Annotated in this window: 106 protein-coding genes, 6 pseudogenes, 1 riboswitch and 1 other annotated feature (1 of these 114 only partly in view); of the genes and pseudogenes, 37 read left to right on the top strand and 75 right to left on the bottom strand. The window is 54.8% G+C overall.

Features of this window, described 5'->3' with window-relative positions; translation table 11 throughout:
• Positions 1-107: 107 nt before the first annotated feature.
• From QYQ99_RS26560 to QYQ99_RS26545, 4 genes are all read left to right on the top strand, one after another.
• Positions 108-3,035, top strand: coding sequence for a heavy metal translocating P-type ATPase (locus QYQ99_RS26560; RefSeq protein WP_302090713.1), 2,928 nt, complete (start codon positions 108-110; stop codon positions 3,033-3,035).
• Positions 3,025-3,531: a signal peptidase II gene (gene lspA, locus QYQ99_RS26555; RefSeq protein ID WP_302090712.1), complete on the top strand. Its 507-nt coding sequence runs from the start codon at positions 3,025-3,027 to the stop codon at positions 3,529-3,531. The genes QYQ99_RS26560 and lspA overlap by 11 nt, the downstream gene beginning before the upstream one ends.
• A gap of 87 nt (positions 3,532-3,618) precedes the next feature.
• Entirely contained in the window at positions 3,619-4,422 is an 804-nt protein-coding gene (locus QYQ99_RS26550) for an undecaprenyl-diphosphate phosphatase (RefSeq protein ID WP_003055168.1), read from the top strand.
• Between the two features lie 230 nt (positions 4,423-4,652).
• Positions 4,653-6,602 carry a cytochrome c/FTR1 family iron permease gene (locus QYQ99_RS26545; protein WP_302090711.1) on the top strand — a complete coding sequence of 650 codons (1,950 nt, stop codon included), beginning with the start codon at positions 4,653-4,655 and terminating at the stop codon, positions 6,600-6,602.
• 447 nt (positions 6,603-7,049) lie between these two features.
• Here QYQ99_RS26545 and QYQ99_RS26535 read toward each other — a convergent pair.
• From QYQ99_RS26535 to QYQ99_RS26510, 6 genes and pseudogenes are all read right to left on the bottom strand, one after another.
• Positions 7,050-7,343: pseudogene (locus QYQ99_RS26535) on the bottom strand (IS3 family transposase); the annotation flags it as partial.
• 142 nt (positions 7,344-7,485) lie between these two features.
• A complete protein-coding gene (locus tag QYQ99_RS26530; RefSeq protein WP_302090710.1) occupies positions 7,486-9,069 on the bottom strand; it encodes a phosphoethanolamine transferase in 1,584 nt (527 codons plus the stop codon).
• Between the two features lie 251 nt (positions 9,070-9,320).
• Positions 9,321-9,668: a DUF4148 domain-containing protein gene (locus QYQ99_RS26525; protein ID WP_003079124.1), complete on the bottom strand. Its 348-nt coding sequence runs from the start codon at positions 9,666-9,668 to the stop codon at positions 9,321-9,323.
• A 199-nt stretch (positions 9,669-9,867) separates the two neighbouring features.
• On the bottom strand, positions 9,868-13,041 hold the full coding sequence (locus tag QYQ99_RS26520) for an efflux RND transporter permease subunit (RefSeq protein WP_003055034.1): 3,174 nt from the start codon (positions 13,039-13,041) through the stop codon (positions 9,868-9,870).
• A 13-nt stretch (positions 13,042-13,054) separates the two neighbouring features.
• Entirely contained in the window at positions 13,055-14,404 is a 1,350-nt protein-coding gene (locus QYQ99_RS26515) for an efflux RND transporter periplasmic adaptor subunit (protein WP_034349613.1), read from the bottom strand.
• A gap of 22 nt (positions 14,405-14,426) precedes the next feature.
• Positions 14,427-15,704 carry a TolC family protein gene (locus QYQ99_RS26510; RefSeq protein WP_081007852.1) on the bottom strand — a complete coding sequence of 426 codons (1,278 nt, stop codon included), beginning with the start codon at positions 15,702-15,704 and terminating at the stop codon, positions 14,427-14,429.
• A gap of 175 nt (positions 15,705-15,879) precedes the next feature.
• Between QYQ99_RS26510 and QYQ99_RS26505 the strand changes: the two genes are divergently transcribed.
• From QYQ99_RS26505 to QYQ99_RS26490, 4 genes and pseudogenes are all read left to right on the top strand, one after another.
• Complete coding sequence (locus tag QYQ99_RS26505) at positions 15,880-16,572, top strand: heavy metal response regulator transcription factor (protein ID WP_302090709.1); 693 nt, start codon at positions 15,880-15,882, stop codon at positions 16,570-16,572.
• Positions 16,569-17,414: pseudogene (locus QYQ99_RS26500) on the top strand (histidine kinase dimerization/phospho-acceptor domain-containing protein); the annotation flags it as partial. The gene QYQ99_RS26505 and the pseudogene QYQ99_RS26500, both read left to right, overlap by 4 nt.
• An 89-nt stretch (positions 17,415-17,503) precedes the next feature.
• Positions 17,504-18,639, top strand: a protein-coding gene (locus tag QYQ99_RS26495; RefSeq protein ID WP_120785045.1) for an IS3 family transposase whose coding sequence is annotated in 2 segments (ribosomal slippage) — positions 17,504-17,765 and positions 17,765-18,639 — 1,137 coding nt in all. Because the reading frame shifts where the segments join, the coding sequence is not laid out codon by codon here.
• A gap of 58 nt (positions 18,640-18,697) precedes the next feature.
• A pseudogene (locus QYQ99_RS26490) lies at positions 18,698-19,249 on the top strand (ATP-binding protein); the annotation flags it as partial.
• Between the two features lie 51 nt (positions 19,250-19,300).
• On the opposite strand, the pseudogene QYQ99_RS26485 reads toward QYQ99_RS26490, so the two are convergent.
• The 3 genes and pseudogenes from QYQ99_RS26485 to QYQ99_RS26475 form a co-directional block, all read right to left on the bottom strand.
• Positions 19,301-20,485, bottom strand: a pseudogene (locus QYQ99_RS26485) (IS3 family transposase); the annotation flags it as partial.
• A gap of 35 nt (positions 20,486-20,520) precedes the next feature.
• Positions 20,521-21,767, bottom strand: a protein-coding gene (locus QYQ99_RS26480) for an IS3 family transposase (RefSeq protein WP_302090708.1) whose coding sequence is annotated in 2 segments (ribosomal slippage) — positions 20,521-21,476 and positions 21,476-21,767 — 1,248 coding nt in all. Because the reading frame shifts where the segments join, the coding sequence is not laid out codon by codon here.
• Positions 21,370-21,486: a sequence feature (AL1L pseudoknot), on the bottom strand. Its footprint overlaps the gene before it by 117 nt.
• Before the next feature lie 39 nt (positions 21,768-21,806).
• Positions 21,807-22,145: pseudogene (locus QYQ99_RS26475) on the bottom strand (IS3 family transposase); the annotation flags it as partial.
• Positions 22,146-22,361: 216 nt separating this feature from the next.
• Positions 22,362-22,525, top strand: a riboswitch (yybP-ykoY riboswitch).
• Between the two features lie 19 nt (positions 22,526-22,544).
• On the opposite strand from QYQ99_RS26475, the gene mntP reads away from it, so the two are divergent.
• Entirely contained in the window at positions 22,545-23,114 is a 570-nt protein-coding gene (gene mntP, locus QYQ99_RS26470) for a manganese efflux pump MntP (RefSeq protein WP_034400608.1), read from the top strand.
• 699 nt (positions 23,115-23,813) lie between these two features.
• Here mntP and QYQ99_RS26465 read toward each other — a convergent pair.
• The 6 genes from QYQ99_RS26465 to QYQ99_RS26445 form a co-directional block, all read right to left on the bottom strand.
• Positions 23,814-24,227 (bottom strand): diacylglycerol kinase, encoded by a 414-nt coding sequence (locus QYQ99_RS26465; protein ID WP_099737953.1) that lies wholly within the window; start codon positions 24,225-24,227, stop codon positions 23,814-23,816.
• Positions 24,194-24,934: a phosphatase PAP2 family protein gene (locus QYQ99_RS26460; protein ID WP_302090707.1), complete on the bottom strand. Its 741-nt coding sequence runs from the start codon at positions 24,932-24,934 to the stop codon at positions 24,194-24,196. Before QYQ99_RS26460 ends, QYQ99_RS26465 begins: the two co-directional genes overlap by 34 nt.
• A 133-nt stretch (positions 24,935-25,067) precedes the next feature.
• A complete protein-coding gene (flgB, locus tag QYQ99_RS26455; protein ID WP_003069800.1) occupies positions 25,068-25,451 on the bottom strand; it encodes a flagellar basal body rod protein FlgB in 384 nt (127 codons plus the stop codon).
• Positions 25,452-25,633: 182 nt separating this feature from the next.
• Positions 25,634-25,783: a double zinc ribbon domain-containing protein gene (locus QYQ99_RS28425; RefSeq protein WP_367185891.1), complete on the bottom strand. Its 150-nt coding sequence runs from the start codon at positions 25,781-25,783 to the stop codon at positions 25,634-25,636.
• Complete coding sequence (locus QYQ99_RS26450) at positions 25,714-25,896, bottom strand: hypothetical protein (protein WP_003069802.1); 183 nt, start codon at positions 25,894-25,896, stop codon at positions 25,714-25,716. The genes QYQ99_RS28425 and QYQ99_RS26450 overlap by 70 nt, the downstream gene beginning before the upstream one ends.
• Positions 25,897-25,955: 59 nt before the next feature.
• On the bottom strand, positions 25,956-28,187 hold the full coding sequence (locus tag QYQ99_RS26445) for a heavy metal translocating P-type ATPase (protein ID WP_003055024.1): 2,232 nt from the start codon (positions 28,185-28,187) through the stop codon (positions 25,956-25,958).
• Between the two features lie 76 nt (positions 28,188-28,263).
• On the opposite strand from QYQ99_RS26445, the gene cadR reads away from it, so the two are divergent.
• Complete coding sequence (gene cadR, locus QYQ99_RS26440) at positions 28,264-28,710, top strand: Cd(II)/Pb(II)-responsive transcriptional regulator (protein ID WP_080944588.1); 447 nt, start codon at positions 28,264-28,266, stop codon at positions 28,708-28,710.
• Between the two features lie 79 nt (positions 28,711-28,789).
• Here cadR and QYQ99_RS26435 read toward each other — a convergent pair whose 3' ends face one another.
• Positions 28,790-29,179: a CzcE family metal-binding protein gene (locus QYQ99_RS26435; RefSeq protein ID WP_182287045.1), complete on the bottom strand. Its 390-nt coding sequence runs from the start codon at positions 29,177-29,179 to the stop codon at positions 28,790-28,792.
• A gap of 251 nt (positions 29,180-29,430) precedes the next feature.
• Here QYQ99_RS26435 and QYQ99_RS26430 point away from each other — a divergent pair, with 251 nt between their 5' ends.
• Together QYQ99_RS26430 and QYQ99_RS26425 are read left to right on the top strand one after the other, a co-directional pair.
• Positions 29,431-31,104: a phosphoethanolamine transferase gene (locus QYQ99_RS26430; RefSeq protein ID WP_302090706.1), complete on the top strand. Its 1,674-nt coding sequence runs from the start codon at positions 29,431-29,433 to the stop codon at positions 31,102-31,104.
• Between the two features lie 289 nt (positions 31,105-31,393).
• A complete protein-coding gene (locus tag QYQ99_RS26425; protein WP_302090705.1) occupies positions 31,394-32,554 on the top strand; it encodes an IS30 family transposase in 1,161 nt (386 codons plus the stop codon).
• A gap of 56 nt (positions 32,555-32,610) precedes the next feature.
• Here the strand turns inward: QYQ99_RS26425 and QYQ99_RS26420 are convergent, their stop codons facing one another.
• Both QYQ99_RS26420 and QYQ99_RS26415 read right to left on the bottom strand, forming a co-directional pair.
• On the bottom strand, positions 32,611-33,306 hold the full coding sequence (locus tag QYQ99_RS26420; RefSeq protein WP_302090704.1) for an aspartate/glutamate racemase family protein: 696 nt from the start codon (positions 33,304-33,306) through the stop codon (positions 32,611-32,613).
• A 68-nt stretch (positions 33,307-33,374) separates the two neighbouring features.
• Complete coding sequence (locus QYQ99_RS26415) at positions 33,375-33,830, bottom strand: glutamine amidotransferase (protein WP_302090703.1); 456 nt, start codon at positions 33,828-33,830, stop codon at positions 33,375-33,377.
• A 73-nt stretch (positions 33,831-33,903) separates the two neighbouring features.
• Here QYQ99_RS26415 and QYQ99_RS26410 point away from each other — a divergent pair.
• A protein-coding gene (locus tag QYQ99_RS26410) for an IS3 family transposase (RefSeq protein ID WP_302090702.1) occupies positions 33,904-35,090 on the top strand; the annotation gives its coding sequence in 2 pieces (ribosomal slippage) (positions 33,904-34,183 and positions 34,183-35,090; 1,188 coding nt in all).
• 39 nt (positions 35,091-35,129) lie between these two features.
• On the opposite strand, the pseudogene QYQ99_RS26405 reads toward QYQ99_RS26410, so the two are convergent.
• The 3 genes and pseudogenes from QYQ99_RS26405 to QYQ99_RS26395 form a co-directional block, all read right to left on the bottom strand.
• Positions 35,130-35,426, bottom strand: a pseudogene (locus QYQ99_RS26405) (IS3 family transposase); the annotation flags it as partial.
• Between the two features lie 121 nt (positions 35,427-35,547).
• Positions 35,548-35,934, bottom strand: a complete 387-nt coding sequence (locus QYQ99_RS26400; protein ID WP_302090701.1) for a type II toxin-antitoxin system VapC family toxin — start codon at positions 35,932-35,934, stop codon at positions 35,548-35,550.
• Entirely contained in the window at positions 35,934-36,149 is a 216-nt protein-coding gene (locus QYQ99_RS26395; RefSeq protein ID WP_302090700.1) for a type II toxin-antitoxin system VapB family antitoxin, read from the bottom strand. Before QYQ99_RS26395 ends, QYQ99_RS26400 begins: the two co-directional genes overlap by 1 nt.
• 85 nt (positions 36,150-36,234) lie before the next feature.
• Here QYQ99_RS26395 and QYQ99_RS26390 point away from each other — a divergent pair, with 85 nt between their 5' ends.
• Entirely contained in the window at positions 36,235-37,053 is an 819-nt protein-coding gene (locus QYQ99_RS26390) for a SprT-like domain-containing protein (RefSeq protein ID WP_302090699.1), read from the top strand.
• On the opposite strand, the gene QYQ99_RS26385 is transcribed toward QYQ99_RS26390, so the two are convergent.
• The 4 genes from QYQ99_RS26385 to QYQ99_RS26370 form a co-directional block, all read right to left on the bottom strand.
• Complete coding sequence (locus QYQ99_RS26385) at positions 37,054-37,731, bottom strand: HNH endonuclease (protein WP_302090698.1); 678 nt, start codon at positions 37,729-37,731, stop codon at positions 37,054-37,056.
• Between the two features lie 5 nt (positions 37,732-37,736).
• Entirely contained in the window at positions 37,737-39,233 is a 1,497-nt protein-coding gene (locus QYQ99_RS26380; RefSeq protein ID WP_302090697.1) for an AAA family ATPase, read from the bottom strand.
• Between the two features lie 244 nt (positions 39,234-39,477).
• Positions 39,478-40,863 carry a DNA cytosine methyltransferase gene (locus QYQ99_RS26375; protein WP_302090696.1) on the bottom strand — a complete coding sequence of 462 codons (1,386 nt, stop codon included), beginning with the start codon at positions 40,861-40,863 and terminating at the stop codon, positions 39,478-39,480.
• A gap of 262 nt (positions 40,864-41,125) precedes the next feature.
• Entirely contained in the window at positions 41,126-42,094 is a 969-nt protein-coding gene (locus QYQ99_RS26370; protein ID WP_302090695.1) for a tyrosine-type recombinase/integrase, read from the bottom strand.
• 216 nt (positions 42,095-42,310) lie between these two features.
• On the opposite strand from QYQ99_RS26370, the gene QYQ99_RS26365 reads away from it, so the two are divergent.
• The 13 genes from QYQ99_RS26365 (at position 42,311) to QYQ99_RS26305 (ending at position 54,882) form a co-directional block, all read left to right on the top strand.
• On the top strand, positions 42,311-43,072 hold the full coding sequence (locus QYQ99_RS26365) for a DsbC family protein (protein ID WP_302093278.1): 762 nt from the start codon (positions 42,311-42,313) through the stop codon (positions 43,070-43,072).
• Complete coding sequence (locus QYQ99_RS26360) at positions 43,069-43,641, top strand: hypothetical protein (RefSeq protein ID WP_302090694.1); 573 nt, start codon at positions 43,069-43,071, stop codon at positions 43,639-43,641. The genes QYQ99_RS26365 and QYQ99_RS26360 overlap by 4 nt, the downstream gene beginning before the upstream one ends.
• Entirely contained in the window at positions 43,614-44,540 is a 927-nt protein-coding gene (locus QYQ99_RS26355) for a hypothetical protein (RefSeq protein WP_302090693.1), read from the top strand. Before QYQ99_RS26360 ends, QYQ99_RS26355 begins: the two co-directional genes overlap by 28 nt.
• 7 nt (positions 44,541-44,547) lie before the next feature.
• Complete coding sequence (locus QYQ99_RS26350; RefSeq protein ID WP_003055011.1) at positions 44,548-45,129, top strand: lytic transglycosylase domain-containing protein; 582 nt, start codon at positions 44,548-44,550, stop codon at positions 45,127-45,129.
• Between the two features lie 134 nt (positions 45,130-45,263).
• A complete protein-coding gene (locus QYQ99_RS26345) occupies positions 45,264-45,941 on the top strand; it encodes a TcpQ domain-containing protein (protein WP_302090692.1) in 678 nt (225 codons plus the stop codon).
• Positions 45,938-47,728 carry a hypothetical protein gene (locus tag QYQ99_RS26340; RefSeq protein WP_302090691.1) on the top strand — a complete coding sequence of 597 codons (1,791 nt, stop codon included), beginning with the start codon at positions 45,938-45,940 and terminating at the stop codon, positions 47,726-47,728. Before QYQ99_RS26345 ends, QYQ99_RS26340 begins: the two co-directional genes overlap by 4 nt.
• A gap of 7 nt (positions 47,729-47,735) precedes the next feature.
• Positions 47,736-49,079: a type 4b pilus protein PilO2 gene (gene pilO2 / locus QYQ99_RS26335; protein WP_302090690.1), complete on the top strand. Its 1,344-nt coding sequence runs from the start codon at positions 47,736-47,738 to the stop codon at positions 49,077-49,079.
• Entirely contained in the window at positions 49,066-49,518 is a 453-nt protein-coding gene (locus tag QYQ99_RS26330; protein ID WP_302090689.1) for a hypothetical protein, read from the top strand. The genes pilO2 and QYQ99_RS26330 overlap by 14 nt, the downstream gene beginning before the upstream one ends.
• A 10-nt stretch (positions 49,519-49,528) precedes the next feature.
• Positions 49,529-51,319 carry an ATPase, T2SS/T4P/T4SS family gene (locus tag QYQ99_RS26325; protein ID WP_302090688.1) on the top strand — a complete coding sequence of 597 codons (1,791 nt, stop codon included), beginning with the start codon at positions 49,529-49,531 and terminating at the stop codon, positions 51,317-51,319.
• Positions 51,319-52,443 carry a general secretion pathway protein gene (locus tag QYQ99_RS26320; RefSeq protein WP_302090687.1) on the top strand — a complete coding sequence of 375 codons (1,125 nt, stop codon included), beginning with the start codon at positions 51,319-51,321 and terminating at the stop codon, positions 52,441-52,443. The genes QYQ99_RS26325 and QYQ99_RS26320 overlap by 1 nt, the downstream gene beginning before the upstream one ends.
• Entirely contained in the window at positions 52,418-53,062 is a 645-nt protein-coding gene (locus QYQ99_RS26315) for a prepilin-type N-terminal cleavage/methylation domain-containing protein (RefSeq protein ID WP_302090686.1), read from the top strand. The genes QYQ99_RS26320 and QYQ99_RS26315 overlap by 26 nt, the downstream gene beginning before the upstream one ends.
• Positions 53,063-53,106: 44 nt before the next feature.
• A complete protein-coding gene (locus tag QYQ99_RS26310; protein WP_302090685.1) occupies positions 53,107-54,471 on the top strand; it encodes a type II secretion system protein in 1,365 nt (454 codons plus the stop codon).
• Positions 54,472-54,480: 9 nt separating this feature from the next.
• Positions 54,481-54,882 carry a hypothetical protein gene (locus QYQ99_RS26305; protein WP_302090684.1) on the top strand — a complete coding sequence of 134 codons (402 nt, stop codon included), beginning with the start codon at positions 54,481-54,483 and terminating at the stop codon, positions 54,880-54,882.
• Positions 54,883-54,943: 61 nt separating this feature from the next.
• On the opposite strand, the gene QYQ99_RS26300 is transcribed toward QYQ99_RS26305, so the two are convergent.
• The 33 genes from QYQ99_RS26300 to QYQ99_RS26140 form a co-directional block, all read right to left on the bottom strand.
• On the bottom strand, positions 54,944-55,993 hold the full coding sequence (locus QYQ99_RS26300; RefSeq protein ID WP_302090683.1) for a CAP domain-containing protein: 1,050 nt from the start codon (positions 55,991-55,993) through the stop codon (positions 54,944-54,946).
• A gap of 296 nt (positions 55,994-56,289) precedes the next feature.
• Positions 56,290-58,683 (bottom strand): DEAD/DEAH box helicase, encoded by a 2,394-nt coding sequence (locus QYQ99_RS26295; protein WP_302090682.1) that lies wholly within the window; start codon positions 58,681-58,683, stop codon positions 56,290-56,292.
• Positions 58,684-58,784: 101 nt separating this feature from the next.
• Positions 58,785-59,381: a hypothetical protein gene (locus tag QYQ99_RS26290; RefSeq protein ID WP_302090681.1), complete on the bottom strand. Its 597-nt coding sequence runs from the start codon at positions 59,379-59,381 to the stop codon at positions 58,785-58,787.
• Between the two features lie 60 nt (positions 59,382-59,441).
• Positions 59,442-59,693, bottom strand: a complete 252-nt coding sequence (locus tag QYQ99_RS26285) for a hypothetical protein (RefSeq protein ID WP_302090680.1) — start codon at positions 59,691-59,693, stop codon at positions 59,442-59,444.
• Positions 59,686-60,033, bottom strand: coding sequence for a hypothetical protein (locus tag QYQ99_RS26280; RefSeq protein WP_302090679.1), 348 nt, complete (start codon positions 60,031-60,033; stop codon positions 59,686-59,688). Before QYQ99_RS26280 ends, QYQ99_RS26285 begins: the two co-directional genes overlap by 8 nt.
• 222 nt (positions 60,034-60,255) lie before the next feature.
• Positions 60,256-60,480 carry a hypothetical protein gene (locus QYQ99_RS26275; protein ID WP_302090678.1) on the bottom strand — a complete coding sequence of 75 codons (225 nt, stop codon included), beginning with the start codon at positions 60,478-60,480 and terminating at the stop codon, positions 60,256-60,258.
• Between the two features lie 497 nt (positions 60,481-60,977).
• A complete protein-coding gene (locus QYQ99_RS26270; RefSeq protein ID WP_302090677.1) occupies positions 60,978-62,105 on the bottom strand; it encodes a DUF6094 domain-containing protein in 1,128 nt (375 codons plus the stop codon).
• 77 nt (positions 62,106-62,182) lie between these two features.
• Entirely contained in the window at positions 62,183-62,743 is a 561-nt protein-coding gene (locus QYQ99_RS26265; RefSeq protein WP_302090676.1) for a hypothetical protein, read from the bottom strand.
• Positions 62,744-62,844: 101 nt separating this feature from the next.
• Entirely contained in the window at positions 62,845-63,078 is a 234-nt protein-coding gene (locus QYQ99_RS26260) for a hypothetical protein (protein ID WP_302090675.1), read from the bottom strand.
• Between the two features lie 212 nt (positions 63,079-63,290).
• Positions 63,291-63,575 (bottom strand): hypothetical protein, encoded by a 285-nt coding sequence (locus tag QYQ99_RS26255; protein ID WP_003054979.1) that lies wholly within the window; start codon positions 63,573-63,575, stop codon positions 63,291-63,293.
• Between the two features lie 453 nt (positions 63,576-64,028).
• A complete protein-coding gene (locus QYQ99_RS26250; RefSeq protein ID WP_003065134.1) occupies positions 64,029-64,703 on the bottom strand; it encodes a DUF3275 family protein in 675 nt (224 codons plus the stop codon).
• Positions 64,704-65,085: 382 nt separating this feature from the next.
• On the bottom strand, positions 65,086-65,817 hold the full coding sequence (locus tag QYQ99_RS26245) for a DUF3577 domain-containing protein (protein ID WP_302090674.1): 732 nt from the start codon (positions 65,815-65,817) through the stop codon (positions 65,086-65,088).
• Between the two features lie 423 nt (positions 65,818-66,240).
• Complete coding sequence (locus QYQ99_RS26240; RefSeq protein ID WP_302090673.1) at positions 66,241-67,290, bottom strand: DMT family transporter; 1,050 nt, start codon at positions 67,288-67,290, stop codon at positions 66,241-66,243.
• Positions 67,291-67,328: 38 nt separating this feature from the next.
• Entirely contained in the window at positions 67,329-67,700 is a 372-nt protein-coding gene (locus tag QYQ99_RS26235) for a hypothetical protein (RefSeq protein WP_302090672.1), read from the bottom strand.
• 59 nt (positions 67,701-67,759) lie between these two features.
• Positions 67,760-70,903, bottom strand: coding sequence for an efflux RND transporter permease subunit (locus QYQ99_RS26230; RefSeq protein WP_302090671.1), 3,144 nt, complete (start codon positions 70,901-70,903; stop codon positions 67,760-67,762).
• A 15-nt stretch (positions 70,904-70,918) separates the two neighbouring features.
• Entirely contained in the window at positions 70,919-72,037 is a 1,119-nt protein-coding gene (locus QYQ99_RS26225; RefSeq protein WP_302090670.1) for an efflux RND transporter periplasmic adaptor subunit, read from the bottom strand.
• Positions 72,034-72,534: a hypothetical protein gene (locus QYQ99_RS26220; protein ID WP_302093277.1), complete on the bottom strand. Its 501-nt coding sequence runs from the start codon at positions 72,532-72,534 to the stop codon at positions 72,034-72,036. Before QYQ99_RS26220 ends, QYQ99_RS26225 begins: the two co-directional genes overlap by 4 nt.
• A 116-nt stretch (positions 72,535-72,650) precedes the next feature.
• Positions 72,651-73,910 carry a TolC family protein gene (locus tag QYQ99_RS26215; RefSeq protein ID WP_302090669.1) on the bottom strand — a complete coding sequence of 420 codons (1,260 nt, stop codon included), beginning with the start codon at positions 73,908-73,910 and terminating at the stop codon, positions 72,651-72,653.
• 113 nt (positions 73,911-74,023) lie between these two features.
• A complete protein-coding gene (locus tag QYQ99_RS26210; RefSeq protein WP_302090668.1) occupies positions 74,024-74,377 on the bottom strand; it encodes a hypothetical protein in 354 nt (117 codons plus the stop codon).
• A 416-nt stretch (positions 74,378-74,793) separates the two neighbouring features.
• Positions 74,794-75,846, bottom strand: coding sequence for an FAD-dependent oxidoreductase (locus tag QYQ99_RS26205; protein ID WP_302090667.1), 1,053 nt, complete (start codon positions 75,844-75,846; stop codon positions 74,794-74,796).
• A 45-nt stretch (positions 75,847-75,891) separates the two neighbouring features.
• On the bottom strand, positions 75,892-76,242 hold the full coding sequence (locus QYQ99_RS26200) for an ArsR/SmtB family transcription factor (protein WP_302090666.1): 351 nt from the start codon (positions 76,240-76,242) through the stop codon (positions 75,892-75,894).
• An 85-nt stretch (positions 76,243-76,327) separates the two neighbouring features.
• Positions 76,328-77,377 carry an ArsO family NAD(P)H-dependent flavin-containing monooxygenase gene (locus QYQ99_RS26195; RefSeq protein ID WP_302090665.1) on the bottom strand — a complete coding sequence of 350 codons (1,050 nt, stop codon included), beginning with the start codon at positions 77,375-77,377 and terminating at the stop codon, positions 76,328-76,330.
• A 19-nt stretch (positions 77,378-77,396) separates the two neighbouring features.
• Entirely contained in the window at positions 77,397-78,581 is a 1,185-nt protein-coding gene (locus QYQ99_RS26190; protein ID WP_302090664.1) for an MFS transporter, read from the bottom strand.
• 9 nt (positions 78,582-78,590) lie between these two features.
• The gene (gene arsH / locus QYQ99_RS26185; protein WP_302090293.1) at positions 78,591-79,307 is read right to left on the bottom strand and encodes an arsenical resistance protein ArsH; all 717 of its coding nucleotides are present in this window, start codon (positions 79,305-79,307) and stop codon (positions 78,591-78,593) included.
• On the bottom strand, positions 79,294-79,725 hold the full coding sequence (gene arsC, locus QYQ99_RS26180) for an arsenate reductase (glutaredoxin) (protein ID WP_302090292.1): 432 nt from the start codon (positions 79,723-79,725) through the stop codon (positions 79,294-79,296). The genes arsH and arsC overlap by 14 nt, the downstream gene beginning before the upstream one ends.
• 25 nt (positions 79,726-79,750) lie before the next feature.
• Entirely contained in the window at positions 79,751-81,040 is a 1,290-nt protein-coding gene (locus QYQ99_RS26175; RefSeq protein WP_302090663.1) for an arsenic transporter, read from the bottom strand.
• A 121-nt stretch (positions 81,041-81,161) separates the two neighbouring features.
• Complete coding sequence (locus QYQ99_RS26170) at positions 81,162-81,668, bottom strand: arsenate reductase ArsC (RefSeq protein WP_019042276.1); 507 nt, start codon at positions 81,666-81,668, stop codon at positions 81,162-81,164.
• A 46-nt stretch (positions 81,669-81,714) separates the two neighbouring features.
• Entirely contained in the window at positions 81,715-82,038 is a 324-nt protein-coding gene (locus tag QYQ99_RS26165; protein ID WP_302093276.1) for an ArsR/SmtB family transcription factor, read from the bottom strand.
• A 122-nt stretch (positions 82,039-82,160) separates the two neighbouring features.
• Positions 82,161-84,680 carry a heavy metal translocating P-type ATPase gene (locus QYQ99_RS26160; protein ID WP_437439054.1) on the bottom strand — a complete coding sequence of 840 codons (2,520 nt, stop codon included), beginning with the start codon at positions 84,678-84,680 and terminating at the stop codon, positions 82,161-82,163.
• A 297-nt stretch (positions 84,681-84,977) separates the two neighbouring features.
• Positions 84,978-85,904, bottom strand: a complete 927-nt coding sequence (gene copD, locus QYQ99_RS26155) for a copper homeostasis membrane protein CopD (RefSeq protein WP_302090662.1) — start codon at positions 85,902-85,904, stop codon at positions 84,978-84,980.
• Between the two features lie 4 nt (positions 85,905-85,908).
• The gene (gene copC, locus QYQ99_RS26150; RefSeq protein ID WP_003078546.1) at positions 85,909-86,295 is read right to left on the bottom strand and encodes a copper homeostasis periplasmic binding protein CopC; all 387 of its coding nucleotides are present in this window, start codon (positions 86,293-86,295) and stop codon (positions 85,909-85,911) included.
• Positions 86,296-86,405: 110 nt separating this feature from the next.
• A complete protein-coding gene (locus QYQ99_RS26145) occupies positions 86,406-87,377 on the bottom strand; it encodes a copper resistance protein B (protein ID WP_302090661.1) in 972 nt (323 codons plus the stop codon).
• Positions 87,378-87,402: 25 nt separating this feature from the next.
• Positions 87,403-89,328 carry a copper resistance system multicopper oxidase gene (locus QYQ99_RS26140; RefSeq protein WP_302090660.1) on the bottom strand — a complete coding sequence of 642 codons (1,926 nt, stop codon included), beginning with the start codon at positions 89,326-89,328 and terminating at the stop codon, positions 87,403-87,405.
• A gap of 366 nt (positions 89,329-89,694) precedes the next feature.
• On the opposite strand from QYQ99_RS26140, the gene QYQ99_RS26135 reads away from it, so the two are divergent.
• A complete protein-coding gene (locus QYQ99_RS26135) occupies positions 89,695-90,378 on the top strand; it encodes a heavy metal response regulator transcription factor (protein WP_003052290.1) in 684 nt (227 codons plus the stop codon).
• Entirely contained in the window at positions 90,379-91,782 is a 1,404-nt protein-coding gene (locus tag QYQ99_RS26130; protein WP_003052293.1) for a heavy metal sensor histidine kinase, read from the top strand.
• A gap of 40 nt (positions 91,783-91,822) precedes the next feature.
• On the opposite strand, the gene QYQ99_RS26125 is transcribed toward QYQ99_RS26130, so the two are convergent.
• Complete coding sequence (locus QYQ99_RS26125) at positions 91,823-92,107, bottom strand: heavy-metal-associated domain-containing protein (RefSeq protein WP_003052296.1); 285 nt, start codon at positions 92,105-92,107, stop codon at positions 91,823-91,825.
• A 297-nt stretch (positions 92,108-92,404) separates the two neighbouring features.
• Here QYQ99_RS26125 and QYQ99_RS26120 point away from each other — a divergent pair, with 297 nt between their 5' ends.
• From QYQ99_RS26120 to QYQ99_RS26095, 6 genes are all read left to right on the top strand, one after another.
• Positions 92,405-92,749 carry a DUF4148 domain-containing protein gene (locus QYQ99_RS26120; protein WP_003052298.1) on the top strand — a complete coding sequence of 115 codons (345 nt, stop codon included), beginning with the start codon at positions 92,405-92,407 and terminating at the stop codon, positions 92,747-92,749.
• Between the two features lie 1,021 nt (positions 92,750-93,770).
• The gene (locus QYQ99_RS26115) at positions 93,771-94,991 is read left to right on the top strand and encodes an ISL3 family transposase (RefSeq protein ID WP_302089465.1); all 1,221 of its coding nucleotides are present in this window, start codon (positions 93,771-93,773) and stop codon (positions 94,989-94,991) included.
• Entirely contained in the window at positions 94,981-96,219 is a 1,239-nt protein-coding gene (locus tag QYQ99_RS26110; protein ID WP_302090659.1) for a TolC family protein, read from the top strand. The genes QYQ99_RS26115 and QYQ99_RS26110 overlap by 11 nt, the downstream gene beginning before the upstream one ends.
• Positions 96,216-97,736, top strand: coding sequence for an efflux RND transporter periplasmic adaptor subunit (locus tag QYQ99_RS26105; protein WP_302090658.1), 1,521 nt, complete (start codon positions 96,216-96,218; stop codon positions 97,734-97,736). The genes QYQ99_RS26110 and QYQ99_RS26105 overlap by 4 nt, the downstream gene beginning before the upstream one ends.
• Positions 97,733-100,903, top strand: a complete 3,171-nt coding sequence (locus QYQ99_RS26100) for an efflux RND transporter permease subunit (RefSeq protein ID WP_302090657.1) — start codon at positions 97,733-97,735, stop codon at positions 100,901-100,903. Before QYQ99_RS26105 ends, QYQ99_RS26100 begins: the two co-directional genes overlap by 4 nt.
• Before the next feature lie 25 nt (positions 100,904-100,928).
• Positions 100,929-101,267: a copper-binding protein gene (locus QYQ99_RS26095; protein WP_019042264.1), complete on the top strand. Its 339-nt coding sequence runs from the start codon at positions 100,929-100,931 to the stop codon at positions 101,265-101,267.
• A 313-nt stretch (positions 101,268-101,580) separates the two neighbouring features.
• Here the strand turns inward: QYQ99_RS26095 and QYQ99_RS26090 are convergent, their stop codons facing one another.
• On the bottom strand, positions 101,581-101,964 hold the full coding sequence (locus QYQ99_RS26090; protein ID WP_302090656.1) for a winged helix-turn-helix domain-containing protein: 384 nt from the start codon (positions 101,962-101,964) through the stop codon (positions 101,581-101,583).
• A gap of 72 nt (positions 101,965-102,036) precedes the next feature.
• Between QYQ99_RS26090 and QYQ99_RS26085 the strand changes: the two genes are divergently transcribed.
• A complete protein-coding gene (locus tag QYQ99_RS26085; protein ID WP_302090655.1) occupies positions 102,037-102,849 on the top strand; it encodes a sulfite exporter TauE/SafE family protein in 813 nt (270 codons plus the stop codon).
• Positions 102,850-103,124: 275 nt separating this feature from the next.
• On the opposite strand, the gene QYQ99_RS26080 is transcribed toward QYQ99_RS26085, so the two are convergent.
• The 5 genes from QYQ99_RS26080 to QYQ99_RS26060 form a co-directional block, all read right to left on the bottom strand.
• Positions 103,125-103,559 carry a hypothetical protein gene (locus QYQ99_RS26080; protein ID WP_302090654.1) on the bottom strand — a complete coding sequence of 145 codons (435 nt, stop codon included), beginning with the start codon at positions 103,557-103,559 and terminating at the stop codon, positions 103,125-103,127.
• Between the two features lie 190 nt (positions 103,560-103,749).
• Positions 103,750-104,652: a hypothetical protein gene (locus QYQ99_RS26075; RefSeq protein ID WP_302090653.1), complete on the bottom strand. Its 903-nt coding sequence runs from the start codon at positions 104,650-104,652 to the stop codon at positions 103,750-103,752.
• 110 nt (positions 104,653-104,762) lie between these two features.
• Positions 104,763-105,008 (bottom strand): hypothetical protein, encoded by a 246-nt coding sequence (locus QYQ99_RS26070; RefSeq protein ID WP_302090652.1) that lies wholly within the window; start codon positions 105,006-105,008, stop codon positions 104,763-104,765.
• 64 nt (positions 105,009-105,072) lie between these two features.
• Positions 105,073-105,816: a hypothetical protein gene (locus QYQ99_RS26065; protein WP_302090651.1), complete on the bottom strand. Its 744-nt coding sequence runs from the start codon at positions 105,814-105,816 to the stop codon at positions 105,073-105,075.
• A gap of 78 nt (positions 105,817-105,894) precedes the next feature.
• A complete protein-coding gene (locus tag QYQ99_RS26060) occupies positions 105,895-106,332 on the bottom strand; it encodes a hypothetical protein (protein WP_302090650.1) in 438 nt (145 codons plus the stop codon).
• A 252-nt stretch (positions 106,333-106,584) separates the two neighbouring features.
• Here QYQ99_RS26060 and QYQ99_RS26055 point away from each other — a divergent pair, with 252 nt between their 5' ends.
• Positions 106,585-106,881, top strand: coding sequence for an H-NS histone family protein (locus tag QYQ99_RS26055; RefSeq protein ID WP_003065080.1), 297 nt, complete (start codon positions 106,585-106,587; stop codon positions 106,879-106,881).
• 63 nt (positions 106,882-106,944) lie between these two features.
• Here the strand turns inward: QYQ99_RS26055 and QYQ99_RS26050 are convergent, their stop codons facing one another.
• The 10 genes from QYQ99_RS26050 to QYQ99_RS26005 form a co-directional block, all read right to left on the bottom strand.
• Complete coding sequence (locus QYQ99_RS26050) at positions 106,945-108,795, bottom strand: DEAD/DEAH box helicase (protein ID WP_302090649.1); 1,851 nt, start codon at positions 108,793-108,795, stop codon at positions 106,945-106,947.
• Between the two features lie 149 nt (positions 108,796-108,944).
• The gene (locus QYQ99_RS26045) at positions 108,945-109,229 is read right to left on the bottom strand and encodes a hypothetical protein (protein WP_302090648.1); all 285 of its coding nucleotides are present in this window, start codon (positions 109,227-109,229) and stop codon (positions 108,945-108,947) included.
• Between the two features lie 54 nt (positions 109,230-109,283).
• The gene (locus tag QYQ99_RS26040) at positions 109,284-109,610 is read right to left on the bottom strand and encodes a hypothetical protein (protein WP_302090647.1); all 327 of its coding nucleotides are present in this window, start codon (positions 109,608-109,610) and stop codon (positions 109,284-109,286) included.
• A 27-nt stretch (positions 109,611-109,637) separates the two neighbouring features.
• Positions 109,638-110,084 carry a single-stranded DNA-binding protein gene (locus tag QYQ99_RS26035; RefSeq protein WP_003054955.1) on the bottom strand — a complete coding sequence of 149 codons (447 nt, stop codon included), beginning with the start codon at positions 110,082-110,084 and terminating at the stop codon, positions 109,638-109,640.
• A 66-nt stretch (positions 110,085-110,150) separates the two neighbouring features.
• Positions 110,151-110,699, bottom strand: a complete 549-nt coding sequence (locus QYQ99_RS26030; RefSeq protein ID WP_302090646.1) for a hypothetical protein — start codon at positions 110,697-110,699, stop codon at positions 110,151-110,153.
• Positions 110,700-110,715: 16 nt separating this feature from the next.
• The gene (locus tag QYQ99_RS26025; RefSeq protein WP_302090645.1) at positions 110,716-111,840 is read right to left on the bottom strand and encodes a PFL_4669 family integrating conjugative element protein; all 1,125 of its coding nucleotides are present in this window, start codon (positions 111,838-111,840) and stop codon (positions 110,716-110,718) included.
• 28 nt (positions 111,841-111,868) lie between these two features.
• Positions 111,869-112,321: a hypothetical protein gene (locus QYQ99_RS26020; protein WP_034381105.1), complete on the bottom strand. Its 453-nt coding sequence runs from the start codon at positions 112,319-112,321 to the stop codon at positions 111,869-111,871.
• A gap of 253 nt (positions 112,322-112,574) precedes the next feature.
• Positions 112,575-114,332: a hypothetical protein gene (locus QYQ99_RS26015; RefSeq protein ID WP_302090644.1), complete on the bottom strand. Its 1,758-nt coding sequence runs from the start codon at positions 114,330-114,332 to the stop codon at positions 112,575-112,577.
• Between the two features lie 12 nt (positions 114,333-114,344).
• Complete coding sequence (locus tag QYQ99_RS26010) at positions 114,345-114,791, bottom strand: hypothetical protein (RefSeq protein ID WP_003054945.1); 447 nt, start codon at positions 114,789-114,791, stop codon at positions 114,345-114,347.
• Between the two features lie 49 nt (positions 114,792-114,840).
• Positions 114,841-115,343: the 3' portion of an STY4526/YPO1902 family pathogenicity island replication protein gene (locus QYQ99_RS26005; protein ID WP_302090643.1), read on the bottom strand. 121 nt of this gene lie beyond the right edge of the window; 503 of the gene's 624 nt are visible here — the last part of the coding sequence; its start codon lies off the right edge, out of view; its stop codon occupies positions 114,841-114,843.

Raw genomic sequence — 115,343 nt, 5'->3', positions numbered from 1 at the left:
CTCCGAAGTCAAGTGACGGCGTGAGGATCAACCAGAGTGCGCTGTCGCACCTGATGCCGTTACTACGCGCAGCGAACCAGCGATCAGAAATTCAAGGACAACTGACTATGAACAATGCAATGACGCAAGCAACTTGCGGCTCAACATGTGGGTGCGCTACAGGAATCACGAAAGCGACAGTTGCGCCGCTCGTGACGGGTTTTTTCATAGGCAATATGGACTGCACTAGTGAGGAAGTCCAGATCCGCAAGCGGCTAGCGCAAATTGATGGCATCCAAGATGTAGTTTTTGACTTGCCCGCTCATTACTTGGAAGTAGTGCATGAACCTGCCGGCCAAAATGCAATCCTGCGTGCACTTCACGACATTGGCATGCAGGCGGTCGTGCAACCCAGGTCTTCGCAGCTTGTCTATCTCATCCAGCAAATGGATTGCCCTAGCGAAGAACGCCAGTTGCGCGCAACGCTGGAGCCTTTGGAAGGGGTACAGAAGTTGGACTTCGACCTGAAGGCCCACACGTTGACGGTATCTCATACGCTCGCCGATACCACTCCGATTGCCCAGGCCATCGTGAATCTGGGTATGCAGCCGGTAGAAAAGACGGCGGGTAGCATGCCAATCGCTGTCGAAGCCCTCCCCCCTCGCATGGTGGCGTCTTCAATCCGGACACCAGTGACAGGAAACGGTACACGCTTCCTTATTCCGAATATGGATTGTCCCACCGAAGAGGCAACGATCCGTAAGCGCCTGGGTGCAATCAACGGTATTGAGCGACTGGATTTCAACCTGATGGGGCGACGGCTGGATGTGCTGCATCATTTGCCGGACCCTGCGCCGATCCTCAAGGCGCTGAACGATGTCGGCATGAAGGCCAGCATCGAGCGCAGCGGCGACACCACGCCGCAGGGCCAAGCCATCTATCTCATCGAAAAAATGGACTGTCCAACCGAGGAGGGGCTGCTGCGCAAGGCGCTCGAAGGTATGCCAGGGGTGAAAGCCCTGAATTTCAATCTGATGGATCGTACGCTTACGGTGAGCCACGATCTTGCCGATCTGGCTCCGGTGACGACCGCGATTGAGCGACTCGGCATGGCTCCAGTGCTCCAAAGCACCTCTGACCCAAAGTCATCCGCGCCCCGTGATTTCGGCACCAGCATCTCGCGCGGGCAATGGATTCGGATGGCGGTCTCCGGCGTACTAGCGCTCGGCGCAGAGGCCATGGTCTTCGCGGGGGCATCCGAGGCCTCCTGGCCCATCATTCTTGCGTGCCTCGCGGCCATCAGCTTGGGTGGGGTCGAGACCCTCAAAAAGGGCTGGATTGCGCTGAAGACGCGCTCGCTGAACATGAACCTGTTGATGACGGTCGCCGTCATCGGTGCGGCCCTGATTGGGCAGTGGCCTGAGGCAGCGGTGGTGATCTGGCTCTTCGGTATCGCTGAGATGATTGAGGCCTTGAGCCTGGATCGGGCCCGCAATGCCATCCGCAAGCTGATGGATCTGGCGCCTGAGAACGCATTGGTACGCCAGCCGGACGGGCAATGGCAAGAAGTCAAGGCGGATTCCGTGCCTCTCGGCAGCGTTGTACGGGTGCGTCCGGGCGAACGCATTGCATTGGATGGTGAAGTCGTCGCGGGCCAATCATCGGTAAACCAGGCGCCGATCACCGGTGAGAGCATGCCCGTGGAGAAAACCGCCGGTGCCACGGTCTTCGCCGGTACCATCAACGAGCGCGGCACGCTGGAGTTCCGCGTTACCTCTCGAAAGGGTGAAACCACTCTCGACCGTATTGCACGATCGGTGCAGGAAGCGCAGGGGCAACGCGCACCCACGCAGCGCTTCGTGGACAAGTTCGCCAGCATCTATACACCGGCGGTCTTCGCGGTTGCTCTCGCCGTTGCGGTCATTCCTCCGTTCGCTTTCGGGCAGCCCTGGTTCGAATGGGTCTACAAAGCGCTGGTGATGCTGGTCATTGCCTGCCCCTGCGCATTGGTGATCTCCACGCCGGTTACCGTGGTCAGCGGCCTAGCAGCGGCCGCACGCCGGGGCATCCTTGTCAAGGGCGGTCTTTACCTCGAACAAGGGCGACACCTGAAATCGGTGGCTTTGGACAAGACGGGGACCCTGACCCATGGTCGCCCTTCTCTGACCGATGTCGTACCGTTGCGTGGCCAGCCGAGGGAAGAAGTTCTGCGGATTGCTGCGAGCATCGATGCGCTGTCGGAGCATCCTGTGGCCACTGCCATCGTGGCCAGCTACAACCAACCCCATGCTCAGGTGGGCAAGTTCGAAGCGATCCCTGGACGAGGCGTCAAAGGCAACGTCGATGGAGATGTCTATTACGTCGGCAACCACCGGCTGATCAAAGAGCTGGGACTTTCAACACTCGAGATCGAGACTCAGCTCGATGCGTTGGAGAACGAGGCCAAGACCGTTGTGCTCCTCGCAACTGACCAGCAAGTACTCGCCCTGCTGGCCGTGGCCGACACGGTGCGCGATACCAGCCGGCAAGCAATCGGCGAACTCAAGTCGCTGGGGATCGAGCCAGTCATGTTGACTGGCGATAATTCGAAAACCGCGCAAGCTGTGGCTGCGCAGGTGGGCATCACCGACGCCAAGGGCGAACTACTTCCGCAGGACAAACTGTTGGCAATCGAAGGGCTACTCGCACGCGGGCCAGTTGGTATGGTTGGGGATGGCGTTAACGATGCGCCAGCGTTGGCCAAGTCGAGCATAGGCTTTGCGATGGGCGCTGCTGGTACCGATACAGCGATCGAAACGGCTGACGTCGCCTTGATGCAAGACAACCTCCGCAAGCTTCCTGAGTTCATCCGGCTATCGCAACGCGTTGCAGGCATCTTGACGGCCAATATCGTGTTTGCGCTTGGGACAAAGGCGGTGTTCATGGCCTTGGCTTTTACTGGACATGCAAGTCTGTGGCTGGCGATTCTGGCCGACATGGGGGCTAGCCTGGCCGTCGTTTTCAATGGGATGCGCTTGCTGCGGTCGTCTGAGGAAATCAAGCCCCATGGCCATTAAGAGGACTAATTTGTGGGTGTACCTGCTGGCCGTGACTGTGCTTGCCGCAGACATAGCGACCAAGGCGGCCATCGTCGCGTGGATTCCCTTGTATGACTCTCATGAAATCACGCCATGGTTCAGCATCGGGCATTGGCTGAATCCAGGTGCGGCCTTCAGTTTCTTGGCGCAGGCGGGTGGGTGGCAACGCGGCTTTTTTGTTGCTATTGGGTTCGCTGCTTCTGCCCTTTTCACCTGGCTCATTGCCTGCGAGAAGACTCCAGCACCTGAGGCTATGGGCTACGCGGCAATTCTCGGAGGCGGGCTCGGCAATGTTCTTGATCGCGTGCGGCATGGGGCCGTGGTGGACTGGCTCGATTTCCATTGGGGTGATTGGCACTGGCCGGCGTTCAATGCAGCCGACATTGGCATCACCCTGGGAGCGGGGGTTCTGCTGATCGCTGCTTTTCGCGGCCATGAACGAAACGGCGCAGATTCCCATACGCCAGCAAGATGATCCATCTTTTCATTGACACATGCGGAGCCGTGAACATGGCTTTGGAGAAACTGATGTACCACTCGACTCTACCAATGCCGCCTGCAAATGCACGCTGAACTTGTTCTCAAGACGCTAATGATGGGCGTCGTCGAAGGCATCACGGAATTCTTGCCAGTCTCCTCGACAGGGCACTTGATCCTGGCGGGCAATGCGCTCTCATTCCTTGCGAAAGAGAAACGCGACGTCTTTGAAGTGTTCATCCAGTTCGGCGCGATGCTCGCGGTCATCTGGGAATATAGGGCTCGTCTGGCAAACGTTGTTGTCTCAGCGCGTGCCGATCAGGGCGCTCGCCGGTTCTTAGTGAACCTCGCCATTGCATTCATGCCTGCGGCAGTGCTCGGATTGCTGATTGGATCTCATGTGCAGAGGCTGCTATTTAGCCCAGGGCCAGTGGCCGTCGCACTCGTAATCGGTGGTATCGCGATTCTGTGGGCCGAGCGGCGGCCCGTGCATGTAAAGGCCGAGCGTGCCGAAGAGATCAGCCGAATCGACGCATTGAAGATTGGTTTCGTGCAGTGCCTTGCACTTTGGCCGGGTACTTCGCGCTCAGGCGCGACGATTATCGGCGGGCTATGGTTCGGGGCTTCACGCCAGGCGGCGACGGAGTTTTCGTTTTTCCTTGGCATTCCAGTCTTGGGGGCCGCCTCCGGATACAACCTCTTCAAGCACTGGAACGCATTGTCGAGCGACGACATCGGCGTTTTTGTAATGGGCCTCCTTGCCTCTTTCGTATTTGCGCTGCTTGCCATACGCCTTCTGATGCGCTATCTGACCGGACATGGATTTGGAGTTTTCGCGTGGTATCGCATTGCACTGGGAACACTAATCTTGGCAGTGCTCGTCACGTAATCGTTCAGCAAACATGACGAAGATGAATATGTTGCCTCTTATAGGCATTCAGCACAGTTGGCTGTGACTCGATCGATAAATGCAACCTAAGTTATGCGGCGTTGTTGGTTGAGTCATTTTTTGCCTACAACAAGCAAACCTCCTTTTTAGAAACTTATGCCGAACGGCCTTGAGCAACGCCCAGTGGGCCATATCCTGAATAAAATGAGAATCAATAACACTTCCATATCATGAAAATGCTTTCTCTTTACGCCAGAAGATTCCTGGCAATAGCCGCATTGTTTGTGCTCTGGTCGGCTTCTCCCGCCTGGGCTGCCGACCCTGCTGCCAGCGATCAGGCTAAGCAGACCTGGCAGTTGCTGGACTACCTGGCGGTTGACTACGGTGGCGCAGTAAGCAACGGCCAGATTCAAAGTGCGAGTGAATACGAAGAAATGAAGGAATTCGCGGCAACCGCTGTGCTGCAGCTAGCCGCATTGCCGAGCACTGCGGTGCTGCCCGAGTTGCAGCGGCAGGCCAAAGTGCTAGTAGACCTCATTGCCGCAAAGGCGGATGCCAAAGCAGTGGCCGACAGCGCCAATTCGCTGGCAGCGGCGTTGGTCAAAGCCTATCCGTTTCCGCTATCTCCGACTCAGCCACCGGATCTCGCACGCGCTAAGGTGCTGTTTGAAGCCAAGTGCGCGTCATGCCACGGGGCAACTGGTGCTGGCGACGGCCCACTCAGCACCAAGCTAGACCCGCCCCCGATCGCCTTCACCGATCATGATCGTGCCCGTTCGCGAAGTGTGCTCGCGCTGTACCAGGTCATTTCTCAAGGCGTGACCGGCACATCGATGCAGGGCTTCGGCACGCTCGCTGACGAGGATCGTTGGGCGCTGGCCTTCTTCACAGGAACACTGTCGCATGACGATGCCATGCGTGCTCGCGGCGAACAATCCTGGGTTCGAGACACCGCCGCCAAGACTGTCTTTCCCGATCTAGCTGCTGCAGCGACCTTGACCGAAGCCGCTCTATCCGAACTGATAGCACCAGACGCAGCTCGCGACCTCACCGCATATGTTCGTAGCCACCCAGAAGTCACCGCTGTTGCGAGCGGCTCTGGCGGACTAACCCTGGCCCGCTCACTCCTTCAGAAGAGCCTTGCCGCGGCGCGCGCGGGCGACCGGGCCAGCGCAACAAGACTCGGCCTGTCGGCTTACTTGGATGGTTTTGAGCCGCTTGAGCCTGCATTGCGCGCACGCAACCAGGCACTTCTCACAGAAGTCGAAAACGCCATGCTGGCCTATCGCGGTGCGCTCGCCGGCGGGAGGTTGGAACAAGCCGATGCCACAGCACAGAAGCTGGACGATCTGTTTGCCCAGGTGGACGCCGAACTCGGCGCTAATAAGGCAGACCCACTAACCACCTTCATTGCCTCCCTAACCATCCTGCTACGCGAAGGGGTTGAAGCGCTGTTGATCGTCGTGGGAATGCTGGCTTTCCTGAAGAAGGCAGAACGACGCGATGTGCTGGGCTATGTGCATGGCGGTTGGGTGACCGCACTGGCTTGCGGTGGTCTAACCTGGGCGGTGGCCACCTACTTCATGAGCATCAGCGGCGCAAGCCGTGAGGTGACCGAGGGGGTTTCATCACTGTTCGCGGCCGTTGTGCTGCTGAGCGTAGGGCTCTGGATGCACCAGAAAAGCGCAGCGGGCAAGTGGCAGGCCTACCTAAAGGACAAACTTTCGGCAGCCATGACGCGGCGTTCAGCGTGGGCATTGTTCGCCTTGTCGTTCATCGCCGTCTACCGCGAGGTGTTTGAGACCGTGTTGTTTTACTCTGCACTGACCAGTGACGGCAACAACAGTGCCTTGCTAGGCGGATTGGTATGCGGAGTGGCCATCCTGGCCGTCATTGCATGGCTTATGCTGCGGAGCAGTGCGCGCATGCCGATTGGTAAGTTCTTCAGCCTCAGTTCGATCCTGGTTGCGGTGCTCGCGGTAGTGCTCGCTGGCAAGGGGGTTGCTGGCCTCCAGGAGGCTGGCTGGTTGAGCGCGAGCCCGATCCATTGGCCGCGCATTGAAGTGCTTGGCATCTATCCGTCAGCGGAAACCGCGATTGCGCAAGCTTTGGTGCTTGCCATTGCCTTAGCGGGCTTTGCCATGAACGCCGTGAAGGCTCGGAACCCCCGAATCGTTTGAGATTAATAGGCCCCCTTGGTAGGGTGCTCCGACTATGCTCCGAGCACCCTGACTCTCAAAGATCTTCAGGCACCGGCAAAAACATGATCCATAGGGGAGTTTCAAACAGCAATAGCCTGAAGCACACACCTGTGCTGCCACTAATGGATGCCTGCTTTAGGCCAATCTTCGGCTGTTGGCAGAAAGTAAACGAAAGCCCACGATGACTTGCGAGTTTGGAGCTCTGCTAGTACGGTCTGCTGCCTAAACGAATGTCTTGAACAAAGAGCCTGCCGTGGACGGCAGGCTCTTTTCTATCAGCGACTTGGTTTCAGCTCCGTCACCATGCCTTGCCATTGATCACCTCTGCTTAGGACTTCACCTTATCTCCAACCTTTAGCATCTTCTTTTCGGTTGCCGCGAAGCCCATGGTCATGGTCGGCTTAGCCTGGTTCGGAATATCGCCGTGACGCAAGACGACAAGGTTCCTCGACCCGTGTAACCTAAAACCCTTATCGTGGCAGCAATACAGTGATAGTGGACGAGGTAATGAGCAACCGCTGCCTGTCTTTGCTGCAGCGAATATTTCGGTGCTCTTGGCGCTTGGCTTACTGACAAATCCTGATACTTCAGGAAGTGCTGATACCAGCCTTTCAATGCGTTCTTGATTGGGTATCCCAACTGGCGAATTGTGGCCCTGATACGCAAGCCAAGCTTGAAGTAACGTTCAACTGCACGAATCCTGTCTTCGTATGAGAATATGAACTAAATCCTGGTAGTCCTAGCATTTGTTCGCATCCCCCTTCGGGCTACGCCCCTGTTTGCCACTGATAGCGACAAACCATGCTATGCCTTTATCCAACCAGATAGTCAGAAACCCATTTGCTCAACATCGCTTCAAAAATCAATACTTCCTGCATTTTTTAAAAATATCAAGATCAGGATTGTAGATCTCAGACTTTACATTCATCATTCCCAAAACCGAATGGAAATAATTATCATGACTTATCTTGGCATCAACGTCTAATAGAGCAGCACATCCATTTTCGTCGAATTTCTCGCGCTTAAATGATTCAGAGAACCAAGCGATCCAAGGAATCCGTTTCTGAGCATCGGGTGCCAAACTATAAGGTAGGCCATGGAGGTATATATTATTTTCTCCTAAAGACTCGCCATGATCTGAGACATACATCATTGCAGTTGGTCGATCTGGATATGTTTCCTTAATCCAATCAATTGCATTCGAAATGAAATAATCAGTCTCTCTTATGCTATTGTCATATGCATTAACTACTTGGTCTCGACTGCAGGTTTGCAGAGCTGAAGAGTCACACTCTGGGAAGTAGGCTTTTCTATCTGATGAAGAGCGCTTGTAATAGGCTGGACCATGGCTTCCCATTTGGTGAACTAGAATAACGGTTCCTTTAGCTTTGCCAGGTTTTGGCAAGTCTTCAATTTTCTTTTGGAGATTGTTCAACACTGCTGCATCAAAACAGCCATCATCTCTGCAATTGATATTACCTTCGATAATCTCTTGATTACTAGTAGGTATTCTCGCACATACCCCCTTACACCCTGATTGATTGTCAACCCAAAGGACATCCAATCCTGCCCTTTTTAGAACATCTAATAAATTTTCGTAATTTTCGCTTCGATCAAAAAATTCCTCTCTTGATAAATGAGAAAACATGCACGGCAATGACTCTGCGGTGCTCGTTCCACAAGCCCAGGCATTTTTAAATGACAAAATGTCTTTTCGACTTGATAGCAAAGGTGTGGTATCTCTTAAATAGCCATTCAACCCCAAATGATCTGAACGAGCGGTTTCTCCGACTACAAGAAATACTATAGGGTCTATAGTCCCTTCAATGTATGCTCCTTCTCCTATTTTTACCAAATCTTTAGATTTCCTCTTCTGGGAATCGTCAATTTTCTTGAAAACCGCATATAGTCCGTTGTATGGATTAATCAAATAGCGAATCTCCTTATGGTTCCTCATGGTTGAGGAGAACGCCTGAAAAGAAACAATTAGGCTTACCACTGCTATTGAAATCCCCAGGAGAGCAAGCATCAAACGTTGCAATATCAGTTTGCCAAAAGTAGATTTTGAGAAATTTCTGCGCCATATAAACCACAATGGAGGCAACGACAGCAGCAAGATCACGAAAATCATCTGCAAGTTAATCAGATCCGAGGCTTCATTGAAGTCTGTTTGAAGCACATTAGTTATCATATTGGAATCAATAACAATCCCGTATGCTTGCATGAAATAGGCACCTGAAGCCGCACCGACTACAAAGATGCTGGCAATTGGCCTTAAAAGCCACCCCCATCCCAAAACAGAAATCGAAAAAATATTCACACCAATCAATATAAAAACAAAAGATATTATTAAACTTATATTCGATTCTTCACCTAGTTTAGATATCTTCAGCCAAAGATAATAATTAGAAAAAATAGCAATCCATATACTAACTCCAATGATCATGCGTGTTGATTGCATGCCACTAGAGCGCAGGAATTCACTTATTTTATTTAAAGTCTTCATTTTACGAAAAGAATTTAATCAAGAACTATTCAGCTTCTCAATGAAACTATTTTTGAATTTATATAAACCCACAATCCTAGAGATAAAATCTGATCTGCACGATGACATTCCGATTACATTTTTGTCATTTTTTGAGCGAAAAAAAACGTGGATCGTGTTACCACGAATCCACGCCAAGAAAATATTACTGATTACCCAGCTATAGCTTGGTTACGAGCATCTCGCTGCGAAGGGGTTTCTTTAATCAGTTCGTCGATAACTTGCTGACGTGTCTTTTCGGGCTCCGTACCTTTCGCCTCAGCTGGGTAGTTTCCGCTGCGCAGTCGATTGTCCCCGCCCTCTCGTACGGCATTCGCTGCTTCTTCACGAACTTGGTCACGGGTTCGAGAGCTCTTGAAATGCTCGGGGTATACTTTTACACCAGCCTCATTATTTGTGGGGTGCCAGTACGTATCTGCGACTGCGACGCCAGGCATTGCCATAACGGTTGCCATTGCGGCTGCGGCGGTGAGAGATGCAAAAATTTTACGGTGAGCCATTTAATACTCCTTAAGTGAATTGATTTTCTTCTCCATCTAAGAAAGTCGTCTATTCAGAGAAGATGGCTTAAGTGTAGAAATACCCACCGACAGATTGCCAACAGGAATGTGACAATGTTGTCATATTAAGTATTGTTACAAGAAAAAAGCCATGGCCTTAGAGGCCATGGCTTTTATGAGGTGAATTGAACTACTTGTATCAGGCTGGCTTTTCCTCAGTAGACGCCAACACCTGCTCATCCTCCGTCTCGGAGAGATCCTTGCGGTGTATCAAGCTATAAAGCAATGGCAACACGAGAAGGGTCAGCAAAGTCGACGACAAGATCCCGCCGATCACCACTGTGGCCAAGGGGCGCTGAACTTCCGCGCCTGTGCCCGTTGCGATGGCCATCGGAACAAAGCCTAGCGATGCAACCAACGCGGTCATCAGAACTGGCCGCAGTCGGGTCAAAGCACCTTCAGTGACTGCTTCATATAGGCGCTTTCCTTCTTCGCGCAGCGATCGGATGTAGGCAATCATCACCAAGCCATTGAGCACTGCCACGCCTGACAGCGCGATAAACCCGATCGCTGCCGAGATGGATAAAGGAATACCGCGCATCCAGAGCGCCAAGATGCCACCTGTCAGCGCAAACGGAATGCCCGTGAACACGATGAGACCATCACGAACATTGCCGAACATTGCAAACAGCAAGACAAAGACCATCAGCAATGCTGCCGGCACAACAATCGTCAAGCGTTTTCTAGCCGACTCGAGGTTCTCGAAGGTTCCGCCCCATCGGGTCCAGTAGCCGGCAGGCAGTTGCAGCGATTCGAGGCGTTGTTGTGCTTCTGTGACGAAAGATCCAATATCACGTCCGCGCACGTTGGCACTCACCACGATGCGGCGCTTACCATCCTCTCGGCTCACCTGGTTAGGGCCTGGTGCGATATCAAAACTAGCCACGGCCGAAAGCGGAACAAAACCAAGTCGGCCATCCGTACCGCGTGGAAGCGCGATAGGTAGGCGTCCTATCGCTTCCATGTCATTGCGCACTTCGTCCGGCAAGCGAACCTGAATGTCGAATCGCTTGTCGCCTTCGAAAACTGTGCCGGCTTCACGACCGCCCAGTGCCGTACTGATGGTGTCTTGCACGTCACCCATGTTCAAACCATAGCGCGAGGCCTTCTCACGGTCGATTTTCACGGTGAGCATTGGCAAGCCTGTGGTCTGTTCGACCTTGACTTCAGAGGCTCCAGAAATTTGCTGCAACATGCCTGCGACAGCTTGTGCGTTCTTCTCCAGCACGGTCATGTCGTCGCCAAAAATCTTTACAGCGACATCACTACGCACACCCGATATCAACTCATTGAAGCGCAGCTGAATGGGTTGAGAGAACTCGAAATTGTTGCCTGGAACTCGATCTGCGGCGGCCTGAATTGCTGCCAGCAAATCGTCTCGTGTACGTGCCGGATCCGGCCATTCGGACTGCGGCTTAAGCATGATGTAGCCGTCCGAAATGTTCGGAGGCATCGGGTCAGAGGCAATCTCCGCGGTACCTGTACGAGCAAATACCCTGTCGATCTCAGGAAACTCTTTCTTCAAGGTTTTCTCGATCTGCATTTGCATCTCAAGGGACTGGGTCAGGCTGGTTCCTGGAATCCGCAGAGCCTGAATGGCGAAATCGCCCTCGTTGAGGTTTGGTGCAAATTCACTACCAAGACGCGTTGCCAGCAGCAGGCTTAGCACCACCGCCACACCAGCTGCAGTCAGAACAACTGCAGGAGCTCTCATGACGCGATGAAGGGCTGGTGCATAAACGCGACGCGCCCAAACCATGAGGCGATTTTCCTTCTCCGCAACCTTGTTGCCCATGAAAAGAGCAATCGCCGCAGGAATGAAGGTAATGGACAGCAGCATTGCGCCAGCAAGCGCGATCACCACAGTCAGCGCCATGGGATGGAACATCTTGCCCTCTACACCCGTGAGCGCAAAGATTGGCAAATAGACCACCATGATGATCAATTGTCCAAACAACAATGGCCGACGCGCTTCCTTGGCTGCAGCAAATACTTCGTGGAAGCGTTCACTGCGCGTCAAAGAGCGTCCGCGTGCTTCTTGCGCGTGGGCAAGACGACGCACGCAGTTCTCCACAATGACCACCGCGCCATCAATGATGATGCCGAAGTCAAGAGCGCCCAGACTCATCAAGTTGGCACTGACTTTGTATTGCACCATGCCAGTAAAGGTGAACAGCATGGACAACGGAATGATCAGCGCTGTAATCAGGGCCGCGCGGAGGTTGCCTAGGAAAAGGAAGAGGATGACAACAACTAAAGCCGCACCTTCCACCAAATTCTTCTTGACCGTTGCGATGGCTTTATCGACGAGGTTTGTGCGATCGTAGACCGTGATCGCTTTCACGCCTTCAGGAAGACTGCGGTTAATCTGCTCCATACGTGCAGCCACAGCCTGCGAGACCACACGGCTGTTCTCCCCGATCAGCATGAAGACCGTGCCAAGCACGACCTCTCGGCCGTTATCCGTGGCAGCTCCAGTGCGAAGCTCACGACCCAAGCCAACCTCTGCCAAATCACGAATACGTATGGGCTGGCCTTGAGCCGAACCCACGATCACTTCTCGAATGTCAGCAATGCCAGAGACTTGACCCGGGGCACGGATCAAATATTGTTCACCTTGACGCTCAATGTATCCAGCTCCCACATTGGTATTGTTGCGTTCCAACGCAGCAACCAGGTCAGCAAGAGTGAAACCATAGGACGCCAGCTGTTCTGGGCGTGGCGAAACCAGATACTCTTTCGCGAACCCGCCAATAGAGTTGATTTCAGTGACACCAGGCACATTACGCAGTTGCGGTTTGATCACCCAGTCCTGTATCTCGCGCAGATCCATAGGTGTGTAAGGCGTTCCATCTGCCTTCTTTGCACCGTCCTCGGCCTCAACGGTCCAAAGATAGATCTCACCCAAACCTGTAGAGATAGGTCCCAGCGTGGGAGTGACACCAGCGGGAAGATTGTCACGGGCCTGTTGGATGCGTTCGTTGACTAACTGGCGAGCAAAGTAGATGTCAGTGCCATCTTTAAACACTACTGTCACTTGCGACAGGCCGTAGCGCGACAGCGAGCGAGTCTGTTCCAGATTGGGCAGGCCGGCCATCACCGTTTCAATTGGGTAAGTGACTCGCTGCTCAGTCTCAAGCGGTGAGTAGCCGCTGGCCTGCGTATTGATCTGTACCTGAACATTGGTAATGTCAGGTACAGCATCAATAGCGAGGCGTTGATAGTTGTATACGCCAAGAGCCGCTAGGGCCAGAACGGCAACCATGACCAGCCAGCGCTGCTCAATGGCAAATCGGATAATTCGTTCGAACATTTGCAGCCCTTGCTTAGTGTGCGTGCTCGGCTGTAGCCTTGCCCAGTTCGGCCTTAAGCATGAAGCTGCCTTCAGTCACATAGGACTGGCCGGACTTCAGCCCTTCAAGAATTTCTGTTGTCTGGGGATCTGAGCGACCAACGCGTACAGGTTGAGCTCGGAAACCCCCCTTGACGGGCACAAACACAACACTGTTTTGGCCGTCCAGACGCTGGATAGCACTGGAAGCTACCGCCACTGGCACTTGTTGCGAAGAGGCCGTCAACTCCACATTAACGAATAGACCTGGGCGCCACGCACCTTCAGGATTCTCTAGAGTGATTCGAGCAGGAGCGGTACGTGTTTCCTGGCCAATCAGAGCACCCACGTAAGCAACCACCCCAGTCGCAGACGACGAGAATGCTGTCGCTTTGACAGTTGCTTTTTCCCCTACCTTCACGGCGGGCAAGTCAGATGCTGCAACCCTCATTTCAGCCCAAACGGAGCGCAAGTCTGAGATTGTGAAAACTTGGGTAGTGTCCTGAACAGCTTCACCGACGGCGAGATGCTTCTCGACGATCACTCCGTCAAAAGGAGCCCTTAATTCAAATCGGTTTAGTGCACCGCCACCGCCTCCGGCGCCGTTGGCTGCCAATTTCTGTTGAGCATTTGAAACGGCAATTTCTGCCTCGCGCAGTGTCTGCCGAGCCTGCAAGTAATCCTGTTCAGCCGATACCTTCTCCTCCCACAGCTTTTGCTCTCTGGCATAGCTTGTACGCGCCAGTGCTAAGCGTTGGCTAGCGGCTTGAAGTTCACTTCGTTGCTCAGAAACAGCCGCACTGCTCAACACAGCCAGCAACTGCCCCTTCTTTACAACCTGCCCGAGATTGGCGGGTACCGAGTCGACGACGCCAGGGACTCGAGGGACAACGTGAGCCGTTTTGTCTTCGTTGAAGCGTATTTCCCCCGGAAGTTGCAGTACTGAGCGAACAGTTGCAGCGCCGACCTCTGCGGTTCGAATGCCTGCAGCCTGCATACGCTGCGAATCCATTTGGATTAGACCTTCATCGTCATCATGAGCACCTTCGGCGCTTTTCTTCTCTGCAGACTTGGCTCCGTCCTTTTGCTCTTTTTCATCATGGTGCTCACCATCTGCGTGTCCTTTTTCATCTTTGTGATCACCGCTTTGCTTCTCGCCGTGATGTTCTGTGTCTGCGTGGCTAGCGGCTTCTGAGTGCCCCTGACCTCCGGCACCTTTAGCACTGCTGCTGTCTGGACCACTGCGAAGAATTAGTGCAGCAGAAAGAGCGCCAACTACTAGGATTGCAGCAATTGCAATCTGAGTACGCCGAGTCCCAAATGGAGATGGTTTTGTATCGTTCATGTTGATGATCTGTGCAAAAAACTTACTCGTCTGTTGTGCCCAACAAGCGTTCGATATCGGCCGAAGCACGATGTGTGGCCATTAACTGGTCCAGGTATTGACTACGTACATCAAACAAAGAGCGTTGCGCGTCAAGTACGTCCAGATAGCCGAATTTCCCTAGCGCAAATCCTTTGCTTGCCGCCTCATAGGCGACTTGTGCAGTCGGCAGCACGCGTTCAGACAGTTGGATAGCTTGTTTACGACTTGCCTCTAGCGTCTCTCGCGCCGCATAAAGTTGAGACTGAAGTTCCAACCGGGTAGCTAGCAAGCGCTCTTCAGCTTGGTCAGCCAGGCGGAGGGCTTGCAACTGATTTCCTCGATTGGTATCGAGCACAGGCAAAGGAATGGAGACGCCGACTACGAGTTGATTGCCGGTCTCTTGAGCGCGCTTCATACCTAGACTCACCGTTGGGTCAGGAATTCGCTTTGCGCGCTCCAGATCTGCGGTCGCCCGGCTCTGTTCAACAGTGAAGCGAGCTTGCTGAATGGAAGGCGACTGCTCCAAGCGGCTTTGAAGAACCCCAATTTCCGGAACAGTAGGCAACGCGTCAAGTTTGCCTTGCGCATCACCAAATACAGGGCCTCCCTCTCCTATAAGGGCCTGTAATTGTTGACGAGCCACTCGTTTTGCGGCCTGAGCTTGGGCTTGCTCCAGCTCTGCACTGGACTCAGCGACACTGGCCCGGTTGGCCTCTAGGGGCGCTGCCTTGCCCGCTGCTACACGCTTCGATGCAGCCTCACGCGCGCTTCGAGCGATGTCAAGAGTTTGTCCTGCGAGGACTTCACGCTGCTGTGCGACTAACAACCCGAAGAATGCGAGTCGGACATCTGCGACAAGATTAGCTTTGGCGGCATCCAGCTCCGCCTCAGCCACATCTCGGCCACGTGCTGCAGCACGCATGCGCGCATCGCGCTTGCCACCGATTTCCAGCATTTGGGTCCATTGAACCGTCGTGGTACGTTTATCTCTGCTCGTATCTTCTTGTGAATACGAGAGCGCAGGGTTAGGCCTCGCCTTACTTTGCAGAACGGCTCCATCGCTTGCCTCAAGACCGCGCTGGGCAGCTCGTAAACGAGGGTGTTGGTCGATAGCGCGTGCTACTGCAGTGTCCAGAGTCAGTGGTGCCAGAGACGCCTTATTGGCAGGATTGTCCTGCGCTATGCCTGTCACGCCAGTTAAAGCCAAACTGGTGAACAACAACGCATGACGCAACGCACTAGCTGCTCGGCCAGCGCGATGAGACGACGAAGAAATCATTGTTAAAACTCCTACCCGTGCAATCCAAAGTCAGCCGGGCGTTACATTGCCCAGGTGAGGAATAGAAAGCGGGTGGGCGCTGCCACTCTAATAAAGTGCTCCCCTCACCATCCTGACAGCCAGATGACAAATTTGTCATTTTCAAAATGCGTGCGCCTATCTCAGAATAGTCAGCATGAAAATCCTGGTTGTAGAAGATGAGATCAAGCTCGCCGATTACCTAAACAAGGGTCTGGCGGAGGAGGGCTTCACTGTGGATGTCGCCCATAACGGTATTGACGGTCTGCACCTGGCCAGTGAAATGGACTATGACCTGATCGTGCTTGACGGCATGCTTCCGGGCATCGATGGCCTAGCCGTGCTAGCTGCGCTGAGGCAAACGAAACAAACACCTGTACTGATGTTGACTGCCCGTGGCCAGGTTGAGGATCGCGTCAAGGGACTGCAGTGTGGCGCCGATGACTATCTCGTTAAGCCATTTGCATTTTCTGAACTGGTCGCACGCCTGCATGCTCTATTACGGCGCAGTGGCCCCAGCGTTGCCCAAGCCGCCCCCGAAGCGACGACTCTGCGCTTAGCTGACTTAGAGTTAGACCTAATTCGTCGTAGGGCCACGCGGGCGGGCCAGAGAATCGAGCTCACGGCCAAAGAGTTCAATTTGCTTAGCCTTCTATTACGCCGCCAAGGGGAAGTGTTAACACGAACAGAGTTGGCATCTCAGGTTTGGGATATGAATTTCGACAGTGAGACCAACGTGGTAGAGGTCGCTATCCGACGCCTGCGGCTAAAGCTTGATCAGCCTTTTGAGCAACATCTCCTCCACACCGTCCGTGGCATGGGCTATGTGCTCGAATCTCGCACAACATGAGCAAGACCGCTGCACCACATTTAGCTCGACGTTTAGCCCGCGCCTTAGCACTGCAAACCATTGTTGGCCTCGGTTTTGTATGCATAGCTGTCTATTTCGTGATCTCCGTCACGCTGTCGGAACGTCAGCAAGACACCTTAGATCACAAGAAAACAGCAATCGAGCACCTGTTAAGCGAGAGCCGAGGGGTTCACTCCCCGGAGGCCTTGAACCACATGCTTAACGACTTCGTCACGGGGCATGACGAACTGTCTTTACGCCTGGTGCCAACCTCCGGTAAAAGCGCATTTGAACTTTTGCGCCAACCTGAAGATGACGACCGGGTTGCAGTTCGCAAATTTTCAGTGGAAGTTCCGACAGTTAACGACGGCCTGCAGCCAATGCAAGCGGTCCTGTTGCTAGACCGTAGACCAGATGACCGACTGCTTAATCGTCTTGCCTGGACCCTGGCCATCGCCGCCGTGGCAGGTGCATTGCTGGTCTCATTCGCGAGCACATGGCTTGTTCGCATAGGGCTCAAGCCTTTACGCCTACTGGTGGATCAAACGCGAAGCCTCTCTGCGCAAGACTTGTATCGCCGTTTAGATGATAGCCATCAACCTCAAGAATTAAGACCATTGATCGCACAGTTCAATGCATTGCTTGACCGACTGGCCATCGCCTATCAACAAATGGAGGCGTTCAATGCTGATGTGGCGCACGAGCTAAACACACCGTTGACCACCTTGATCAGTAGTTGTGAGTTAGCGATTCGTAAACCGCGTAGTGCCGTTGAACTACAGGATATCTTGGCCTCAAACCTAGAAGATCTTCAGCGCATGGCGGGAATCGTGGCAGACATGAGAAGTGGTTCCAGTTTTTTGAACAGCTAGCTAAGCGAGATCTTTCCCCGTAAAAATGACCTGACAACAGGCCGAACCTGGAGAGATCTATGACCATCAAATCCCGACGCAAGCACAGCCCCGTATTTAAAGCGAAGGTGGCACTAGAAGCCGTGCGCGGAGAGCGCACGGTTGCTGAGCTGGCTCAGCAATATGAAGTTCACCCCAGCCAGATTGCAGATTGGAAACGCATGCTGCTGGAGCGGGCTGCTGACGTGTTTGGCGCAGCTCCTGCGCCCACAACCCCTGCGGTCGACCTTAAAGAGCTTCACGCCAAGATTGGTCAACTGACCTTAGAGAAGGATTTTTTGCAAGGTGCGCTGAGCAAAGCGGGATTGCTCAGCGTAGGTCGATGATTGACCGCGGTCATAGCTTGTCGCTGGCTCGCCAAGCCCAACTTATGCAAATCAGTCGTGGCTCTATTTATTACCGCCGCAAGTCACCAAACAGTGAGCAAGTTTCGTTGGCCCACACCTTGGATGCGTTACATGTAGCCCACCCATTTGCGGGCTCACGCATGCTGCGTGGGTTGTTGCAGCGCCAAGGGCATTGCGTAGGCCGCAGGCATGTGCGCACGCTGATGAAGCGCATGTGCATCACGGCGCTGTACTGCCAACCTCGTACCAGTGCTCGTCATCCGCAGCACAAGATCTACCCGTACCTGTTGAGGAATAAGTCCGTGACGTATGCCAACCAAGTTTGGGCCATGGACATCACCTATGTGCGAATGCACAAAGGGTGGCTGTACCTTTGCGCTGTGGTGGACTGGTACAGCCGCAAGGTCTTGGCTTGGCGACTGTCCAATACGATGGACGTGCAGTTTTGCGTGGATGCCGTGCAAGAGGCTATTGCCCGCTGGGGAACGCCTGCCATCTTCAACACCGATCAGGGCAGCCAATTCACCAGCGAAGCCTTCACCGCACAGCTCAAACGCCACGGTATTCGCATCTCTATGGATGGCAAAGGGGCATGGCGTGACAACGTCTTCGTGGAGCGCCTGTGGCGCTCCATCAAGTACGAGGAAATCTATCTCAAAGCCTATGACAGCGTGCGTGCCGCACGCTGTGGGATTGCACAATACTTGCAGTTCTACAATTCACAACGCCCCCATCAGGCACACAGCCAAGCTACCCCTGATGAAGCGTACTTTGCAGCATTGCCGTTTGCACAAATGCAGGCGGCATAACCCCGGTGATCTCGCTTAGCAACTGGACTCAATTGTTCAAACGACCGGGACCACTTCTATGCTGTTTCTGTCACAAGCAGACCGCGGTACTGAGGCGCGGCGATCCGCCAAAGTGAGTCTTGCAGAACTTGCCTCAGAAGTGGCCGAATTCCATGAGGCAGTGCTTCAAGAAGCGCACCTTCAAGTTCAAATCGATGGAGATGCAAGTGTTGCTGTGGATGCACGTTTGGTTCGTCGTGCACTATCCAATCTTTTAGGCAACGCTTCACGCTATGCAGAACCCGGATCGACGATCACTATCGAGATTTCCCAAAGCGTAGTGGAGACTCCAGATGGCAATCGTGAGAACGTCGGTATCGCGGTGATCAACCGAGGAGCGGAGATTGATCCTATCCATTTGCCACGCCTGTTTGATCGGTTCTATCGTGCTGATGCGTCCCGCGCACATGCAAATCTCAATCACGGCTTAGGACTGGCCATCGTTGCAGCTATAGCGCGGATGCACGGCGGTACCGTTTTCGCGACATCCTCAAGCGGGATCACCAAAATTGGGATTTCATTACCTGCCTCACCTAAGGCAACGCCACACATCTTTGAATCTCAGTCGTGAGATTCCAACTTGGATCGACCTGAGGGGGATGCGGCATAAATCTTGGACGGGTTATGCAGCGATCCCGAGGGCCCTGCGGTACTCGACAGGGCTTCGTGCCCCCAACGAGATCTTGATCCGTTGCTCGTTGTACCAACGGATGTATGCGTCCAGAACTTGTGTGAACTGCTCAATGCTCGTGTTTTGCCAGTCGCGGGCATAGAACAGTTCGTTTTTGAGCCGCCCGAAGAAACCTTCACAGGCCGCATTGTCCGGTGAGTAGCCCTTGCGTGACATCGAACGCACTAACTTGGCATCAGCGATGCGTGACAACCATCCTGGCCAGCGATAGTGAGCACCACGGTCGGAGTGAACCATAGGTTGCACTTCGCTGTCATTGAGCTTGGCGATCGCGGCATCCAGCATCGTGTTGACCAGTTCAGCGTCGGGGCGTGTTCCGATAGACCAGCTCACCACCATTCCATCGAAGCAATCGATCATGGGCGAGAGGTAGACTTTGCCGGCGGGCAGTTGGAACTCCGAGATGTCGGTCAGCCACTTCTGGTTAGGCGCAGTGGCATTGAAGTTACGGTTCAGCAAGTTCTCAGGGGCCGGGCTGATCTCTCCCAAGTAGGAACCGTAGCGGCGTCGTTTGGGTACAGCAGCTACTAGCCCTTCCTGCTTCATCAGGCGCCGGACCACCTTCTCCGAGATCCACACACATTGCCTGACCAGTGAGGCCTGGATGCGACGGTAGCCATAGCAGCTATGGTTGCGCTCGAAGATGTCGGTGATCGTTCGGCGCACCGAGACATACTTCTCGCCAGCGTTGAGCCGAGCTCGATGGTAAAAGTACGAGCTGCGAGCCAGGACTAGCGAGGCAAGCAACTCGGCAAGCGAGTACGCATGGCGCAGGGCATCAACCAGGAGTGTCTTCTCCCGATTGCTCAGGAGATGAAGGATGATGCCCTGTTCCTTTTTTAGGAGCTCATTCGCCTTCTTCAATAACTCCTGCTCCAACTGCAACCGTCTCACTTCACGGCGTAGCGTCTGGAGTTGCTGCTCCAACTGGGACAGCTCCGAACCCGTTGAAGAATCATTGAAGCGCTTCATCGATGCGAGAGCCTCTGGCCCCAATAGTTCATTGCGCCAGTTGTACAGCGTCTCTCGACACACACCAACGTTGTCAGCGATGGCTTGAGCGCTTCCTTGACGCATGCACAGCGCAAGCACCGCAGCGTGCTTTTGCTCGTTTGAAGATGCTCCCTGAATCACACCGGGTTTGGTGGAGACTAGCTTGTTGAAGTGCAGGCGTTAGCCTGCACGGGTTTGGCAACTTGCCGCCAATAGTTTGCCTCAGCTTCTGCCGGCGGGATATGGCCTATGGTCTCCAGCAGGCGCTCGTGGTTAAACCAATGCACCCATTGCAGCGTCGCCAGTTCCAGTGACTCCCTGGTTCTCCACGGCCCTCGCTTGTAGATGAGCTCCGTTTTGTACAAGCCGTTGATGCTTTCGGCCAAGGCGTTGTCGTAGGAGTCGCCGGTGCTGCCTACTGAAGGCATCAGGCCAGCTTCCTCCAGGCGCTCGGTGTAGCGAATCGAAACGTATTGACTGCCCCTGTCGGAGTGATGAATCAATTCTGTTTCGCTCGTAGGTTGTCGTGCATACAACGCCTGCTCCAAGGCATCCACCACAAAGTCTGTACGCATGTGGCTGCTGACACGCCAGCCCACAATGCACCGGGCATACACATCAATCACAAAAGCCACAAACATCTGCCCTTGCCAGGTCGATACATAGGTGAAGTCTGCAACCCAAAGCTGGTCTGGACGCTGGGCTGTGAACTGGCGATTGACTAGGTCGAGTGGGCATGGCCTTGCTCCATCAGGACGTGTCGTGCGCACTTTCTTGCCACGCCTTGCGCCTTCTAATCCAAGTTTGCGCATCAGACGTTGCACGGTGCAGCGGGCAATCGGCAAGCCCTCTCGATGCATCTGCTTCCAAACTTTGACCGCCCCGTAGACCTGCCAGTTCGCATGCCACACGCGTTGGATATGGGTGCAATATTCCTCGTCTGATTGGCTGCGCTTGCAGCGCAGCCACGGGCAGTTTCTTTGCTGAACCCTGCGCCTGTAGCCTGACGGGGCAATTTCCAGCAGTCTGCAAATTGGCTCGACCCCGTAGGCATGACGGTACCGGTCTACAAAATCAATCAGCTCTTGATGCGACGGTCCAGCTCCGCCTGCGCAAAAAAAGCGCTCGCAGCCTTCAGGATGTCGTTGGCTCGACGCAGTTCTTTGTTCTCTCGTTCAAGCTGCTTGAGCCGTTCACGTTCATCTGTGGCCAAGCCAGGCCGCAGTCCAGAATCGATTTCTTTACGTTGCACCCAACCATGCAGGGTGCTGACAGAACAACCAACCTTCGGGGCAATCGATTCGCACGCACCCCACAGCGATGCGTAATCTGTTTGGCATTCCTGCACCAAACGCACGGCACGTTCACGTACCTCGGGGCTAAAACGAGCAGCTTTAGTGTTCATGACTCAATCCTCTCAGGAGTTGAGCCTCCACGGAAGCCGGCGTGATTCACCCAGCACGCGTGGCCGAGCTCGGGGATTGAGCTCCTGAACCCAAGCGTGAAGAGAGGCCCGCCTGGGATAGCCAAGAGCCTTGATGGTGAAAGCCGCGCAGCGCCCGTGCATCAGATAGTGTTCGACGGCCCGTGCCTTTTGCTCAGTGGTGAACTTCGGCGGGCGAACAACCGCGGTCTTCAAGTCCCGGTCCTGCTCGTACTCGCGGCACCACCCCTTGAGCGAATTCTTGGTGGGATAACCCAACTGCTGAATGGTTGCCGCGACTCGTTTGCCTAGCTGGATGTAGAGCGTCACCGCGCGGATTCGATCTTCGTATGAATACATGAACTACCTCTCAGTAGTCCAAAATTTCATCCGCATCCCCGGCGGGTCAGTTTTGAGTGGAAATCAACAGGGGAGTGCATGGACAGCCCTAATGGCGGTATCGACGCAGCTTTCTTGCTAGAGGCCAGCGCTTTGAAAATGCGAGCCATTTCTAAAGCCCAGAACTCAAAAAAGGCCATATTCCTCAAGCATTTTGATCGCTTGTAAACTTTAGTACCCCTTGGGGAGTAGCCTGCTTCCACCCTGGAAGCGCATGCGTCAACATACTCGGCATTCAATTTGCTGTGGCGTATGCATCCGTTCTTCGGTCGGCGAGATCATCGGCATTTCATCGCGACGAGCTCGGGCCGCGGTGAGATGCCGTTGTGCTCATGCCCGACCGTTAAGAATGAATTCCCCATGAATGCCGCTTCTATCTTGCTCCTGGCCTTTGCCATGTCCACCGATGCCTTTGCCGCAGCCGTCGGCAAAGGTTCTGCGCTACTCAAACCGCGCTGGTCTGAAGCATTGAGGACTGGTGCCATCTTCGGTGTCATCGAAGCCATCACGCCCTTGGTAGGCTGGGCGCTGGGCTATGCGGCTTCAGATTACGTCAAGGCCTGGGACCACTGGATCGCCTTTGTGCTGCTTCTGGTGCTAGGTGGAAGAATGTTGATCGGGGCAATCAAAGTGCCTGATGGTGAAGAGCCCAGCAAACCTGCACGACATGGCTTCTGGCTATTTGTTGCAACTGGATTTGCAACAAGCATTGATGCCATGGCCGTGGGCGTAGGACTTGCTTTTCTGGGCGTAAGCATCGTCACCGTTGCTCTCGCTATCGGCTTCGCAACATTCGCAATGGTGACGTTGGGCGTGATGGTCGGGCGTGTACTGGGGAATATTGCTGGGCGCTGGGCCGAAGCCATCGGCGGTGTCCTGCTGATCAGTATTGGCTCGATCATTTTGTACGAACATTTAGTCGCTATCTAATTCAATTGATCGAGATTTAGATGCCGGCTTCGGTTCGAGTGGGGTCGGCCACTCAGTACAGTCAGAGTAGGCAGTGAGCTAGGGCAGGAGCGGTCCACTTTTGCCCTTGCCAGTAGTATCTTCCTTGCCTACAACTGGCTCCGCTTCTGTTTGGAGCAGAGCAAATTCAGCACAGATATGAAGGCTCGGACCCTTTGTGGCACAGAGGAGTACAGCGCACAAGTAGAAAGGTTCGGTAAAGCCGCTTCGGCCAGCGTGAACGGCACCAAGCCTACACCGGCGATCATCTACTGAGCCCACAGGTGCGATCACGCCAAGCCCAAGTGTCTCGGGCGCGGCACATGCTTCAAACACTCAAGGGGGCCTCTGGTCAGTCAGTTCAAAACCACCGGGAGGAGCGATACATATGGCTAAGCTCATCGCAAGCATTGCAAACTTTGCATCGAATTAAAGCTCTGCTGCTCAGTGCAGGATCACCTTCATCGGTCTTTCCGTCACGGGCAACACAATGCCACGGCCAAAAGCAGCCGGCCTCACCGCGCGCAGAAATCCGTGAAATCTTCGCGAGGCATGAGCGGACATATTGGATGCTTTTTCCGACGAACAAGAGTTGGCATCACCCTGTAAGCGTGAAGACGCATGTTAAGCGATGCATGAGGTGCATCCCTGTGATTCGTTCCTGCTCTTATGGCGAAATAATTAAATAATATTTTTAAAAATTAGAGAAGACCAAATTATCAGACAAAAAATAATTGTCATTAATACGGAGGCACTACCCAAATCTTTGGCTTTCCCGGAAAGTTCGTGATATTGAAGTCCTACTCTATCTATTGCGGACTCTATCGCAGAATTAATTACCTCAACTATCATCAAAAACCAGATACAAGAGATCAGGAGCAATTTTTCCATCATAGATCTCCCAATCAATTGAGCCAATGGAAGCGAAATCACAAATAATATTACCGCAAGGCGGAATGCAGGCTCTAGCCACGCATCCTTTATGCCTGACCATGAGTATTTTGATGCATGCCAGATTCTAGAAAGTCCTTTCCTATTTTTTTTGAATATTATTAAAAATACTAGCTTCCGAGTTGTTTTCCATTTTTCACGCAATATTTCTTGATGCAAAACAATATAAATAAAATAGTAGCCAGCAGCCAACAAATGAGAATTGTGGCAATGTCATGAGAAATAAAATGGGCTCCTCTCAATTGTTGAGATATACCGAATATCAATCCAGCCATGATACCGAAAAATAATCCTATCCATCGATACTTAGGGATGATCATCTTAAAGAAGAAATATAGACTAACCCAGGCATAGCCAGCGCTCGCATGACCTGCCGGAAAGCATTTTCCGCTCCCCATCTCTTGAGGCCTGTGCTCGAAAAGACCGATAAAGGGGCGATCGCCACCAAATTGATTTAAATTCCACGGGCAATCCATATTTGTCAACACTTTAAGAAGACTCACTAAAATTACACTGACCAAACTGGATAAAATTAAGTAAAGCAGTGGAGATCGCCATTTTTTCCGCTGCTCATTTCTGGAGGTAAGTACAAATATATACAGTGCAATGATCACAACGATTGCTATGGTGCTCAGATGCTTTCCACCCTTATGAAGCAATTTGTTTGTAACCCAATGATCATTCAAAGACCATTCATAACCCTGCAGGGCATATATTTTCTCGGCAAAGAAAAAGTCCCCTCCAAGATACATGAAATAATAAAAAATTAGCGCCAGGAAAGTAATCGGAATCAGTAAGTGATTTACAAAGAATTCTCTATTTATATTATTTGGCATCTTCCAGCTTGTCACTTTTTGAAAATATTCATTATTTCAACCAACGAAATAGTTGGCAACTACTTTGTCGCGAATTTTATTCTTCTACTACCAGAATTAAAAAAAGAGCGCAAATAAATGCGCTCTATGAATGACCAACTAAATAAAATTAAACTAATTTCGACAGCATTTGCCCCATCTCTACATATTCATCGACAGCTTGATTCATAGCGAATTGTGTACGAATAGCATTAGCTGTAAATGATGCCCTCTCTTGATCGAGATCAACCGTATTTCTATCCATTGCATTCTGAGAGACAGGGCGAAATGCAATCTGAGGATCAATTGATGTTGGAGCAATGTTCCCAAGGTGGGACTTATTCGTAGACTGCACTGTCAGCATTTGCCTTTGCGTCTCTTCAAGCGCAGCCTTGAAGTCTATATCTTTCGCTTGGTATCCAGGAGTGTCAGCATTCGCAATATTGCTTGCTAATACTTCCATCCTCTTAACTCTAAGATATAGAGCGGCATCCTCGAATCTAAGAGAATCCATAGGATTTTTCTAGTAAATTTCGAAGCTTCAATGGTAGCGAAGTTGTCCTCTCAGCAAGATTACATTTTTGACACTATTCAGCCATTTACATGGTCTGAAGATTACATTTCTGACACCTTCTTGTAATCTAAGATCTCAGGAGAACAGAGATCACCCAGCCGATCATCTGCTCTCCCTAAGTTCTAAGCAGACTTTCCGCAGTTTGAGCAAAAACGCGATCCAAGCGCCATCTGCACGCCGCATGCGTTGCAGGCCTGGGGGGCTAGGCCGCTTCCGCACTGTTGACAGAACCGTGCTTGGGGAGAGCTTTGAGTTCGGCAGTTAGGACAAATGATCCCACCGGACACTCCTGGATCGTTGTAGGAGGCGGGTGTCCGTTTTTGATGATGACCATTCCCATGATGATCGCCACCAGATCGGTGATGGCCTCCGAGTAGGCGTTCAAAAAAGCTCATAACTATCCTCACAATTCAAGCTAGTGCACACGAAAACTCTCTGTCGAATTCAGGACTTGGGCACTTTTCCAAGCAGCCTTAGCCCATTGACTACAACTAGGAGACTTGCCCCCATATCTGCGAATACCGCCATCCACATGGATGCATTCCCGAACACTGCCAAGACTAGAAATACGGCCTTGATGCCAAGAGCAAGAGTGATGTTTTGCCAAAGGATCGCATGGGTGGATCGAGACAGCTTCACTGTCTCAGCAATCCTTCGCAAGTCATCATTCATCACGACGACGTCGGCTGCTTCCATAGCGGTATCTGTACCGGCGGCACCCATGGCAACCCCGACGTCTGCTTGGGCCAGCGCTGGGGCATCATTGATACCGTCGCCCGTCATTGCTGTGAGTCCATATTGGCCCTGGAGCGTTTTGATGGCAGCTAGCTTGTCCTCCGGCAACAAGTTTCCTCGTGCTTGCTCGATACCAGCTTCACTGGCTACTGAAGAGGCGGTGGCTTGGTTATCTCCAGTCAGCATGACTGGGGTGATACCAAGCGCTTTCAATTCAGATATAGCTTCACGAGAGGAGCCCTTAATCGTGTCGGCAACTGCAAACAGTGCGATGACTCGTTCCGGGTCGGCAAGCAATGTGACAGTACGGCCGGATTCTTCATGCCGCTTGAGCGTGGCTTCAAGCTCTGAGGAGCATTGGCCACGTTCCTCAATCAAGCGATGATTCCCTAGTACATAGACTGTTCCACTCAGTTCGGCCTGCACACCTCGTCCAGCAAGTGCCGTGAAGTTCTGAATGTCTGCGTTGTTAGGCTTCAGGCCCGCTGCGATGGCGCGCGACACAGGATGATCTGAGTGGCCAGCGAGAGCTGCTGCCACCGACTCCGCGGTATCAAGGCTGCTCGCGGCATCAACCAACGACCAGTCCACAAGGCGCGGCTTGCCCTCGGTAATTGTTCCGGTCTTGTCCAGCGCGATTGCCTTAAGCTTGCGCGCCTCTTCCAGATAGATACCGCCTTTGATCAAAATACCACGGCGGGCTGCTGCCGCTAAGCCGCTCACAATCGTCACTGGTGTGGAAATTACGAGTGCGCAGGGGCAAGCAATAACTAGCAGAACCAGTGCCTTATAGACGGCCTGCATCCACGTCCAGCCGAGTAGCCAGGGGCCTACCAATGCTACGACGACGGCGATAACGAAAATTGCAGGTGTGTAAATTGCAGCAAATCGATCAACGAACCCCTGAGTAGGCGCTCGAGTCGCTTGTGCTTGCTCAACGGCATGAATAATCCTCGCCAACGTCGAGTTGGAGGCCAATGCAGTAACTTCAAACTCAAAGGTTCCAGACTCGTTGATGGTGCCTGCAAACACTGGGTCACCCGCCGCCTTGTCAACGGGGATACTTTCACCAGTTACGGGGGCCTGGTTGATGCTCGTTTGTCCTGTCTGAACGACTCCATCCATAGGAACGCGCTCACCTGGCTTGACTCGCAGCGTCGAGCCCACTGCGATTTGTGCAACTGCGACGGTTAGCCAACTACCGTCACTTTGGAGAACCGATGCTTGGTCCGGAGCCATCGCAAGCAACCCCTGAATGGCATTGCGGGCCCGATCGACTGCTCTCGCCTCGATTGCCTCGGCGATGGCATACAACGCCATCACCATCGCCGCTTCAGGCCATTGACCGATGACGAACGCACCAGTCACTGCAACAGTCATTAATGCATTGATGTTCAGCTTGCCACGACGAAGTGCTCCAAACCCTTTTTTATAGACGTCAAAGCCCGCAAGCCAAATCGCAATCGCGGCGACCGCAAAGCCGGCGACTTTCCAAGCCATGGTTTCTGGCGCGAAGTAGCCGACACCTTCAGCAGCGATAGCAAGAGCAAGCGCCGCGACCAACTTTGGAGTTGTGCCACGCACAAGCTCATGGTCGTGGCCATCTCCAGCCGCATGGCTTGAGTCCGCCGTGTTTGATGAGATCAGCTTTGGCTCAAAGCCGGCTTCAGTGATGGCCAACAATGCGGCAGCAAGGGCATCAGTGTCCGCGTCAATTTTGAGAGTCCTCTGCGAGAGCTGGAATCGGAGTCCCCGGATACCTGGAATTGGTTCAAGTGCACGACGTATCTCAGCTTCCTCGCCCGCGCAGTCCATTGTCGGAATGCGGTAAGTTAGCCCTCTATCCAACGGAGCTGCCACCGGGCTCGGGGTAGTGTGTGAGCTGCAGCAATCCGTTGTGGCGGTACTAAGCGTGTTGTCATCAATGTTTGGGTGCTTCATACTCGATCTCCTGTTGACCATGTGGCAATTTAAAACCCTGTAGTTGGTATAGAGTCAACTCATTTCGAGGTGGTCCATGAAGATTGGTGAACTGGCTGAGGTCACTGGTACGGCGGTTGAGACCATTCGCTTTTATGAACGCGAGAAGTTGTTGCCTTCGGCTGCTAGAGCTGAAAACAACTACCGGATGTACTCGACGGAGCACATAGGCCAACTTGCCTTCATTCGACGCTGCCGATCACTGGATATGACACTTGATGAAGTACGTGCTTTGCTCTTGCTACGCGAGTCATCTGCGAAGGACTGTGCGGAAGTCAATGCACTCTTGGACACACACATAGAACATGTCACTCATCGCATTCAGGAACTGAATGCTCTCCTCACTGAACTCCAGACCATTCGTGCAAGCTGCAGCGCTCCAAAGGCGCTTTCTGAATGCGGCGTTCTCTCAAGACTGGAGACAGGCTCCACGACAAGCAGCGCGTCTACTCGCCCCCAGCGCCATATCGACGGCGCGCACTAGGGAGCCATGCGCCGACCAATTGACCGAGTGGATGCGGCAGGCGCTCATAGCTTTCTATTGTGGTAAACAAGAGGAGCATTCAATGGCGTTCGAGCTCATTGTTTGCAACGTAGATCTTTAGCGTGCTGCCTGCAAACGCGGCAGGTGCGATCTTCGACAACTCGATGGGCCTGTGACCCATCACATCAAATTTCCAGATGAACTGTTCCCCACCATTGGTGAACGCGACCGTCTCTCCACACACAAGATTGAGATATTGAGTGCTTCGTGTTGTGTCAACAACGCGTGTGACCTGAGACGCAGCACCTGCTCGTCCAAATGTTTTGTCTGCACCGCGTGTAGTCGAGTTGGTCTTTGCAGTCGTGCTTCCAGACTGACCGACGAAACTGCTTTCATTTGCCGATGCTGTCATCACGACGGTGGCTGAGGACAGCAGGATCGAAGCCAGAATTGCGAGATTAGTTTTCATGATGAAGAGTCCTTGATCAATTACTTGAAGAGTGTCTGAGCGCCTTTCTGCCCAGACACATCAAATATATAGACAGGCACGTTACGCAATATAGTCTGCAACATGATACTTTTGTAATCTACAGCGTAAATTAACCTGATTACTAAAATGTAATCTGGATGTCAGATTTCTGTCGGTATTGCACACATAGAGTTCTGTGCCCCTATTTCAAATCGAATTTCGATATTTCCATTAGGGTTAATAGGATTTCTATGAGCGCACCGGCATCCGAAGATAATCTTAAATTTCACCGACAAAGAATAGGTTTGTTTTTTCAAAAAACTACCGATCGCCATAAGCTATGGGTAACTATTATTTCTCTGCTTGTGATGCAAATTGTTTTTGCATCGCTAGGATATGAAGGTAGAAAAATATTACAGATAAGTATTCTACTTATACCGAATCTATTGCTATTACTGATTCCAATTAACAATTCAAGATTGAACTTTGTTAGAGCATTGCTTGTATGGAGCTTTGTTCTTATGTTTTTATTGGACTCAGCAGTTCGAGCACATCTCATCTCATTGTACGCTGCTGCGCCAGATAGCACGATGGTGGTAAGTGCACTTGCTAACACAAATACATCGGAAATTGGAGGCTATATATCCACACACATCCGTGATTTCAGTGGATCCAGTATTATTTTAATAATTTCAGCGGGAATTGCCCTTTGGTTATCTCTAAAAGGATCCAGAAAAAAAACAAAGATCTCTAAAATTGAGCTGATCGCTTTATCCATCATTATCCTAATCTCAGCCGTTTCGTACATCAGTAAACCTTGGAGAAGAATTAATCCTCTGATTTTTTGGTCTAATTTATCTGAATCCTTAAAGATTACGAAAGATAGCTGGGCGTCATATGGGAAAGAGCGCGCCTTGGCACAAAGGTCGGCGAAAAGTGAGAGTCCTTCAATTGCCAGGAAAGATAAATCCACCGTGGTTCTTGTTATTTCCGAGAGTATAAATCGAGATAACATGGGAATTTATGGCTACGCAAGGAATACGACACCGATGCTTGAAAAGCTTCAGAAAGACATAGGTGATAGATTTCTAGTTATTCGTAATTCATGGTCCACGGAAGCAACTACTATTCCTGCCATCGATAGCATGATGAACTTCACAACTGGTGAAACGGATAAGAAGTTAAATATTATTGCTCTAGCGAAAGAAGCAGGATATAAGACTTGGTGGATAAGCAATCATGACGATATTGCAATTACGCAGAAGCACGCAGCTATGGCCGACGTGGCTTCCATGGAAAATAATAAGCCAGGAAGATCTAGCAATTCACTTGATGAGATTTTATTGCCTTCATATGAAGAAGCTCTTAAAGATCCACATCCTCAAAAGTTGATTATTCTACATATGCTGGGGGCTCATCCTCATTATCGCCTCCGGTACCCAGAAAAGCAGCCTCAATTTCCCGATGATGAAGTATCAAAAATAATGTCGGTCGCTGAACGCTCAATGTGGGTTCAGCAATTTAGAAACGATTACGACTCGGCTATTGTTTATCAGGACACTGTAGTTGCATCTGTCTTTGAAAAATTAAAAAGTTCCCCATCCAGTGCAGAGGACTACAAGTCCGTTATTTACGTATCTGATCACGGGCAGGAGGTTGGTCATCAGAAAAATAAAGTTGGTCACAGTCCCAGTACTGCATCCGGTTATAAAATACCCACAATAATTTGGTCATCAACGGGAACTGATGTGGCTTCTAAGAGTATTTCCGATAGGCCATTTAGATCTGACTGGCTCGCTTGGACCATGTCAGATCTAATGGCATTACGTTGGAATAGTTACGACCCCTCCCGAAGCATTATCAACTCAAGCTATAGCTGGATTAGCCCAAGCTTACCTATAAAAGACACAATAACTGGCAACTAATATATGGAAGAAGGCTGGTTTGAGGAACACCTTAGCCAATCAAGCCAGCCTCCCAAGCTAGAAATCCACTTGTGGATGTAAACAAGCAGCTCGACTAAAAAAACTATGTGAGTAGCTGTTCAGGTTGCGAATTCATCAGAGTTTTTGAAAGCTATAGCCTGTGGATTGGTGCCAGCCAGAAGACCGCAATTGGCCGGTAGTAGATATCGATCGAGGACTGCTCACGACGGCGGATTCAACCGGTCGTTGCAACACACTAACCACCGCATAGGCGGCAGGAGTGTTGCAAATGAAGCAGCGACCCAGAATCTACTATTCGGACAGCCAGAAGGCGCTGATGTGGGAGCGCTGGAAGCAAGGCTGGACTTTGCAGGAGATCGGTAAGCTCTTTGATCGCACCCACTCTTCGATCCATCGAATCCTGGCCGAGACAGGTGGAATCCGTCCCGCCCAACGATCGCGGGCCGCAACCGCATTGACACTGCCCGAACGAGAAGAGATCTCGCGAGCCATCGTGGCGGGAGCGTCGATTCGGGCCATCGCTGCACGACTGGGACGAGCACCATCGACAATCAGCCGGGAGATCAAGCGCAATGGGGGCTGCAATAGCTACCGGGCGAACCAGGCAGATGCAGCTGCGTGGGGCCGAGGGAGGCGCCCCAAGTGCTGCAAACTCGTTGCGAACCGCGCATTGGCCCAAACCGTGGCCCACAAGTTACGGATGCTGTGGTCGCCGGAGCAGATTGCTGGTTGGCTCAAGCAGACTTATCCTTGCGACGAGAGCTACCACGTGTCACACGAGACCATCTACCGCAGTCTATTCATTCAAGCGCGTGGTGCCTTGAAGAAGGAGCTGCTGGAACACCTCAGACGTACTCGCGGAATGCGCCGCTCACGGCACTACACGCAGAAGACGGCTATCCATGGCCAGATCGCCGATGCAGTCACGATCCGTGAGCGTCCGGCGTGCGTTGAAGACCGAGCTGTGCCTGGGCATTGGGAGGGCGATCTGGTTTTTGGCAGTGGCAACAGTCAGATCGCGACGCTGGTCGAGCGTCAAACGCGCTACGTGATGTTGGTGAAGCTCAATGGCAAAGACACGCAGACGGTCGTCAACGCGCTCATAAAGAATGCCCGCAAGCTGCCACAGGAGCTCTACCAATCTCTGACCTGGGACCGGGGCACCGAGATGCATGCGCACAAGCAATTCACCCTGGCTACGGACATCCAAGTTTACTTCTGCGACCCGCAAAGCCCATGGCAGCGGGGGAGCAATGAGAACACGAATGGGTTGCTCAGGCAGTACATGCCCAAGGGCATGAACCTATCAGGGCTGTCACAGCATCAACTCAACGCGATAGCGAGACAATTGAACGAGAGGCCGCGCAAGACGCTCGACTTCCGTACACCCGCGGAGATGTTCAGCGAATGTGTTGCATTGACCGGTTGAATTCGCCACCCAATGCAGCCACTCACCAGCACAGATGGGAGATGTTCGCCGCTGGCTCAACTCGATACCACGGCTTGGACCAAAGCCTCTACGTGGATCTCAACGGTATCGAGACAGGGCACAGGGCTGTTGTTGTCACTCAGGATCAGCGGTAGCTCGGTACAAGCCAGTGCTACGTGGTCGATACCTTCACGCTGCTGCAAATCCTGAATGATGGCAATGAACTCCTGACGAGTGTCCTCTTTGACAATACCGTGCTCAAGCTCTGCCTCAATTTTTGCCTGGATGAGCGCGATCTGAGATTCACTGGGCACGATGACTTTTATGCCCTTGTCTTCAAAAGGTGTCTTGAAGAAGGTATTTGTCATGGTGAATACCGTCCCCAGCAAACCGACCCTTTGTGCCCCTCGCTTCTGTGCTGCGTTGCAGGTTGCATCAATTGCACTGACGATGGGAATCGGTGACACCGGGAGTATTCGGTCCACGACGATGTTGGGCGTATTGCCGGTCAATGCCACTAGGTCTGCGCCACCCGCGGCCAGGCTGTGGATTGCGCTGAGCACGTATTCGGTAAGCTGGTCAAATTCGCGTGAGCGGCAGAGCTGGAACACTCTGAAAGCGTTGAGACTTTCGATGGACAAGCGGGGCAGATTTTCCTTGCCTGCCTGAGCCTGAACTCCGAGGATGATCTTGCGGTAGTACGCCACGGTGGATTCCGGGCCGATGCCACCAATGAGGCCAAGTTTCTTCATTTCGCTTTTCCTGGAGGTAATTCTTGGTGCTGGCCCATAGGGGATGGGCCGGACAGATGCATTGCCTGCTAGAGCGGGCCTGCATGCGTCTCGATGAAGCGCCTGAGCAGCGTTAACGGCGTGGGTGTGTGACGAATGCTTTGCAGCAAGTCCCTTGGATCCAGACCTTCGCTGCGAAGCACCTGTGCCCTCGCATTGATGCAGGCGGCCATGACTTCTGGCGTGAACTCTGGATGAAACTGCATCGACACTGCGGCGGGGCCGTAGCGAACAATCTGATGGGGGTCGTGGGCTGAGCGTGCCAACGCTTTGGCTCCTGCGGGCAGACGTAGGATGGTCTGAAGATGCGTTAGGTGGGCATGAAAGAGTGGCGGGCAACCTGCCAGCCAGGGGTCCAGCGCAGCCACTGCGTGCTGTTCGATTTCCAGACTTCCCATTTCTCTGCCGTCGGGGTGGTAGTCCACCACTCCCCCCAGTGCATGAGCCATGAGCTGGTGTCCATAGCAAACTCCCATGAGTGGCATTTCTTGCTCCTGACCTTGCCCCCCAAAAGTGGAGTTCTTAGCTTTGTCCAAAATGTAGACAAGGAGCTAAGAAATGGTTGCAAAGCAAGTGCGTGCGGCGTACACACAGGAATTTAGGCTGGAGGCGGTGCGCTTGGTGCAAAGCGGGCAGTCTCAAACGCAGGTGTGCGAGATGTTGGGCATACCTAAGGCCAGCTTGGGCAGTTGGGTGCGACAGGCAAAAGCAGGTGCTCTCAAACTTGGTGTTGCGGATGGTGCTGTCTATAAGGTCACCCCAGAGCAAATGGAGATAAGTCGCCTGCGAGCCGAAGTTGCACGCTTGCGAATGGAGCGTGACATTGCAAAAAAAGCGGCGGCGTACTTTGCGCAGGACGTGTTGCGAGGTACGCCTGGATTGAGCAAATGAAGGGTACCTATCCGATTGCTGTTTCTTGTCATGTTTTGCAAGTCAGCAGCAGTGGTTACTTCCGCTGGAGGCATTGCGGTGGTAAGGCCCCACGCCACTGTAGTGATGAGTTGGCGCTGGCCCATATTCGTGCCATTCATGCAGAGGTCAAAGGTGAATATGGCTGGCCTCGCATGCAAAAAGAGCTGCAAGCTAGAGGTCTGCGCATTGGTAAAGAGCGGGTACGTACGCTGATGGCCGAGCACGGCATACGAGCTAAAACCAAGCGCAAGTTCGTCATGACCACGGACAGCAAGCACAGCTTGCCTGTGGCCCCAGACTTGGTTCAGCGGCGTTTTACGCCGCAAGCACCCAACCAGCTTCTGTGTGGCGACATCACCTATATCGCCACCGATGAAGGCTGGCTGTACTTAGCTGCTGTGATTGATATGTTCAGCCGTCAGGTAGTGGGCTGGAGTCTACAGCCCCACATGCAAACCAGTTTGGTCAAGGACGCATTGGCAATGGCGTGGTGGCGTAGACGCCCTGAGCCAGGAGCCATCTTCCACAGCGACAGGGGCAGCCAATATTGCAGTCGTGACTTCCAGGCTGCCTTAGCCGGATGGGGATTGCGCTCATCCATGAGCCGCAAAGGCAATTGCTGGGACAACTCGCCCATCGAAAGCTTCTGGGGACGATTGAAGACCGCTTGCGTACACGGTCAGCGGTTCACTACCCGTGGCCAAGCAAGTCAGACCATCATGAACTGGATGGCCTTCTACAATTACCGCAGGCTGCATTCGAGCTTGGGCTACCTCAGTCCTATCAAATACGAGCAACGCTGGTACGAGGCACAGCGCAAAAAGGCAGCGTAAGCAGGGAGCTAAGAACTCCACAAAATAGGGGCAACATCACTCCTGAACCCAAGCGTGAAGAGAGGCCCGCCCGGGATAGCCAAGAGCCTTGATGGTGAAAGCCGCGCAGCGCCCGTGCATCAGATAGTGTTCGACGGCCCGAGCCTTTTGCTCAGTGGTGAACTTCGGCGGGCGAACAACCGCGGTCTTCAAGTCCCGGTCCTGCTCGTACTCGCGGCACCACCCCTTGAGCGAATTCTTGGTGGGATAACCCAACTGCTGAATGGTTGCCGCGACTCGTTTGCCTAGCTGGATGTAGAGCGTCACCGCGCGGATTCGATCTTCGTATGAATACATGAACTACCTCTCAGTAGTCCAAGATTTCATCCGCATCCCCACCGGGGGCTAGTGGGTCACTTCTGGGTGGAAATCAACAGTCTCTGCTTATCCGAGAGCCCAAGAAGGGCTTCCCCGACTCTCAATGCGTTGGTATGGCATAGGCCACGCCAAGCTGAGCGGCCAACTCTGCAAGGCGTCGATCTGCAGTCCAAAGCAAAGCGCCCGGTGTGATTAGCGTCGAGGCCAGCAGCGATAGATCGACCAAGCCGCAGCCCTTACCGAATAGCTTGTTCTTTTCAAGGAAGGCCAAAGTCTCGGGAATTGATGCTTCCTGGCTCGGTCTCAGCATGGCCAGAGCTGCAAGCGTATCGGCACGCGGCGCTGGCGGCGTGCCGCAGGCCAACTCTGCATGCACCATGGGATGCATCAGCACGCTGTCTTGCACCAGGAGCTCCCGCAGGTGAATGTCGGCCTCCCGAAAATGCCTCACCCACACCGAGGTATCGACTAGAACGGACACCGGCATCAGCGAGAGCCTTCGGCATCTGCCGCGCTGCCACGGCGTGGCACATCATGCATGTCTGGCGCGCTTCCGCCCAGGGCAGCCAAGCGCTTGCCTGCCTCGACGCGCGTGAAGGTCTCAAGTGCCAGGCGTACCAGTTCAGGCACAGCAATACCGGGCGCTGCAACAGCGCGGGCACGGTTCACGACTTCGTCGTCGATCGTAAAGGTCGATCTCATGGCTACTCCTTCAACATCAAATCTGATGCATTTTCGCATCAGGCGGGATGTTTGTAAATGATGATTTGTATTGCACAATACAAATATGACCGATCAGCCAAACCAGCTAGACCTTGTGCCCTCACCCCGCTTGGCACCTACGCAGGAAACCTACAACGAGCTGCAGATGGCCTACGACCATTTCAACGAGCGGCTGTTTGACGGGCAGCTCCCAAGCTGCCTGATTACGCTGCAGCGGGAAAAACGGACTTTCGGATATTTCTCGGCTGCCCGCTTTGCCTCGGTGGACGGCTCAACGACCGACGAGATTGCGATGAATCCGACCTACTTTGCTGTGGTACCGATCATCGAAACACTCCAGACCCAAGTTCATGAAATGACGCACTTGTGGCAGTACCACTTTGGCAAGCCAGGCCGAGGCCGCTATCACAACGAGGAATGGGCGCGAAAGATGGAGAGCATTGGGCTCATGCCTTCTTCCACTGGAAAGCCTGGCGGTGCGCGAACAGGCGATTGCATGGCGGACTATGCCGTCGCGGGTGGCAGCTTCCTGGCTGCGTGTCAGGATCTGCTGACCGCAAATTTCACGCTCAGCTGGTACGACCGCTTCCCTTCTGCAGATCATGTAATCGCTGGCCAAGCCAGCATGGCCAACCACATTCAAGGCATCGAAGGAACCAAGCCTCCAATGGCCAGCATCCCTGCCCTCGCCGAAGCTGTAAAGCCCACAGGCTCAGTGGTTGCCGCCACTGCAGGGGAAGACGGATTGCTTACTACGACCGCCAACAAATCGAATCGGGTGAAATACAGCTGCAGCGGATGCAAGAATCCGGTCTCAGTGTGGGGAAAGCCTAGCCTCAAACTGATCTGTGGCGAGTGCAGGCAGAGCTTTGCGGGTCAATGATCAAATATGTCCCCCTTTTCTAGTTTTCGGGCGCCATTTTTTGTCGAAGCAGTCCTTGGCAGTCCCCTCATGGGCTTCAATTAATCGACGACACATGTCTTCGTCATCTTTGAAGACCTCAATCCATATGCTGAAAAATCCACGAACTTTGGACGTTTCAACAGCAACCCACCGAGAAATATCATCTGATCGAGTATTCAGCATTTCACGGGTAGCTTGTGCCAATTCCCAGGCTTTATTACGATCATCAAAGCGACTATCTCTATCTGCTGGCTTCTTTCCATTAGGCATTCCTGGATGACGATCGAGCCCCACCAACTCTATTAGAGCAAGGGCTTTAGATTCGATGCCAGGTTTCAGATTCCTAGAAGGCTTCACGATTCCACCTTCCAAATACTCTATGGCTAGCAATGTGTTATCTTTATCTGGCCAGAGAAAGTCATCATCATTCGTTAAAGTATCCGATTTAATAGAATTGCAGCTAGAGCAGGCGAGAAGAAAGTTGTTCCAGTCCTTCTCTCGGGATGGGTCATGCCTCTTGGGGGAGACGTGTTCTACCGCCAAGTTTGAAAGAATCTGACGTTCACAGTAGCTGCAATAGCGTCCCAACCTAGTTTCTAGATCATTAATTGCGTCGCCATATTCCCTATAAATTTTCGGCGCTGCCCCCTTGGTCACTGGCCTCATTTATTCCTCGCTCTCTCAACCACAATCATTTCAAGCAATGCATCAACCGCGGAATCAGATGAAAATGGTTCACTTGCCGTTCGGTATAGTTTCTGAGCTTCTATCAATTCCATCGGATTTACTCTCCCCTCACCAAGTGCATTGAGTTCAAGTAATCTAAAGTATCTCTTTGCGGCACGGCTCAATTCCTGTGCACGCCAGCCTCGTTGCGGTAGAGGGATGCCTTGGATGTCTTCAATTATGTCTTCAATACTGTTTCCACCATCTAACGAAATATCATATTGCGATGGATCAATTGGAATAATCTTGTCCCGGTCGGTCGCCTGAATTACAAATGGCGAATGTGTTGTAGCGATGAACTGACATCTGGGAAATAATTCTTCGAGTGCTGGAACGATCAAGCGCTGCCATTTGGGATGAAGATGGACATCTATTTCATCGATAAGAACAATAGCAGAGCCATTGCCGAAATTTTCAACCTCATTACTATACTTAAGTGATAGCTGCCGTGCAATATCCACGAATAGTGTAAATAGGCGCTTCTCACCGTCCGACAGTTGGTCAAGCAGCATTACAAGCTCACCCCGTTGAACCAGTATTCGCGGCCTTAATCTTACTGCCAAAGAACACTGAGACAACATTTTTATTAAAGTAGGATCTAGCCCCGCCCTTTCTCCAAAGTCACGCAATAAACGATAGGCATTTGGCAAACTTGAATTCTCATCAGAAAATGGTGACAAAAATACATATTCATCATCTGGCCATAGGAAATCTTTGTTTAATGCGGACTCTTCCTGAAACCAACGCAATGCAAAGTTTCGAAAATTCTCCCTATTTTTGGTAGAGAGCACCACATCGCCTTTCATTTCTTCTGGGATGGCAATAGAGCAATCAATGGGGATGAATCGCCAATGAAAATCACTTATCTCTGCTGAAAATCTTTTGAGTACATTCCTAACGAATTGCCTAACCGAGTTACTGTTTCCGAATCGTTTATCACTCTTTGAAGCTTCTCTATTTACCTGTGTCATTTCCATTTCAGTACGATAGAGAAATTCCTCGGTATTAAGAACAGATGATAATCTAGGTACACCACGGTCATGCACCGGAGTCATCGATTTCATCTCCGAACTGACTGCTTCGGTTGATGAGTAAAATATGGTTAGCGGGCGTTCTTCACTACTATATCTAGTTGCTTTCGATTTACCTAATTCCTTCGTGTATCCAAAATATGAAGTTAGGTGAAAAGGACTATTAACTTGAGCCTCGATGGTGAGATAGTCCTGATACAAACCAATATCACGGTCCACAATTTTCTCGCCCTTTTTTAAGCGTGGTCCGTTGCCAAGTGCTGCTAGCACCCCCCTCAGGATAGTCGTCTTGCCAGCACCATTTTCTCCAACAAGTAAATTAAAGCCTGGTTTAAACGTCAGCCTTCTATTTTCAAATTGACGAAAGTTCACTATTTCCAAAGACTGCAGATATTTTGACATGTGAGAATAAAGAAATTAATACAAAAGTTTTATATATCAGATACAACCTGAAACAGGTTTGAATGATAGCCGAATTCCGTCCCGCTTCCAAAATTTCCAGCACAGGATACTGGAACTCGCTTCTTAGATACGCAATTTCTAATCAAGCACGATGTAAGAACAACTTGAGTAAAAATGGCCTGGCTGTCCTTAGACAGCTCAGGCCAGTTATTTAAGATACGCAAGCTGCACTATGGATGATGCGTTAGCACAATTTTTTTGTGCAGCATCTGTGAAACGTGGTGAGCATTTCGCCAATGCACGCGCCTATGGCCCTGAAGGGCTCATAGCAAATGCTCTGGCCCAAGACCTCATGAGCTTTGGTCGCGCTCAGTCCTGAAATCAGTCTCTTTGGAACCTGCTTCATTGCCGCATGCTCTGTGGGTAGAAACTGCCGCAGTAACTTAGGGTTTGAAGGATGCCTCAGCTTGGGGTCGGTAGACCGCACCTTGGAGTAGCCCTTGGTAAGGGTTGGGCACGAGGTATCAGTCCCTTGAACCACTTGCATCTTGAAGCCCTTGCCGGCCAGCAAATCCCTCGTCTGCTTCGCTTTCAAGCCAGCCATCTCGGACCATCTCTCATCGTCGTCATCAACGTGCTCCAAGATAGTGTCGATAGGCTGCTCCAGCCTTGCGGGACGCCGCAAGTCGGCAAACGAGAACTGCAGACCCTCCGTCACGGCAACTACGCCTAATCGCGACCTGTTCTCGATGGAGTTCCAGTCATGACCATCCACTTGGGTCTCATGAACAACGTACCCAAAATCCCGAAGGAAATTGCGCAGGATGCACATGCTGCCGGTGTTCTTGTAGCCAGGCACATTCTCGACGCATATTACGGCCGGTTGGACCTTGGCCACGATGGCGAGTAAGGGCACGATCAGGTGCCCGACTTCAGGATGCGCCTCCGCATGCCCTGCTCCATTACGGCCACGACCAGCGGTCGAAGCACCAGAACACGGAATGCCTGCCTCCAAAATCGAAACTTTGGGCAGATGATCCATGGCCCAACTATCAAAGGCCAGGTGCTGCATCGGTGCTGCCAATGGCACAGTGGAAGCATCCCAGCAATCATTTGCTTGATGCGCATGCTCCAGCAACTCAGCGCGGATCTCGTTGGCGAACGCCAAGCGCACCGGAATGTCGGCCTCGCGAAGCCCGCTGTGCAATGCATGCGAAAGCACCCCTCCCCCATGCGACAGTGAGCCAATTGTGAGCGGCTCGCCTGATTGCAGCTGCGCTTGCACACGGGCCAGTCGCTCCTGCTTGGCCAACTCCACATGTGAAGGCAGGATAACAATACGTGTCTGCTGAACGATGATGCGAACGGAGGTCAGTCCCTCAAACAGCTTCAGCAACTCACAAGAGTTAAGGTCAATGACTGGAATTACTTGGCCAGCCTTGCTCTTGCGCGACACCACGCGCTCACCGTTCGGGCAAAGATCTAGCACGAGGGTTTTGCGGCTATCGTCTTTGCGAATATTGAAACGCTTGCCAGGTAGGAACCCCGCAAGCTTTGCTTTCATGCCTTCGAGCCAGATGCGCGGAGCACCTCTGTTCTGGCCGATTTTTGTGACTTCATAGGCTTTCATGGATGTCCTCGGAAATGGACGAGGAACCATGTCGTTACCCAGCGCAAGCAGCACCGGACAAGGAAACATAGTTCCCTGTCCGGGTTGGAATAGAAGCTTCTGCAACGATGGATCAATGCAGAAGTGAAGGAGTGGCGCTAGGCCGGCTGATGCGCTGACAAAGCAGCAGTTAGTGCTTTGAGCCTGGGGCCCTGCGATTCTCAAAAGCTCAATCGCGTCGAAAACGCAGCAATGCTACCCATTCGGCCTCAACGGTACAAGACTACCAACGCACATAGCGCTCGAAATTCGCGCTGCGTGGATGATGCTGATCCGCCATGGCCCGGATATCCTCATGCAAGATAGAGACATAGTGCGCAGTCGTCTCTTGATGCTCATGGCCCAGTAGTAGCTGGATAGTGTGCAGAGACGCCTTCCCCTGGTACAGATGCGACGCAAAGGCGTGTCGCAATGCGTGGGGTGTCAACCGAAGGCCGCATTCGCGACCGTACCGGCTGACCATTCTGCGCAACTGGTAGTAGCGGTAATCTGGATAGCGTCCGCTACTAACAAACAGTTTGGATGTGGATCTTTTGCCATGGCCTCCGGCTTCAAGGATCACTTGTCGTGCCGTTTTGTATTGTGCAATCCAATACCTGGCATGTTCTCCAACGACAACCAAGCGCTCTTTGCTCCCCTTCCCCCATATCTGCAGGGGCTTGCCGCTGGCGGGGACCTGATCGAGCGTAATGTTCAGCAGCTCTCCTGCACGTAGCCCAGATCCATAAAGGAGCTCCAAAGCTGCGCGATCTCGCATGCCTTTGGCAGTTTTCGTGTCCGGTAGCTCCATCAGCTTAGCGATCGCGTTACTGGATGGTGGGCGACGTGGGCGACGCAAGCCCCCGCGAAGTGGCAGCAGCGCGCGGTGAACGCCAAGATCCACGATGCCCGACTCTTTCGCCCAGCGGTACAGCCGCTGCAGCATCCATTGCTTGAGACGCATTGCCGAAACAGATCTGGTGTCTTTCCAGCTAAGTAGGAATACCTGCAGGTCATCGACCGAAGCATGTTCCCACGAGCGACCGGTCGCTTCCAACAGCCATGCGTTGAAAGCTCGCAACTGGATCTGGAGGACCTGAAGAGTGCTTTCTGCAAGGCCCTCTTGAAAAAATAGATCGGTTAGAAAATCTCCAAAACGGAAATCCCAGCCGGCGGGAACATCCATCGTGCCGGCAACAAGCAAATTATTCATTCATCTACCCGTGTGAATGCCCGCACGAAGAAGCCGCCTCATCGGCGCCTTCTTTGGCTGGCGAGACACACACCTCGACAGTTCAAAATATAGATCAATTCGGAATTGATATGTCAAGCGGAAACCGTGATGTATGTAACGCACGGTTTCCGCTGGAGGCAACGGCGACCGCTCCATAAAGTGCGGTCCATGCAAAAGCAATCACATATCAAAGCAATGCCTCGCGTAGTGAGAGGCAGGCTTGCCGCAGCCGCGGCTTTGTTCGTTGGCCTGACGGCTGGAGCAATAGCTGCAGACGTATCAGAGAAGGTTGCGGCGCAGATCAAGGCCGGCGTCAACGCAAACACGAACGGAGCGGTGCGTGTAGAGCAAATCAATACAACGCCGCTCACCAACATTTATGAGGTGATTTCCGAAGGGGAAATATTCTATGTGAATGAAACGGGTCGTTACAGTTTTGTGGGCGGTTCTTTAATGGATCTAAAAAGCAAAACAGACCTGACCGCTTTGCAACAAGACAAGCGGATGGTCATTCCATTCAACAAGCTTCCCCTGCAGCACGCGATCAAGGAAGTGCACGGAGATGGAAGCCGTGTGATGGCGCTCTTCGAAGACCCGTTCTGCCCCATCTGCCGAGTCTTCACAAAGTTCGTCGACCAGATCGACAACGTGACCATCTATCGCTTCATCTTCCCTATCACTGATCGGCGAAGTCAATCTCTTGCACGGATGGCCTGGTGCTCACGCGACCGTGCCGGCGTGTGGAAAGCCATCATGGACGGCGCACGGCCGCAATTGCCCGAGTCGTGCAACACCGATGGTTTGGTAGAGATCCTCAAGCTCGGTGAGCGCTATGGCATGAACAACACGCCCACCGTGGTGTTGGCAAGCGGCAAGCGCTTGGTTGGCGCCACACCGCCCGAGCAATTTATGGAGGAGTTGGAGCGTGGCGGGCGTTTGAAGGCGGACCAACGATGATCGCGCCCGCCTCCGTTCGCCCTCTCATTTCTGCCCTATTCCCTGCGCTTGCCATTGCCATGGCGACAAACGCTCACGCGCAGTCCTGGGAAACCATGCGAGAAGTCGTCTTCGACAGCTCGGTGTTTTCGTCCACGGGTACAGCGGAGGACCGGGAGATCCTCAAGACAGTTTGGGCAACAGAGCTTTCCGCTCCACGACTGGGCAGTGCAGGAAAGCGCATGCCTGCGTTCGCGCTGCTGGGTGACACCGCAACCGCTGAGGGCAAAGTCATCTTCAGCATGTTCGCTGCTGCCGGGAACACACTTTGCCTGGATGCACCAAATGGCACGGCAGCCATGGACATCTACAGCGTCTGCACCATGCGCATCATCGCTTGGCCGCCTCGACCTGGACTGCGCGCCATTGAACTCCCCGGCTACTGCATGTTGTACGCCAATACCGACCGATCGCAGAACCGCGTCGAGTACCGCATAGAGCAGACCCAGCCAGCCCTGACGATTCGATTCCGGGCATGGCAGTTCGGCAAAGTCATTCCCGCATGCAATCGCGCTATGCGCCTGAGCTAGACATGAGCTGCCGCTTTTTCCCGCGACTATCCCAGCTTGTGTGGCTATTGCCAGCCGTGGCTTTGGCCGCCATCGTCAGCTCTGCAGACATTACCCAAGCCATTCAAAACTCGCCAAATGCGAGTGCCTGGCTAAAGCAGAACGCGCAGGCTGTGGCCAACCTTGCTATCAACGTCGAATCGGGCGGCAACACCAGCGCGTTCAACGGCAGCTGCTGCTATGGCGTCCTGCAGATGAATAGGACGAACATCGCCAAGTATGCAGGAGTGACACCTGAACAGTATCGCCAACTGCCCCTGCAGGCTCAGATCGATGCTTGGTCCCAACTGACCGCCGACGCCATGCGTTCCGGCGTGGTCCGCCAATTGATTGGCTTGGGCACTTTTGATGGGCGCGCCGTCGACGGGAATCTGGTGCTCGCTTGCGTGCAGCTTGGCATCGGCAACTGCCAGCGAATGATTAACTCGGGGTCTTGCCGTGGCTTTGCCGACAGCAATGGCACATCTATATGCGACATGGCCGACAGGATGGCCAATGGACGACCTACCAACCCAGGCAACACCAACCCGCCCGGAAACGGCTCTGGAAGCACGGGTGGCAACGGTGGCACCGGGTTGGGGGGTAACAGCTGCCCGCGAGACGCCACCGGTGCATGCATGGAAGTCTCGGCAGCAATGCAGCAAGGCTTCCTGCAGGGCTCCGGGATGCAGATGCCCAGCCTCAAGCAAATGCTGCTTGCAGGAAGCGGCGCGTTTTTCTTTCTTGTCACAGCCACTGCCTTCAGCGGCCTTTACGGTCGCTACACCTCGGGACGTGTTGCCACGAGCGAGCTTGTGCACTATCTCGTGAAAGGCACAACAACCCTGCTCATTGGGCTGTTGGCCCTCTCGATGCTGTGAGGCGCGGATGTTTAGCCTAGCCCACATCACTCGCAATCTGCTATTAGCAGCCCTCGTCGCTGCACCTGGCCTGTCCCTGGCCCAGGTGCCGCCGAAAAAGCTCCCGACCTACGACTGCCTTCGCGGAAATTCCAGGTCTGCCCACTGTGAGCAACTGCTCCGCAACTATTGGCAGCACGAGCCGGCCATTCGCGCGATCGCTGTTCATTACGGACTGGAGCCTGCGCTGCTAATGGCTCTCGTGGCTATCGAGAGCCAATTCAACTCGCGTGCGAGATCGCCTGCAGGTGCGCTCGGTCTCACTCAAGTCATGCCAGATACAGCCCGTGGCGAGGGCTTGCAGGACCCAAAGGTGAACTTGTATCAGCCCGAGCTTGGGCTGGCCACCGGCGCAGCTTACCTGCGAAAGATGTGGTTCGAGTTTAGAGACTGGGAGCTGGCACTCGCCGCATACAACGCCGGCCCTGGCGCCGTGCGTAAGCACAAAGGCATTCCGCCGTACCGCGAAACACAAGCCTACGTCCCCATGGTTCTCGCTTTGTACCGCGAGTTTGCCTGGGCAGACGCCATGGCCCGAGCAAGCAAATGAGGAACGCAATGAAATTTCATCACCTAGGACGATGCGCAGTGATTGTCGCCGTCGCGCTTACTGCCTGGCCGACCTTGGCGCAGGACAAAGCGGACGCATCCGCCAAATCAACGCTCCTGCAATCAGAAATCGAAGTGACATGGCAGGACAAGGCCCAAGGCCTGGCTCAACTGCTGGCAGATCGGCTGGGCGTCCCCTTCACGAGTGCGGTACCACTGGACACTCAGGTGTCCGTCAAACAGGCAGGTGGCTCCACGGTCGCCAATCTGATCTCGACGGTCAACAGCCAACTCCCCCCAGGGATCAAGCTTCAGCTCACGGAAACGGCTGCTGGCACCAAGCTGGAGGCAGTAGCCGCGAGCGCGCCGACTACAGCGGTGGCCACTGCAGTGGTACAGGGAAGCGCACCATCGCGCGCGCAGATTGAGGGACTGTTCACAACCAACGCAGCTCCAGGCTCGGGCTCGTGGGTGGACCAGGCCCGCCAACACTGGAAAGCCTCCTTCACTGACGGCTCTGGACAGCCTGCACGTCGCTGGGAGCTCAAGCTCCAGGACGTAACGCTGAACAAGGCCTTCACACGCTGGGCCGCTGAAGCCGGCTATCGCGTGCGCTGGGATGCGCGAAAGCATGTCGTGATCGGAAGCCCCGAGACCTACGAAATGCCATTCGAGCAGGCCGTGACCGCCGCTCTGTCGTCACCAGGCATTCAAGCGAGCGAATACCCGCTCGATGTCTGCTTCTACCCAAATAACCCGCCCTTGGCCCGTATCACCCGCCGTGGCGAGCAAGACAAGGAATGCACCCAATGATTCTGGCCAACTTAAAGCACAGCGTCGTACCCACGGCCCTCGTTTCTGCTCTGCTGCTCGCAGGATGTGTTTCGCCCGCAGTCACCCAGCAAGTTCGTGGTCACATTGACAGCTCCATGGAGGCCGCAGGTGTCATGAATCGGAGCCTGCGCGTAGAAGAGTCCACTCAGGGCCACAAGGCTGCCACAAATGCAGCGGCCGCCCGTCAGCTCTCGCCCATCGTTGCGCGCCGTGCTTCGCGTCCATGGATCGGCTCCGAGATGATCGAGATCAGTTCCGAAGACTCCCTTCCCGCCATCTTCGATGAAACCTTCAAGCTCATCAGCTTTGAAGACAAAAGCACTGGCGGCAAGGTCAGCCTCGCAGTTTGGGCCGAACGCATGTCCCGCATCACGGGTGTTCCGTTTCGCATCAAGCAGGACGTATACAGCCCGGCGTCATCGGCAGTCGCCTCTAGCCCAAGCACCGCCCAGCCGGCCAAGCCCGCGACCGCCACAGTTGCAGGAATGAGCATGCCAGCACCTCTGGCCGCTGCTGGCCAGGCGAACGTCGAGGTCATACGCCCTGGTCCTAACCTCATGCTCGACACGGTTGAGATGGACTGGAAGAACAACACGCCGCGCGGCATCACCGAGTTCGTAACAGCCAGGCTGGGACTGTCCTATGCGTATCGCGATGGCGTGATCATTATTGAGCGCTACGTCACCGAAACCTTTGAGATCGCCGCTCTTGAAGGAAGCAAGGACTTTGCTATGAATTTGCAAGGCGGCTCAACATCGGGTGCAAGCAGCACCACCGGCGCCACCGGCAATTCCCAGTCCAATTTCCGCATCGACGAAGCTGGATCACTGGACATCTTCAATTCATTCATGAATAGCCTGCAGCAGATGGTGGCTGCAGTCCCCGGATCATCCATCGCCGTCAACCAGGGTACCGGTAGGTTCGCCGTGACCACGACCAAGGAGGCCATGCAGCGCATTCGCCAAGTGGTCAAGTCCGAGAACGAGTCGCTGAAACGCCAGGTCCGCATTCAGATGGATATCTACTCCATCACGACGAAAGACGGCGACGAGAAAGGCGTGAACTGGGGCGTGGTGCTCAATTCGCTGACCTCCAAATGGGGCGCCACCATTGATTCGCCCACTTCGCTGGTGGGCGACACGGCTGGCCAATTCGGGATGACGATCCTCTCTTTGGCAAATGGCGGCAACCCGAACAGCGGCACGGTAGCACGCTGGGGAGGCTCACAGGCGGCCATTCAGGCGCTGAACGAGTATGGCACCAACATCCAGCATCGCCCCATTGAAATGCAGGCGATGAACCGCCAATGGGCTCGAAAGACCAACCTCAACGACCGTTCATACGTGTCTGAGACGCTGCCATCGACCTCCACTGCTGCCGGCTCAGGGTCAGTGGGCATGAAGACAGCCAATGTGACCACAGGCGACCGCTACATGATCCAGCCGGCGATTCTGGACGACGGCTCAGTGCAGTTGAGATTCGGCATCAGCATGACAAACCTGGTGGCGATGACTGAGACGACCTCGGGCCAGGGAACTTCGATCTCAAGGGTCCAAAACCCCGAAAGGTCAGGCATCGACGATCAATCGACGGTCATGCTCAAGGCTGGCCAAGTAATGGTCCTCACCGGCATGGCCCGCTACAAGGCCAAAGACCACCGCCGCCGTCTGGCTGAAGGTTGGAGTTTGCTCGCTGGCGGCTCTGACGCGCAAAGCCTGGAACGTGAGGAATTCCTCGTTGTGGTTCGTCCTGTGCTCATGAACTGAGGCCACCATGAGCGCATACCTCATCGAACGGCGCTATGTGATCGGCGTGACTTGGCAGCAGACCGTCCAAGCCGTGAATCTCAAAAAGCACGCACAGCAACTTGCTCGCAAGGCAAAGGCAGACTACTACTGCACGGTCGCACCAGCCACCGTAGGCACCGCGAAACTCAAAGTCTCCAACCAGGGGGAAAAGCTCATCGCCTTGGCTGCCGGCGTGGCCGCTTTCGCCAACGGCCATGTGTTTGCAGCCATCAAGCTCCCACAAGGGATCTGGATCTGCGCCGCAATCGACGGAGCACCAGCGACCGGCTTCGATGCTCTGGTGACGGACGAAGAAGCTGCTCGCGCGCGGCTCGCAGCATTTGAGCGATTGGCCACCTCGTCAATCTCACTGTTCACGAATGAGCCAGATTTACTTTACCCTGCCCCACAGGTACAGCCGGTAACGCTGAGCCAGGTCATCAGCGCAGCAGCCAGCAATGAGGCCAGCGAGCCCTTGGCCAAGGTCGGTACCAGCATCCCTCCAGCTGTGCTCTACACCGTCGCCGGCGCGCTCCTTTTGCTCGGAGGCGTACGCGCTTGGGACTATTGGCAACTGGAGCAAAGACGCCAAGCAGAGCTCTTGGCCAACGCCAATGAGCTGGACCCCAAGACAGCATGGACTCAAGCCTTCCAAGCATATGCACAGGAGAAATCTACCTACGGGCACGAAGCGCTACGTGCATTGCGCGAAGCCACTGAAAAACTACCCACCAGCATCGCGGGGTGGCGCCTAAAGGAGACTGACTGCAAGCCAAGCGCTGGCAGCACTTGGGGCTGCACGCTGAAATTCGAGCGCACCGCTGATGTGGGTCTCGACCCCACCAACGAGGACTTCGATCGTTTGCGCCCTCGCGAGTGGACGGTCCGCTATTCCACAGTGGATGAAATAGAGGCGGTGATGCAAGTGTCAGCGCCTGCACGCCGCCTCAATTTCGATGAACTTACCCCACTGGCCATCCAGCAAGTACGTGGCCTCAGCTCGTTGCAGCTGATCTTGCGCGCTTTCAGCGGAAAAACCATTGGGCCATTCCAGCCGGAAGCAGTTCCTGCACCGCTCAACAAGGTCGGAGAGCCCGTGTCCATGCCTGCAGAGCTAGGGCTGGCCATCTACAAAGCTGCGTTGACCAACCTTAGCGGCCCCTTGCTCAGCGTGGACCTGCTGATAGCTCCAGAGCTACCGGTGGCGTGGACCTCATTCAAGGTCGACTTTGCCCGACTGCCAAACGACTGGCAAGCCAACGGCGAAGCGTCTCTCAAGAAAAGCCTCATGACGGCCACATTGGCCGGAGAAATCTATGCAAAGAACTAAGCCCGCCGTTGCAGCCGCGCTGATTGGCTTCGCTATGCACGCTGCCGCCCAGGATCTCGCTGCGGCCGCATCGCAGCCACAGCCAGGCTATGGCTTTGCTCCAACTGTGAAGAAGCTCATGCAACTCGAAGCCGATAAAGCCGTTGAGGCTGCGCTCGGCCAAACGGGCGGCTCCGCTCCATCAGCCGCGGCTCCACAAGCAGCCGCACCAACTGTGCAGCCAGCCGTAGAAACACCGCCGGAGCCTCGCCCACTTCTTACCCTCAATGGAATCTATGGACGCATAGGCCGCTGGACGGCCGAGGTCGCTATCGACGGTCGCATCTACGCCTTTACGCCTGCAGAGATGAAGGCCGGCTACACAGCGAAGCGCATTGATGCACGGTGCATCGAACTGCAGCACAGCAAGTTCCCGCAAAAGCTCTGCAGCGACCGCTGAGGAACCAAAGATGCAGTGGCCATTCTTCTCACGTCAACGTTCAACAGTCCCAGCTCCGCCGACTGCGACCACTTTCGTCCTCAGTCAACGTGTCATAAAGACCGAGACCGAGCTGCTCAAGGAAGTGAGCTTCCATCGCCCACTCGGGAAGGACAAGGACATCAACCTGGCGGGAAGTCTGGCCCAGCACATCTGTCCTCTCGAAACACGAAAAGACAGCAAGCAGTTCATTCTGCTCGTGAGCAACCGCCACCGAAGCTCGCAAGAACTACGGGCTACGACCGAGCTCCTCCTGTCCAAAAACTACCGTCTCGCACCAGGCGCCAACGTCTATTTGGTCGAGAGCGAAACCATCATCCATGCCGTCTCGCGTGGCCACATCGACGGGACCCAGGGGGAGCGCCTTCGCAACATTCTGGGCGACAGGGCAAAAGCGGGCTACTACCAGTCGTTCGAGGAACTGGTGCGTTACGGCGTAGCCAACCGCGCCTCAGACATTCACCTGAACATCTTCACTGCCCAAACACGCAGCGAGGTGCGGTTCACGATCGAGGGCAAGTACGTGGCCCCACCACGCTTCCACTTGCCAACTGCAACTCTTCTGTCCATCGCTGGAGTCGCGTACCAAACTGCCAAGGGCGTCAAAGACCCCGTTTTCAATGGCACTGTCGAATCCCAGTGCCGGATCTTCATTGATCTGGCCGAGTTTGGACAGTTCATGTTGCGCTGGGCGTCGATGGCCTGTGACGAAGGCCCGCAGATCACCATGCGGATCACGCCAATCAATGCCAAGAAAGAACCGCTGACGCTGGAGCAACTTGGCTACCTCCCCACCCAGATCTCCATGTTGATGCGGGCCATGCGATCCGAGGGCGGTGCAATCGTCCTATCTGGGGTCGTTGACTCAGGCAAATCGACAACGATATCGACACTACTCAGTGGAGTTCCAAGTACGCGCAAAGTGATGACAGTGGAAGACCCGCGAGAAAACATCTTGCCAGGCAGTCACTTCCACCAGAACACAGTGAGTCGCGACCTTGAAAGCGATGACGACCCTTTCAAGCCAAAGAAGAGAACACTAAAGCGAACCGCACTTAACGATCTATTCATCGGTGAGATTCGTGACCAGCAAACTGCCGCCCTGCTTCAAGATGCTATCGAATCGGGCACGAACTGCTATACGACTGTCCACGCTCGTAATTGCATGGGTATACCAGCACGCTTGATATCGCCAGGTATTGGCATTGACATCGATGTCGTTTCCACCCCTGGAAATCTCAAGCTCTTGGGATATCAAGCACTACTTCCGAAAAACTGCCCTGGCTGCAAGCTAAAGGCCACAAAGCTCCTACAAGGTGAAGACGCAATAGAGTGGGAGGATTACTTCTCTCGCATCAAACGTCTTTACGACATCGATCCAGAAAATATATATGTCAGAAACCCCGATGGATGCGATAAATGCCGGCGTGATGGCTTGCCTGAACTGAATGGCCTACTTGGCCGCACCGTCGTCGCTGAGTTGGTTGAGCCTGACGACTATTTCCTGGAATGTATCCGCGAATCCAAAACAATTGAACTGAGCCGGTATCTAGCGTCATTGCGCACCTCACGATATGACGATCCAGATATGACAGGAAAATCTGCAATGGACTGTGCCATATACAAAATGAGCAAAGGTGAAATAGACCCTAGAGAGATCGAGCCTCGATTCATGTCATTCGTCACAGTAGAAAAACGCCGTGAAATGGCTGCAGTTCACACAAAGAATCTTCAATCAATTAAGAAGCTGCAGGTTGTGTGATGCGATCCATACTTAATTTCTTATCGCCACTAAAGCGCGCAGCACGTCAATTTAGAAAGCATCGAGCCGACTATTACGAGTATCTCGCTGACGTGCTTTCTGATTCCGATGGGCGAATCCTTATGCACGACATATTCGTAAAGGATGCTCAACGCTACGCACCAAAGAACCGTTGGCAGAAGCTCCGCCCCCACCCACGAGCAGTGCTTTCCGAATACTGGGCAAGCAAGTTTCTGGACACTGGCGCAGACATCGGCGCAACTTGGCGAGGCACGCTGCCCGATGCAGACATGCTGATTATTGCTTCAGCAGCTAACCACGGAGGCACTGGATCAGTACCGGACGCATTGAAAGAGGCTGCGCGCTTGGTGAGAGTGGTTGATGAGGCCCGTAGCCTGTTTCTCTCCATCATTGCTGTAGCAATATTCGCAATTATTGTTGTCCTTGCAACTCTCACAAGCGTGCCAGCATTTGTGTGGCCGCAAATTAAGGCCACCTTCGACTTTGTACCTGAAACACTTTATGGGCCGCATGCATTAGATCTGGACCATTTCTCCAAGGTCTTTGCCTCATATATCATTCCTCTAGCAATAGGAATACTAATACTTTGTATCGCATTTAGTTGGTCTTTGACACGTTGGAGCGGTCGCTCTCGTCAATGGGCGGAAAAGATAATTATCTACCGTGTCTACAGGAACTATCGCGGTGCGATGTTTCTTTCGACACTATCCACTCTAGTGAAGCGCGGCTCTGGTCTAAACCTTCGAGAAGGCATAAAGGCAATCTCATTGCAGGCGGAGCCATGGCTGCAATGGTACTGCCTACGCATTCAAGAAAATATCGAACTCGGCTTTGTGGACGGTAGGCTTTTCGATGTAGGTCTAATGGAGCCGGATGCTCTATATTACTTGTTCGATATTTCTGAAGCAAAGTCTTTAGAAGCGGGCCTTCAATTAACCGGTCGTCGCACAGAGCGCGATATGGGAAAGAGCATCAAAAAGCGTGCATTCATCCTCCGATGGGGCATTCTGTTTGTATCGTTAGCAATAGTCGGTTGGGTTGTTTTCAACACATTTTCTGCCATTCAAGAAATGACCGATGCCGCAAAAATGGTTTTCCTGTAAGTCTATTTCAACCTGCTTTATCAAGGAGCAACAAACTATGCAAAGCTTTATTAATCAATCTCGTCGCCTGCGCAAGACATTTCGACGTAAAGGAAAAGAAGACGGCTTCACGCTGATCGAATTGATGGTCGTTGCGGGCATTATCGTGATCCTCGCAGTGCTGGCATTTCCCGCGCTGCAAGGCCTATATCGTGAATACCGTGCGCCGTACTTTGCGCGAGACCTTGCTAAGGCCGTAGCGTCGATCCAGGGTGCAGCAAACACCGTGGCCACCGCGACGCCATATACAGGCGTGACAACTGCCACGCTGGCCAGCGCACTGAAAGACTCAGCTTTCAGCGTTTCCGGCGCTACTGCGACCCACTCCATACAAGCAACCGGATTGAACCCCCAGGCAATTGCCGTAACCGGCACGCCTGGCGCCAACCTGCTGGTCACGGTGTCAAAGGTGCACGAGAAGGCCTGCATGCCGATGATTACGCAGATGGTGCGAGCAGCTGAGAGCATCAAGGTTGGAACGGTCGTCGTAAAGGCCGCTGGTGGCCAACCTGCTATCGCGACGCTGCAAAGCAGCTGCGCGGTGCCGGCGGGCGTCGACATTGAGTACACCTTCCAATAACTCCCCCGCACGCCGTGCCGCATCTGGCACGGCCAAAGGACACTATGCTGCGCAAGCGCCCTCATCGCAAACAACAGGCTGGCTTCCTCCTGCTTGAGCTCATCGCTGTGCTTGGCTTGACCGCTGTTCTCGGCGTCTATGCTTCCAAGGAGGCAATCGACAAGATCAACAGCGGCCGCGCAGAAGCTACCGGCGTCTACCTCTCGACGCTCAAGGACGGACTGGACAAGTTCCTGAACCTTAATGCCCAGGCCCTTGCCATGGGATCGGTTGTGGCCGGCTTCTCCGATGCACTCGCCCCCACGGTCGACGAGCTGCGCACTGCCAAGTATTTGCCTGCCTCATTTCCTCTCATCGACCCAATGAGACGCCGGCAACTCATCACGGTGGATCGATCTGGCTGCCCAGGATCGACGTGCTCGCTTACCGCCTATTCGTACAGCCACCTACCACTGACCGCCAGTTGCAATGGATATGCAACCGATGGAGCCTGTGCGGCTGCGACGGGCTCCGTGTGGCATGTGCAAGCTGAAGAGATCAGATCCGCTAGCCAGGGGTATGGCGCTACAGTGACCTTGCTTGCGCCCAGCCGCTTGCGTGGGAGCAGCTGTGACTATCCAACCCCAGGGGGCGTAGGCCCAGCCACTTATGGCGTTTGCACGACCAGGACTGCAGCGATCTATTCTCAATTTGTACGCATCCGAGACGACCGCGATCCCGACCTGCAAGGCGACTTGAGCGTGGTTGGCAAGGTGAAGTCCGGCTCGCTCGCGTCCCAATCGCTGTCGATCACAAATGGTGGCGCGGAGACCACCAACATCAACAACCGCGGCGACTTGACCGTAAAGAATGCGGGGGGAGTGGCCACGGCCGGTATCTCAATGAGTGACGGATCTGGCCGTACCTATGGTCAAGTCATCAAGCCGACAAGCATTCAGGTCAAGGGCAACTGGTGCGGAGGCACACACCAGCAAGGTGATATTGCCCAGGACTCCAATGGCTTGGGTTTGGTGATGTGTAACGGCAGCTATTGGATCGGAGTATCTCCTCAGAAGGATGCTATTGCAGGAGGCTGGTGTCCGAGTAATGAGGCCGTGGCTTGGAACAGCCAGGACGTTGCGCTTTACTGCTCAGGGAATCAGTGGGTGACGCTTGCCGACCGATTCGGAAGAAAAATATTCTTTGATTCCTACTCGGCTTGGAATGGAAGCTGGATAAATAAGCCTGCATGTACCTCTGGCACTAGAGGCGCAATGATTATTCTCACCCCAAAGAACCAAAGCACGGACGCATTCAAATTGAATCACTATGCAATAGATTATGGATGGGCATGGGCTATATCTATAGTCGACAACAACGGTGTTGCAGCCTCGGGCGAAGCCATTGCACAAACCTATTGCGTCTATTAAAGGTAATCTATGAAGTTTAGAAGATATATAATTCTGTTCGCGTCTTTTGGAGCCTTTGGCTTGGCCATAGCGCAAAATTATGACTCGACTGGGTCAGCAAGATTATGGGCTCCAAATCCGCCACCTTACGTCTCTGAAAAAATAGTAGTACCTGGATATGGTGCTTATGCTGAAGGAACTGTTGTTAGTACCTTTGAGGCATTTTACCAAGATGGACAATGTGGAAATCTATTCGAACGAGGCGTCTGCACGGCTAAACAAGGAGCTCAAGGATACTTGAAAAAAACATTTATTGGATCTGGTCCAAAGGAGTTTGACGGCTGGCGGAAGTACCCAGAAGGACCATCATGCCCTATGAATACAGAAGGTTATGCAATTACAACCCTCGGCGGGCATGGCATCTGCAATTAAGTGCTCATAAATAGGCCTGACAAAAGCTCCCCCTTGTTGAAGGGGGAACTTTTTATTTAATCTAGCTCTGGTTACCTGTTGTGAATCGGATTACTTTTCTAAAGCCCTTGCCATCCGATGATCCGTCAACGGACACGCTGTAGGCAGTGTTCGGCTTTAACGGATGATTGGGGATCACAAATGCTTGATCCAGTGTCAGAATCTTGTGCATATCATCCGACGCGTTAAAGATCTTAGTATCAACCAGAGCACCAGATGCTACATCTGTCATGCTTGCAGAAGTCACAGTGATCTCACCTCCACTGCCTGAGGTGAGGATGACAGGATGCCCCATCGGAGACAAATTGAAGTCACGGCTTGGATACGGGTTAGGCGTTTCCGATGCGAATACGGGTGTCACATCAGTGATTCCATCGCAGGGGAACGATCTGATCTCTCCACCTCCATACATAGGGGCAGTGGAGCCGGCAGGAACACCAAAATTGACAACTGCTGTTGAATAGAAAACCGTTTCCCCTGGGATGGAGGTCAGATTGGAGGACATCGAATATCCCACACCCATTTCGTTCCATTCGCTAACCGCCCCTGCCAGATGATAGACGGTCGCAAACAGCCCTCGAATATAGGTTCGGCCAGCCGGGTTAAGCGGCGTCTCAATCCCTGAGTTACTCGTACCTGCAAACAAGGACCCACTGTTACCACCGCCGGCAATCTCACCTAAGACGCTCGGCTGGTATCCCGCAGCTTTCGCACGGGCCAAAAGATCAGACCCAGTGAATCCTGGGTTGATACTAATTTGAGTATGTCCCATCGTCTTATTTGCCTGCAAATAACTGGCATGCCCCTGAGCAGAAATATCCAGCAAGGAATTCTGCTTGATCGAGCTGAAACCGCATGTCATGCGGTTTTTGTTGATTATGTCGAAGATTTGCGCACGATTCGCATCCGCATAATTACTGGACGGAATCTCCATTGGATAGTTCGCTTTGGGGGTTTCCGGGACCGGCTTGGAGTCGGAAGGTGCGCTTCCTCCGCTATCACCGCCACCACCCCCGCATGCAGCGAGCGCGCATGCAATTGCGACAAGAGACAATGTGCTAGAAATCTTCATTCGGAACCTCTGTATCAGATAGGAATTGCGCTCGAAGCAAAATTAATCGAGTGCAAACAAGCAATAGGAATTTTGATTAAGACGCGACAGCCGACGACTGTGCAGGAAGACTGGAAGGCGTTATTTCATTGAACACTCCGCGTGGAATTTATCTTGTGGGCTCCTCACAAGGGTTGAACGCGAAGATTTCCAACGAAGCCTTGTGTAACTATGCGTGACAATTGTATGTCTGTCAAGACTTCAGAAATATAGAAATATGACCACAAGCTGTGAAAACAGCTTGTGGTCAAAATGGGCTACATCGTCAAAAGGTCTCTCGCGAGAGCCATCTCAATGCTTTCGCCCTCGTTGTCGTTGAGAACGTCCAGTCCACTTTCAGGCATATCGCCAGAGGTGGACTGCGATACCGCGATTTTCTTGGCCATGAGTCGCAGGCATTCCATTTGTGAAGTGCCGGCGTAGCCAAGGAAGATCACGCGAACATCATGCTTCTGACCAATGCGCCAGGAGCGCCTGGCAGCCTGAAGCATCGTGTAGACGTTGAATCCCGATTGCATGAAAGCGATCGTTGGGAACTCAAGCAAATCCAGGCCAGTCTTCACCAGCTCGGGATTGGTGATGAGCACATCGATGCCTCGCTCTACCTGGTCCGCTACCCAGTCTTCACGCTTGGCCGCATCTACGCTGGCACGCAGCACAGCTACCTTGAACCCCCTGGCTTCGAGCAGCATGCGCAACCGGGCCGTGGTGTCGCGGGTGCCTGAATAGATTGAATAGACCAGGACCTTGCGGCCGAGGGCTTTCTCATCCATGCAGAGCTGAATGAGCTTGGCCTCTTTCGGAGTGCATTCAACATCATCGAACAGAGCCGGCTGCATGTGCAGCAGCTCCTTGCTTCTTGGATGCCTCACCGTTTCCGAACGAAAGCAGCATTCTGGCCAGGCAAGCAGTACGTTCATGACCACCCCCAACAGAGTGCTGTCCTTCATGGCCAAGGCCTGCTTCAGGATCTGCACCAGTTTCATCGACATATCGACGTATGCCTCAGCTTGGTCATCGCGCATTTGCACGTCAACAAAGGACTCGTCATACGCCGGCAGCACCTTCTGCCCAATGTCCCGCAGCTTTAGGAATACCGTAATGGGAAGCACGTAACGCAAGATACCCACGGGGCCGAACCCTGGAGCCTTGCTTGTGCGAACAGTCACGCCTTTGCCCTTGGCCGTGCGGTGGGAAGTAGTTGAGGTCTCTTTGTAGATGTCCTTGAGCACTCCATGCACGCGCATGAAGCCCATGGTCGCGGCAGCCATGGAACCTGTCTTGGATGGCTTGAAGCCGTCCTCGATCAACACCCTGGGATTGATGCGCCAGAGCAGGTGAAAAAGATCATCCGCATAGCCGCCCATGAGTGTGCCCGTCAGCAGAAGCACCTTTTCGCACTGGCTGGCCAACACGCCCATTGCCTGACCCTGGGCCGAGCCCTCGTTTTTGTACTCGTGTCCTTCATCGACCACCAGCAAACCAAAGTAGTTGGTCGGCAGATAGCGCTTGATGAACTCCGTGGGCTGATAGCCGCCCTGCCCGATTGAAAACTCGAACGTGGCCAGGCTTCGCTCCATGCGCTTCGCCTGCTTGTCGCTGAATACCAGCTCCCCGTTCTCGTCCATCAAGTTCAAGAACTCGTAGACGTTGTCCTCCAGCATCGCAGCCAGTGTTTTCTCTCCAAACTTGCTGAGCAGCCGCTTCGCAGAAACCGGGCCGATGGTTGGCATCTGCTGAAGTGCGTTGAGCACCAGGTCGGACATGGAGTCGATGGGCCGCCCATTGCGAATCAGCGTCCACAGCGTCGAGTTGCAGTGTTCGCACTTTCGCCGGCGGTCACTGAGGACCTGCTTGGCCAAGGGCACGGACATGGGCAAGGTCTCGTCGTCATCGCCCTTCGATTCGAGCGGCCGCATGCAGCAAGGGCAGCATGCAGCCACGAAACGCTGGCCACCAACGAGGATGGTGCGCTCGATAAAGGACGGACGCCAATGAAACCCCATACGCATCCGCACACGGCCCAGCACGAAGAACTCCGGCTGGCTCGTTGTAATGCCCAAACGGGCACGCATCTGCAGCAGCTTGCGCAGTGTGTCCGGGCCATTCAAGATCCAGACCCGAGCGCCGGGTACCGTGTCAAGAATCTCGCGCCGCCACTTGTAGACAAGGTGCGGAGGTGAGATCACAAGCGTGCGCGGATTGCGTCGCTGCAGCTGCTGAAGCAGCACAGACACGCAGATGGCCATCATGGTCTTGCCCGTGCCCATCTCCGAGTTCAAGACCGCAGCTGGCTCGCCTCGATCAGCCAGAAGCTTCACGATGGCCTGAACCGCTTCGGATTGCTCTTTGAATGGCTTACGCTTCAAATTGTCGAGGATCTGCTGGCGGGCCAGCCAGGCCTCGGACATTTGATCGTGCTGCGGTAGATAGACAGGCGGGTTCTGTGACCGGACCTGATCGAGCAGCCCTTGGCCAAACTCGCGTATGAAATCTCCAAGGGGCAGGGTTTCATCAATCACTTCGGCCAGAAAATCTGCGCCTTCGATCGTGCCAAATTCATCAGCGACTTCCTGTACCGCCGGGGCGGCCTCGGCCGCAGTAGTAGATGCCTCTGTCACAGCCGGCTCAGCAATTGCCAAATCGCTCATTGTTTGCTCCAAAAAAATGATCGCACACCCCACAAAGGAGTGCGCGCCCAACGGTTAGATGAATGAAGGTAAGAAAGGCCTCTGGCGAGGCCTTGATGGAGTTAAGGAAGGAGAACGCGGTTGCGAACGCCCTCGCTTACATGCCGAATGAAGTGATCAGAAATACTTACACGCAGCGCGCGAAGATTTCCGATGCGCGGATAGAGGCCACCCCCGAGCTCGTGGACAGCCCCCTTCTCGCGACACCAGGCAATCAAGGGTGTTTGCCAGTGATCGAGCAGCGCAATGGGAGCCAAGGTTTTCACCAGGGTCCACACCTTTTCCTCGATGCCGGCGTCGACGTTGGACACGACCCAGCCAATGCGGTTGGGCTTGTCGATCTCCTGAAGGCGTTTGTCGTAGACGAACAGGTGGTTCAAGGGTCCAAAGAGGTTCTGACGCGGCAGACGGCCGGTGAACTTTCCCAGGCGCTCCGCAGATCCAACCTGGACATGGTTTCGCGTTCCTTCAGGGCTCACCAACGTGAAATCCGTGATTCCGTGCTCAGTCCTGCCCAGCTCCATAGCCGCGATGAACTGCATGGCAGAAGCATCGCGCCCATAGAGCGAGAGAAACATGAGCTCGCCCTCATCGTTACGCAGGCAAGCGTCGGCCCATAGATCCGCGAAACCCTCTATTCGGTGAAGCGCTCTTTGCATGAAATGCTCCTTTTATGGAGCAGCCCACAAGGGGCGTGCCCCGTGTGGGTGGATGAAAGACTATGGATTCGGTATCCAGAGCCAGGCGGCTACGTAGGTACCGTCTTCCGCCGGCGCAACCAGCGGCAAGGGATCGATGACGCATTGGTCATCGGCGTGGATCTCCCTGGCACGGGCGATCTCATCGGCGCACTCAGCGCGATTCAGGTCCTGGTTGTTGAGAAGCCTGCCGAGCTGCGTGACAGCACCGGCAAGGTCGCCCGACTCCCAGGAGTCAACGACATCCCGCGCTGTTTCTTCCAGCTCATGCATGGGCAGCGGCCTTTCGTTTTTCCAAGGCGTCGTAGTGCATTTCGACCTGCAGTTTGAGGTCCTCGATCTGCGTCAACGTCTGCGTATGCTGTTCGCGGACAACCTTCTCAGTCACACGCTTAGGCTTTGAAGCCACGAGCGTCTTGCTGAAATCGCCATCGCCGCCGAAACCCATTACAAAGCGCTTGAAACCTCCCTCCACCAATGACACAGAGGCCGATGTGACGAGGGAGCTATTTAACTTACGTGTTAAGACGGTGAGCACACGCCGGTCGCCGAGATCAATCTCAGTGTTCCCGCGGTGGCCATCACGGATGTTGTTAGAGAAAGATGTGTTCATGGATCGCTCCTAGTTGAAGTGGATAGAGCGAGCCCCTCCCCTGCGGGAAAGGCCCGCACGGGTGGTTGAAGAAATGCCAAGGCCTCTCGACCTGGTGCGCTTTCGTGGCTCAGCGCGCCTTAAAACCGTTTCTGATAGGTCAAACGGCTTTCCGCAGCTCACCCTATAGGTAGGCTGGGGAAAACCGGCTGTAGCCGGTTCTCGTGGGTTTAATGGGTCCTATCAGAATCCATCACTGATGCATGGCTTGCTGCTGGAAGCAAGCAGGCCAAGCGCCAGTGACAGATCGAAGGCAACCAGGTTGCGAAAAGTCCGGTCAGATTCCGTCATGCGCTCCCCGAGATGGAGCATGACGTTCTCAAGACTTGCAGATGCATCACACGCCTTGTTGAGCGCATCCAAGATCTGCGGGATCTTGGCGGGCAGCTCTGCGAGTGCGGTGGCCATGGGTGCGTCCTGCAAGTCAGCCCCTGCTGATCGAGGCTGAGGATGTGTTCCAGCAGCTGGACGGTATTCATTGAGCTCGCCATTCGGATGGAAGCATCAGCTTTGTCTCCGTCCAGTCAGCACTTGTCAGGACCCATACATACTCGCTGTTGACGAGGAATGCAGATAGTCGCTGGCCACGCGCCGCTTCCAAGTCGCGCGCAAGCATGACCAACTTCGTGTTGGCCAGCTCGCCTGAATCGCCACAGATGTGCCGCTGCAGGAGCTCGTGGGGATTGATGGTCCCCTGGCAAATTAGGTTGTCTAGGCCCAGCGTTGCTACGCATCGGCCCGGTCGAAACAGCGGTGTGTCATAGCGCTGCGATGGTTGTGCTGGCTTCACAGCATTTCTCAAGGTCATCTCCAATCAAGTGAATGAACGAGGACGACCTTCTCTGGGAAAGTGTCCCCAGGGGGTTGCGGTTCGCTGACCGAGGCCAGCAGTGGTTAAAGAAAAACTATGCGATGTTGACGATCCGACCCAGCCGGTGGTCGGGTGTGAACTCGATGGCATTGATGACGGGGACGAATCGGTCCAGCATCACCGTGGTTTGCGACGCTTGACCTTTCTCGTCAAAGTCAACGGACACCTTGCGCTCCTTACGTTTGTAGGTATCCCCCTTTATCAGGAGCGTTCTGCCGCCGGCGCCGTGGATCATTCCGACCACCTGGCCAGCCGCAAGGGCAAGCGCAAGGTGCCATGGCGTCAGATCGCGCAACGGCGGTCGACAAGCGCCGCCGACCTGGCTGAACTGCGATGAAAGCCCGCTCCAAAGCAGACTCGATTCATACTTGTCCAGCTCGTCGCCGAGCTGCTCGGCATCGATCTGCACAGCGTGGAAGTCGAACTCCTGATCGACCTGCAGCGCAGGAATGACATATGGCTGCAACTCCCAGGAGTCTGGAATGACAGGGGCGCCCTCTTCCGAGGCCTGGGCCTCAGTCAGTGGCTGCAGGGCCGCCTTGGTGGCATGGGTTGCCCGGCAGCGCTTGCCAATCACAATGCATTGTCGAAACTGCTGCACTGGCGCCATGAAGATCCGCAGATCCTCAAAGTTGCGCACCAGGTAGCTGCGTATTTCGTCGTCAAGCGCGTAGTGCGGAATGATGTAGACAAGCACTCCGCCATACGCGAGATATGGCACGGTTTTGCGAAGAAAGGTTCGCTCCAGGCGCTCGGCCTTATCAGCCTCCGCCAACAGCGAGCGCTGGGCTGATTGATCGGCTACGCCGAAGCCATAAGGCGGATTTAGAAACAGCAGGCCCATGCTTCTCGGCTTGAGCACGACATCGTGCACGTCCGAATGAATCACACGGTCGAGGATTCCCTTTGCATGACGCGCTCTGTCACGGTCGAGCTCGATGCCGAAGGCTTCGGCACCGCCGATTCGCCCTCGATCGACGGTCAGTAGCTGCCGTAAATCGGCGAGCGCGCTGCCCTCGCCGCAGCAAGGGTCAAACATGCGTATGCCCCCCTTCTCGGGCATCTGCAGCAGGTTTGAGATCCGGCGTATGGATTCCTCGTCCGTGGGGTAGTAGCCGTTTTTGACATAGTTGTGCGCCAGGCGCGAGAACATTAAGGCCATGGGCAGCTCCAGAAATGGAAAAGCCAGTCTCCTTGTGGAGAGCTGGCTTGGTTAAAGAGGTGGTACTTCAGTACCGCTTAGAACGGGATCTCGTCTGGATCAAGGCCAGCGCCGGTAAGCTCTTGAACCTTTCCGTAAATGTCGAGGCGCGGCAACTCGCGCTTCAATGCTTCTCGGTAGAGAGGGTTAGAGCGTGCATGCACCGCGATGACGGACGCTGCCGACTGCTGAGCGGGTAAGTCTTGAATGCGGCGAAATGCCACGGTATCGGCAAGCGCCATCACTTCTTCTACGTCTGGCGACTGCAGCTCGTCAATCTCAGCACGCATCTCTAGGCGACGCATGATATGAAAGAGCGCCTCATGATCGAACAGCCTCTGCACGGTCGACAGCATGCTGCCCCCTTCATGCATCCATATGCCATTGACATAGCGGATCTGCTCCACGGTGCGGTCCATGAGACGACACTGGAAGGCTGTCGAGCTCAGCTCAGTTGCCTTCGCAATAGCGTCCTTCGCGATATAGAGCCGGTAGTTGACCTCCATATGCGTGTCGTAGACCTCGTAGCGATGTGCGGGCTCATTCTGAGTCCACAGGAGAAGCTCTTTGAACGCAGCTTCTTTTGCACAAATGGACATAGAGTCCTCCTAGCTAGGCTCAGGGAACTCCAGCCCAAAGAGGCCAAAGCCCCATAGGGAAAGAAAATGCCAGCCCTGATTTCTCAGGGACTGGCACGGGTTTAAAGGTGGTCCTTCTGGGACCAGTGACCCTTCGCCCAGGCTTTTTCAGCATTGGCTTGGGTATTCCAAGTCTCCAGAGATTCACGGGTGAACGGGCCACGATCGGTACAAGTACCGAGGTAGAAGCCGCCTCCACTACGCAGAACCTGCATCGGCAGAACCTCGCCACATTGAGCAGCGAGAACGCCGTAAGTCACACCAGTAGTTGCTTGCGATTGAACGATTTGCGTCATGTCTTTTCTCCTGTTAAGGGGGAAAGGACGAGCGCGCCCGAATGGGACACGGCCCATCCGGGGTTGAGAGAGGTTGAAAACGTGAGACACTTTCCAGATGACTGAAAAGCGTCCCCAGTTGAGAGTGATAACAGGGACTCCTCGTCTTGAGGAGCCTCTGGACCTAGTGCATCTTTTCGAGGAAATGGATGCGCGTGATGCGCTACCTATTCTTAGAAAGAGGATGCGTCAGCAGACGGCGGCGGCAAATTCCGCTCTTTCAATAGTTGAACCAAGCTCGACGGCATGCCGTCAAGCAGCTCCGGCTTTTGATAGCAAGAACTGATCAGCGTCACGATCGAACAAACCTGCCCTGGTGCAACCTGCTCGCGCAGTCGCATCAGTGCTTCGTAGTCCTGCTCGGTACACATCGCCACGAACTTGCGATAGGCGTCATGCATTTGCATGCGCTGGTCCTCAGACCAAGCAATGAGCTTAAGGCTGGAAGGTGTGCCCATGGAGACTCCTCCCGATAAGGAGCGGGCACGCCGGCCCTTGCGGACAGTTGTGCCCGCGAGGGTTATAGAAAAATTATGCCCAGGGCATTGCTGCCTGCACTTTTCAAGGGCTCAAAGTGCGCGAAACCATATTGATGGTCAGATGGTTTCCCAGAAAATCCGCGATTGCTGCAGACACTCTGGGAACCCATCGGGCTCCCGGCATTGCCAGATTACAGTACCCAGGCCGCCTATAGGCTGGCCGGCTGTCACAACGGGCTCAGACAGCCAAGGAACGGCGCGGTCACGAGGCCGGCTTGGCTTTCACCGGACACGCACTATCGCAAAGCCGCTGCGCATCAGGTCGCAGCCACCCTAATTCCACCTTCCCGCTGCCTGGCTACCAGGCAGTAGGCTGATCCATAGACGCGCGTTCACGCATATGGATCAGCCCGCTGATGCGGGCGATGGGCTTTACTTTGGATGCCAAGTTTGATCTTGGAATACAAATTTATAGGAGCCCAGTTGGCCGATGGCCTTGGTCTGCTCTCGCAACATCGAGCGATCGACAGTGGGATCGAGCTTCACTGGTTGAAGACCGCGGATCTGTTCCCAATATTCTCGGAGCACTTCAGGAAGATCGGGCGTATCGACCTGACCTACATCTTCGACTGAGGACGTTTGTGCAATTGCTTGGGTTGGTTGCCCAGTGTTCCGCTTTAGTCTCTCAATGCGCTCTCGCATCTGGTCACCCAACCGTGTGGACCCCTCGGTCTTCGACTCGGTACTCGGCGCGGGCAGCTGAGCTGACCACACGGGCGTTTGAGACGCCAGGGATGGCGATTCAAGTAGTGGGTCGGGCTCGGCCAATTCTGTCTCGACAGGAGCGTCGGAGGCGCTATCGAGCTGCATGTCATGTAGCGTTGCTCTCATCTCCGTCACTGCTTTTCCATACGCGATGTACTGGTGCAGGAAGATTCGGCTGATCCAAACAGTACCGTGATACTCGCCTTCTTCGAACTGATCCAGGAGTGAATCCTTGACCTTGAGTTCGCAGCACTCGTGGAATAGCTCCCCGACGCAGAAATCGCCGTAGCGGCCCCCTCGAATTTGTTTGACACGCAACGTCACGTTTTCGAGCTTTATCAAGCTTTTGCTCCATCAGATTGCGGAGCACCAGTCCAACGCGGGGCCAGGCCCGCGTGGGTGAAAAAAAACACTCCACACGCATATGCCTGTGGAGTGCTGTTTGGAATCTCCAAAGGACTTCCGATCCTTTGGGAATGAGACAGAACACACCGGTTCGAGGTGTGCGTCAACGAGTGAAGTGTGTACGGTCTATAAGTGCCTCGGCCCGTAGGGCGCGCAAGTTTCAGAGGCTCACCTGCTTCGCTAGTTGCCTAGCATCCGGTTTGAGTGATACCGGCAAACACTTGGAAAGGCTGAGAGCATAGCGCAATTCCAGGGTATTCGGGCCACAAATCACGCCCTGAATTGCTTTCGCAATTCAGGGGTGGGTGGCTACTGCTGATTACGCGTAATCATGTTCGCGTCGATCAGCATATCCGCCTTGCCGTTGATGGCCAGGCGTACTGCCGTACCCGCCTGAGCGAGCTGGCTGGCGCGTAGGCGCCGAAGGTGTACGGCCCTGCGGAGCAGGAGCACGATACTGAGGTTGCTGACGTGGAGCTTGAGCCGGTGCACGTTCCTGCGATGCAGGTCCATGCGGTTGCTCATCCTGGCCACCCTGTTCGGAATTACCAGCACGATCATCGTGGAACGCCTCATCGCCTTGCGGTTGACTGCCCAGATGAGCAGCCTCCACATTCGACTCGGCACGTTGATACACGAGCTGACCATCAACCTTCACCGAGTTGATAAGAATCAGACGGCCTTTGATGAGGCCGGCGTGTTCCTTCTGCCCGGTGGGGCGTCCGCCTTGATCTCGCACATCTCGCTCGTAAGAGTGAGCGTAGAGGTCAGCAATACGGAAAGAGATCAGCACCTTGCGGCGCTCATCAACTTCCTTTTGCAGACTATCGATCAGGTCAATGGCCTCGGCAGAGGACACGCGCAGATCGAAATATGTGTAGTCGGGAGAATCCGTTGCCCCACGCAGCGCACTGATGGCGCAAGCGAGAAACGGTTCAGCCTTACGACCACGACCAGTGGGCGTTACCCAACGAACACGGTTCAAATACCCAATGCCGTTAGCGTGCAGGTTGAAAAACTCACGTTGAGCAGGTGCTTGTTGTTGCTGCATGATGACTCCAAATTTCCAATGTTTGGACGGAGCACAGCCGCACCTGACCGCAAGGTCTGGATGGGGCGATGATCCCCATCCGGGTTGCGAGGTAATGCTTTGACCAATCCTTGGGGGATCGGCTGACGACTCTCAAAAGCTCAGTCGTCTATGTGTGCCAAAAGGCGTTCACGGGCAGGAGAATAAACGGTAGATTTCTGCCCGTCAAACAGTGTTGACAGTTGGCGCGGCGAGTTTGCGGGTGCTGGCCTTAATTGACCATCATTCCGATAGGTGATGACCGGCCTGCTTGTACTGACCACCGGCAGCAATCGACCCGAAGCAGAAATCGGTGCATTTCAAGTAGATGACTGCTTTGGGCTGGATTGCGTACATCCCCGCGGATGATCGTCCAAACGCATTCAAGAGAACCAGCGGCAATAGTCAATGTTTGTGGTCGTGCTGATGATGGATGTCCGGGAAATGCTCGTGGGTGTGAGTCATGGGCTCATGAGTATGCAAATGCGCGTGCTTACCAGTTGCCGGCAGCCCATCCGCATGGACATGCTGATGATGCTCATCATGTTCGTGCTCATGACTATGTTTCAGCAACTCATGGGTATGCTCGTGCTGATGGGTTTCGGTAAGGTGCAGCCAGACCCCGATACCCATCAGAACGCCTGCAACGAGCAATCGAGTCGATGCTGGTTCTCCCAAGAAAGCAATGGCCAGCAAGGCTCCAAAAAACGGCGCGATAGAGAAATACGCGCCTGTGCGAGCTGTACCCAGATAGCGCAAGGCGATCACGAACAAGACCAGACTTGTGCCATAGCTCAGGAAGCCGATCACCGTACCCAAGGCCACGATTCCTGGTGACGGCCAAACTGCGCCAGTCGCCAAAGCCAACAGTAAATTGGTGGCACCAGCAGCCAGTCCCTTCATCATTGCAATGAACGAGGCATCCGCAATCGACACCTTACGGGTCAGATTGTTGTCAATGGCCCAGGACAGACAAGCACCGAGCACTGCAAGCTTGGGCCAAAGACTCGCGGATCCCGTTTGGCTCGGCCAACTGAGCACGACGGCACCAGCGACGATCGCTACCATACCCAAGGCGATACGGCGATCAAAGTTTTCTTTGAACACAAACCAGGCTAGAACGGCAGTCAGTACGCCCTCTGCGTTGAGCAGCAAAGATGCGTCGGTCGCAGCCATCCCGGACAAGCCTGTCATCAAAAGCAGCGGCCCCATCATGCCGCCTGCTACAACGGCTCCGGCCAGCCAGCCCATCTCATTACGTTTCAGGGCGACTGCAGGAGCTTTCGTAATCAGCCTGTAGATCAGCAAGCCGATGCCGGAACCGAGGTAGAGAATGCCTGCCATCAACCAGGGACTGGCATGCTCCAGCAGCATCTTGACTGCTGGTGTACCTGCTCCAAACAGAACTGCTGCGCTGAGTGCGGCGACAACTCCACGGTTTGCCAGAACATTCATAGCTACCTCGTCTTACCTATGCTTTGTCTAGCTGGGTATTACTTCACCGAGAAACGCACGGTGACAGTTTGGCCTTCAACACCAGTGATGGTCGCGACAACTTTGCTGCCCTTCGCAACCTTGACTCCCGTTGTTTCGAGTTTGTTTCCACCAGCAGGCTTGATGTCAGCTTCAGACTTTTCTGTGCCATTGAGCACAGTCAGTTTGCCGCCCATCTTGTTCACGTCAGCAGGATCATCATGATCAATAACGTAGATAGCAGCACCATTGGCCTGTGCAACCAGCTCAAAGGACAGATCGCTGGCCGATTGGACAATGCCGCCGTGTTGAGGCTTGGCAGTGCCATGAGCCATGGCGTTCATGCTGATCAGAGAAAGGCCCAGGACAGCTGCAGACAGCAGTTTTTTCATAACTATTCCTAGCTAAAGCGAGGCGCATCAAGGGCTGCGCCTCAAAGCCCGTAATTGCTTTAAAACGCTTCTTGCTGCTCAGGCGTGCCTTCGGCTTCTGGATTTGAAGCCAGAAGCTTTTCGGTGGCCTTTCGGCCAAATGCCAGGTACATCAGTGGAGTCAACAGGGTGTCGAGGAGAGTGGAGCTCACCAGGCCACCGAAGATGACCACCGCAACTGGGTGCAAGATTTCCTTGCCTGCGGCATCTGCCGACAGCAGCAAAGGCGTCAGGGCAAACGCAGCCACCAGTGCAGTCATCAGCACAGGCGTCAGGCGCTCCAGGGAGCCTCTGACAACCATTGGCTGACCGAACTGCTCCCCCTCAAACTTGCAGAGGTTGATGTAGTGGCTCACCTTGAGGATGCCGTTGCGAACCGCAATACCCGTCAAGGTAATGAAGCCCACCATGGAGGCCACGGAGAGCGTGATCCCTGAAAGCCACATTGCAATCACACTGCCCACCAAAGCCAACGGGATATTGGCCATGATGATCAAGGCCAGCGTCGTGGAGCGGTAGCGTGTGTAAAGCACCAGGAACACCAACGCCAGAGACATCAGCGATAGCCACGCAATCTTCTGCGCAGCCTGCTCCTGAGCCTGGAACTGACCTTCCAGGGAGATGGAGTTGCCTGTCGGCAGCTGGGTGCGATCTATCGCTGCACGGATGTCACGCACGATACGGCTCATGTCTGAACCGTCCGTGTTGGCATAGACCACGATGCGACGACGACCGTTTTCTCGGCCAATCTGGTTGGGTCCATCCGTTTCGGAAACCGTCGCAATAGCGGAAACTGGAATCCGGCCAGCCGGCGTGTCGATCAGGGTTCGAGCCAGGTCTTGCGGGCTTCGACCTTCATCAGGCAAACGCAACACCAGCTCGTAGCGACGAGGGCCATCCACGATCTGTGCACCATGAGCACCATCCGTCAGCGCTTGCAGCACCCGAACAGCTTCTCCAGGAGCCAAGCCCACCTGGGCAGCCTTCTGATGGTCAAGACGCACAGTAATCTGAGGAATCAGCACTTGCTTCTCGACGGTTAGGTCAACCAAGCCAGGGATGCTTGAAAGGCTCTGGCGCATCTGCTCGGCCAAACCACGCAGCGTGTCGGTATCGTCACCAGAAATCTTCAGAGCAATCTGAGCACGCACACCAGAAAGCAAGTGATCCAAGCGGTGAGAAATCGGCTGGCCCACAGCGACTTGTGCGGGCAGCACAGACAGCTTTGCGCGAATATCGGCCATCACGACTTCACGATCACGCTCGCTGCGCTTCAGATCAACGTCGATCTCTGCAGAGTGGACCCCTTCGGCATGCTCATCCAGCTCTGCGCGACCTGTTCGGCGCCCAACCTGGGTGACCTCGGGCACCTCCATGATCAAGGTCTCAGCCAAGGAGCCCATACGATTGGCTTCGGCCAACGACGTGCCCGGATTGAACACCATGCCCAGAACCAGCGAGCCCTCATTGAAGGCTGGCAGGAACGCTCTAGGGAAGAAGGGAACGCTGGCCAGTGCAATCACGACTGCAGCCAAGGCCGCAGCCATCAGCGCCTTGCTTCTTGGGAAGGACCAAGCCAGCAGCTTTTCATCCCATTGCTTGAGGCGTCTGACGATGGGGCTGTCCCCGTGATCAATGCGCTTCATTCTCGGCAGGAGGTAGGAACACAGTACCGGCGTCACCGTCATCGACACCAGCATGGATGCCAGAATGGAGATGATGTAGGCGATGCCCAGCGGCGAGAACAAGCGGCCTTCGACGCCTGGCAGAGCAAATAGGGGCACGAACACCAGCACCACGATGGCTGTGGCATAGACGATGCCGGAGCGAACCTCCACACTGGCTTTGCGCACAACCTCAAGCGTCGGCGCCGGGTGCTCCAGCTCCCGGTTCTGCTTGAGTCTGCGCAGAATGTTTTCTACGTCCACCACCGCATCGTCAACCAATTCACCAATAGCGATGGCAAGTCCGCCCAGAGTCATCACATTGATGGATTGACCCAGCCAGTGAAATACCAGTGCCGTAGCAGCCAGCGACAGTGGGATCGCGACCAGTGAGATCAGAGTGGTTCTGGCCGAGAGCAAGAAGGCAAACAGCACGATGGCAACCATGATGGCTCCATCACGCAGTGCTTCTGTCACGTTGCCAATGGAGGCTTCAATGAAATCCGCCTGTCGGAACAAGGCTCTTGGTTCGTTGATGCCTTCAGGGCGGCCCTTGCTGAGCTCTCGAAGTGCTTGCTCGATGTCATGCGTCACGCGAACGGTATCGGCTTCAGGCTGCTTCTGAACGCTGACAATGACCGCAGGAGAGCCGTTGTAACCACCGTCACCGCGCTTCATGGCCGAAGCAAACCGGACATTGGCAACTTGCTCCAGGCGGATCGGACGGCCATCTCGCCAGGCCACTGCAGCTGCCTGCAGGTCCTCGACCTTGTTAGTGCGCCCGATGTGGCGGATCAGATATTCCTTGCTATTGAGGTCGATGAAGCCACCGCCTGCATTGCCAGCAAATCCCTTTAAAGCCGTTTCCAGCTGAGAAAGGGTGACACCAAACTGAGCCATCCGGGCGGTGTCAGGCTCCACACGCAATTGACGTACTTCACCCCCAATGGGAATGACTTGCGAAACACCCTGTACAGCCAGTAATCGGGGGCGCAGCACAAAGTCCGCATACTCCCGAGCCTGCATGGGAGTTGCGGCCGATGCGCCTTTTTCGCCCACATTCAAGGGCAAGGCCAGCAGCATGACCTCACCCATGATGGAAGACACAGGGCCCATCACCGGCACCACATCAGCGGGAAGTCGCTCGCGTACGAGCGCAAGCCGCTCCGCCACCAACTGGCGATTGCGGTAGATGTCAGTTCCCCAGTCAAACTCGGCATAGAGAATCGACAAGCCGACCCCGGACATGGAGCGCACGCGAGTGACCCCCGGCATGCCATTCAATGCAGTTTCAATGGGGAAAGTCACCAGCTGCTCGACTTCTTCAGGGGCCATGCCCCCGGCTTCGGTCAGAACAGTGATCAGAGGTTTGTTGAGGTCCGGGAAGACATCAACAGGCGTTTTAACTGCCGTGATGATCCCGTAGACCATCAATATCGCAGCGAACGCCAGCACAAACAGCCGGTTATGCAGGCTGTTACGAACAATCCAATTGAACATGTGTCACCTCACAGTTCAGCGGATTTGTGCTATCAGCGCCGCACCTTGAACCACGACCCGGTTCTCATCGCCAAGCCCCTTGGTGACGACGATCCGGTTCGCATCTAGCACTTGGTACTGCACGGGTTGCGGGATATAGCGCTCTGCACCTGACTTAATCCAGACGACAGGCTCATTGGCCGGATTGCGGGTGATCGCCTGTGCGGGAAGAACAAAGCCTTTGACACTTTGCTTGGAGTTGGCAATCACGGTGACAGGTTGGCCAATAGCAATCGGTAGCTGTTGAGTGGCATCGGATGCAACCGCCTTGAAGGTCAATGGCAACACACCGTCACGCAAGCTTCGACCAGCACCAATGAGCTCCAAACGGACTCCCGGAGTCGCTTTGATCGTTGCTGCACTGATGTTGGCTGCTAAAGCAGGATCGGCCGTTGTGGCCTCCACCATGACCTTGGCTGAATCGGTGATCTCAAACAAGACATTCTTGGATTCGACAACCTGGCCGAGCACCACATTGGCGCTAGCGATGACACCCGAGACGGGAGCTACCACGTTTTCCTTGGCAGCAAGTCCGCCACCGATTGCGCTTTCACGCGCCCGTAGGCTTGCAAGCTCTGTCTGAGCCGCTTCAATCTCTTTGCGTGGGACAGTGCCTTCAAGCCCTTTGAGTCGCTCCACACGCTTCTGTGCAATTTCGCGGGCACCTCTGAGTTCGGCCAACTGGGCACGCTGCCCAGACAAGGCCAGTGGCTCTGCGTGATGGGCTACGACCGCCAGGACTTCCCCTTTGCGTACAGTCTTGCCAGCGAACGGCAAGCCTTGGGCTCCGGCCTCAATCTTTCCGCCCACAACCGTCTGAACCAGGCCACTTGCATTGGGGTCCGCAATGACTTTGGCTGGCAGTTCGGTGGTTGCGCTTGCTTCGGACATCAAGGCAATTTCCGTGCGAATTGCCAATCGGCGCTGGGACAGCATGGGCACATTGACGCTGCCATCAGGCAAGCGACTCAAACCTGCTGCCGATGGAGTGGCCGAGGCCGTATCCAGATGCTCTCCGTTGGGGCCATGAGCGCCCGGAGAGGCTTGAGCCATGGTGACGGCCAAGACCGCAGACATGATGACGATGCGCTTCATTGGGCGCCTCCCTTTGCTACTTTGCTGTTAGAGCCACGGCCCAAGAGCCATCCCAATCCGCCCACTGCGGCCAATGCCGCCAATGCCGCAATTGCCAATGCGCCAAACAGCAAAGCGTTTTCATCTCCATGAGCATGGGTGGCCTCAGCTGCAGCCTGGGTCGCCCCGACTTCCAAAGTACCGTCCAGCAGGTCAGACTCTTTGCCGTCCAGAATCGTGATCACCAGCGCGTGTGACCCTTTTTTGCCGAGTTCTGCCAAAAACTTCTCGTCAGCCACGGCATAGTCGCCCTGGTCCGAGTGATATGGCGCAGGGGCTTTCAGCGGGCCCAGTTCGACTTCCACTTTGGCTTGATCTACGGGCTCATTGGTAGCGAATCGATTGATAAACATCGAAAACTCACCGCCCTGCAGGCGACCAACCAGCTCGTAGTTTTCCGACTTGGTCTCGAACCTGGGTGCAGAAGACGTGGCTCCTGCCGTGGGGGCAGCATCCAAATGCTCTCCATTGGGACCGTGTGCACCAGGGGATGCCAAGGCGATCCCTGTAGAAAGGGCGAAGCCGCCCAATGAGAGCAAGCGCTTCACAGCGCAAGGAGTTGAAAACGGGGAATTCATGGCAGTTGTCCGTAGGCTTGTTGAAGACGTGCACGTGCGAGGCCAAATGCAGCCTCTTGCCGAGCAGCGCTGTAGTCAGCTTGAGCTGCGGCACTGGCTGCGCGCAGGAGCTCTGGGAGCGATGTCTCGCCTGCATTGAAGGAGGCGCGAATCAGCTTGGCTCGTTCGTTAAGCAAAGAGGCTTTTTCACGCTCGGTCTGCAACTGCAACTGACTTGCCTCTGCTGCAGCCTTGGCGCTTTCCATGCGAGCAGACAACTGAGCACGAAGCACCTGCTCCTTGCGCTGAGCTATGTCCAGCTCGGTCAAGGCGGCAGCTTGCAAGGGTGCATTTCTATCGTCTGTGCCGAACGGAATACGCACTGCAAGGCCCAGGCTGTAGGCGGAGCCCTGGCCATGGCCAGGCATGTCTTGCCTGAGCTTGGTGATCAGCTCTGGAGCAATGCGATTCGATTTGGCAACCAAGTCCAAACGCTTACGTGCCAGGTCTACTTGCTGTTCTGCACGCAACAGCTCGGGATGCTCAGCCAACCGGCGAGGAGACGGGCTTTCAGCACTCGCAAACGTAGCGTCAGGTGTTTGGGCCAATCCTGTCAAGGCTGTCCACTGGCGCTTTGCTGCTTCAAGCTGGGTTTCAGCCTGTGACTGAGCTGCTTGTGCGCTTAAAAGCTCCCCCTTGGCTGCCAAAGCATCTGCTCTTGCCAGATCACCAGCTTTGACACGTTTATCCACGTCGGATGCGATGGCCGCAAAAGTGCTGGTCTGCTGCTTTGACAAAGATTGGCTGGCTTGCAACTCAGCAATCTGCCAATGCAACTCACGGACGACCTCTGCAACACGCAGTTTTCCCTCAGCTTCAGACAACTGTGAGAGAGATGACAGCGAATCTGCGGCTTGCTGCTTGGCGCTTTTCTGGCCAGGAAGCCAGAGCGGCACCGCCAAAGCTACTTCAGTCTCGCGAGCGCCATTGTTGCTTTGCAGGCGGTCATTGCGGTGGCTCAACTCCACTGAGGGAGGTGCAGCCCAAAGAGCACTTGATGCTTGCTTTTCTGCGGCTGCCTGCCGAGAAATGCCTGCAGCCTCGGCAGAAGCAACGGCGCAGTTCCAGGCCCTTTCCACGGCAGACGCCAGGGTTGTTTTTTGAATGTTGCTGCTCAAACTGGGCGCAGCAACGCCTTCCATCGGCTGTGCATAGGAAGTGCACGCCGACGTCAGCCCTGCAAGGATGCAGAGTCTCCATCTGAATTTGGGGTTCACAAAGCCTCTAAATGCTCTGAGTGCAATGAAACGCCGTCGCTATGCACCTCGACAGATATGACATGCACGAACAAAGGGATGGCTTCAGGCGAATGAAGCCGACCTAAAGTGAGCTAGGCAGTGTGTTTGGGAGGCCGTCGAAGACCTTCCAGGATGGGGTACGGGAGTGTGGAGTCGAGGGCTGCACTGGGTGGAGAACTTCCCCAGTCGAGTGCAGGAACGCTCAAGGTGAAAACTTCGAGCGCTGCAGATGGCATCCCATTGGCCATCATGTGCAGTTTGGAATCAGAGGAGTCATCGAGCTCCACGGCACCATCATCATGGTGGTGGTGGCCTTCCTCTTGAAGATGCATCGCCGCATGCTCAAGTGCTTCATGAGACGCAAAGACAGGCATCTGGCCAGCCACAGCAAGGGCTTGCCAGAAGACGCTCAGTATCACGAAGAACATGGCCAGACGGCGGATCATAGGTCTGAAATTATATGCAGCAGAGTTACCCCACGACATTTGTGGCTGCTGAGAAATTGCTGATGGCGATGGCCAAATCGGCATTGCTCATCGTGGCTGAGTTTGAGTAATGCCTCTTTTGAGGCAAGAAGCTGTCACTCCCTAAAAAGTCATGAAAGTCAGTTGCTGGCCGATCTGCGACTGTCGCTGAACTACCCGCAGCGGTCGTTCATACGTATGAAAAGCGGACGCTCAACTGAGGATTCACATTTTTAGTCGATTGCACATTGCTCATAAGTTGGCGGCGAACCACGGGCCACAGCCATTCACATGTCGTTGGAGAACTTGGCACCTAGACGTACAAGTGATGATCGCTCTTTGAGCATTGCTGGGACGACTCTACATAGGGTCGGTGTTTGGTAGAGCCCGATGGTGCCTTAGATATTGAGATACTTGTGTAGGGAGTCCATGATTTGCTCAGAATCAGGGCCAACACCGCGGAGGGTTGCTGAAGCGAAGTTTCGCTGCTTCGGCAAACCCACGAAGAAGATGCCAGGGTTTGAAGTAGAAACCCCTTGATGTTGCTTGACGCCTTGCTGTGGGTCCAGGATATCCAGTGGCTCGAACGGCTTGATATTTGGACGAAAACCTGTCGCGAAGATGATGCTGTCAATTTGATCTTCTGCTCCACTTGGCCAGACTACGCCGCTGGACGTTACTCGCTCAAACATTGAATTGTGCGCAAACAGACCAGACTTGAGCGCATTTCGGTAAGTGCCGTCATCAAGTACCGGTGTACTTTGATCATTGAGCCAGCGTGTTCTTTCTAGGCCCGTCCATTTGAGCCAAGAATGGAAGTCGACTCCCAGAATCCGTTGTGGAAAGAACCGAACCTTTTCACGCGTGGCCAATGTTACTTTGGCTACTTGCGCAAGTTCGTAGGCGATTTGCAGCGCAGAGTTTGCGGCTCCAACGACTACAACCTTCTTCCCGACAAAAGGCTGCACATTTCGGTAGGATGAACTGTGAATCTTCATTCCCTCTAAGCTGTGGAGACCGGCAATGTTAGGAATGAAGGGACGACTAAATGCGCCAGTCGCCACAACAATTGCTCTCGTAGAAAACTCCATTCCATTTTCTGAGAGAAGTCGAAATCCACCGCTGTCCCGGTACACACGCACGATGCGAATGTTCGGCTGCACAGGCAGTTCGAAATGCTTGCTGTATTGCTCCAAGTACTTCACCACTTCGTCGCGTCGAGGGTACGCTGAGGGTGCCCCAGGAAAAGGCATTCCAGGAAGAGACGAGTACGAAGCAGGGGAAAACAGTGTGAGACTGTCGTAGTAGTGGCGCCAGTTCCCCCCAGGTTTATCCTGCTCGTCCAGTATTGTGAAGTCCAAGCCACGCTTCTTCAGGTGCCAGCCGCAGGCCAGTCCTGCTTGGCCTCCACCAACGACGATTACATCGTACCTCTTACTCAAATTGTTCATTTGTGTGCACATATACACATTTCATTGTAAAAAAATGGACAAGATCTACAGTGAGGTGGCGGGGCAGCAGTGTGCCGCTATGCCTTGCGTATGTTTGAGAATGCCTTCTAGGCGGGCAATGATGGCTGGACCATCCACCTCATAGAACATTTGGCGACCAACTTTGGTGGCTCGCACGATCCGTGCATCCAGCAAGACTTGCAGATGGCGCGACACAACGGATCGCTCTTGAGGAAGGTCAGCTGCAATCGCGGTCACATCCGCTCTGCCCAATTGCATAACACGCTTAAGCACTGCGACTCGTGTAGGTTCACACAGCGCTCGAAAAAAGTTGCTGTCTAGCGAGGCAATTGCGGCCTCAATCGCCTGAGTACGAATTGAAATTTCGGAGGACATAGTGGCAATCATATGTGCATAGGTTTGCACATGTAAAGTGCACCCCACCCGAGTATGTCTCCAGAGAGGATGGACAAACAACTTTTTACGAGAGGTACTGCTCAACTTCCACGGCGGTGCTTCGCGCCGTGCGCATGACTCCAATGAGCGTGGCCGACGCAGGCCCGGTCCACTCCCCGTAGCCCACAAGCCATAAACCTGGGACGCCACGCACCTGTGTGCCGTCAACCGCGATTCTTGATTCCTTGACAACGCCAAGAGTCTCCAGAGGCTGCAACGCAGGCCTAAAGCCGGTACACCAGATGATCGCGTCGAAGGGCTTGGTACTTCCGTCGCCCCATTGAGCGCCGTCCGCCGTGAGCTTCGCAAATGAGCTGACAGAATGCAGCACGCCGCGCTGGCGTGCGTCTAGGACCGGGGGAACCATCACGATGTCGCCAAAGCCGCCTGGCAGGTTCTCGGGATCTTTGCCTTCCTGCAAGGCCTGCCAGCGTGCAGTGGCCCTCTCAAAGAGTACTCGCCCATCAACCTCGTCCGGTAAAAAGGCTGGAGGCTCCAGCGTGACCCAGGTCGTGGACTGCGCAACAAGCGAAACTTCCGCCAGGATCTGTGCGCCGGAGTTTCCTCCGCCGACCACCACCACCCTCTTACCTTTGAAGGGCTCAGGTGATACGTACTGAGCTGAGTGCAACTGTTGTCCCTTAAAGGACGTCAAACCCTCAACGTTGGGAACAAATGGATTTCGCCATGTTCCCGTGGCAAATACAACGGCACGCGAATGCCAGCTTCTTGCTCCAGCATTGACCTGAAAGCCTTGCTCAGTGGATTCAATGCCTGTGACGCGAACCGGCCTCTCGATCTTGAGTTCGTAGCGTGCCTCGTACTTGCGCAGATAGTCGACCACGTGGTCACGACTTGGATACTGGTCACCCGAAGCAGGCATCGGCCATCCCGCAATGGAACTCCACGAGGCGGGAGAAAAAAGCCTCAACGAGTCCCATCCATGCTGCCAGGCCCCGCCTCCGGCTTCCTCGGCATCCAGCAGCAGCACCGACAGATTGGAGCGACGCAGGAAGTACGCCACCGATAGGCCTGCTTGACCTGCCCCAACGATGATCACATCGTGAAACGACATTGTTGACCTCTCTTTGTCTTCATTGCTGTGCATTCACACGCATCGACCACAGAGCTGCAAATGCGCTGATCGCCAGCAGGGAAGACAGCCACAGAGCCTGGCTGCCCCCATTTGCGACAGCCAGCCCGAAAAGAAATGGTGAGCCTGCCTGCACGATACGTGCTGGAACCATGAGCCAACCTTGGCGCTGGCCATACCCTTGAGATCCGAACACCTTGAGCGGCAGTGTGCCTATGGCAATCGTCAAGATGCCATTGCCAAGGCCGTGCAGGATGGCAAAAACGCTGGCTGCCGACGCACCAGCCAGGGCCAGACAGACGGCAGCCAATGGATGGGCAAGAATGGCCAGGCGCGCCGACAGCAACGGGTGTGCTTTCTTGAGAAAGCTGTATTCCAGCACCCGACCTGCAACCTGGGCAGGCCCGACCAATGCAGCGGCAGCAATCGAAGCAGCCAAAGTTGCACCGCTGGCCTGAAGTATCTGAGGCAGGTGGGAAGCCATGGCTGTGCTGATGAACCAGGACGCCGCGAAAACGTAGGCCATCAGATAGGCAGTGCGCTTAAGACTGATGCCTGCGTTGTTTCCGCCCTGAGACTCAGCTCCAGGCGGCTTTTGTTCTTCGACCACTTCCCTCGGGTTGGGCTTGGCACGCGATAACAAGGCATTGAGCGGAAGGCCGAGCAGCAGGTGCAAAGCGGCCCAGAACATGCATACGACACGCCAGTCGTAAAGACCTTCCAGATAGCTGGAAAGCGGCCAGCCCACGGTGCTGGCAAAGCCAGCAAAAAGCGTGATTCCGGTAATGGCTGGGCGCGCATCCTGGCCATACAGGTGCACAACACTGGCAAACGCGGCTTCGTAGAGGCCGCTGCCCATCGCCACGCCCATGAACGCCCACGCCACGAAGATATGCAGTGTCTGCGCGGCCTGGCTCAACATCAGCAAGCCACAGGCAAAAACCAGATTGCTGGCGAGAAGCACCGACCTTCCGCCAAAGCGATCAATCAGTCGGCCCGCGATGGGGCCTACCGCCGCAGTCACCAGCAAGGCTGCCGAGAATGCGCCGAACACCAGAGAGTACGAGGTGCTTGTCGACTGACTGATTGGCTTGGCCAGCACCGCAAGCAAGTAGTACGACGAGGCCCAGGACAGGGTCTGGGCAATCCCGAGCATGACTGTGACTTGCGTGCGGTTCAGTGCCATCTGTATCGTTTAAATGCTGCGTTGATTGACCCGTTTGGACAGTTCTTCAGCACTTTCACGGCGCTCGCTATAGCGATCCACCAGGTAGTCCGAACAGTCTCGCGTCAGCAGCGTGAACTTGACCAGCTCTTCCATCACATCCACCACCCTCTCGTAATACGAAGAGGGCTTCATCCGGCCAGCCTCATCGAACTCGGCAAATGCCTTGGCAACGGACGACTGATTCGGGATAGTGATCATGCGCATCCAGCGACCTAACACACGCATCTGGTTGACCGCATTGAACGACTGCGAGCCGCCAGAGACTTGCATCACTGCCAGTGTCTTGCCTTGCGTCGGTCGCACGGCACCAGCGGACAAAGGAATCCAGTCTATCTGCGCTTTGAGGATGCTGCTCATCGCGCCATGACGCTCAGGGGACGTCCAGACCATACCCTCGGCCCACACAGCCAGCTCACGCAGTTCCTTGACCTTTGGGTGATCGTCAGGGGCACCATCGGGCTGAGGCAGGTCACGCGGATCGAAGATCCTGGTCTCGGCCCCCATCTTGCGCAGCAGGCGCGCGGCTTCTTCGGTCAACAGGCGGCTATAGGAGCGGTCACGAACCGAGCCATACAGCAGCAGAATTCGCGGCGCGTGCGTCGCACGCTGTGCGGGCAAAAGGCCTTCCAAGCTGGGCTTTTCAAAGACTTGTTCGTCGAGATTCGGTAGATCAGCGCTTGCCAATTCGGTTTCCTTTCGAGTCAATAACGGTTTCGCCGTCCTCCTTGGAAAAGGCAGCCTGTTGCGGCTGAGGGAGGATGTCCAGCACGGCTTCCGAGGGACGGCACAAGCGGGTTCCCAGGGGGGTGACCACTATCGGCCTATTAATCAGGATGGGGTGCTGGAGCATGAAATCAATCAACTGCTCGTCCGTCCATTTGGGATCACCCAGCCCGAGCTCCTCATAGGGTGTGCCTTTTTGGCGCAACACTTCGCGCACGGGCATGCCCATGGCTTGGATCAGGCCCACCAGGGTGGCGCGATCAGGAGGCGTCTTGAGGTACTCAATGACCTTAGGCTCTTCCCCGCTGTTGCGGATCAGGGCCAGAACATTGCGAGAGGTACCGCAAGCAGGGTTGTGGTAAATCGTGATGTCGCTCATAGCGCTAGATTTCCGTTGGAAAGGTTCATGACGTCACGCTGAGCCGCAAGGCCAGCGCTGCAAGTGTGATGAGCAGCACGGGCATGGTTAGCACTGCACCAACTTTGAAGTAGTAGCCCCAGCCAATGGTTGTGCCCTTCTTGGCGAGCACATGCAGCCAAAGGAGCGTGGCCAGGCTGCCAATCGGCGTGATCTTGGGGCCGAGATCGCAGCCAATCACATTGGCGTAGACCATGGCCTCCTTGACCGCACCGCTGGCCGTGGATGCATCGATGGACAGTGCTCCGATCAAGACCGTGGGCATGTTGTTCATGATGGAAGACAGCACCGCAGACAGCACGCCCGTGCCCAGCGATGCGGTCCACACGCCACCGGCTGCAAACTGATTCAGCAACATGGCGATGTAGTCCGTGAGGCCCGCGTTGCGCAGCCCGTAGACCACCAGATACATACCCAGCGAGAACACCACGATCTGCCACGGAGCGCCATGGAGCACCTTCCTGGTGCTGATGACATGGCCACGCGCAGCCACCGCCAGCAAGATAGCGGCCCCCACAGCGGCCACAGCACTGACAGGGACGCCCAGAGGCTCCAGCGCGAAGAAGCCGACCAGAAGCAAGACCAGCACGACCCAGCCAGCCTGGAAGGTGGCCAGATCCTTGATCGCAGCCGACGGCTGTTTGAGCTGGGCCACGTCGTAGGTGGCAGGAATATCGCGGCGGAAAAACAGCAGCAGCACACCGAGGCTGGCCAGGACCGAGGCGATGTTGACCGGCACCATCACCGATGCGTAGTCGTTGAAGCCGATCTTGAAAAAGTCAGCGGAGACGATATTCACCAGATTGGAGACGATCAGCGGCAGGCTTGCAGTGTCGGCAATAAAACCGGCAGCCATGACAAACGCCAGCGTGGCTGCCGGAGAAAAGCCCAGCGCCACCAACATGGCCATCACGATGGGCGTGAGAATCAGCGCGGCTCCGTCATTGGCAAACAGGGCCGAAACGGCGGCACCTAGCAGCACGATGAAAGCAAACAGCTTGACTCCGCTGCCGCCACCCCAGCGGGCAAAGTGCAATGCAGCCCACTCGAAGAAACCGGCTTCATCCAGCAAAAGGCTGATGATGATGACGGCGACAAAGGTCGCCGTGGCATTCCAGACGATATGCCAGACCACCGGAATATCAGCAATGTGCACAACCCCCAGCAGCAGCGCGATACCTGCCCCAATCGAGGCGCTCCAGCCAATGCCAAGGCCGCGTGGCTGCCAGATAACCAGCGCCAGGGTGAAGATGAAAATCAGGATGGCCGTCAACATGACGTATAGGTCCTAGAAAAAGCTATAAGTCGGCATCAGTCGCCCACCGCGTGCGGGCGTCAGTGAAGCCTGGTGCTGCAATCCAGACTCTGGATCTGGATCGCAATTGCAGTAACGGGATTTAGTGCGAAGAGAGTTCACGCGCCGTGGACTGCAGTACTGCCTGCTCCAGCTTTTGCGCTGGCAGGTTCACCAATAGCTCCAGGCGACGACGAATCATGTGCATCGTCTGCCGGAAGGCTTCCAGCTTTGCTTCGTCAGAGGCCTCGCCTTCCGAGGGGTCCGGGTAGCCCCAATGCGCTGTGGCGGGATGACCAGGCCAAAACGGACACACTTCACCAGCCGCGTTGTCGCATACGGTGATGATCAGATCCATATGCGGCGCACCAGGCACAGCAAATTCGTCCCAGCTCTTGCTGCGCAAGCCCTCGACCGAGACACCGGCCTTTTGCAGCACCTGCAGCCCAAGCGGATTGGGTTGCTGATTCTCGCGGGGGCTGCTGCCCGCCGAATAGGCTTTAAAACGGCCTTGGCCCATATCGTTGAGCAAGGCCTCAGCCAAGATGCTGCGTGCCGAATTGTGGGTGCACAGGAACAGGACGTTCAGGGGAGCTTTGTTGTCAGACATGGTTTTAGCAGCGGGACTTAGGGATGGGAAAAGGTTGCAGCGACGCTTAGCACTCGCACGACGCAACGGCGTCATCGGTACAAACCGCGCCCTGGCAGCAGTTCTCGGTGAGATATGCCAACAGATCGTTCATCACGGGAAAGGCCGCGCGATAGAGCACGTTTCGGCCCTGCCGCTCCTGGGTGACCAGGTCGGCATGAAACAGCTCTTTCAAATGAAAGGACAGCGCGTTCGGCGCGATGCCGAGCCGCTCAGCTAAGGCACTAGGTGTCAGGCCTTCAGGTCCAGCCACAACGAGGGCGCGAAATACGCGCAATCGGGCCTCATGGGCCAGTGCGGAGAGTGAGCGAATGACGTTTGCTTCTTGCATGAGTTGATAATACATCAATTATTGAATTGATGTATAGAGCTATGAGCAAAGTCGACCCCTCCATAAATGCAGCTTATGGCGAAAGGGCCGAATCAGTGATTTCGTAGACACTGGTCGCTAATTCAGTTGAGGCGATTCGACTTACTCAACCGCAGCGCGTTGAAGATCACAGATGCTGAACTTAAGCTCATTGCTAACGCTGCGATCATTGGCGAAAGAAGCCACCCAGTGAACGGGTACAGAACTCCCGCAGCAATCGGCACACCAATTCCGTTGTATATAAAGGCAAATAGTAAGTTCTGCCGCATGTTGCGCACTGTGTCAGTTGAGATTTCACGCGACTGGGCAATGCCACGCAAATCACCCTTGACCAGCGTGATCTGACCGCTGTTCATTGCTACGTCGGTCCCTGTTCCCATGGCTACACCTACATCAGCTTTTGCCAAGGCCGGCGCATCGTTGATACCGTCACCAGCCATGGCAATCACATGGCCTTCACTTTGCAATCGCTCCACGAGAGCAAGCTTGTCAGCGGGCTTCACTTCGCCATGTACTTCATCAATACCAAGCTTGGCACCGACAGCCCTAGCTGTAGTCAAGCCATCTCCGGTCGCCATGACAATTCGCAAGCCGCTTGCATGAAGCGTTTGGATGGCGTCCAGAGTGCTAGCTTTGATAGGGTCTGTTACCGCCAAAATGCCCGCGAACTTCCCATCAGCCGCTAAATGCATGATGCTTGCACCCTCTCCTCGCAGGCGTTCTCCGTCCGCTTGCAAGGAAGATACAGAAACGCCTTCTTGAGCCATCAATGTGGTGTTGCCTAATGCCAAGCGCCGCCCCTCAACGGTTCCACGTACACCAATACCGCTGGCGGAATCGAAGTCCACTGGTTTAGCGAGTTGCAAGCCTTGTTCACGTGCAGCTCGGACGATGGCATCCGCAAGCGGATGCTCGCTACCCTGATCCAAGCTAGCGGCAAGCCTCAAAACTTCGTCAGCGGTGAAATCTGGAGCCGGAATCGCCTTATCGAACACAGGCCGACCTTCTGTAAGGGTGCCCGTTTTATCTACGATGAGCGTATCCACTTCACGCATTTTTTCTATGGCGCCCGCGTCACGGAACAAAACGCCTTGCTCTGCAGCGCGCCCTGTGGCCACCATTACTGACATGGGTGTGGCCAAACCTAGCGCACATGGGCAGGCGATGATGAGTACCGCGACGGCATTGATCAACCCAAACACCCAACTGGGCTCTGGGCCAAAAATTCCCCAGACGAAGAAGGTCATTACAGCAACTAGCACGACAACCAGAACGAACTTTCCAGCCACTACGTCGGCCATTCGCTGCATCGGTGCCTTCGACCGTTGGGCCGATGCAACCATCTGAACGATCTGGGAAAGCATGGTGGCAGTGCCCACCTTTTCTGACCTCATGACCAGAGCTCCACTCGTATTGAGTGTGGCGCCGATCAGTTTGTCGTCAACTCGCTTTGTCACAGGTATTGGCTCGCCCGTGAGCATCGATTCATCAACGGCGCTTTGACCTTCCGTGACAATGCCATCCACAGGTACTTTCTCGCCTGGACGTACGCGCAGCAGGTCTCCGACATGCACGTGGCTGAGGGGAACATCTTCCTCACTGCCATCTGCATTGATACGCCTTGCCGTCTTAGGAGCTAGGCTAAGCAATGATTTGATAGCGGCCGAGGTCTGAGAGCGAGCCTTCAGCTCAATGATCTGCCCCAACATGGTCAAAGAAATGATGACCACCGCTGCCTCGAAATAAACAGCTACACGGCCCATGGATACGAACGAGTCAGGAAACACACCAGGTGCCAGCGTCGCTACGAGGCTGTAGACAAAGGCGGCTCCCGATCCCAAGCTGATCAACGTCCACATGTTCGGACTGCGGTGGATGATTGACTGCCAGCCTCGAACAAAAAAGGGCCAGCCCGTCCATAGAACCACGGGCAGGGAAAGAGTCAACTCGACCCATGTTTGGGTCTGCATAGTGAACCAGCCGAACTTGTGTCCGAACATGGCCAGAGTGGTAACAATCAGCGTGAGTGGGAGCGTCCACCAGAATCGCCGTTGAAAGTCTTGCAACTCGCTGTTGTCCTCTTCTCCAACCGGGATCAGTGGCTCCAGAGTCATTCCGCATTTAGCGCAGTTTCCGGGATGATCTTGCCGAACCTCCGGATGCATCGGGCAGGTATAGATCGTTTCGGCGGGAACCACGCCCGAGTCATCAAACGATTTCTGATCTGAATGACTTGCAGCCACATGAGCATGTTCGTGCGAGCTGAGCAACTGGGCCTCAGGCACCAAATGCATTTGGCACTTGGGGCAGCGTCCCGGATGATCTTGATGGACTTCAGGATGCATTGGGCATACATAGACTGTGCCTTCTCCTGCGTGATCAGCCTGCTCGTTACTCGATATGAATTGCGCAGGGCCATGAGCAAATTTTTGCTGGCAACCGTTACTGCAGAAGCGATAGATCCGTCCTTCGTGAACTATCCGATGGGGCGACTGTAGAGTGACAGTCATGCCGCAAACAGGATCTTGCAGAGGCTCGGCGTCAGTTTTGGTGTTTTCCAACTCAACTGATTCTGAAGAAGATCGATGCTGATGATGTTGCATGCAGATGGCCCTTCACAGTGTTGGATCGATTCTTGGCCCTTACACCATGTGAATGTCAAGCCAGAATCTGCTCGAAAAACAACTCTATCCACCTATTCTGAGATACCGCAACCAAAGTGCGGTGCTTGTGACCATCTCAACTTAAGTGCTGGTTCTTGGGTTGAGATGGCCTTTGCCATGACTAAATGACACGGAGGTCGTCCTGGCATGAATCCTAGAACGAAACACACCCTCTCTCTCAGTGCCTGTTTCTGAGCGCAGCTCTCGCAACTGCTATCGGTGGCTGATCTCGGTGGATCAAATTCCTTTTGGGGAAAGAATGCCTAACCAAGCCACACTCGCCAAAACTAGAACTGCAAGTGTTGTCTCCATGAACAGGCTCTGTCGTAGCTTAGAGACTGCTTGCGCACGATTCCCTGAACCCAATGATGCCTCCAGACTTGGACTAAGCCGGAACCGATTTGCAGCTGCCAAAGCAAGCATTCCGAGAACCAGCATTAGCTTGCCTAGCAGCAACTGACCATAGAGTGTCGAAACAAGCGGATCAAGCGAAGGCCCTGCGATCAATACATAGTTGACTACACCACTGATTGCAAGAACGAAAACGATCAGAGTTCCGACATGGGCGAAGCCGTTTGATGTGCGGCTCAATATGGCTACGGTGTCCTGTGTCGCATTTGCCCTACGTGTGGCTAAGATCAAAAAAGCAAGCAACGCGCCGACCCATGCACCTGCTGCCCAGAGGTGGGAGATGTCTGAAGCAAGGTGGATGTATCCACGCATTCCATCGTCCATCGCTCCATGACCAGCCCAGGCCAGTGTCGCCAGCGCTACACCGCTAGATGCGGACATGGCAACGAAGCGAAACGTTGGATTGAACTTCACTAGGGCAATCAAGATGCAAAGCGTTAGCGCAAGAATACGAATGCACCAAGCAAGGCCCATGTGAGTGCCGGTGATGAGCATCTCGAAGATATGCGTTGACAACTCGGAGTAAGTTTGAGCACCGGACATGGCCTTGGCAAGGACTGTCATGCTGACCACGGACAGGCCAATTCCGAATGCTGAAAATGCACCGACACATATTCGATAGCAGCGCGCAATTGCCAAGGATCGCTCGTCATGGCCAAGGGCATAAACGCCAAACATGGCGACGCCAAAGGCCGCTGCCATGTCCAGATACAGCGCAAGGCGCAATACGATGGTGAACCAATCCTCGGCCATTTGCTTACTTCACCTGGAATGTGACGTTGCCATTGATAGGGTGTGTGTCTGACGACACTGCACGCCAATCCACGCGATAGGCACCGGGTTGAAGCGTCTGAGCGGGAGTAATGACCATGGTTTTGCCATCGCTAGCGCCAGAGACGCTTGCGCTGACCTTCATTGCGCCGTGGTTCGGCATTCCGGGCATCCCCGTCATGATCAAGTTCGCTGCCGAGAACTGAGGAACCAGCGTCTCAGAGAACTTCAACTCAATCGTGGCAGGTGCCGCGACCTGCGACTTATCCGCAGGAGAGGAGGAAACTAACGAAGGATGTGCAAATGCTGCGGAAGCGAACAGTGTTGCGGCAATTGGCGCGATGAACTTAGCGACCAGGTTTGAGCGGTTCATGAGAGACTCCTATCGAAGTGTGATGGTGGTTTGAAAACAGATGTCGAATCTAGGTCTGTAGAGTTGGCGCTCCCAAGGACGCGCCAACTAGGAAGGGGACATTGGTCTGGCTAGAACCAGAAGCGGACACCGGCCACCCAACGTGTTTGCTGCGCACGGCCACCGTCGGCACGAACGAGATCTGCGGTTCGCCCGAAACTTCCCGCACGTTCCACTCCGATATATGGAGCGAACTGACGGCTGAACTCGTAGCGCAGTCGCAGGCCAGCAGATGCTTCGGCTAGGCCCTTGCCGATATGCCGCTCTGGATCATCCTTGCCGTAAAACTGCATTTCAGCTCTAGGCTCAAGGATCAAGCGTTGAGTCAGCAATAGTTCGTAGCTTGCATTTAGGCGAAGCGCAGTTCTGCCGCCACTGCCGACATAGGCTGTAGCCTCCAGCTCGAACCAGTAAGGGGCCAGGCCCTGTACACCAAATGCCAGCCATTGACGGCTAGGTCCCACGCCGTTGTCTAAGCGCAGACCCAACTGTGTATCCCAATAGGTCGTGGCGGCACGGCTCCAAAGCAGTTCGGTGCGAGACTCTTCGAGCTTTCCTTTGGCGACGTCACCTTCTGCCTTCAAGACAGCTTTGTTGTATGAGGTCCCGTACCATGCTTGCAAGTCATAGGCCGTTGAATCATCACCTCTGCGTGAAAAACGGCGTTCCAGGGTCTCACCACGCAGCGAGGCAAAGGTATGCTCGTCCGCAAGCATCAAGCGCGGGACGCCAGGCACCGCGTAATCGCCCGATCCCAAGGTCAACCCATTGGAATACCCATGAGGGTCGCGAGCATCTGGAGGTGCGGATCCCCCTTGCATCTGCATGCTGCCGTGATCCATCGCAGGGCCGCTTGCAGCGCTGCCGGTCATAGCACCATGACCTGCATGTGGATCAGCTGCAGTTGCGGCAGGGCTTGCCGGTGCTTCCATTTGCATATCCGCTTGGCCATGCGATGAATGGTCGCTTTGCGCTTGGGCCGCCATACTCACCAGAGCGAGGAGCGCAGTGGACAATGCACGAATAGGGAGTGCTTTGGACATTTTTGATCTTCCTTGTGAGGTTTGTTCAAGACACTACGACTTCGCGGAACATGCCTGCATCCATGTGGAACATCAGGTGGCAATGCCATGCCCAGCGCCCCAGAGCATCTGCCGTCACCAAGAAGCTGATGCGTTGTGCAGGCTGTACTGGCAAGGTGTGTCGACGGGCGAGGAATCGACCATCAGGGCTCTCCAGTTCACTCCACATCCCATGCAAGTGCATAGGGTGAGTCATCATCGTGTCGTTGTGCAGGATGACTCGCAAACGCTCGCCGTGACGGAAGTGAACAGGCGTTGATTGCCCGAACTCCAATCCATCAAGAGACCAGGAATAACGCTCCATATTGCCCGTCAGGTGCAACTCCACCTCTCGTCCAGGACCGCGCGAGTCCATCGGACCTGAAGGTGTATGCAGATCTGCCAAGGTCAGCACCCGTCTGCCGTTATTGCGCAGACCGATACCGGGATCGTCAAGATTGGTGCGGGCCATATCGACTCGCATATCTGTTCTTGCGCCATATTCAGTGCGAGCATGGCGTGCGGTGGTGCTGGGCACTGCCAAGCCCCCAGCAGACTTGGCATGCTGACTATGGTCCATCGCCATACCACCGTGATTCATGCCGGCCATCGCACCATGATCCATGCCGGCCATTGCCCCCGACATACCAGCCATCCCGGCCATACCTGTCATCCCAGACATGCCGGTCATCCCAGACATGCCGGTCATCCCAGACATGCCGGTCATCCCAGACATGCCGGTCATGTCCATGTCGGCTCCGGAACTGCCATGGCTCATGGCGCCCATCATGTCGCTCATACCCAGCCATTCGACGGGATCGAGTGCAGGGACAGGAGCTTGTAGACCTTCGCGCACTGCTAACGTAGCGCGTGCGTAGCCTGTTCGGTCCATCGACTGGGCAAAAATCGTATAGGCGTCATCACGTGGCTCGACAATCACGTCTATGGTTTCGCCAGGGCCGAATCGGAATTCATCGACAGTCACAGGCTCTACGTCGACGCCGTCAACATGCACCACAGTGAGCTTCAGACCCGGAATACGTACGTCATAGAAGGTATTGCCCGCGCCGTTGACCATGCGCAGTCGAACACGCTCGCCCGGGCGGAAAAGAGCAGTCCAATTGCCGGCAGGCGTGACGCCATTTGCGAGGTAGGTCAGGGTCGCAGAAGAGAGGTCGGCTAAATCCGTTGGATTCATGCGCATCTCGTTCCACATCTTGCGCTTGTCTAATGCCGCTGACACGCCATCGCGCGATGCATCACGGAAGAAATCAAAGACCGTGGGCTGGTTGTAGTTGTAGTAGTCGCCCTGAACCTTGAGCTTTGCGAAAACGCGCATGGGGTCTTCGTCAGTCCAGTCAGAGAAGAGCACGACATGGTCACGATCTGCACGGATAGTCTCAGGGCCTGCGGGATCAATGATGATTGCTCCATACATGCCGGTGAGCTCCTGCATGCCTGAATGTGAGTGATACCAGTAGGAACCGCTTTGCTGAACCTTGAAGCGGTAGGTAAACGTCTCTCCAGGAGGAATGCCCGCAAAGCTGATGCCTGGAACTCCGTCCATCTGGTAGGGCAAGATAATGCCGTGCCAATGAATAGAAGTGGCCTCGCGAAGCTTGTTCGTGACGCGAATCGTCACCGTCTCACCCTCTCGCCAGCGCAGGGTTGGTGCAGGAAGCGATCCATTGATCGTTGTCGCCATCCCTGGCTTGCCCGTAAAGTTCACGGCGGACTCGGCGATCACCAAATCGAACTCGTTACCCTTCAGCACCGGAGCGGCCCCGCGGACTGTGGAGCTCTGCTGTGCGAATGCCATGAGCGACTGCGTTGACAGGCCCGCCAGAACGCCTCCTGCGGCCAGCCCCTGAACGAAGCGCCGACGAGAGAACCCTTGAATGGGAGTGACAAAAAATGGCGAATGACGCGGCATAAGGTGAAATCCTCCAGAGCTTCCAAGAAATTCGTTTTCGGTAACGCTTGCCTGATGCAATGAGCGCTCGATATGTTCAGTATGCTAGGGCGCGCTGAATTTCGGTGGAGTGACTCATTCATTACATTCATGTAATGCTCGCGTCATGTTTGGTGCAGCAGAGGGCTTTTATCCAGCAATGCCCTCGTTGCAACCAGAAGGTTCACTCTGCTCACCACGCTTGATGGCTTCCCAGGAGGGAACAACAAGGCCGTGTTGAGCCTTTCTATCGCCAGGATTTCAGGAACATTACATTTTTCTTATCTTCATGTCAGAGGGCATCAAACTCGGCACACTCTTGATCGTCCACTGCAGCGGAGCGAGTACATGAGGATTTTGATTGTCGAAGATGAGCCTAAAACAGGTGAGTACCTGCGCCAAGGACTGACCGAGGCTGGCTACATTGCTGACCTCGTCCCAAATGGCTCAGACGGCTTACATCTGGCCCTGCAAGGTGAATACTCCTTGGTGATCTTGGATGTCATGCTGCCGGGCCTCAATGGTTGGCAGGTGCTCCAGTCTCTGCGTGATCGGGGACTACATATGCCGGTCCTGTTTCTTACTGCACGGGACCATGTCGAGGACCGTGTCAAAGGTCTAGAGCTCGGCGCAGATGATTACCTGGTAAAGCCGTTTTCGTTCGCAGAGCTACTCGCCAGAGTTCGCATCATTCTGAGACGTGGACATCCGGCCAACGAAGGTACTACTCTGACTGTTGCAGATCTTGAGCTAGACCTGCTGCGTCGTCGCGTATCTCGCAATGGCAAGCGTGTTGACCTCACAGCCAAAGAGTTCGGACTCTTAGAGTTGCTGATGCGCCGACATGGTGAAGTGCTGCCACGTTCATTGATCGCATCGCAGGTATGGGACATGAATTTCGACAGCGACACCAACGTCATTGAGGTGGCCATGCGCCGTCTGCGAGTCAAAATTGACGAAGGCCACTCGATCAAACTGATCCAGACCGTAAGGGGCATGGGCTATGTGCTTGAAGTCCCTGAGGAGGAATAGGTGCAGCGTCTCACTCGCAAGGGAAAGCTCTCTTTAACGAGCCGTTTGGCACTATTTTTCACGGCTGTTGCGGCAGCCGTAGTGCTAGGTCTAGGCGGCCTATTCCTAGTCGTTACAGAAAAGCATTTCGTGGAATTGGACCGAATGACGCTTCAGGACAAGCGACATTTGATCGAGAAAATTCTCCAGAACACCAAGTCGGTCGATGATGCTCGTTGGCGTTTAAATGAGGCACTGAACTATCACGAGGATCTTCAAGTCCAGGTGAAAGATGCCCAAGGAGAAACCGTATTTCAATCGCCCGCATCCGGCTTTGCAGTGCCGGATCGCAACTCGGCTTTTATCGACAAGGAAGGATCGTTTGGGGTGTGGCGGCATGCAGACGCAGAATTCCACATCTTGAGCTTTGAGACGCTACCGGCCTACGCACCGTCACCATTAAAGGTACTGATCGCTGCAGATACCAAGCATCACATTCAATTTCTCGACGGAATTCGAGCGAGCTTCGCGATTTATGTGATTGCTGCAATCTTGCTGTGCTCGCTTCTGTCTTGGCTCGCCGCTCGACAAGGGCTGGCACCGCTGCGAGAAATGAAATCACGGGCAGCTGTTGTGACGGGGCAGAAGATGAGTGAGCGCATGCCGGTCGAGGCTGTGCCCGTTGAAATGGCCGACCTGGCGCATGAGCTCAATCGCATGCTGGATCGGTTGCAGGACGATTTTCAACGGCTGACAGATTTCGCGTCTGATTTGGCCCATGAACTGCGTACGCCCATCAGCAACCTGTTGACGCAGACTCAGGTTGTGCTGGCGTCCAAGCGTGATGCCGCGACATACCGAGACATTCTTGCCTCTAATGCCGAAGAGTTTCAGCGTTTGGCTCGCATGGTGTCAGACATGCTATTCCTGGCCAAAACTGAACGGGGCGTAAGCCTGCCGCGCAAGGAGCAATTCTTCGCAAAGCAAGAAGCGTATGCATTGCTGGAGTTCTACGAGGCTGTCGCGGAAGAAAAGCAAATTCATTTGAAGTTAAAAGGCGATGGACTCGTTGATGGTGATCGGCTGATGTTCCATCGTGCTGTGAGTAATTTGCTATCTAATGCTTTGCGCTACACGCCGCAGGCAGGCATGGTCACCATCGACATTGCGGCCTCCGCTTCCTGGACACTTGTCACTGTGGAAAATACAGGGCAGGACATTGATCCCAAAGTCCTGCCCAGGTTATTTGACCGCTTCTACCGAGCTGACCCTTCCAGGGCTCATCCGGACTCAGACGGTAGCGGATTGGGTTTGGCAATCACCCGAGCAATTGTCGAAGCCCATGGAGGCTCCATTACCGCCACGTCAGCCGATGGACGAACTCGCTTCACCTTGAAATTCCCCACTCCGCAGCCGACTTCCTAAGCAGATCAGAAAACAGGCTTTTCTTGAAAGCAAGAAGACACTATCCGCAGCAAGATGTCTTTACTGAAGTGGAGTCGCAGCATTTCGTCTGCGGCTTCTCAGCATTTGCCTGCTCGGCTTCGGCTAACGCCAATAATTCTGGAGTGTATCCAGCGGCCTGGATAGCCAACATGTAGTCGGTGTCGCTCAGATCGCCGGAGACTTGCACCGTTTTATCTCGGGCATTCACTCCGATCTTTGCTTCATCATCGATTGCCAAAATGGAGCGCTGAATCCGCGGGGCACAGGCACCACATTTCATGTCATTGATGCGAAAAATAGCCATTACGTACTCCTTTAAAGCTTGTGGCTAAAGTCTCATCCTTCACATGATGTGAATGTCAAGCATCTAGCTGCACAAGCACTGGAGCACGCTGTGTACGTCAACTACGTTGGTCTTCACTTTTCGCTTAGGGCTTATTGGTGTGCAGATTTGGGATAAGAACTGTCGCGAAAAAGCTGACAACAATGTCACCGGACAGTCCTGATTTTGTTGGGCTCCGATTCTTAAGATCAACCCATCTTCTCCTCACCTTGATCAAGGTCCAGGAGATGTGTTCATCAACTGTCTTAGGAGCCAACCATGTCTCAAAACCGCATCTCCATTTCCTCTGTACTCGCAAGCGTTGCTGCCGTTGTCACCCTGGCTCTTCCTGGAATGGCCTCTGCAGCCTACGAGCATCCAGCCAACAATGAACAAGGCGTGATCGTGCATCCGGAGCACTTTGTAAGCCAGAAAACCCGAGCTCAAGTCAAGGCCGAGACTGAAGCTGCCATGAAGCAGGGCCGCCTTTCTTACGGTGAAAGCAATTTCCCCCGTGGAACTCCCGAGACAGGATCGAGCAAAACCCGCGAGCAAGTGATCAACGAAATGCGTAATGAATCGCCAGCTGAGCGAGATGCTCGCCTCCAATCATTTGCAGGCTGATCTCCATCAAAGACGCATGCATCGTGGATGCAGCTCTTTCTTGCATCTTTGTTCCGATCTACCGCAGAGGTCTCAATCAACAGAGGCCTCTGCATGTAGAACATCAGCTTGAGCAAACTACAAATTGCCCGGAAGAATTTCGGCCCATATGATCGCAATCGTCACACATGGGTTGCCGACACTGGGGTCAACGATGCGCCGACTCAACGAGGTAGATATCGCTATCGAGCATCACGTTGTATGTGTCCTCATCCATTAACTTGAGGATGGGACAGGACACCGCCTTCTTCAGAACTGAGTTGTGCATACGGTGTCGCGCTTCATTCAGACACAGCTTTAGCGTTTGCTCCTAGGATGCGAGTTAACCACTGGCTTGCCGAAGATCTGTAGCATTTAAAGATCGGTAGTCACGTATGGCCATCACCGCGTACCCCTGGTAGATTGACTACACTAACTGCTCCCATGCTACGAAGTCGCATTCACCGCCTATCCACCGCAGTCCTTGTGGTGCTTTCGCTGCTGTTCGCACAGCTGGCGTTGGCGGGTTACGTCTGCCCACAGGAGGAAGGCGTTGACGCAATGACGGCCAGGATGGAGGCCGGCATGCCATGCGAAGGTATGGACCAACAGCAACCGGTTCTGTGTCATCAGTACACTAATGCCCCGGATGTGACCTTCGAGGCAGTCAAACTGCCCGTGGCGTCATTACCTGCCATCGTGCAGGTGTTGGAGCTGCCGCTAGTGCTCGAATTTGATGCTGCACTTGCAGTGTCCTGGCCCATCACCTTGGAGGTTCGACCGCCTCCGGACCCTCTTTTTCTCTCTACTCTCAGACTCAGAGTCTGATCACTCCGTCGACTGACTGGTGCTGGCATGGCTTGTCCATACGCCGGCAATGCCCTCGTTCGTCCACGGAGTTTCCATGACCCCTATTTTTTGGTTCATCGAGGAATTTCGTGGAGATAAGCCCGTTCGTTTTGTAATCTGATGGCAACGACACTGACATCGGAGAACAAATCAAATGCTGGACTCGAAGTTATTGCAGGCTCTTGGCGGCTGGGAGGGCTACGTGGTTGAACGTGTGCAGTGGCCCCAGGGCGATAGCCGCACCGTGTCGATTTATCTGAAGCCGCAGGCCAGCGTCATGCATTGCGAGCGCTGCGGTGCGCAGTGCAGCCAAGTCCATGAGACCACGACACGGCGCGTGCGCGATCTGGCATTGTTCGAGTACAGAGTGGTGCTACATGTGCCGCGTCGGCGTCTGTGGTGCGATAGCTGTGGTGGCCCGCACCTGGAGAAACTCAGCTGGCTCGGTCGCTACCAGCGCGTCACAGACCGTCTGGCGCAGGCGTGCAGCCAGTTGCTTCGCAGCAGCAGCATCAAGGCGGTAGCGGCCTTCTTCGATCTGGGCTGGCACACCGTCAAGTCCATCGACAAAGCCTTGCTGCTGGCCAACACTGCGCAGCCGCAATGGGATCAGATCGAGTACCTGGCGATGGACGAGTTTGCGCTGCACAAGGGCCATCGCTACGCCACAGTCGTCGTCGACCCCATCAGCCGGCAGGTGCTGTGGGTGGGGCAAGGGCGCTCACGCGAGACGGCCCGCCAGTTCTTCGAGCAGTTGCCCGCTGGCGTTGCCCAGCGCATTCGCGCAGTTGCTATCGACATGACTACGGCTTACGAGCTGGAGATTAAGGCCCACTGCCCTAACGCCGAGATCGTCTATGACCTGTTCCATGTCGTGGCCAAGTACGGCCGGGAGGTCATCGACCGAGTGCGTGTCGATCAGGCCAACTTGCTGCGCCAACAGCCCTCAGCACGTAAGGTGCTCAAATCCAGCCGCTGGTTGCTGCTGCGCAATCGCAACAAGCTGCAGCCTCAACAAGCAGTGCAACTCAAGGAACTGCTGGCGGCCAATCAACCATTGATGACGGTATACGTCTTGCGCGACGAGCTCAAACAGTTGTGGTTCTACCGTCGTGCGACTTGGGCGCATCGCGCCTGGCGGCACTGGTGTGATCAAGCCCATCAAAGCGGCATTGCCGCACTGAGCACCTTCGCTCAGCGCTTGCAAAGCTACCTGCACGGGATCATCGCCCGATGCAGGCATCCGTTGAACACAAGTGTTGTGGAGGGCATCAACAACACCATCAAGGTCATCAAGCGCCGGGCCTATGGCTACCGCGATCAGGACTACTTCTTTCTGAAGATTCGGGCAGCATTCCCCGGTAATGCGCGATGAACCTATTTTTTTGCGAGCAGCCTCCTTGGCTGCCGTCTTTCTGCCGGCCGTTGCTGCTGCAGAATCGATTTCATTCAACCAGGCAATAAGCTTGGCCGTCCAACGCTCCGAAGCAGCCCGCGCAGCCCAGGCGGCGATGCAAGGCTCTGTCCATTCCATACAGGCTGCGGGTCAGTTGCCAGATCCCATGCTGCGGGCCGGCATCGACAATTTGCCGGTTACCGGCTCAGACCGCTTCAGCGGTACCCGTGAGTCCATGACGATGAAGCGCATCGGTATCAGCCAAGAGTGGCTCTCCGCCGATAAACGAGCCGCACGCGAAGGTGCGGCTCGTGCACGGGCCGACCGCGATGCCGTACAAAAAGACATTGCCGAAGCCGAGGCTCGCCTGCAGGTCAGCATGGCGTATGTCGATGCTTGGTTCGCCACTGAAGCACTCAAGCTAACCACACAAACCGAGCATCACTTGCACGAGGAGCTGAATGCGGCAAAAAGCCGCATAGCAGCTGCCACAGGCAACAGCGCAGAAGCGTTGCAGCTCCTATCCGCCAAAGGGATTGCAGAGGATGAAAGCGAAGAGGTTCGCCAACAACAGTCTGCAGCCATGGTCAGTCTGCAACGCTGGATCGGCATTCTTCCCGATGCCCTCAACAAGCCACCTGCCTTCCCTGCTCCCGAGGAACGGGACTACGTGGAGAGATATCCAGCCGTCGCAGGCCTAAAAAGCGACGTCGAAATTGCTCGCCAGAGTGCAAACGTCGCAGCCAAGGAGCGCTCTCCCAACTGGACCTGGGAAGTGTCGTACGGCCAGCGCACTGGCTATTCCGATTTGGTTTCAGTCGGCGTCAGCATCCCGCTCCAAATCGCACCAAGCCAGCGCCAAGACCGCGAAACCTCGGCCAAGCTGGCCATGGTCGACAAAGCAGAGGCTGACCTGACGGAGGGAATGCGCGCAGCCATGGCCGATTACCGCACCTTGACTAGCGACGCCGCGCGCCTGCAGCAGCGTATCGAGAGATACCAAGGCTCCGTAGTGACTCCGGCCAGACAGCGCACTTCCGCCGCCCTGGCAGCCTACCGCTCAAATCAATTGGCCCTGACCGCCGTGTTTGAGGCACGACATGCCGAGGTCGAAGCTCAGAGAAAACTCCTCGCATTGCAGCGTGATTTGCTACGTACACAGGCCCAACTGAACCTCAAACCCATCGCTCAGGGAGGTGCCCAATGAAGCGCACAGCACTGGTCACTTCATTGGTTACGGCAGGCGTACTGCTGGCAGCCGGTGGCTTCTTTATTGGCCGCTTGACCTCCGAAGGCGATGCCCCCCAGGCCGTAGCCGCCTCGGAATCCAAGGCTCCCACAGGCGAGCGCAAGATCCTCTACTGGCATGACCCCATGGTACCGGGACCACGCTTTGACAAACCGGGCAAGTCGCCATTCATGGACATGCAATTGGTGCCCGTCTATGCGGGCGATGCCAATGACACAGGTGTCAAAGTCAGTCCAACGGTGCAGCAGAACCTCGGCATTCGGACCGCGACGGTCAAGCGAGCCGACATCGGCGCGTCGTTCGACGCCGTTGGAACGGTGCAGTTCGATGAGCGTCTGAGTGTCGCCGTTCAGACCCGTGTTGCCGGTTATGTCGAGCATTTGGCTGTGCGCGCTCCCATGGAGCAGGTTCGCAAAGGTCAGGCTTTGGCCATCATTTTTGCGCCGGAGTGGCTGGGGCCACAAAACGAACTGCTCGCACTCAAGCGTTCAGGTGTACCCCAGGAGCTTATTACGGCAACCCGTGAGCGCATGCGCGCCATGTCCATCCCCGCAGAACTGGTACGCAAGAGTGAGGAAACCGGGGTCGCCCAGGCTCGCTATACCTTGCAGGCTCCGGTAAATGGCGTAGTGACGGAACTTGGTGTGCGAGATGGAGCCCAGGTGTCGCCTGGCCTTACGTTGTTCCGTATCTCCGGCCTAGAGAAGGTCTGGGCCGTGGCTGAAGTGCCGGAAGCACAAGCCGTACGCCTGACGCGTGGCCAAAGGGTCAAGGCCGTTCTGCAAGCCGATGCATCCCAAACCTTCGAAGGCGAGTTGAAGGAAATCCTGCCACAGGTCAACGCCAGCACGCGCACCCTGCAAGCGCGATTCGAGGTCGATAACCGCAGCGGCAAACTGATCCCCGGATTGCTGCTGCGCCTGCAGGTCGGCGACGTTCCAGCCTCGCGCCTGGTCCTGCCTGCCGAAGCCGTCATCCGTACCGGCACCCGTGCATTGGTCATCGTCCGCAAGGAGTCTGGCAATTTCGAGCCTCGGGAAATCAAACTAGGCGAGGACCTGGGTGATCAATTGGAGGTGCTGCAAGGATTGCGCGAAGGCGACGAAGTGATTGCCAGCGGCCAATTCCTGGTGGACTCGGAAGCGCGGCTCAAGTCAGCCCTGGGAGCCATGGAAGCCGGCCAATCCCAACCTGTGCCCGCTACGGCCACCGAAGCCCCGGACATCTACCGCGCCGAGGGCAAGGTGGAGAGCATCGATGACGACGGGATCACGATCTCGCATGGTCCCGTACCCAAACTCAAGTGGCCCGCCATGACAATGAGCTTTGGCAAGGCCGACTCGATGACGCTCACGGGTTTAAAGCCAGGAGATCTGGTGCGCTTCGAGTTCCGAAAAGGCGGGCCTATGGATTGGGAAGTCGTCTCCGTGCAGAAAAGCGGCAGCGACGCAGGAACCACCGGAGGCGCCAAGTGATTGCTACCCTGATCCGTTGGTCCATCGCCAACCGCTTTTTGGTGTTGGTCGTCACAGCGTTCCTTGTGGCGGCAGGCATCTGGTCGGCATCTCGCACTCCAGTCGATGCACTGCCAGACCTGAGCGACGTGCAGGTAATCGTCCGCACCACCTATCCAGGCAAACCACCTCAGGTGGTGGAAGACCTCGTGACCTACCCGCTGACCACGACCATGTTGAGCGTACCTGGGGCTAAAACCGTCCGAGGCTATTCGTTCTTTGGCGACTCCTTCGTCTACATCCTGTTCGACGACAAGACCGATCCGTACTGGGCACGGTCACGGGTGGTGGAGTATCTGAACCAGGTGCAAAGCCGCTTACCAGTAGGTGCGATAGCCGCGCTAGGCCCGGATGCCACAGGTGTGGGCTGGGTCTACGAGTACGCGCTGGTCGACCGCAGCGGCCATAACGATATTGGACAGCTGAGAGCCCTCAACGACTGGTTTCTTAAATTCGAGCTGAAAACCGTTCCGGATGTGGCAGAAGTCGCCAGCATCGGCGGCATGGTCCGTCAATACCAGGTGGTTCTCGACCCGGACCGGATGCGAGTGCTCGGCATTACGCAGTCCATGGTCGTGCAGGCTCTGCAGAAGGCCAATCAGTCGTCGGGCGGTTCGGTAGTGGAAATGGCCGAGACCGAGTACATGGTGCGCTCGCGCGGATTCCTTCAATCACTGGAGGACTTCCGTACCATCCCGATCACCCTCAGCGGAGCGACACCCGTGCTGCTGAGAGATGTGGCCATAGTCCAGATAGGCCCGGAAATGCGCCGAGGCATCGCCGAACTGGATGGCGAGGGTGAAGTCACGGGCGGCGTGGTGGTCATGCGCTCCGGCAAGAATGCCCGCGCCACCATCGAGGCGGTCAAAGCGAAGCTGGAGGCGCTCAAACCCAGCCTACCAAAAGGTGTGGAGGTGGTGGAAACCTATGACCGCTCCAAACTCATTGATCGTGCAGTCGACAACCTGCGTGTCAAGCTCCTGGAGGAGTTCGCCGTCGTCGCCGTCGTCTGTGCCATCTTCCTATTCCACCTGCGCTCCGCGCTGGTGGCTGTTGTAACCCTGCCTATTGGGGTGCTAGCGGCTTTTGGCGTGATGCACTGGCAAGGCGTGAGCGCGAACATTCTCTCGTTGGGCGGTGTGGCCATTGCTCTAGGGGCTATGGTCGATGCCTCGGTGGTCCTAGTCGAAGCTGCGCACAAGCATCTAGAGCACTTTGAAGAACGACATGGACGCCCACCGTCCGTGGCCGAGCGCTGGGAACTGATCGCGCAATCAGCCGTGGAAGTCGGCCCTGCGCTGTTCTTCTCGTTGCTGGTCATCACGTTGTCGTTCCTGCCCGTGTTCACCCTAGAGGCCCAGGAAGGACGGCTGTTCTCACCACTGGCTTTCACCAAGACCTACGCAATGGCTGCTGCTGCTGGCTTGTCGGTGACTCTGGTTCCAGTGCTGATGGGATACCTCATTCGAGGACGCATTCCAAAGGAAACTGCGAACCCTATCAACAGAAGCCTTATCGCCATTTACCGGCCTGCTTTGGAGTTGGTTTTGCGTTTTCCTAAGTCCACGCTGCTGGCAGCGGCATTGGCCCTGGCCATCACCGCAATTCCGGTCATGCGGCTGGGCGGTGAGTTCATGCCGCCGCTGGACGAAGGCGATCTGTTGTACATGCCCTCGGCGTTACCTGGTATTTCGGTCTCAAAGGCCGCAGAGTTGTTGCAACAGACAGACCGGCTTATCAAGACAGTGCCCGAGGTTCAGCGTGTGTTCGGCAAGGCGGGACGAGCAGATACTGCGACCGATCCTGCGCCGCTGGAGATGTTCGAGACCACGATCCAGTTCAAGCCACGTGAGCAATGGCGTCCTGGCATGACCCCTGAGAAGTTGGTTGAAGAATTGGACCGGGTGGTCAAGGTTCCGGGTCTATCAAACGTGTGGGTGCCCCCGATCCGCAACCGCATCGACATGCTGGCCACCGGCATCAAGAGTCCCGTCGGCATCAAGGTCGCCGGACCAGACCTCGCCACCATCGACAAGCTCGCGGCACAGATTGAATCCGCCGTGCGCGGAGTGCCTGGTGTTTCTTCCGCGTTGGCCGAACGCTTGACAGGGGGCCGGTACATTGACGTAGATGTGGACCGACAAGCCGCTGCACGGTTCGGACTTTCTGTGGCAGACGTGCAGGCGGTCATATCCACAGCCATCGGTGGCGAGAATGTCGGAGAAGTCATTCAGGGTCGAGAGCGTTATCCAGTGAACGTCCGCTACCCGCGCGAAATCCGCGATTCGCTGGAACGCCTGCGCAAGCTGCCTTTCGTGACAGACAAGGGTGCCACCGTGCTCCTGCAGGACGTCGCCAAGATCGTCATCGCAGAAGGCCCACCCATGATCCGCAGTGAAAACGCACGGCTCTCGGGCTGGGTCTATGTCGATGTACGTGGCCGGGACTTGCGCTCCGTCGTCCATGACATGCAAGCCATTGTTGCCAAGCAGGTGGCTATGCCTGCCGGCTATGCCCTGTCGTGGTCTGGCCAGTTCGAGTATTTGGAGCGGGCTACGGAACGCCTGAAAGTCGTCGTACCACTCACTCTGGCCGTCATCTTCATGCTGCTCTACGTCCTGTTTCGCAGTGCAGGCGATGCCGCATTGGTCATGGCAGCGGTTCCATTCTCGCTGGTCGGTGGGTTCTGGTTCATCTGGGCGCTCGGTCACGCGGTGTCGGTGGCCTCTGCCGTGGGGTTCATTGCCCTAGCCGGCGTTGCCGCCGAGTTTGGCGTCGTGATGCTGGTCTACCTGCAGAACGCCTGGAGACAGCATCTAGCCTCAGGCGAGCCGGACAATGAAGAAACGTTGCTGGCTGCCATTCGAGAGGGAGCCGTCATGCGCGTGCGGCCAAAGGCCATGACCGTGGCTGTAGTCATGGCGGGTCTGCTTCCCATTCTGGTTGGACACGGCACCGGCTCGGAAGTTATGACCCGCATCGCCGCTCCGATGGTCGGCGGCATGGTCACAGCCCCGCTCCTAAGCATGCTGGTCATCCCAGCTGCCTGGTACTTGATCCATCGCAAGCGTCCAACTGCAGAGCGCCCCCCCTCAAACCTTGAAGCATCTGCAATCAAGGCTTCATAACCATTACACCTTGGAAGATAGAACCATGAAAACAGCCCACATCCTTACCGCAGCCGTCGCGTTAGCAGCGTTCACAACAACTCATGCGCAGGACATGAAAATGCCGATGCAGCCTGCAGCCCGAGCCACTTCGGCCAGCATGCCCCTCGTTGATGGCGAGGTTCGCAAAATCGACGCTCAAAAGAACCTCATCGTATTGCGTCACGGAGATATTCCGAACCTGGCCATGCCTGCCATGACCATGGGATTTGAGGTAGCCGACAAAAAGATGCTCGACGGCCTGAAGGTCGGCGACAAGGTTAAATTCCAGGCCGAGGCTATCAAGGGCAAGGCGATGGTCACGGAACTGAAACCGAACCATTGATAGAAAAAGGGACTGCCATGTAAATCGCAGTCCCTTTGTTGTAAAGCCTCGTTTAAACCGCAAACCCTGATAGCTATGCATCAGGTCTGCTATCCGTCATTGCGCTATATTTTCCGGCTCCCGTTGAGCATTTCGGAAAAGGAAGGCCTGCGCGAACAGAATTGCAACAGTCCTGCCGCCTAAGCGGTAGTTAGTGTGTTGCAACGACCGGTTGAATCCGCCGCCGGTAGCTGCCAGCTAGCTAAGCCAGCTCACGACCGTTACGGTCAAGCATGTTTCCAAAATACCGGCCGCTCAATCTTGCGAGGTTGTTTCAGTCGGTGCGTACTCGCGGGTGCAGCAGCGCGATTAGGGCGGGCAACTTCTCGTTGATGGCCTTCATCGCGGCACTTTCGCTCTCTCGGTAAAGCTTCAGAACCTGTTGACCCGTATCTGTGAGCGAGGCACCGCCGCGGGAGGCACCTCCGCGCTGCGTCTGCACCAACGGTTGTATGAAGTCTTGGTTCATTGCGCTGACCAGCACCCACACACGCTGGTAGCTCATTCCCAGACGCCGCGCGGTCTCTGCCAATGAGCCCGTCTCATGCACTGCCTCAAGGATGTCGGCTTTGCCTGGTCCGATGGCAACGCTGTGATTCAGTTCGATACGGAACTGCGTTGTTCCGTCCTGGGGCTTTGACCTGAGTGTCGCTTTCATGGATTGATTGTCCATTACAAACGTCGGCCCGATATAAACTCGGAGAACATATCGAGAACTTAGGGAGGAACAATGCCTGAAGCAGTGGAAGTTACGAATTCAAGTGCAACGCGCCTAGCCAGCGCTTTGGTAGCAGGATGCGCTGTGGGTGCTTTAGGCGGGCTCATTGGGCTAGGCGGTGCGGAGTTTCGCCTTCCGCTGTTGATTGGCCTATTTGGCTTTGCAGCACTACACGCTGTCATTCTGAACAAGGCGATGAGCCTGTTTGTAGTGGCCAGTGCTTTGGTGTTCCGTAGTACCTCTATTCCCTTTAGCGATGTGGCTGCGCAGTGGCCCATCATCGTGAATCTCCTGGCGGGTAGTCTTGCCGGTGCCTGGCTCGGCGCCTCCTGGGCATCCAAAATGCGCGGTCGGACGCTTTATCAGGTACTCGCTGTCATGCTGGTGGGCATCGCTGTCGTTCTTCTGGTTGGTCACGGGCACGCTTCACGCGAGCCCTTAGTCACTGGCGTTGCCCAACTCATTGCAGGAGTTGTCGCTGGCTTTGGCATCGGTGTGGTGGCATCCATCATGGGGGTGGCGGGAGGTGAGCTGCTCATTCCGACGCTGGTGCTGCTCTTTGGCGTGGACATCAAGCTCGCGGGTTCGCTATCGTTGGCCGTCAGCTTGCCAACGATGGTTGTGGGCTTCGCGCGATACAGCCAAGACCAGGCCTTTGGCATTCTCCGCACGCACAAGCGTTTTGTGCTGGCAATGGCTGCGGGGTCCATCGCAGGTGCTGCCATCGGCGGGAATTTGCTGGGTGTCATTCCGTCCAGCATCCTGCTCCCAGGACTTGCTGCCATCCTGCTGATTTCGTCAGTGAAGGTGTGGCGACACAAATAGCGAGCGTCTAAGACTGCTCTTGCGCAGGTCTATGGCAGCTCATCTAATGACTGCTCATGGCCGAACTCAGTCGGTCACGACCATCAGCCCAGTCAGCCACAACCGGCACAGGCGGTCAGTTCGACCGGAATACGCAGCATATCGAGGTAACGCACCTTCTGCGCATCTTTCCGTGATCGAGGGACGGCCAAGGAAACTAGGACAGCAGGCCCGGCACCGCCAATGAAAAAGCCCAGTCACAAAAACTTGTGATCTGGGCTTGTTGAGTGTGGCAATTACATGCCAGGACTCAGAGAGTCGTTAGTGACTTGCTTCGGCAATTGCTCGTGACGCAGGGTCACAAAGTCCGGGCATGTCAATGTAGCGATGTTGGTCTCAGCCTCGACGCCATCCCAACTGTCATTGCTCCAGGCACTGCTGTCGAAGTCCGACGCAAGATCTGGGGAGTAGATGCCATTGGTTTCGTTGTAGAAGAGAACGACCTCTGGTTTTCCGTTGAACTCCGCTTTCAGGATCACATAGGGGCTATGTTTCTCCTGAATGCCGGTCATCAAAGGCGCATCAGCGAGTAATGATGACGCGGCTGCTATCCACCCCTTAAAGGTGCGGAGGTCGTGGCCAGCGATGGCAATGGCGACCTGTTCAGCAGTCAGTGCGTAGCTCTGACGATCCGCAGCTGTGCAAAGAGGCTGATGGTTAGTTGCGTTCATTTCCAACTCTCTAAATTGGAAAGGCGCGGCCCGACTGCGCGACGACGCCCGTCCGGGTTAAAAAATCGCTGGCCCTTGGCCAGCGCGAAGTTCAAATAGCTTGCGTTTTAGATGGCGACATCGGACGCAAAGCACACCTTCAGATACCCATCGGAATCCTGGTATCCAGGCCAGTCTTTACTGCAACTGCTCATATGACCTGAACGATAGTTGCAGTGGCCGCAAGATGCGCAAAGATCATCGTCAGAGATGCTTTTGACGCCAAATGACTGGACCTTGAGCAATGCACCGCTGCCAAGGCATATGCCTCGTGAATAGGGATGCAGTTCTCGCCCTCCTCTACTGTCACTTCACACGGCCCGAACACCTTCGCCGCGGAAAAGCCAGCCCAACTGTCTCCAGCCCAAAAGCCCGTCTTTTCTTCCACGAATTCGTGATCCGAGAAAACAACGAACAACTTGGATTCGAGCTGCAGAATTGGCGGCACAAAGCCCAGAATGCGGTTCAGAACCGATCCTATGCCTTCGCCAGGATGCTTTTGGAAAGTGCCCTTCAAGAGCCGCGCATGCATCGTGTCAAGACGCTTGAGCACATACTGTTCATCGAATACCGGCCATTCACCTTCTTGTGGCATGACATCACAGAGCAGAGATGGCACATACGCTTGACAGTCCTTGGATTGCAGCAAAGCATATGTGCCAAGATCTTCCTCGCTGTCAGTGAACCAAGCCCACACAGGGTTATCGGTTGGCAGCACGGACGGCATCTGTTGGCGAAAGCCCAGCTGTAGCAGTCGTCTGTCGAATTCCGTTTGCGTGTAAGGCTCGTGCTCGATGAGATCGTTACTCCCATCGAACATTGCTTCGATAGCAAGGCGATCCATCATTTTGCGAGGGACTACCAAGCCATGCTCTGCAGTCACGGTGAGCAACCAGCCCGAGTCTTTCGACCCGAGCTCCGCAAGTGAGGTGTAGTAAATTTCGCCTTCGGAATGAATATTGGCAAAGAAAGAGCCTGTTGGGCGGTCGTAGCCGCATTCCAGAACCATTTCAATACCGTTCACGTTCGTTTGATTAATTAAGTGCTTGGACATTGGATTCCTTTCGTTGAAAGCAGAAAGGGCACCGTCCCCCCAGGGGCATGACGGTGCCCCAAGGGTAAAAAGAGAGTTAGAAGAAGATCACCCAGTGAATACGGGACAAGTTACAGAACCCCGTCTTTCGCTGTGAGCGCTTCCTGGAGCATCGTGCGAAGATGATCCTGTTCCAGTACAACACGAGCCCTATATTTCTCTTTAGCCGAGGGTTCCAAGGCATCGTTTGAAGCTAATGTCCAAATTGATGCAATCACCATTACCTGGTCCATCAACAATTCAATGCTCGGTTTTTTCTCTGCATGCACCATGGATTTGTAATTACTTGGACGTTCAAAGGTGTTTTCGAGGATCATATTCATCTCCAGTAGATAAGGAAGATGGACACATGCCCCAGGGCATCTAGTGCCCATCAGGGATTTATAGGTTGACACCCAACTTGCCCATTGCCGCAGACGCCGAAGCCTGCACATTTGCTTTTCTGTATGCGAGGTACGCATCAATGTCTTTGGTACCCACGTACACGGACTTTTGATTGCTAATCAACTCAGAATGCTCCCTGCGACAAGCGGAGGCGTAAACAAATGAATAGGCTACTGCCCGCATCCGTTCCTTCACGCTTTGTTTCTCATGAAGGGTCAGATATAACGACAGGATGAACTCATTTGCTGCTACGTTGAGATACCGCTTATTCAGATGAAACCAATCACCAAGGCAACTGCGCGTTTTGAAGTTGTCAGCCTCAAGCAATAACTCAAGCTCCAGCTGAAACTCCACTTCATCGCCATGCCAGCGTGCTTGCGCAAACGCATCGCATTCTTCATTCTGATCGGCAAGAACCGTCTTATCGTAGAACTCCTTATAGCTCTTAGCCCAATTTTCTAGCGGAACCAGCGACTCTGCGAGATTGCGCATCATCGTTGAGGCATCCTTCAATTGCTTCAATTGAGCTGGATTGAGGTTCTCAAAATTACTTTGAGCTTTCACCAATGAGGTGGCGGTTCGCTTCGCATGTGTAATCTGATCTTTGATCTTCGCAACGCCTCGGAGCTGAATTTCAAAGTACCAACGTTCAATGAGCTCCTTATCCAATGACGCGCCACGCCTTGAAGCCCCCAATGGATGCAATTCAAGGTAGCGTTCAAGGATTGATTTCTTATTCATACGGACTCCAAATATTTCAAGCAAAGAAAAACCCACTACCCGACGAATTTCAGGTAATGGGTTGGTTAGAGCTTCTGCTTAGTTATCTGTGCCAGTTGCCTTGCGAGACAACGGCAGCATGATGACGTTTGCAGAAGGAGCCGGTGGCTTAGACGATTTATGAGACTTTTGCAGCTTGTACTCATTGATAGCCACGCGAGCCCAACGAGCTAAGCAAACGCTAAGTGACCAAAGGGCACCAAGCAACTCCAAACACTTTCGCTTGATTCGCGCAGTAGCCTGACCCAAGTCATGAGCCTTTGCGTATCGAATCTGCGAGCGCTTGACCGTCTCTTCCGCCATCAGATTGGCACCTAGGAACTGAAGTTTCAGATCCGGGTACATATCCAATGTGTTGAGAAATATGCGTGCTACGACGGGGTCGTTGACGCGAGAGATCATGTTCACCAGCAACTGGCGATCCACGTCAAAAGGCGAGGATGCCGGCTTCTTGGCAGAACGTTGAGATTGATGCATGTGTTGCTCCTAGATGTTGGGCAACACGGTCCCCGACGGGATTGTGTTATCCCGTGGGGTTGAAGAATGTCCTCGTCAGCGTGAGCTGATGCGCATCTCTCAAGGACTCAGATGCTAGAAAGCTCCGAAGAGCCAGTGTGCGTCGATTTTAGCGCCGAAACTGAGTGCAACGCAATCCTTGCTTCCCGCAAAGCAACCATCATCTCTTAAAATGCCTCATAATATGTTTTGTCATTTTAATGGAGCATATTGATGTCTAACTCTGCGGTGTCGTACAAGGATCTGCTGGCCCAACGCGCAACACTCGAAGCCCAGATTGAAGCAGCACGTAAAAGCGAAATCGGCACAGCCGTGCAACAGATTAAGGGTTTGATCGCGACATATGGATTGACCCAAGACGATATATTCCCCCAAGCGAAAGCAAAAGCAACTCGCGGCTCTGTTGACCCCAAGTATCGTGACCCTGAGACAGGTCAAACTTGGACAGGCCGTGGCAAGCCTCCTGTCTGGATTAAAGATAAGGATCGCTCGCAATTCGAAATCAAATGATTGCAGCAGGTTTGATATTAGATGGCCACTAAGTGGCCATTTTTTATGAGCACTTAAAATAGATCAGGCATATTCAAGTGCCAGCACTTCCTCGCGAGCTTCATCTGGCACAGTTTCTACAGCCGCTCGTTGTTGGACAGGCAATGCTTTCTTGGCTGCCTCCACCACTTCTATTTCTGTGGTGTGCTTGTTCTCCTGCAGCTGCAGCACGCCCTCATCGATAGTGCCCTGGATGATGGGCACCAGGACCAGCACATCGCGGATCTGACCCAAACGGTAGGCCCGGTCCTCTGCCTGGCGCATCAAGGCTGGCGTCCACGGCATGGAGGCAAATGCCACGATGTTGGCAGCCGTCAGCGTGATGCCCACGCCCGCAGCCATGGTGGTGCCAATGAATACCTTGATGCTTGCGTCCCTCTGGAACGCATCTACCGCAGCCTGGCGACGCTTCAAGCTATCTGAGCCGACCAGCGAGACACAGCCTACGCCAAGGCTGGCCAGGGCCTGTTTAAGGGCCTCCACGGTGCTCATGTACTCGCAGAAGATGATGAGCTTGTCGTCCTCTCCCATTGCCTGCACGGTTTCGACCAAGTACGGAACCTTCAGACCTTCAAGGCATTTACGCAGGCGAACGATCTTGGGCATGGCCTGCAGGGTCATGTCGCCATAGATCTCCTTGTAGACATCGAGCCCCTCCGGCGACAGAGGCACAAACTGCCTCGCCTTGTCACCCAGATCCTTGAGCACGTCCTTGCTGCGACGGATCATCCAGCCCTGGATCGCTGCAGCCAGTGCTGCTCGCTTCTCTGGGCTACCCGCGTAGCTCTTGCGGAACTCTGCCAGCGTGAGACTACCGAGGCGATGGCCCGTGATACGTAGCAGCGTGTGCATTTCGATCTCACGATTGAGCAACGGCGTGCCGGTAACGACAAAGCACCGCTCAATGCGTGCGGCCAGCAGGAACACATTGCGCGTGCGGCCGCTCTTGTATTCCTTCAGGTAGTGGGCTTCATCCACGGCCATCACCGCGAACTCCAGCTCAGTCTCGCGCACTAGGCCGCCCATGCGTTCGTAGTTGCCGATCACCCAGTCACACCCAGCGGGCGTCGAAATCCGGTCCTCACCGATCATCCCGACGCGAGCGTCGGGGTAGACCATCTTGATCTCTCGCTCCCAGTTCAAACGTAGGGATGCAGGGCATACGATCAGGACCCGGCCGCTACCGGCAGCCATCCGGGATGCCACGACCGTCTGGCGGCTTTTGCCCAGGCCCATGTCATCGCCCATGCACGCGCCCGATTGACGCAGCATGTGCGCGACGCCTTCGGCCTGGTAGTCGCGCAGCACGCCACAGGCGACCAGGCTGGCCAGGGCCACCCGGTCATACGGCATGTCATCGACGTGGCCATGCTCGGTCGACAGGAAACCGGTGCCCTCTTCTTCACCAGGCCCGCCGCCCCCGCCCAGCGGTGGCGATGCAGCGGGCACGCTGATAGGCGAGCCTTCGTTGCCGCTTGTGGTCAACTCTTCGATGACCACCGGCTGCTCATGGACGAATACGAACTCTGACGACACGCCGGCAATGCTGGCCAGCCGCTCCATGATGAGCTCAGGATCGGCTCTGACCTGCCACGCTGACGCATGCTTGTGGAAGTAGCCGCCCAACGAGCGCATCGCCTTCACGCATAGCGGGTCGTAGGTAAAGCTAACCGCCCATGAACCGCGTGCCAGGTCTCCCTTCACCAGCGGGAAGATCTGCACATCGAGCAACTGCGAGAAGTAGTCGGGATCAGGAGCTGCGACAGCGGCGCGCAGTTGCACATCAAGCTGCTCCATATCCACGAAGTGCCCAGCAAACGCATGCTTAATCACATCGTCGGCATAACTGGAGTCGGTAGTTTGAAGCAGCCACATGCGCCGAGCTCCACTCCACCAAGCATCGTAGTTTGCAAGTGGACGGCTCACACCTGGAACAGTCAGGAGCTGCAGGCCCAGCCTGCGTCCATCCGAGACGGCTTTGATAAGGAGATCCGGCGGGCGGATCGTGACGGGCCTAGGCAACATCAAAGCCCCTCGCGAACAACTCTTGTTGCTGGTGACTCATAGCCCCAACCTTCGGCCATCCATAGCGCCCATGTGAGCGTTGAATCAGAAACCTGCAGCCCCGATATAAGCGGATCAAAATCGCTGGAACACTTCAAGATAAAAGTGTCGTAGGACTTTCCGATCAGAGCGATATTTTTATTGAATACTTCCTGGCAGGTATTGGCCCATGCCACAGGATCGAAATTCGGATCGACTGGATCGGGAACAACGAGCCCCAAAAATTGATATTTTTCTTGCACCATATTCTCCTGTGGACTCAATTGGCGACTGAGCATGCGCCACAGGAAAACCGATATTTATTCTGTCATCTGGTAGCTGAAGTTATGACGGACAAGCCATAACCGCACCACCGCATCAACGCGACTATCAAAGTCGCCAATCAACATAGAGTCCGACTGCGACGACTCATCGTATGTGACCGTGAGACGCGTGTGCCAGGTACCATCAAACTGGAGCTTGCAATATCCCACGCATACATCCTTGCCATTGGAATCTCGCACGACTAAGAATGCGGGTGCATTTTCTTCATTCACAGTTTGCGATGGCGCAACCACCATGGTGAATCGACCATCGACAAGCAATGTGATGTCGTCCGAGGCCTGTTGATCGGGATGTAAAGTCAAGATGTGCTCCTTGGTTAAAAACGGTCGTTAAGCAGGCTGGCCTGCGTGGTAGGGTTCCTGCACTTCGCCTGAGGAGCCATCCGACTGCTCCGTGGACGAGCGGCGTGAAGCCTCGAACTCAATGGTCTTCACACGCGACAGCAGTAGTGCGACATCCTGGGCCTCGATCTTGAACACCATCACCTGGCCGCCAGTAGCCTCATCGCGCGCCATGTACTCAAGCTCTTCCCCCATCACTAGAACTCTGGCTCCTTTGCGCAGGAGCCGCGCGGCATCGCGAGCCTTCGCGCCGTAGATTTCCACCTCGCGCCAAAAACCGCCGACCTCTTCGATTCCGCCCTCCTCGGTGCGGCCGTATCGGCTGAACCGAACACGCATACTGGCGACATCAAACTCGCCGTTAGGCCCACCCTTGAGCGTCCTGAGACTAGGAGAGCTACCCAGGTTTCCCTTGCCGATAAACAATTGCGACATATCCAATTTCCTTGCAGTGCTGATTGAATGCCCGAGCTGCTGCACCAGGTCAGCCCAGGCACGGACTCAGAGGGTCGAAATCGGGGAGCGTGGATAAAGAAAGACAGGAGCCTTGTCCACGCTCACGCGAATACGCTTGATATCGCCACGCGTCTGCTGGTGCTCCTCATTCAAGGCCACAGCGCGCTGGGACGCTGCCATGCACCATTGACGGAGTTCACTGGAAAGGCCTGACGCAAGCTGCTCGACCTCCTCAAAGCTCAAATGGCGGTTCGAGCCCATGCGTTGGCGCCAGCGCAGAAAGACATAGCCTGTTGTGTTTTTCTGGTGCACGACCAGATAGAAGCTCAGTCCTGGAACAGATTTCGACTTCTCGGACAAATCGCGCATCTGCTTCAGGATTGCGTCAATGCCGTCAAGTTTCTGGCGCAATCTGGACAGGGTGCCCCTACCCGTAAGGGCCTTTACGTCAGCTCGATCTTGACAGTCCTGATCCGCCAAGGCTTGACGACCCCAGAGCACGTTGTTGACGACTCGGCCACGACCGGTGTGCTGCGAAGCCCCTTTTATTTCCAGATCCCTTTTCACACCAATCCCTTTCAATATCAGTTCCAAACGACCGCGCTCTGTCTTAATCAGCGGTGGCTGTAGCTTCTGGGCCAGTAGAGGCAGACGCATCGGAGCCATGCTCTTGCGCCTGCTGCAATTGGTCGCCGACTTGCTGCAGCAACGCACGTTCGGCGTCACTGATGTTGATGAGTCGGCGCGAATGCGAAGGCTTCACCTCGGCCTTGTAAATCTGGGCTGGCACTGCACCAAACGTGCTCACCACAAACTGAATGCGCTTCGCCGCTTCCGGGTCTGCACTGAACCAGTCAGAACGGCTCAGCTCACGAATCTCTGGACGGCCGAGCCATTTGTCGAATCGGGCGGTGCCGTAGAACACGCCAAGGATGGCGCGGCTCATTGCGCTCAGCACAGCACGCGCCTGCTCATCACTCAGCAAGTTCTTGCGCTGCAGCGTTTTCTGGATACGAACAAAGTAGTCGTAGTCCACGATCAACATGGAGATCGCATAGCCGTAAGGGCTGCGGAATCCGAGGTTCAGGGTCATAGGGCGAGCGGACTGAACGATGCTCAGGCTCAGGCCGCGCTTGCGCTGGCTCTCCAGCAAATCCTCGGCTTTAGCGATTTGGGCGCGCAACGACTCTTGAACTTGCGAGATGCCGTACTCATGGCGTACCAGTGCCCAATCTGCATATGGGTTGTCACGGCTGGTCAGTACCCAAAGGTTTCGCAGAGAGGAAGCAACGCGCTTGCCACCAATGATCGCGTTCAAGCGCTTTTCAGGCTCCCCAGATCGCCCCTGAAAAAGTCGGTGGGCCTCGATGGTGTGAATCGTCATCTGGTCCACGCCTTGGTTCGTCAGCGGCCCAAGATCATCAATGCCTTGCGCTTCGGAGTTCGTCACCACCGCGTCCGCACCACGACGATCGCGTCGCTCCGCTTGCATCTTCTGGAATTGCTCTTTGCGATCTTCCAGCTCTACATAGCGATCAAACAAAGGATCGTCTTCAGACGCGCCAGCCTGGATGAATGCCGCCAAAGCAGCTTCTTCACCAGCAATTGAGTAGCGGTCACGAAATGGCGAATTCGGGTCGGTGGCGAATTTGATGCCTGGTGCACTTGTACCCAATACACCGGCCAGCATTACTGGCTGAAAGCCGGGGTCTGTTTTGATTCGATCAGTAGCCAAGGTCTTCTCCTTAAATTAAATACTTCGTCTATCCAGCGTCCGGGACTTCTCCCGACTTGCCGCCCTCGTCGGCACTGGCGTTCTCTATTGCCACTTGCGCAGCTTCTTTAGCGATGTCTTCATTCCAACCGTCGATAAATGGAAAGTGCTTCTTACTGACTGATGGCAGACGCTCGGCAATGGGCTGTCTTAGCAAATCGAGTACCGCATCGCGATTCACGGTCACCAGCGTTTTCGTGTTCTTCTGCACACGGACATTAATAAATCCGGTCTCTTGCAAACGCTGGAGCGTTCGCTTTACGGTGGGCAATGGAATGGTTCTGCACAGTTCAACTTCAGTGATTGACCCAGACGTAATGGCGATCTCTCCAATATCCCCCCGCTCTTTGAGTAAGACCCAAAGAACAGCAGCATCCGTGTAGCTTCTGAATTGCTGAACGAGCTGAATAAATAGATCGTTCCCTGATTTCTTCTCGCTCATATTGCTTCTCTTGAAAATTGCTGTGGCTCATTCCGAGCTACGTGGCAATGATTGCCGCGTGGTTCATTTCGAGCTACGTGGCAATGATTGCCGTGTGGCTCATTTCGAGCTACGTGATAACGACTGCTGTGTGACTCATTCCGAGATAGGAAGCACTGAGTGCCATGTGACCCGTTTCGGGTTACTCGGCAGCCAGGACTTAGGCGATATACGAATCGGACCCCCATATATCGGTGGCAGAGTTGCAATGCGCTCATTTCTTCGCCTTTCCGATCATCGCTGCCCGCTCATTGCGAAGTGCAAGCAACTTGGCGCGCGCCGCTTCTTTGCCCAAAGGTCCATTGCCTTCGACCGCCACTCGCACTGGATTGGCGACGGCATTGGCCGATCCTTCGTGAAAAGCTTTCAGTGATGCTTCTTTTTGGGCCTGTTGAGCATCGGCTTGCTTGGCTAACTCAATGCGCTCTGCAGCGATGACGGGGGCATACGCCCAGATGCATTCGCCGGCTCTATATTTCTTCACTACACTGTTTAGCCAGGCCACAGGCGACTTCACTTTATGAAATCGGCGATTCGCACCTTCCATCTCGTCCAAGGCTTGCTGTTGTTGCTCAAGGGGAAACTTGGCCAGCACCTTGGAGAGGGACGCGTGCAGTGACTTCTCAATCCAGGTGGGGAAGATGAGGCCAGAGGCAAGTGCGGCATTCAGCTTGTCCGAACTCGAAGACTTACCACCCTCACTTGCCTGAACCTCAGCCGTGCTGCTGGTGTTAGCCGGTGAAGTAGTAGTGGATTGAATAGAAGTCCTTTGAATATTGATTGTAGGAAACGGCAGATCAAGCCTGTAGGTTTCGGCCAAAGAGTCAGGCTCTTGTTTGCAGGAAACGGCAAACGATTCCTTCGCTCCACCCTCGCTCCCCTTATCGCTAAAGCTCTTCGCTAACTCCTTGCTGCCGTTGGAGATTTGCGCCGACTTGGCGGGCTGCTCACTGATCGAAGGAGTAACTCCAGCTTGTCGGATTTCGACAGGTTTGTGAGGCACCAGATCGTCGTTCAAGAAAGACAGCAAGAGATCGCGCGGGCGGGGAGCAGGAGCGGTCGCGGACAGTCCTAGCAACGCTTGCGAGAACGCGAATGAAAGCCCGGACAGATCCAGCGTCTTGTTCGTGGCTGGACCGCCATTCGACGGTGCAGCCTTCGTCGACGCCGCAGGAGTGGCCTTGTCCGTGTCAGCCTTGCGAGGCAACGGCTTGATGCTTTGGCCACGCAGGCACAGCAGAATGGCGTCGAAGTTAATGCGGACCAAAGCTCCGCCGATGCCGACCTCGTTAATGAATCCCGCCTTTTTCAGCCGCTCGCGAGCATTGCGCTGGACCTTGGGACCGAGCACAAGCGCAGTTGAGATTTCATCCTGGCTGACCGGGATAGCGCCATCGGTGAGCTGGCCGAGCTTCAGACACTCCCGGTGCCGCTGCAGCAGATAGGCCAAGTACAGTCCGCTTGCGATGCTTCCAGCCACATCAGCCAGAGGCTTGTAGTAGACCTTGCAGCCCTTGAACCAGCTACTTGCCAAGTCCCACGTAAGTTTCTGCCCCTTGCCGCGCATGGCCAATGCCTTGGCGAGTGCAGGTACGTTCAGGCGGTAATTCAGCACCGCAGGACGCCCAACGAGCATCTCTTCGAGCACGCCCTCGCCCATCAGCAGCTCGCGCACACTGGCTTGCTCGGTGCGGGTCAGCCCAATGGCCGACTTCCACTGCTGCAAGGACATAAAGAACCAGCCACCGCGCTCGGGATGGTTGCGGAGGCTGTGGCGCGTCCAGTAGAGCGCCATGCCCACGAAGATGGCGGCTTTGTGGCCGAATTTTTCAGCCAGCACCGGATGAAATGGAACGAAACCTCGATCGTCCAGATGCAGAAAAATTTGCTCGGCACCCTGGTGGATCGGCGCATCCTCCGGCAGTTCATAACGAACTGTTGGAATAGCTGCGAGTGAAAGAGAGCCGCGCACTGACAAGCTCCATCAGTGCGCAGCTGCGGCTACGGAGGTTGTCGCTGCACTTCGCATTGCGCTGGCCAAGGGCATGGCTTGCTGCTGCAAAAGCTCAAGCAAGCGCCGCTTCGAGATCCGATAGGTAATGATGCGGCCCTGACCAGCTTGCTCATGCAGGATGCCCAAGTCCACGAGCGTCTTGCGGCAGGTTTGCTGCTGTGCCCTCGTTATGCCGGTATCCTTGGTGCAGCATGACGATGACATAAGGATTTCGAAAAAATCCTCCGACTCGCTGCGACGTTCCCGCTCCATCGCATAGGTAAGCCAGAGTGCGCTCAAGACGTTACCAGTGAGATCCACGAATGCGCGGTTGATGGTGATGGGCTCTTGGCCGATGAGTTCCAGAAACAGTGCGGACTTCAGAAATTCACTATCACTATTCGACAGCTGGGCGGATAAATTCTTGGTGTTCTTCATGTTCAAGCTATATCGATAATGGTTGTAAATAGAACGTCCTACGGCTGATTTATTTGCCGACCGGGAAAGCACTTCTCCTGGGAAGAGCCAGGCTATCCTCGTCTTCAAACTCTTTGAGCGTTGAATAAAGCGAGTCGATGGTGTACTCCGCAAAACGAGAATGCAGCTCGAAAATCCAATCACGTAGAGATTGCCCAGGCGCGGATTGGCTGGTAATTTCGGCCCAAGCTTGATGAATCTGATCCCGAACATCAAACTTCTTGGGTAATTTGGCCCTACCGCCGGTGACGCTTCCACCAACCAATTCACGCATCCTACGAATATCGTCTGCGGAGCGCTTAAAAAGCCGGGTAATCAGTGCACGCGATGCGCCATTACGCACAAAATATTCGCAAAGAGCATCGTCTTGCCGTTGTCGGTCCAGTCCTTCTAGTTGCTGCCGGAGTTCGCCAGGAGAAAATACGAGCTTAACCCTCGTTAACTTAGTAGAAATATCCAGAATATCGCGAGTCTTGCGATGCCGAAGTTGGTCAATCAGTTCAGCATCGCAAC

The sequence above is a fragment of the Comamonas testosteroni genome (genome assembly GCF_030505195.1).
Lineage (GTDB): Bacteria > Pseudomonadota > Gammaproteobacteria > Burkholderiales > Burkholderiaceae_C > Comamonas > Comamonas testosteroni_G.
This window is presented reverse-complemented; position numbering and strand designations above follow the sequence as displayed.

Excerpts from the sequence above, each read along its gene's own strand:
- QYQ99_RS26370 (WP_302090695.1), bottom strand. The coding sequence starts at position 42,094 with ATGAATAATTTGCTTGTTGCCGGCACGATGGATGTTCCCGCCGGCTGG.
- QYQ99_RS26200 (WP_302090666.1), bottom strand. The coding sequence starts at position 76,242 with ATGTCCTCCGAAATTTCAATTCGTACTCAGGCGATTGAGGCCGCAATT.
- QYQ99_RS26145 (WP_302090661.1), bottom strand. The coding sequence starts at position 87,377 with ATGTCCAAAGCACTCCCTATTCGTGCATTGTCCACTGCGCTCCTCGCT.
- QYQ99_RS26230 (WP_302090671.1), bottom strand. The coding sequence starts at position 70,903 with ATGTTCAATTGGATTGTTCGTAACAGCCTGCATAACCGGCTGTTTGTG.
- QYQ99_RS26205 (WP_302090667.1), bottom strand. The coding sequence starts at position 75,846 with ATGAACAATTTGAGTAAGAGGTACGATGTAATCGTCGTTGGTGGAGGC.
- QYQ99_RS26065 (WP_302090651.1), bottom strand. The coding sequence starts at position 105,816 with ATGAATAAGAAATCAATCCTTGAACGCTACCTTGAATTGCATCCATTG.
- QYQ99_RS26240 (WP_302090673.1), bottom strand. The coding sequence starts at position 67,290 with ATGAATGTTCTGGCAAACCGTGGAGTTGTCGCCGCACTCAGCGCAGCA.
- QYQ99_RS26175 (WP_302090663.1), bottom strand. The coding sequence starts at position 81,040 with ATGTTGACGGCCATCCTGATTTTCATCTTCACCCTGGCGCTGGTTATC.
- QYQ99_RS26390 (WP_302090699.1), top strand. The coding sequence starts at position 36,235 with ATGACCGATCAGCCAAACCAGCTAGACCTTGTGCCCTCACCCCGCTTG.
- QYQ99_RS26140 (WP_302090660.1), bottom strand. The coding sequence starts at position 89,328 with ATGCCGCGTCATTCGCCATTTTTTGTCACTCCCATTCAAGGGTTCTCT.
- QYQ99_RS26020 (WP_034381105.1), bottom strand. The coding sequence starts at position 112,321 with ATGAGCGAGAAGAAATCAGGGAACGATCTATTTATTCAGCTCGTTCAG.
- QYQ99_RS26170 (WP_019042276.1), bottom strand. The coding sequence starts at position 81,668 with ATGTCTGACAACAAAGCTCCCCTGAACGTCCTGTTCCTGTGCACCCAC.
- QYQ99_RS26325 (WP_302090688.1), top strand. The coding sequence starts at position 49,529 with ATGCAGTGGCCATTCTTCTCACGTCAACGTTCAACAGTCCCAGCTCCG.
- QYQ99_RS26550 (WP_003055168.1), top strand. The coding sequence starts at position 3,619 with ATGCACGCTGAACTTGTTCTCAAGACGCTAATGATGGGCGTCGTCGAA.
- QYQ99_RS26115 (WP_302089465.1), top strand. The coding sequence starts at position 93,771 with ATGCTGGACTCGAAGTTATTGCAGGCTCTTGGCGGCTGGGAGGGCTAC.
- QYQ99_RS26305 (WP_302090684.1), top strand. The coding sequence starts at position 54,481 with ATGAAGTTTAGAAGATATATAATTCTGTTCGCGTCTTTTGGAGCCTTT.
- QYQ99_RS26050 (WP_302090649.1), bottom strand. The coding sequence starts at position 108,795 with ATGTGGCTGCTTCAAACTACCGACTCCAGTTATGCCGACGATGTGATT.
- QYQ99_RS26320 (WP_302090687.1), top strand. The coding sequence starts at position 51,319 with ATGCGATCCATACTTAATTTCTTATCGCCACTAAAGCGCGCAGCACGT.
- QYQ99_RS26120 (WP_003052298.1), top strand. The coding sequence starts at position 92,405 with ATGTCTCAAAACCGCATCTCCATTTCCTCTGTACTCGCAAGCGTTGCT.
- copC (WP_003078546.1), bottom strand. The coding sequence starts at position 86,295 with ATGAACCGCTCAAACCTGGTCGCTAAGTTCATCGCGCCAATTGCCGCA.
- QYQ99_RS26360 (WP_302090694.1), top strand. The coding sequence starts at position 43,069 with ATGATCGCGCCCGCCTCCGTTCGCCCTCTCATTTCTGCCCTATTCCCT.
- QYQ99_RS26415 (WP_302090703.1), bottom strand. The coding sequence starts at position 33,830 with ATGCCACTCATGGGAGTTTGCTATGGACACCAGCTCATGGCTCATGCA.
- QYQ99_RS26260 (WP_302090675.1), bottom strand. The coding sequence starts at position 63,078 with ATGACGCAAATCGTTCAATCGCAAGCAACTACTGGTGTGACTTACGGC.
- QYQ99_RS26190 (WP_302090664.1), bottom strand. The coding sequence starts at position 78,581 with ATGGCACTGAACCGCACGCAAGTCACAGTCATGCTCGGGATTGCCCAG.
- lspA (WP_302090712.1), top strand. The coding sequence starts at position 3,025 with ATGGCCATTAAGAGGACTAATTTGTGGGTGTACCTGCTGGCCGTGACT.
- QYQ99_RS26435 (WP_182287045.1), bottom strand. The coding sequence starts at position 29,179 with ATGAAAACTAATCTCGCAATTCTGGCTTCGATCCTGCTGTCCTCAGCC.
- QYQ99_RS26125 (WP_003052296.1), bottom strand. The coding sequence starts at position 92,107 with ATGGCTATTTTTCGCATCAATGACATGAAATGTGGTGCCTGTGCCCCG.
- QYQ99_RS26085 (WP_302090655.1), top strand. The coding sequence starts at position 102,037 with ATGCCTGAAGCAGTGGAAGTTACGAATTCAAGTGCAACGCGCCTAGCC.
- QYQ99_RS26295 (WP_302090682.1), bottom strand. The coding sequence starts at position 58,683 with ATGAGCGATTTGGCAATTGCTGAGCCGGCTGTGACAGAGGCATCTACT.
- QYQ99_RS26110 (WP_302090659.1), top strand. The coding sequence starts at position 94,981 with ATGCGCGATGAACCTATTTTTTTGCGAGCAGCCTCCTTGGCTGCCGTC.
- QYQ99_RS26420 (WP_302090704.1), bottom strand. The coding sequence starts at position 33,306 with ATGAAGAAACTTGGCCTCATTGGTGGCATCGGCCCGGAATCCACCGTG.
- cadR (WP_080944588.1), top strand. The coding sequence starts at position 28,264 with ATGAAGATTGGTGAACTGGCTGAGGTCACTGGTACGGCGGTTGAGACC.
- QYQ99_RS26135 (WP_003052290.1), top strand. The coding sequence starts at position 89,695 with ATGAGGATTTTGATTGTCGAAGATGAGCCTAAAACAGGTGAGTACCTG.
- QYQ99_RS26340 (WP_302090691.1), top strand. The coding sequence starts at position 45,938 with ATGATTCTGGCCAACTTAAAGCACAGCGTCGTACCCACGGCCCTCGTT.
- QYQ99_RS26425 (WP_302090705.1), top strand. The coding sequence starts at position 31,394 with ATGAAGCAGCGACCCAGAATCTACTATTCGGACAGCCAGAAGGCGCTG.
- QYQ99_RS26375 (WP_302090696.1), bottom strand. The coding sequence starts at position 40,863 with ATGAAAGCCTATGAAGTCACAAAAATCGGCCAGAACAGAGGTGCTCCG.
- QYQ99_RS26560 (WP_302090713.1), top strand. The coding sequence starts at position 108 with ATGAACAATGCAATGACGCAAGCAACTTGCGGCTCAACATGTGGGTGC.
- QYQ99_RS26245 (WP_302090674.1), bottom strand. The coding sequence starts at position 65,817 with ATGCAGCAACAACAAGCACCTGCTCAACGTGAGTTTTTCAACCTGCAC.
- QYQ99_RS26355 (WP_302090693.1), top strand. The coding sequence starts at position 43,614 with ATGCAATCGCGCTATGCGCCTGAGCTAGACATGAGCTGCCGCTTTTTC.
- mntP (WP_034400608.1), top strand. The coding sequence starts at position 22,545 with ATGAATGCCGCTTCTATCTTGCTCCTGGCCTTTGCCATGTCCACCGAT.
- QYQ99_RS26515 (WP_034349613.1), bottom strand. The coding sequence starts at position 14,404 with ATGAACGATACAAAACCATCTCCATTTGGGACTCGGCGTACTCAGATT.
- QYQ99_RS26095 (WP_019042264.1), top strand. The coding sequence starts at position 100,929 with ATGAAAACAGCCCACATCCTTACCGCAGCCGTCGCGTTAGCAGCGTTC.
- QYQ99_RS26395 (WP_302090700.1), bottom strand. The coding sequence starts at position 36,149 with ATGAGATCGACCTTTACGATCGACGACGAAGTCGTGAACCGTGCCCGC.
- QYQ99_RS26235 (WP_302090672.1), bottom strand. The coding sequence starts at position 67,700 with ATGAAAAAACTGCTGTCTGCAGCTGTCCTGGGCCTTTCTCTGATCAGC.
- QYQ99_RS26080 (WP_302090654.1), bottom strand. The coding sequence starts at position 103,559 with ATGAACGCAACTAACCATCAGCCTCTTTGCACAGCTGCGGATCGTCAG.
- QYQ99_RS26510 (WP_081007852.1), bottom strand. The coding sequence starts at position 15,704 with ATGATTTCTTCGTCGTCTCATCGCGCTGGCCGAGCAGCTAGTGCGTTG.
- QYQ99_RS26160 (WP_437439054.1), bottom strand. The coding sequence starts at position 84,680 with ATGCAACATCATCAGCATCGATCTTCTTCAGAATCAGTTGAGTTGGAA.
- QYQ99_RS26400 (WP_302090701.1), bottom strand. The coding sequence starts at position 35,934 with ATGCCGGTGTCCGTTCTAGTCGATACCTCGGTGTGGGTGAGGCATTTT.
- QYQ99_RS26275 (WP_302090678.1), bottom strand. The coding sequence starts at position 60,480 with ATGGCCACCGCACTCGCAGAGCTGCCCGCCAAGATCCCGCAGATCTTG.
- QYQ99_RS26165 (WP_302093276.1), bottom strand. The coding sequence starts at position 82,038 with ATGCAAGAAGCAAACGTCATTCGCTCACTCTCCGCACTGGCCCATGAG.
- QYQ99_RS26285 (WP_302090680.1), bottom strand. The coding sequence starts at position 59,693 with ATGCATGAGCTGGAAGAAACAGCGCGGGATGTCGTTGACTCCTGGGAG.
- QYQ99_RS26520 (WP_003055034.1), bottom strand. The coding sequence starts at position 13,041 with ATGTTCGAACGAATTATCCGATTTGCCATTGAGCAGCGCTGGCTGGTC.
- QYQ99_RS26505 (WP_302090709.1), top strand. The coding sequence starts at position 15,880 with ATGAAAATCCTGGTTGTAGAAGATGAGATCAAGCTCGCCGATTACCTA.
- QYQ99_RS26010 (WP_003054945.1), bottom strand. The coding sequence starts at position 114,791 with ATGAAGAACACCAAGAATTTATCCGCCCAGCTGTCGAATAGTGATAGT.
- QYQ99_RS26445 (WP_003055024.1), bottom strand. The coding sequence starts at position 28,187 with ATGAAGCACCCAAACATTGATGACAACACGCTTAGTACCGCCACAACG.
- QYQ99_RS26290 (WP_302090681.1), bottom strand. The coding sequence starts at position 59,381 with ATGCAAAGAGCGCTTCACCGAATAGAGGGTTTCGCGGATCTATGGGCC.
- QYQ99_RS26225 (WP_302090670.1), bottom strand. The coding sequence starts at position 72,037 with ATGAAGCGCATCGTCATCATGTCTGCGGTCTTGGCCGTCACCATGGCT.
- QYQ99_RS26280 (WP_302090679.1), bottom strand. The coding sequence starts at position 60,033 with ATGAACACATCTTTCTCTAACAACATCCGTGATGGCCACCGCGGGAAC.
- QYQ99_RS26075 (WP_302090653.1), bottom strand. The coding sequence starts at position 104,652 with ATGTCCAAGCACTTAATTAATCAAACGAACGTGAACGGTATTGAAATG.
- QYQ99_RS26210 (WP_302090668.1), bottom strand. The coding sequence starts at position 74,377 with ATGATCCGCCGTCTGGCCATGTTCTTCGTGATACTGAGCGTCTTCTGG.
- QYQ99_RS26530 (WP_302090710.1), bottom strand. The coding sequence starts at position 9,069 with ATGATCATTGGAGTTAGTATATGGATTGCTATTTTTTCTAATTATTAT.
- pilO2 (WP_302090690.1), top strand. The coding sequence starts at position 47,736 with ATGAGCGCATACCTCATCGAACGGCGCTATGTGATCGGCGTGACTTGG.
- flgB (WP_003069800.1), bottom strand. The coding sequence starts at position 25,451 with ATGGATTCTCTTAGATTCGAGGATGCCGCTCTATATCTTAGAGTTAAG.
- QYQ99_RS26255 (WP_003054979.1), bottom strand. The coding sequence starts at position 63,575 with ATGGGCACACCTTCCAGCCTTAAGCTCATTGCTTGGTCTGAGGACCAG.
- QYQ99_RS26430 (WP_302090706.1), top strand. The coding sequence starts at position 29,431 with ATGAGCGCACCGGCATCCGAAGATAATCTTAAATTTCACCGACAAAGA.
- QYQ99_RS26300 (WP_302090683.1), bottom strand. The coding sequence starts at position 55,993 with ATGAAGATTTCTAGCACATTGTCTCTTGTCGCAATTGCATGCGCGCTC.
- QYQ99_RS26315 (WP_302090686.1), top strand. The coding sequence starts at position 52,418 with ATGCCGCAAAAATGGTTTTCCTGTAAGTCTATTTCAACCTGCTTTATC.
- QYQ99_RS26070 (WP_302090652.1), bottom strand. The coding sequence starts at position 105,008 with ATGATCCTCGAAAACACCTTTGAACGTCCAAGTAATTACAAATCCATG.
- QYQ99_RS26055 (WP_003065080.1), top strand. The coding sequence starts at position 106,585 with ATGTCTAACTCTGCGGTGTCGTACAAGGATCTGCTGGCCCAACGCGCA.
- QYQ99_RS26035 (WP_003054955.1), bottom strand. The coding sequence starts at position 110,084 with ATGTCGCAATTGTTTATCGGCAAGGGAAACCTGGGTAGCTCTCCTAGT.
- QYQ99_RS26265 (WP_302090676.1), bottom strand. The coding sequence starts at position 62,743 with ATGTCCATTTGTGCAAAAGAAGCTGCGTTCAAAGAGCTTCTCCTGTGG.
- QYQ99_RS26195 (WP_302090665.1), bottom strand. The coding sequence starts at position 77,377 with ATGTCGTTTCACGATGTGATCATCGTTGGGGCAGGTCAAGCAGGCCTA.
- QYQ99_RS26105 (WP_302090658.1), top strand. The coding sequence starts at position 96,216 with ATGAAGCGCACAGCACTGGTCACTTCATTGGTTACGGCAGGCGTACTG.
- arsC (WP_302090292.1), bottom strand. The coding sequence starts at position 79,725 with ATGAGCGACATCACGATTTACCACAACCCTGCTTGCGGTACCTCTCGC.
- QYQ99_RS26310 (WP_302090685.1), top strand. The coding sequence starts at position 53,107 with ATGCTGCGCAAGCGCCCTCATCGCAAACAACAGGCTGGCTTCCTCCTG.
- QYQ99_RS26060 (WP_302090650.1), bottom strand. The coding sequence starts at position 106,332 with ATGCATCAATCTCAACGTTCTGCCAAGAAGCCGGCATCCTCGCCTTTT.
- QYQ99_RS26525 (WP_003079124.1), bottom strand. The coding sequence starts at position 9,668 with ATGGCTCACCGTAAAATTTTTGCATCTCTCACCGCCGCAGCCGCAATG.
- QYQ99_RS26350 (WP_003055011.1), top strand. The coding sequence starts at position 44,548 with ATGTTTAGCCTAGCCCACATCACTCGCAATCTGCTATTAGCAGCCCTC.
- QYQ99_RS26270 (WP_302090677.1), bottom strand. The coding sequence starts at position 62,105 with ATGGCCTTAATGTTCTCGCGCCTGGCGCACAACTATGTCAAAAACGGC.
- QYQ99_RS26330 (WP_302090689.1), top strand. The coding sequence starts at position 49,066 with ATGCAAAGAACTAAGCCCGCCGTTGCAGCCGCGCTGATTGGCTTCGCT.
- QYQ99_RS26090 (WP_302090656.1), bottom strand. The coding sequence starts at position 101,964 with ATGAAAGCGACACTCAGGTCAAAGCCCCAGGACGGAACAACGCAGTTC.
- QYQ99_RS26365 (WP_302093278.1), top strand. The coding sequence starts at position 42,311 with ATGCCTCGCGTAGTGAGAGGCAGGCTTGCCGCAGCCGCGGCTTTGTTC.
- copD (WP_302090662.1), bottom strand. The coding sequence starts at position 85,904 with ATGGCCGAGGATTGGTTCACCATCGTATTGCGCCTTGCGCTGTATCTG.
- QYQ99_RS26380 (WP_302090697.1), bottom strand. The coding sequence starts at position 39,233 with ATGTCAAAATATCTGCAGTCTTTGGAAATAGTGAACTTTCGTCAATTT.
- QYQ99_RS26545 (WP_302090711.1), top strand. The coding sequence starts at position 4,653 with ATGAAAATGCTTTCTCTTTACGCCAGAAGATTCCTGGCAATAGCCGCA.
- QYQ99_RS26045 (WP_302090648.1), bottom strand. The coding sequence starts at position 109,229 with ATGGTGCAAGAAAAATATCAATTTTTGGGGCTCGTTGTTCCCGATCCA.